Below are 115,343 nucleotides of genomic sequence, written 5' to 3' on the forward strand. Positions count from 1 at the left end.
CATATATCTTCGCGTAATAGGGCAAATACAGTCCTCACGCTTAAATTCTTTTGGAGTCTGAGGGACTTCCTCTTTCTCTATTTTTTCCCATGAGGCTTCCTCTTCTTCGCTTTGATCGCTGAAAGGATTGAGTTTTTTTTGCCATTGGTCGTACAAGAAAGCGATGAAGCTTTTTTCAATTCCATTTTTTGTTATCCTCTTATCTGCAATCCCTGCCAGGTGAACAATTCTTTCAAGTTTTATCCAAAATAATTCCGCACCTTTTTTATCGTTATTTTCAATGATGGAAAAGCATCCTTTTAAGTTCAAACTATCGTCATTAAAATCTTCCCTTTTGATGACAATCACTTTATTTCGTTTGTTTTCAAAGTGGGAAAAAATCAAGCTTTTAAATATTTTGAATTCAGCTTGCCTATTAGCAGAAAGGTTAGAATATTTTTTTGGTATCCTGACAACTATCCCGTCCGCGCCCTTTGCTATCTCCGGATCGCGGCTCTGCGCATGCCAAATTAAAGAAAAGCCAGCAGATTTTAAATCATGAGAAAAAGAGAATGCTTCGGGATTAGCGGCTGAATCGTCAAAATCTATCAAAACACACTTTTTTGCATTACTCTCCACTTCCATCTTAATGAGGGATAGGCATTCTTGGTAAGCGTTTAGCTCTGGGGTGGAATATTCCTCTATTCCTATCAATTCTTTGTATTTTCTTTCTAGATAGAGTTCAAAACTTTGCTCTCCTCTATCTGCAGGCATAGGAGACAAATGGACTCCCATAATTTTAGAAAACAATTGAAGCCTTTCCCAATAAGGTTGGGGGTGAGTAGCATCGCTCAAATCTACCACCAAACTTCCATTGTCTTTCAAGGCTTGAATTTCAGGCGGAAGAGCCCCACATTTTTTAAACAGAAGAACGGTAGTCCGTTTGGGATCTTTTAATAAATCAGTGTGGCATCTTACCTCTTCACATTTTTGGCGGTTTATTTCGTATTTCTTAGTATATACCACAAATATGGCGTTACTCGCTTTTAGCTTTTCTTCATTAAGCTTAAAACCTAGCACCTCTAGCTCCCCGCTAAGTCCGTAGCTTTCCGTATCTTCGTCGAAATTACCTAACGGATCGGCGATTTCGAAAAGAATCACCTCTTCTTCCCTATCTCGAGGTTTATCCATACTTCTCAGGATCACAAGACATTCCTCATAAGCAAAAGAAGGGGATAAAGGGCTTTTTGTCTCTTCTATCCAAAAATAATCGTCGCTGTTTTCTCTTTCTGCCTCTTCAACAACAGCCTCTTTCAAACTTTCCGGCTCCTTTTCCTCTTCAGCTTGCAAAATATAGGAGTTAGGGGGCGATCCTAGGGGAAGGGGTGCAAAAATACGGACTCTCGGTTCTAAAGAAAGCTTGTATTTTTCCAACTTTTCGAGCCATAGATTTTTTAGATCTCTCATAAAATCGCTTGCTATAAATGGCAGCCCGGCTGCACAAGCAATCCCTGTTAGCATATTTAAGTAAAACTTTTCTGTATCTGATGGATCGGATACATCTATGTAATAATTTTTACCCCCATTTTTCGAGGAAATTTTTTTAGTAGAAGTAAATGCAAAGTTCACAATTATTTTATTTTCAAGCGGCAAAAATTCAAATAAATTCTCATTAGACCATTCGTCTTTTTCAGATTCAATTTCTAGGCGACAAATGATATGATGGTTGAGAGTGTGGTTATAGTTAAAAGCAAAGTCACATTCATTTGGTTTTTTTCTGGGGACAGAAAGGCCTGCTTCTTCAAAGTATTGATACATTTCATCAAAAAGATGGTTAATAAAGCCTGGAACCACCACAAAGCATTTGGACTGATGCTTGAGCGCGCGCAGCTTGTCTTTAATTAAAGCTAAGCATTCTTCAAAAGCCTCCTGATAAATATGGCTGGAATTTTTCTCTGGCGAAATAATTTTTGTGACTTTCTTAACTTTTTTAACTTCAACCTCTTCCTCCTCTTTCAAGGGGGTTGCTCTAAAGCAAGAGCACGAAGAATTTGAAGTGAATCCGTTTGCCTGATAAAATTTGATATTGTGCTGAAGTAAAATTTGGAATAAGGAATTGAGCTCGTGACATTTTAATTCTTTTTCTTCACAATCAGATTTACCGCGGAGTTTAAAGTTTACAGTATGAACACCACCTTTTGCCTGTAAAGCTTCTATGGTAACAAACTCAACGAGGGAAAAATCCCCATTAAAATGAGTCGTGTAAGAGAAAGGTGCTTGCATATAAATTCCTTTAAAAATGGATGGAAAGACATTGTTTATCTTTTCTTAGAGAATTGACTCTCAAAATCATAAGGCTATTTCCGCAGAAGCAAAAAACAAGCTTCAGACCATAAAAATTCCCCTCACACGTCCTCAAAATACGTTCTAGGGCTCATTCCTCAACATAAAGCTTATCGATCGCAAATTAGCATACCTCCCTTTTATTGGATAGGTCTCTTTAAAAATGCGGTATGCCTAAACGGATTGATTAATAAGAAATCCCTCTTTTTAATATCTAAGCTAAAAAAGAGGGAATATTTTAAAGTTTACCGAGCTGACTTTACGGATAGAAAAAGCCTTCATTTTTTTTGAAGGCTTTTTCCTCTCGATGAGGATCACATTTTAATGAGATTGATTTTAGTTTTTTCTCCATTTAGATCCCATTCTTGCCCATCCACTTTATCTAGAAAGTCTACCTGAAGAGCCAATACTTCCCCATGGATATAAGCCCCATGCTGTACAAAACACTCTTTAACTCTTTCCGTTGTTTCTAGCTGGATGCAAATGCGATCGGTCACCGCAAAACCTGCTTCACGCCGCATTGTATTGACTTTATTGATCACTTCGCGCGCTAAACCTTCTATGAGCAAAGGTTCTGTCAAAATAGTATCTAAAGCGACTGTGAGCATCCCTTCATTTGCAGCAATCATTCCTGAATGCACAGAACGTTCAACTTGCACATCTTCATTAGTCACCCATAACTCTTTGCCTTCAAGCATCACTGCTAAGCTTTTACCTTCTAGAAGTTCGGCTAACTGGGCTTGTGTGAATGTATCAATTGCTTGTTGGGCAGCTTTCATCAACTTTCCAACTTTTTTTCCCAGAACTCGAAAGTTAGGCTTTGCTTTTAAGCTCACCCATTCAGTCTCATTCGAGCTAAATTCAACCTTTTTAACATTAAGCTCTTCGGCGATTAGATGTTGTTGGTCTATTAAAAAGTGCAAAATAGGCTCATCGGGACATGCCAGGTGAACGGCTGCTAAAGGCTGGCGCACTTTTAGCTTATGCTCTTTGCGCAAGGCATGCCCTAAACTCACCACTGTCTGCACAGCTTCCATCCCTTTTTCTAGTTCTTGATTGCGCAACTTTTTTTGATAAACAGGATAAGCACATAAGTGCACAGAGATAGGCATATCCTCACGGCGAAGATTGCTATAAATGCTTTCAGTAATAAAGGGAATAAAAGGAGCAGCAATTTTCGCAAGGGTCAGCAACGTATGATAAAGTGTCGAAAAAGCTTGATGCCGATCTTGATTGGCCTCTTCCTGCCAAAAACGTCTTCTTGAGCGGCGGATATACCAGTTTGTCAATTGGTCTACAAACTTGACAAACGGTTCAACCGCCGCACTTAAGTCATAGGCGTCCATCCCCTCTTCCACTTGGAGCACCAATTTATTAAGAAGGGACAAGAGCCATTGATCGATGACTGCCTCAGGCTTTAACTCTTCCTTTGCAGAAGGCCTCCAATCATAAATACGAGCATAAGTCACAAAAAAGCTATAAGCATTCCACATCGGAATTAAGATTTGACGCAATACAAGCTCTACCCCTTTCTCCGAAAAACAAAGATCCTCTCCCCGCACAGCAGCGCTATGCATCATATAAAGGCGAACCGCATCAGCGCCAAACTTTTCAACTACACTTGTGGGATCTGGATAATTGCGGAGTCTTTTTGACATTTTAGCTCCATCTTCAGCCAGAATGATCCCGTTCACAATTACGTTTTTAAACGCAGGTTGCTCAAACAAGGCCGTCGAAAGAATGGTGAGAGTGTAAAACCATCCTCTTGTTTGGTCTAATCCTTCAGCAATAAAGTCTGCAGGGAAGTTGCCTTCAAAAAGTTCCCGATTCTCAAAAGGGTAATGATTCTGGGCGTAAGGCATGGAGCCTGATTCAAACCAGCAATCAAAAACTTCAGGCACACGCTTAAAAACCTTCCCATTGCGTTCAAGAAGGAGATCGTCGATAAAATGGCGATGCAAATCTGTTATTTTATGCCCCGCTTCTTTTTCTAATTCTGCCATACTGCCGATCACAATCAACTCCCCATCTTCTGCCCTCCAAATGGGTATAGGGGTTCCCCAATAGCGGTTTCGACTGATCGCCCAATCCCGAGCCCCTTCTAGCCATTTGCCAAAGCGCCCAAATTGAATATGGCTAGGAGTCCAATGGATTTCACGGTTAGAGGCTAAGAGGTTGTCTTTAATTTTTTCCACCGCCACAAACCATGTGCTCATCGCGCGATAAATTAAAGGGGTATCTGAGCGCCAACAAAAAGGATAACGGTGATGAATGGTGCCATGCTGAAAGATTTTTCCTTCCCCTTTTAGTCGTTTGATAATATCCTTATCCGCATCTTTAACGAAAAGTCCTTCATATTCGGGAATCTCTGCTGTAAATAAACCATTTGTGTTAACAGGACACACAATTTCGATTCCTGCCCTTTGCGCCGCATAAAAGTCCACTTCCCCAAATGCTGGGGCACAATGCACGAGTCCTGTCCCCTCTTCCGTGGAAACACTCCCCTCTTCAATGACTCGAAAAGCCCCAGTCTGAGCTCGATCTGCAAAATAAGAAAAGGCGGGTATGTACCTGAGCCCAATCAAATCTTTCCCTTTCATCTGCTGCACAACTGTGTAGCTCGTTTCCTCTTTAAAATTACGAGGAAGATTAGGCTGAGCTAAAATGTAATACTTTCCAGAGGCATGGTCTTGAATTTTGACATAATCGATTTCAGGCCCAGCTAAAATGGCTAAATTGGAGACCAATGTCCAAGGAGTAGTTGTCCAAATAAGCAAAGAAGTATTGGGTTCATTTTCTAGGGGGAAAGCCACTGTTAAAGAAGGGTCATCCACTTCCTTGTAATTTTCCCCTGCTTCAAAATTGGATAAAGGGGTGCCCAGCTTAGCGGAAAAAGGCATGACTTTAAAACCTTCGTAAACTAAGCCTTTCTCATATAGCTGTTTAAATACCCACCACACCGATTCCATAAAGGAGACATCCATGGTGCGATAAGTATTCGAAAAATCGACCCATCGCCCCATGCGCATAACCGTTTTTTTCCACTCTTCGGTATAGCGCAATACAATCTTGCGACATTCTTCATTGAAATTAGCAATTCCAAACGCCTCGATCGAAGCAGCGCCTGATAGCCCTTGGCTTTTCTCAATCTCATTTTCAATAGGCAAGCCATGGCAATCCCAGCCAAAGCGGCGAGGCACGCAAAATCCTTTCATGGTTTTATAACGAGGTACCACGTCTTTGATAGTTCCAGCCAGCAGGTGTCCATAGTGAGGCAAACCCGTTGCAAAGGGAGGTCCATCATAAAAGGAAAATAAAGGAGCTTCCTCTCGTTCCTGAATGGAACGCATGAAAATATTTTCCTTTTCCCAAAAATTTAAAACTTTTTTTTCTCGTTCGTCAAAAGATTCACTGCCAACGGGTTCTAACATAAATTATCCTGAATACCAAAAGTTATTAAAAATGTGTCACCCAAATTATAACTAAATGCGCAATAAAAATGAGCGGAAATATTCAGCTTTAACCCCTCCATCGGCAAAGACAAGCAAAGGAAGCTAGAAGCCCAGGCTTTAAGTTTTTGCTTGTTGAGATTCCTCGTGATTGAGCCTCAATGGTAGGATTACTTCTGCAAAGCTCAATAAAAGGCCATACAGCGCAACAATGCTCGATTGATAGGAGTTCTCCCTTCTAATCTTTTTGGCCTGTTATGTTTCCTAGCTGCTCGCCTACATTCTACCGAAAGCTACCCGATTTGTGCGACGTTGCTCGAATTTCATTCAGGAGATACTATCCAACGCTTTTTAGAACTCTTTCTTATAGGCTACACAAAGCAGGGCCTGAAAAGTAAAGAAATTTCAAAAAAACTGTTTGAACGAAATAGCCCCTTCCTGAAAAATATTGGAAAATTTCTAAACTTTTTTATTTTTTTAAAAGGTTTTGCCAAAAGCAAAAAAGTTACTAGAAAATAGTTTCAATTTATTTAAAGCTAGCAAAATAAAATTAAATTAAACACGTCAAACATAAAACTAATTGCATTATTCATTTTAATTTGTTATTATTTTTTGGATTTTTAATAAAATTAATTAAAAAGGATTCTCATGCAAGTCTCTCAAAATTCCCCCTACTTTTATCAAAACTCTTTTCAATTTAATCACCCCTCCCACATTAAAATTTCCACCCTAGATAAACAAGAGCGTGAGGTGGATAGCGAAGTTCTCGAACAGCTGGGAATATTGAAGGACCTTTTGATCATGGATTCCGAAGAGGCAAAATCGTGCGAAGTTTCTTTGAATTTTGAGGTGAAAGTGATCGATTTTGTACTCGCTTACTCTGAAAAAAGAATCGCGTTCGCTAAAGAGAAGATATCTGACGTAGACTTTTCTCTACTTTTACACAACCAAGCAGCAAAAGAGGCTTCTTTGCTTCCAGAGATTTACCAGTTTGCATGCGTTTACTCAGTTGATCATTTGCAAAAAGCTTTACTATCCATGCGTTTAGAAGACAACTTACTGGATGAACATTGCCTTCAACTTTTGAAAAATATTGTCGATAGCGAGGAGGGTGATATCAATCAGCGTAAATTCGCCTGCTATCTCTTGAGCGTATTGCTTAGCCAATCCCAGCCAGAGTTAGTGAAAAATCTGTTTTACCACTTCCTTCCTGAGCCTACCCTAGATAATGCAAAAGAAACATTTGACAATATAACCGAAATATTTACTTGGTTAATGGGAAATGAGAAAACGAAGCTCCCAGCTCGATTAAACTGTCTTTATCTCTTTTTTGAAGTCCTAAACGAAAAAGAGATTTTAAAGTTATCACCCACTTTCCTTTTCGCTCTAAAAGACGCCCTTCCTCAGTTATTTGAAATGAGCCTGGTTTTACCGACTCATGCCATTATGAGCTTGGCAACCCATATAAAGGATCCCTTTCTTGCCATAAAATTATTCGAAATACTTGACATCTCTTTTAACCTTGAAAAAGTCCATTTTAATGAAATCCTTGACTGGGGCAGCTTAATATTGAAATCCAACGACGCCGAAATGATTTTTATATGTCAGGAAAGCGTCATCGCTTCATTTGCTTTTCAAGCCATGGCTCCCCATTTTCCTTTGGATAGACTAGAGGAAATTGTAAAAGCTTTTTACGAATGTATAGTAAGCATTGAAAGAAAAGGAACATTAACCGAGCATAAAGGAACCATTTCTCCCCGCACCGCTTTTCTGAGACAGAAAAGAGTGCCAATAAGCGATCCTTACATTGTGAATTGCGCTTTTCATACGATCGGTTCCACTTTTAAATTAATGCTTAACTCAACCAGAGATCCGCTAGAATGGTTAGAACATTTAAAAAAGCTCCTTCATTTATATTCAAAATTTAAAAACTTTATTTTAGGAAAAAATGGAAATCCTTATTTTCTTTTTAATAAAGGTTTTTTATACACGCTAACCAATCTTGCCCTATCTCCGGAAGATATTACCCATCAAGAATTTTTAAAAGAATTTGCAAAATTACTCGCTGATTATCAATTAATCGATCCTGAATATGCCTCTTATTGTATAGACATCTATGAAAATTCTTTTCCGGCTTTTGTGCAAGACATCCGTAAATTATGGAAAAAAGGCTCGCTTAACCTAAGCATAGAATTTTCACAAAAGCCCGAACTTGAGCAGAACTTACAAAAATTCGAGCTGCCGGTTGTGGAAAAAATAATTGCCCATCTTCGGCAAAATCAAATGGATACAGCGGTAGGTATGTTACGCGAAGAAGAAAAATTAAAGGGGCAACAAGGCCCCTTTGACAAAATCCTTTTTCGAGCAAATTTGCTAGAAGAAATCTTAAAAAACGAAAATGGTTTCGCATATGCCTTGGAATTTATAAAAAATTTTGGAAAAAAAACGCGGGGATTATTTTTAGAAACCGTAATGAATGCTCTGCCATATAAACAAGATAGCCAGGCAGAAAGTAGGATCGAATTCTTTTCTAATTTGTGGAGAGGCATTGAGCCTTTTAATGACACCAAACTGAAACAAAAATTTTATAAACAATTGATTAACTATGCGGTAAAACAACCAGTTAAAATGAATTTAGAGATTGCAAATAAATTTTTATTACATTGTCAAGAATTTAAAGATTTACAATCTTTTCCTTCAAATTTATTTAAGTTGCTAGAATCTCTGATCACACAGGGACAGTTAGAAGAAAATCCGCTACCTATTTTTACATTCGTCAAAGGCTTTTCCTTTATCCTCCATATGAATCCGAAAAAAGATTGTTGGCTAAAAGAAGTTAAAGATTGCCTTCTCCCTTCCATCATCGTTTCTCACGTGCTTCTTGAAGAGGAAGGGGAGAAAAAAATGCTGGATTATTTTAGCCATTTAAGGCCAAATCTGTCAGTCCTTTATCTGTTAAACAAAATGGTTCCTTTAGTGAACTATCCCAAATCTAGTGAAAAATTTATCCCCTTTTTAAATAAAATTGTTTTCCAACACATTGAAGAGTGGACTAAGCATTGGCAAGCCCTCAAAACCCCTTTCCACAAGAAAAAATTCGAAGCAAACTCACAACATCTTTACACCCTTCTTTTTAATGAAAATTTAAAAAAGTTACGACATTCAGAAGAAGGAGAAGCAAGAGAGAATTATTTGAATGTTGCTAAAAAATTATTTTTGCAAGTCACTTTAGAAAGTAAAATCCAATTTTTGCGCACTATTTTTGCCCTCTATCCTCTGGAAATCACACGAACATTCGTTCTAGATTTCTGCCGCCATGCCAGCAACCAGCTAAAACTGGCAGAAGTGGCCTCTTTAGCTACATTTTTAGGCGAAAGAGCTTTGACCCACATTTATGCGGAGAGTGAAGCGCTCTTTCAGTTCGAATTCCAGGAATTTTCCCTTCCCTTTCTCACAGCTTTAAAAGAAAGTGGGTACCACCAGGAATTTTTAAATTATATTTTATCCAGGAATGTTACCTTTAAACAATACGCCTGTATCCACAATATGTTAGCTAGAAGTCCTAAGAAGTCTTTAGCTAGAGACAAAAGGAAATTCGAAAGCGGGGAAGAAGAGAGGGCATCGTCCGACGATTTGGCATTAAACCAAATCGTCCTTTCGGGAAAAATGCAACTTAAAAAAAGAAAAAGTGAACAGCCATGAAGTTTAAAAATTCCCCTTTTATTTTAAAAAATTAAAAATCACCCTCATAGCAACTCCCCTAAATTAGGCTCGAATTAAAAGAAAGATTAGCCAATAATTTAGGGGAGAGATGAAAGAATCGCAGGCATCCTTAAGGCCTCGATGCCACCCTTAAAACCCCTATATTCCTGTCTTGGCCTGGTTCAGGCTACTCCATTCTGTAAACCCCTGCTTCAAAACTTGAAGAAGAATAAAGAAAAACTAAAGGTTAGCTCAAAAGCAGGCTAACAAAAATGGATCTCTTCTAGTTGAATCCTTCTTAAGAAATAAAACCTAGCTAATTCCCTATCGTAGAAATGTAGAAAGAGGTAGCTTTCCAAACGGCGAAAAAATGCTTGCTTACTAAAGCTTTGCTTTTTTTAGGAGTAGATCTAAATAGCGCCCTTTTTATTTTGCTCCCTACAAATCTGGCATCGCTTTAATTCTTTTTAAGAAAACAAATAATATTTTTTAAAATTAAATTAATAATTATAATAAACCATAAAGGTAGGTTGTTTAAAATTTTTTAATATTTCGAAAGTGATGCTTAAAAATAAGCCTATTAAGGAGAAAATATGAGCCGGATTAACGAATTTAAAGAGTTTTCAATAGGCCAAAGTTCTCACTACAGAACAATTGATGTTAAGAAGAATACGGGGGAAAAAGTTTCTATTGAGCAAGCGGTTAAAGCTGTGGGAGGAAATGCTATTCAAAATTTTATAAACCGCTTTATTTTATTTTTCAAAAATCATGAATGGTATACCGCCTCTAGAATCAAGGATAAACTTAAAACCCATGATTATGAAACCTTAATGCATATTAATGAACTTTTCAGAAAAGCTTATCCTGATGACACTCAAGTGGATGACCCTCGTATTTTAAATTTTATGAATCATTTTGTTCACCCTCGCCTTGTTAAGCAGGGAAACAAAGAATTTGCCTCCACACTTTCTGGAAATTCTCGCCTCTTCTTGAAAGAATTAAAAAAAGAGCACCCTGCTGTTGTCCAAAACCTGGCGAAACTCGTAAAAGCAAATATCTCTCCTGCCGATTTATTCAATAAATTTGGAAGGGAAAACCCTACAGGAATTTTAGAAAAACTTAAAGACAACGCCGAAGTAGACCGTATGATTGAAGAGATAGAAAAAGCAAAAAAGGGATAGGAAATTTGCATGCAAAAAGCTCGACAGAGATTGTCTGGCACGGCCAACTCAAATTCGATAAAGAGGCTCTGTCGGAAAGAATTAGCAAAATGAGGAGAAGCTCAAAGAGCAAAAAAAATTAAATAAAACCCGAAAAGTTAAATACAAGGAATTTAAAAAAAAGTTCTACCTCAATAAAAAAGGCCGGAGATTGTCTCATAGCACAAACTACATCCTTAAGGCTGCTACATTCCTGTCCTGACCTGGTTCGGACTGTTCTATTCTATGAGGTCCCCGGCTTAAAGAGAATAAAGCCAAAATAAAACATTAACTAAAAAGAGAATTAACCGCAATAGAGATTTTTATTAGGCTTTTGTGGCTGAAAAAGCCCAACCCTTTTAATCCTAGTGGGTGCTTTTTAGAAATGCTTTTCCCTAAACTCCCTCTTTTAGATAATTTATTCTATCTTTTAAAAAAGGGTGTAAAATATCTAATCGATCTTCTCCCTCTGCCATAATGCGTGTTTTTCTCCATACGCTAGAAAGAAAGGAAATCCCTTCTTCATTCCTGTATCCTCTGTAAATGCTCCGGCAATCTTCAAAAAATTCTATAGCTGCCGCCTGTGCTTCTGGTGAACACACGGAAAAGGCTGTCTTATCGGCACACTTTTCTCTCCATTGGGAAGCTAAAGAGTAAGTAAACATTCCTGCCGCAACCCCTCCACTGCAAGCAACTCCCCCATACCACTTGCCTGATGACAAATCGGCTGATCGAGGAAATAGCACCGATAAAGCAATTGTCGTCACCATACTAGCCACCCCCGCGACTAGGCAGAGAGTTAACGAGTCATGATGCTTGATATGCGAGATTTCGTGTGCGACAAAAAATTCTTGCGTCTCTGGAGTTAAGCATTCAAAAAAATAAGGATCTATTATGACCCCTGCTCTGCCTGGAAAAATGACGTTTCCCATTGCCTGTGCCCCTAATTCTAGACCGCTTATTTCCCTTATCTCTAATTTTTTGCAAATTTTCAATTTATGCGCCAATTCCTGAACTTTGGTTTCTAAAGTATGCCTTTCTTCTTCAGGCAAAACTTTTAGGTCTTTTTGAAAACGCAATCTGCAGGAAAAAATGCCTACAACCGCAGCGGGAAATAACCAGGTTCCCCCAGCCACTGCTAAATTTACCCAAGTATTCATTGCGAGCCTCCTTTTAGAGTTATTTACTTTTAATTTTAAAAATCAACCAACGGTTATTTAAGGTCTATTAGAAAATTAAAAAAATAAAAAAGCCACCTCGTCTCATTTACTCACTTTATGCATGTACATGATCTTTTTGCAATGCTTTATAAGCATGATGTGGAAAAACCAGGAACTCTCCGCCTCTCTCGCGCCCGTTTTAAAAGGCTATATTTTTAAAAATAAAGGAGAGAAAAAGATTTAAAGGAAGGATTTAGTGGCAAACGTAACACCCGCTTCCGCAGATATTTTAAAGGTGGATAAATCTTCAAAAAAAATCTGCTTTAAAATTTGTTGCGTTTCGACAAATATCTCTTCATCAGGCTTTAAGAGGGCAATTTCCGAGGGGGTAAACCAGCGAATGCCTTCCGTTTCCTCCACATTCTGGGCAAGGGCTCCTTTTACGGGATATCCTAGATACACAAAATCTAAGTGTTGGTGAGCGGGCTGGTCTCGGTAAGCCGGAACTTCGGCAATTAAGCATACATAAGGACGCTCAAAGCTAGTGGCATTCCATCTTTCAATCCACACATTTTCCTGTGAAAGTAAAGCCACTTCTAAACCTGTCTCTTCATAAGCCTCACGCCTAGCTGCTTCGGGAGGGGTTTCATTCGGTTCCAGATGACCGCCAGGAGGCAGCCATTTTCTCAGTTTTTTATGAAAAATGAGAAGGACTTTTTGGTTTTCAAGGATGTATACTGAACTCGTAAATTGCCTCATTCTACCAATCCCTCCTGTTTGCGAAAATGCTGTTCAACTTTCGAAAGCGTTTTTCGAAGTGCCATCTCGGGATCGATCTTTTTATTTTCGGCATGTAAAACAAGAGAGAATAAGGTATTCCCAATGGACTCTTCATCCTGACATTCCCAGTGGGAGTCTTTAAAACCCTCTAAAGGAAAGGCTGTTTTTTTGATTTTTTTGCCTATTTTTGCTCCCCGCATTAAAGCAGGAAGCGCTTTAGAAATCCCATCTAAAATGCTTTTCCGCTCTTGCTTTTCTTGTTGTTTAAGAGCTTCCCACTGGCTTGTAACTTCCTCGGCTGTCTTTAATTTTTTGTCGCTGAACACATGCGGGTGACGGCGAATCAACTTAGCAATCACATGAGAAACAGGCTCGTCCATTTGAAATTTTCCCTCTTTTTGCGCCAATTTAGAGATAAAAAAGAGGTTTAAAAATAGATCTCCGAGCTCTTCTTCCATATGTTTTGCATCCCCTAAATCAACAGCTTCCACCCATTCGGCTGCTTCTTCTAAAAGGGTTGAGCGCAAGGTTTCAAGGGTTTGTTCCCGATCCCACGGACATCCATTAGGCCCTAGCAATGTATTTAGGACACTAAGAAGCTCTCTAATCTTTTGGAGCAAGCTTTCATCATCTGCATGGAGCATTTAGGTACCTAGCTAAAACTAAAAAAAGCATTTTATCATTAACCCCGATTTCTACTCATCAAATTCTTGCCTTTTTTTGCCTTAAATTTCATAGTTTGACTTCCAACAAGGGAACTCCAAAATGCCAAAATCCTCCATTTTTATCGCCTCCACCGGTCAAAATATCGGTAAAACCACCTTATGCCTAGGAATCATTTCGGGCTTAAAAAAAAGGTATCACAAAGTTGGCTTTATCAAACCCGTTGGCCAGCAGCATGTGACAATTGAGGAGAATGTGGTCGTCGATAAAGACGTGGTTCTGTTCAAAAACACCTTTCAGCTCGAAGATCCCTGGATGGATATGAGCCCGGTGATTATTCCTCAAGGTTTTACCCGCGATTACATTGAAGGAAAAGTGACTGAGCAAGAGATGACCAAAAAAATCCAACACGCCTTTCAAAAAATTTCTGAGGCTAATAATTATACGATTGTGGAGGGAACCGGACATGTAGGAGTAGGCTCAATCATTAATCTTGGAAATGCTAAGGTTGCCTCGTTACTGGGATTGGAAATGGTGATTGTCACCTCGGGAGGCCTTGGATCTGCTTATGACGAGCTAGCTTTAAATTTAGCCCTCTGCAAAGAACATAAAGTCAAAGTACGCGGAGTTATTCTCAACCGTGTTTATGAAGAAAAAAAAGAGATGATTCTTCACTATTTCCCAAGATTATTAAAAAAATGGAATATTCCGCTTGCTGGTTGCATTCCCTATAACGAGTTTTTAAATAATCCGACAATTAAAGACTTTGAATATCTATTTGATACCCCACTTTTTGCAGGAGAGCAACATCGGTATCGACACTTTCGCCATACGCGCTTAGCCGCTTCTTCCTTAGAAGCTTATGAAGAAGAGGCCACTCCAAATGAGTTAGTTATAACACCCGCTAGTCGTGAAGATATTATTCGATCTGTCTTGAAACAACATCTCACCGCTTCTGAAACAGATGGCACCGATTTCCAAGGGGGAATGATTTTAACAGGCCGCCATCCTCCTAGCAAAGAAATTTGCGAGCAAATTCGGCAGGTTGATATTCCCACTCTTTATGCCCCTCTGCATAGCTACGACGCTCTTAAGATGATTACCTCTTACATTGCTAAAATCCGGATGGAAGATCTTCCAAAAGTTGAAAAAGCTATTGCCCTAGTAGAAGATCATGTCGATTTTGATCTGCTTACAAAGGGAAGTCAATCGCCATAAAAGCTGTTGGTTTAATGGCGGCTTTCCAAAACTATAAGTCTGCTGTTTGCTCTGCCAGCGGAAATTTTTCTTCGAATTTTTCTAATACCCTTTCCACTGAAGTCTCCTCTCTTTCCTCTTCTGTAATCAGTTCTGCATCTACCCACGTTTGCTTTGTCTTATCAGCTTCAATCAATTTTTTAGCGAGAGGATACAATGTAGGCTTAGCTAAAGCTAAATTAATCAGCTTAACAGGCCCAGATATTCCCTCTGGCTGTTCGGCAGAGGGATATAGTCTATATAACTCCTCAACTAATACGAGGGCATCAGGATTTGCTCCTTTTTGAAGAAAGAGATCCACAAGCTTAGGGGAATTTTGGCTAATCGCTATACATAGCGGAGAGACACATGCCTCCGATGTTTTATCGATTTCTCTTATGACAGGGATATTTACCAAATTGGGAAATCTAGCCAAGATTTTTTCTGCCAGAGAAACCACATACTCATCATTTAACCCATCTTTACAATCCAATAGGGCTCGACGAGATAAAATATACAAAAGAGACACCTTAGCTGGGCGCTCTTCAATTTTCGTCAATATAGTAGGTTGGCCTAAGGATAAAGCAAAATCAAAGAAATCATCTTGAACGATTTTCATTTTGACAGCTTCTTTTATCATGCGGCCCGCGAAGAAAAAGGAGCCCCTATTATCTAACCAATTTATAGTTTTTGCATAGATAGCTTTGAGAGCCTCTTTATTTTCTGCTAAAAGACTTCCGCTAATAGCATTTTTTAAAATATGATAAGCTTTATTTTGACTAACTTTTGTGGCAAATACTTTATCCTTACTATCCATTGTTATGGCAAATAGTTGTTTGATGGCCGTTTCCGACCCAAATTTTCCCACAACTAAAGCTAATTCTGAATCAAGGCCCCCGTTTTGTAATACCTGAAGCATAATTCCTAACTCATTTTGGATAGCTGTTTTTTCTGCTTCAGCTTCAGGCTTTGCCTCTTTCAAGTCTTCTAAACGATTCTTAAAGAGTTTAAATGCTTGTTGGCGAACAAAGCTAGCTTTTTTTATTAATTGTTGTTTCTCGGTGGAAGTTGTTCGAGCCTTGGCGATTGTGTGTTTTAAAAGAACGTACATATGATTGCAATTGGCTGCATCTTGGAAGATGGACTGCGAAGCTTGAACAGTTTTTAAAGCAACTTCCACCGATTTTTTTGCCTGTGTTGTGGCTACCCCTTTTTTCCCTAGAGTAAAAAAGCGGACCAATAAATTCAGGACACTTAGCGTAAAGGTTTTTATTTTCCCATCTTTTTTTCGTACGCTAAAGTGAGTGGTGAGCACCATTTCGGGATCTTGAGCTGCTTTGGCTAAAGCTAAGGTAAGATTTTTTTTATCGGTTACATTTAATTGGATTGCCATAACAGACCTCCTTATTTAATATCTAATTTTCACAAGCTATATCATATCATTCATTAAACGCCTAATTAATTATTAAATTAAATAAAAAACAATAAACGATTAATAAAGAAGGTAAGCATTGGCTGTGTTGAAAAAATTCTCTCTAGAATCTTGCTAAAATCCCTTGAAAAAAGAAACTCCTTGTTTTTTTCCGATCAAAGAAAAGACCAAGGAGTTTGCGATGCGCGAACGCAACTGGCAATGGTATAACACACAACTCATTCAACGCAGAAGCCTAACTTTTCTTTTAGGTCCAAACCTTCTCAAGCCAGCCGTAAAACGACAGTCTACCAGAAGAAGACCAACCGAGTACTCGAATATACTTATTGAGAGTCTTTTCATGCTCAAAATTCAGTTTAAGCTGACATATCGTACTCTTCAAGGGTCTGCTCAGTCCTTTTTAACAAAACTTTTACCAGGTAACAAGGTTCCCGACCACACCCTGATGGGCAAGCGTGTTCAAAAGTTAGGTAAAACGCGGCCTAAGCTCTCCCACTCACACAGCCAAACAGCCACCCTTGATCCATCAGGCGTGGAAGTGGTAGGCAAAGGTGGATGGAAAGTAAAAGTGCATGGGCGAGGAAGACTCCGCAAGTGGTGAAAGTCCACTTAGCAGTAGGTCTCAAGACTTTGGAACTCCTGGCGGAAATGGCGACAATTTCAGAGGCTGGAGACAGTAGAATGACAGCTCCGCTACTGGATTAACTAGCCCGTCCGCCAAAACAAGTGATTGCCGATGGAGGATACGATAGGCGGGAGGCGCGCAAAGTCATCAAAGACAAGGAAGCCAAACCATTAATTCCACCTCCAAAGAATGCAAGATATAAGTTCAAAAATGATGGGAGAGATATAGCCATGCTGGAAATATCGGGGCGTGGAGGCGATCGATAGGCTAGATCTCTTTGGGGAAAACTGACAGGCTATAATTGTCGAGCTTTAGTGGAAACGGCCTTTTCCATTTTGAAACGCTTATTTGGCGATCGATTCTTTTCAAAAAATTTTGAACGTCAGAAAGTTGAAAACAGTTTCAGATATATTCTTTTCAACAAGATGGAAAGATTGGCAATTTGAAAAATAAGAAATAAGAACTTTTGAAAATTTTAACTAAATTTTTAAATCGATTTTTTCAATACAGCTCCATTTTGGCAATCTAGCCACAAGTAAAAATGAACTTTTTATTGTTTGTATCTTTAATTCCAAGGCGGATAGCAAAAGATCCATTCAACATGCTAAAAAGGCGCCCCCTAATCCCCTTTTTGTTTAGCGAGAAAGAAAAGCCCTAAAGATGGCTCTCTTTCATATGGCTAAAATTCGAATGGGAGAACTTCCAAAAGTTGAAAAAGCTATTGCTCTAGTAGAAGATCATGTCGATTTTGATCTGCTTATAAAGGGAAGCCAATCGCCATAAAAACCGCTTGTTTAAGAGCAGCCTTCCAAAGCTATAAGTCTGTCGTTTGCTATGCCAGAGGAAATTTGGCTTCGAATTTTTCTAATACCCTTTCCACTGAAGTCCCTGCTCTTTCCTCTTCTGTAATCAGTTTTGCATCTACCCAAGTTTGCTTTGTCTTATCGGCTTCAATCAATTTTTTAGCGGAAGGATAAAAGCTAGGATCAGTTAAAGCTAGATTAATCAGCTTAACAGGTCCGGATCTAGGTATTCCCTGTGGCCGTTCGCCAGAAGGATAGACTCTATTTAATATATCAGCTGAAAGGAAAGCACCAGGATTTGCTCCTTTTTGAAGAAAGAGATCCACAAGCTTAGGGGATTTTTGGCTAATCGCTATCAAAAGCGGATAGATACATACACCCGATGTTTTATCGGCTTCTCTTATGATAGGGATATTTACCAAACTGGGAAATCTAGCCAAGATTTTTTCTACCAGAGAAACCACATACTCCTCATTTAACCCATCTTTACAATCCAATAGGGTTTCACTAGCTAAAAAAGTTAAGAGAGACGCCTCAGCTGAGCGCGCTTCGATTTTCACGGATAAAGTAGGCTTGCCTAGAGATAAAGGTAAAGATAAAGCAAAATTAAAGAAATCATCTTGAACGATTTTCATTCTGACCATTTCCTCTATCATTTGACCCATGAAGATAAAGAAGCCTTCATTCTTTAAAGCATCGACAGTTTCTGCCTGGATAGCTTTAAGAGCCTCTTTATTTTTTGTTAAGAGACTTCCGCAAATAGCATTTTTTAAAATATGATAAGCTTTATCCTTACTATCCATTGTTGGGGCAAATAGTTGTTTGATGGTCTTCTCCGACCCAAATTTTCCCACAACTAAAGCTACTTCTAAATCAAGGTCCTCGTTATCAAGGCCCCCGTTTTGCAATACCTGAATTATAACCCCCAATTCATTTTGGAGGGCATTTTTTTCTGCCTCAGTTTCAGGCTTTGCCTCTTTCAAGCCTTCTAAACGATCCGTAACATTTCTAAATGCTCGGTCACGAACAAAGCTAACTTTTTTTATTAATTGCTGTTTCTCGGTGGAATCTGTTCGAGCCTTAGCGATTGTGCGTTTTAAAAGAACGTACATATGATTGCAATTGTATGCATCTTGGAGGATGGACTGAGAAGCTTGAACAATTTTTAAAGCAACTTCCACCGATTTTTTTGCCTGTGTTGTGGCTACCCCTTTTTTCCCTAGAGTAAAAAAGCGGACCAATAAATTCAGGACACTTAGCGTAAAAGTTTTTATTTTCCCATCTTTTTTTCGTACGCTAAAGTGAGTGGTGAGCACCATTTCGGGATCTTGAGCTGCTTTGGCTAAAGCTAAGGTAAGATTTTTATTATCGTTTACATTTAATTGGATTGTCATAGCAGACCGCCATATTTAACATCTAATTTACACAAACTATATCATACCATTCATTCTATATCATACCATTCATTAAACCCCTAATTAATTATTAAATTAAATAAAAAACAATAAACGATAAATAAAGGACGTAAGCGTTCCCCCTTTCACCCCGTTTTGGTAACCTGACTACCAGTGAAATTGGACCCTTTATTTTTGTATTTTTAATCCCGAGATGGATAGCAAAAGATCCATTCAAAGGCTAAAGGCACGTCTCATCCCTTTTCTTGCTTAGCGTAAAAAAGGGGTCTTAAAGATGGCTCTCTTTTATATAGCTAAAATTCGAATGGGAGATCTTCCAAAAGTTGAAGAAGCTATTGCTTTAGTAGAAGGCCATGCCAGTTTTAGTCTGCTTACAAAGGGAAGTTAATTACCATAAAAGCCGCTTATTTAATAGCAGCTTTCTGAAATTATAAGTCTGTCGTTTGCTATGCCAGAGGAAATTTGGCTTCGAATTTTTCTAATACCCTTTCCACTGAAGTCCCTGCTCTTTCCTCTTCTGTAATCAGTTTTGCATCCACCCAAGTTTGCTTTGTCTTATCGGCTTCTATCAATTTTTTAGCGATAGGATACAATGTAGGCTTAGCTAAAGCTAGATTAATCAGCTTAACTACTCCTAAAATTCCCTTGGGCCAGTCACCATCAGGAAATAAACTATTTAAACAATCAACTGGTAACAACTCAGCTACAATGAGAAAATCGGGATTTGCTCCCTTTTTAAGAAAAAGGTCTACAAGTTTAGGGGAATTATAACCAACCGCCAAGAAAAGCGGATATAGAAGGGAGGATTCTCTATCAACTTCTCTCAGAAGAGGGATATTTGCTAACGGGGGAAATTTAGCTAAGAGTTTTTCCATCAGGAAGATCTCCTCATCATTAATGGCACAACCTTTCTGCAGAAAAGCATACCAAACGCATAAGATAGAGCCTTCGTATATTTCTCCTCTTGTTTTTAATAATACAGTAGGCTTACATAGATTTAAGGCAAAATCGAAGAAATCATCTTGAACATCGATATCTTTAAATTTAACAACTGCTTCATACAGCCCATAAAAAAAATGGAAGAAAAATAAGTCGCCATAAGAGGCATTTGCTTGGATAGCTTTAAGAGTCTCTTTATTTTTTGCTAAGAGACTCCCGCGAATAGCATTCTTCAAAATGCTGTAAAATTCATTTGTGCTACCTATTGTGGCAAACAGCTGTTTGATGGCCGCCTCCGAACCAAATTTTCCCATAATTAAAGCTAATTGTGGATCAAAGTCCTCTTTTTGCACTACCTGAAGCATGCCCTTTATCTCCTGCTGGATGGCAATTTTTTCTGCCTCAGTTTCAGGCTTTGCCTCTTTCAAGCCTTCTAAACGATTCGTAACGTTTTTAACTGCTCGATCACGAACAAACCTAAGTTTTTTCATTAATCGCTGTTTTTCTACGAAACTTATGCGCTCCTTGTCGATGGTACGTTTTAAAAGAACGTACATATGATTGCAATTGGCTGCATTTTGGAAGATAGGTCGAGAAGCTCGGATGATTTTTAGTGCAACCTTTACAGATTGTCTAGCATTTGTTGTAGCTACCCCTTTTTTCCCTAGAGTAAAAAAACGGACCAATAAATCCAGGACACTTAGCGTAAAGGTTTTTATTTTTCCATCTTTTTTTCGTACGCTAAATTGAGTAGTGAGCACCATCTCGGGATCTTGGGCTGCTATGGCTAACGTTAAGGGAAAATTTTTATCGGCTATATTTAATTGAATTGTCATAACAGAATAACCTTCTTTAACCTATTTGGTTGTAAGGACAAAATCCGGGTTTTGTGCGGCTTGTGCTAAAGAGGAGGGAAAATTTTGGTTTGCAATGTTAAATTGGATAGCCATAAAAATTTCCCCTAAAAAATTTTATTTAATTGAAATATCTTGAGCAGTGGGTGTCAAAAGAGAGAAAAAGATCAGTAGCAGAAAGCTCTCGTATACACGCCCCTGTTTTACATCTTCGCAATGCTGGGCAACGCTTGGTAAAAACCTGACCATAAGGGCATGCCCCTTGAAAGCTAGCGTTTTGCTCCCCCAAAGGCTGGTATTTTGAAGCTAAGGAGGCGCCAAAAATGCTAAACGTCGGGGTGCCCGTTGTCCCAGCTAGATGCAAAGGAAGTGAATCCATGGCCAAGACAAGGCCCACTTGGCTCATCAAATTTTGCAATAAAGGCAAAGGGAGCTTATTGACAATTTGGCTGTTTTGCCTGAACTGCGCATGCAGCCTATTAGCCACCTCTTTTTCTTCAGGAGATCCCCAGATCAATAAATAATGGCAGCCAAATTTTTGTTGAATCATCTGTAACAATTCAGCCAATGTCTTTTCGGGCAGCTGTTTATTGCGCCAAATTGCCCCTGGACAAACCATTACCGTTTTTTTTGAAGTTAGAAGAATCGATTTAATAGATGCCTTCTCCTCTTCTGCAATTTTCAATAAAACCTTTTGAGGAAGGTAGGTATGATCGTTAAAAAATTGCTGAGGAATAGCTAAGTAATCCTCCCGAATATTGTAACCCGCTGGAGGATCAAACTTCGCATTTGTCACCAGTAAATTTGGCCATTCAGGCGCTGAGTTCCAGCCAAACCCAACTTTTTTGGCGGCTTTAGCCATTGCCGTAATAAACGCCGATTTGCTATTGCCTTGCAAATCGAATAGGACGTCGTAAGTCACCTGGCGCAAAACCGAAAAGGTTTTGCAAATTTCTCGAAAATTTTCTCGTAAAGGAAAAAACTTTCGCCACTTTTTAGTATGCACATGCAGCACATTCGAAACGGCAGGATGCCCTTCTACAAGCTCAGAAAACGGCTTTTCTACCACCCAATCAATTTGAGCCTCAGGAAAGCGGTTTTTTAAATAATCAAGGACGGGGAATGCTTGGATAATATCCCCTAAAGATGATGTCTTAACAAGGAGAATTTTCATATCAGCCTTAATTGCTCAAGGGCTTGTTTAAAATCGGAGGGAAGCTCTGCTATCAACTTGATCTCTTTTCCTGTGGCGGGGTGAGGAAAAATGATTTCATAAGCATGTAGCAAATAGCGAGAAGGCTGATAAGGACAGCGGAATTGACGACCATATTGATAATCTCCCAAAATGGGATGCCCCATTTCACTCATATGCACTCGAATTTGATGGGTTACACCTGTAATGGGATGGCACCGCATTAAAGAACATTGCGTCCCCTTTTTTTCTCTTATCCAATCTGTACACGCGTGCACCCCTTTTGCTCCGCTAGTTTGTCCCCAGACTGTTTGCCCTTGATATTTATGCAAGGGAGCGAGATTGTTATCAATTGTGCCTTTTTCTTTATTAACTAAGCCATCCACAATTGCATAATAAGTTTTTCTTACTTTAAAAAGTTTAAATAAATAAATCATTTTTTGCAAAATAGATTCTGACTTAGCAAACAAAAGAACGCCTGTAGTTTCACGGTCAAGGCGATGAATAAGCTGAAGGGAGGGGTCTTGTTGATGCACAAGCCGTACAATTCCCGTGGAGTCGCAATTAATTCCGGCGGGCTTATCATAAATAAAAAGATCTGAGTCTTCATAGAGGACCCGCTTGGCTTCAAATTTTAACATGGGGGAAGCAAAAAAGGATTGAAGCTTTTGATGATCGCATTCAATTTGATCTCCTGTAGCCACCCGCGTAGAGGCAAAACGTTCCACCCGTTGATTCACTCGGAAAAGATGATGCTCAATGGCGCGCTTAAGCTGCTTAGCAGAATAAACATCCTCAAACTTGCGCTTAAGAAATGCGCCTAGCGTCATTCCCGATTCTGAAGAGGCCACTTTCCAGATATGCATATTTACACTTGTGGAAATTGGGTCAAAAAGCGGATATCATTTTCTGTAAAAAGACGAATATCGCTTACCCCATGCTTCAATAAAATTAAGCGCTCGACACCCATTCCCCAAGCAAAACCGGTATAAACTTCAGGGTCTATATTTCCATATTTAAGCACTTCAGGATGGACCATTCCAGCCCCTGCGATCTCAAGCCAACCTGTATGCTTGCAAAGATAGCAACCGCTTTTATGACAGTTAAGACAAGAGATATCAACTTCCATGCCTGGCTCTACGAAAGGGAAATAGCTTGGGCGATAACGTGTTTCGATTTCTCGTCCAAAAAATTTTGCCACAAACTGATCCATGGTTGCTAAAAGGTCGGCAAAAGTGACTCCTACATCTACATACAAAGCTTCTACTTGATGAAAGAAAACGTGTGAGCGCGCTGTAATGGTTTCATTTCGGTAAACCTTTCCTGGCGCAATGATACGGATGGGTGGCCGATTAGCTTCCATGATGCGTGCTTGGATATTGCTAGTATGGGTCCTTAACAGCATATCGGAAGAAAGATAAAAGGTATCTTGCATATCACGCGCTGGGTGATCAGGCGCAAAATTTAAAGCTTCAAAATTGTAGTAATCCGAATCAATATCGGGTCCATATTGAACGGAGAATCCCATTTCGATTAAAATGTCGATCATCTCATCAAGCACTTGCGTGATAATGTGTTTGCGACCTGCAAAATGCTTGCGCCCGGGGAGAGTGACATCAATCACTTCTTTTTGCAATTGAGCATGCTCTTCAGCCGCTAAAAATCGCGTCTGGCTTGCTTCTAATGAACTTTCAATTTCCTCTTTCAGCAGGTTAATTTGCTTGCCAGCTTCTGGGCGCTCTTCAGGCGAAACATCACGCAAAGATTTCATCAACTGCTGAAGAGGTCCTTTTTTTCCCAAATATTTAACCTTGATCTGTTCCAAATCAGCAGAAGAGTGCGCACCGCTTAGTTCTTTGGCAAATTCTTTCCGTAAGGACTCTATAGTTATGCTCATTATTTTACTCACGTTGAGAGGTCTTTATTGAGGGTTCAATAGGAACCCAAATTCAGGCTAAGACATGGGAAACGAGAGGCTAGATCTCGCCCCAAAAAAAAAGCAGAGCCGGTTAGGGCTCTGCTTAAAAACAGTCGATATCAAAACCTCTATGCGAGGGATGCCTTTGCACAACCCACTACAGCAGCAAAGCTACTTGGGTCACGTACTGCGATATCGGCTAACATTTTTCTATCTATTTCACATCGCGCTTCTTTCAGTCCATGGATCAACTTACTGTATGACATTCCATGAATCTTTGCTGCAGCACTGATACGCATAATCCATAAACTACGAAAATCTCGTTTTTTCAGTTTGCGATGGCGATAATTATATGCCATAGCACGCATGACAGCTTCAGTTGTTAGGCGCAAGTGATTTTTGCGATCCCCAACAAATCCTTTCGATAGTTTACGCAGTCTTTTTTTGCGGCGATGTGAAGCGACAGCGTTGGTTACTCTAACCATGCTAATCTCCACTATTTTTACATCTAAGCTTATAGCCTAGACACGTTTATTATTGCATCCGCATAATAGCAGATGCCTTTATACGCACATCAAACGTTTATAAGTCTTGAGTTGTGCCTCATCCACTAGGGCTGGCTTTGACAACTGACGTTTCCGCTTGGGTGATTTTTTAGTCAAAATATGCCGCTTTCCAGGATGGCCTCTTTTGAGCTTCCCTGTGCCAGTCAATTTAAATCTGGCTGCTACGGCTTTTTTTGTTTTCATTTTGGGCACTGTCATTCTCCTAAAATAAAATACTCTTAATCGTTTTAATTCGTCTACTCTTCAGACGAACCGGCATCTTCTTGAGAAGATGGACGCTTAGGAGCTTCTTTTTTCTTTTTTGATCCAGGTGCAAGAACTACATTTAATATCCGCCCAAACATTTTCATGGGAGCTTCAGGAGCCGCTATTTCCTCTAGTTCATCACAAAACTTTTGGACAACTTTTTTCCCTATCTCAGGGTGCATGGTTTCACGCCCACGAAACGTACAGGTAATCTTGACTTTATTTCCTTTGTGAATAAAGTCCCGAGCATGCCGAAGTTTCGTGTTTAAGTCGTTTTCATCAATGTTAGGCTTAAGCTTAATTTCTTTAACCTTAATTTGATGTTGCGTCTTTTTATTCCCTTTCTCACGTTTCGTTTGCTCGTAACGGAATTTTCCGTAATTCATAATCTTACAAACAGGAGGAGATGAACCAGGAACAATTTCTACAAGGTCTAACCCAGCTTCTTCAGCTCTTGCTAAAGCTTCTTGCGTAGAGATAATTCCAATTTGCTCACCTGTTTGGCTTATTACGCGCACCTTTGGAGCACGTATCTCTCGATTCGCTTTCAATCCGACTCTTAAACTCCTTATTAGCGCTCTTTATCGTCCACATTTTGCTGAAATAAATTTTCTTTTCTCAAATAGGTAAGAAAATCTTCAATCGCAATATCAGCTTTTGCAGTTTTGTCGTCAAAAGAGCGAACAGTCAATCGATTTTCTCGTTCTTCTTTGTCCCCCAGGATCACTAAATAGGGAACACGTTGTCGAGTTGCCTCATAGATTTTTTCAGCCAGCGGATGCTGCCGTTTATCAATGGCAACTCGTAGGTCTTGATTTTTTATCAATCCTTGTACTTTTTTTGCGTACTCCATCACTTTTTCCCCTACGGGAAAGATTCGCACTTGCTCAGGTGCTAGCCAAAAAGGTAAGCGACCCTCGTTTTGCTCAATTAAGAGAGCTATCCATCGTTCGGTCGAGCCAAGTGCAGTCCAACGAATCACCCAAGGGGTAATTTGCTGGCCTTTTGCTTGACTAGCTAATGCGAAGGACTCTGAACTCAAAAGATCAAATTCTAATTGAGGTCCTTTCCATTGCCTATTGAGTAAATCAACTAGCTTAACTTCAATTCTAGGACCTCGCCAAGATGAAGAGGTTTCTTCAACTTGATAATCTAAGTAGCAGAGCTTTAATGCTTCATGCAAAAACGCAATCGCTTGGGGCCATTGTTTTTTTGCCGCCGCATTTTTTTCAGCCTTTGGGTACAAATACCATTGGGCCTCAAAACCAAACACTTTAACGGTTTTCTCAATGAATTGCAAGGAAGAAATCAATTCATCCAAAACTTGCTCTGTTAGGCAAAATAGAGATGCCTGGCTCATTTCGCAAGTGCGCGATTTTAAAAGCCCCTCTAATTTCTCGCTTGCATTCCCAGCAAATCGTGTTTCCGATTCAAAAAACCGAAGAGGAAAAGTCTGGAAAGCTGAAGCTGCAAAAAAAGCGGGAGAAAGTTGTTTAGAAGGAAGGATATACTCTTCCTCCTCCTTTTCAATCATCCAAGTTTGTTCCCGTATTTTTTTTTCGAAAGAGGGCTTAAAAGTAAAGCGCTCTACTGGCAACAAACCGGTCATCCCGATTTTCTGATAGCCGTTTGCAGCATAGCCATTTTCACACCATGCTAGAATAGCTTTGCGCAAAGATTCCCCCCGCGGAAGCCAAATCCAGGAAGCTTCGTCTAAAGGAAGAAACAGCTCCATTTCTTTCCCTAGCTCTAGATGATGTTTTTTTTTATAGCTCGTCCATCTCTTTAAAAAAGCTTTCATCTCATCGCGCTGCAAAAAGGCGATCCCACAAATGCGAGTCACGCGTACTTTCCCAAAGCTGGGATGATAAATTTCTTTTTCATCGCAAGAAAGCATTTTTAAAGCTTTAATAACAGCAGGATCGGGAACCTCTTGTGCGGAGTAAAGATCGTAAAAATCAGCGATTCGGATGAGTTCGACGATATTTTCCTCCATATTTTCAACCAGCTGAGCGTGAAAAGGCTGCCCATGATGTTGAAAAAAATGCACCGCGTTTTCCCGCATCATATGCATTTCTTGGATGAGAGGAGGATTTTTGCATAATTGCCAAAGACGCTCCTCAATTAAAGGAAGCAGCTCTTCTGTAATAGGCTGAGAAAACAGACAATCGTAGTAAAAGCCGAACTGATTACTATTTCCTTGTACAAGCTGAACATTGGGAAAGAGATCGCGAAGAACGCACCCTAACAACTTAGAGATAAGCAAACGAAGCGATGCAGGTATAAAATTCATGAAATTTGCAAAGGAAAAATGGGATATAGCTGACTTGAACAGCTGACCTCCACGATGTCAACGTGGCGCTCTAACCAACTGAGCTAATACCCCATCTAATTCATGTATGGGCTTTGATCACTGAACAAAAAACAATAGCTGAACGGACTAAATTTGAGCAAGCAAAAATAACTCCAAGAGATCACATAACGCTAAAATGATAAAATGAAGGGAGAATTTCTCCTAGCTAAACCTTGGCCATCTCTTCAAAGTGAGAGACCCCTTGCGTCAGCGCCCGTGTGGCCTCCTATCACCAAAGGAGGAGATAGAGCTACTTTAAAGATAAAGTGGAAAGAATACCCTCATGCGGCAGAGTGATAAAAGGCTTGCCAAAAGAATTTCGCCTATTGGCTCCCCGCTTGTTTGCCCCTGCCCCACTTAAACCCCTCCAATTTTTTTTTAAAACTGAACACTCCTCAAATCTATTGAATTTGAAAGTCAGCTCTTAAAAAAGATAAAATTGCCTCGCGCGTTTTTTCAAGGTGCTCTATTTCATGCGCGCTCGACACAAACCACGCCTCATGTTGAGAAGGAGGAACATATATCCCTTGCGCAAACATAAAGCGGAAAAAACGCGCAAAACGAGGAAAATCTAGCAATTGAGCCTCTTCATGATTTGTCACTTTTCGCCTGCCGAAAAATAGGGTAAACATGGATCCCACCTGCTGCACGCAAGCAGGAAGCTCATTCCGAAGTAGGAATTCTTGAACAGGCTGCACAATTAGGTGAGTTTTTTCTTCTAATTTTTCATAAAAGCCTGGCTGCTCTGCTAAGACAAGCGTTTGCAAGCCCGCTTCCATCGCAATAGGGTTGCCTGAAAGAGTTCCAGCTTGAAAAACAGGTCCAAGCGGTGCTAGATAATCCATGATTTCTTTTTTTCCCCCGAAGGCCGCTGCTGGAAATCCACCCCCTATAATTTTTCCGAAGCAAGTCAAATCAGGTTTGACAGGATAGATTCCTTGAGCGCCCCGCAATCCTAATCGAAAGCCAGTAATCACCTCATCGAAAATTAGCAAGCTTCCCGCTTCGCGTGTTTCTTTGCGCAACAATTCGACAAATTCTGGGTCTGCTGGGACCACCCCCATATTGCCAGCCACAGGCTCTAAAATCACGGCGGCGATTTGATCCCGCAATTTAGGATCTTGGAAAATCTCTCTTACCGCTTCTCTATCGTTAAAGGGCAAAGAAATCACGTGCTTGACAATGTCCGCAGGAATACCCGCTGAGGAAGAAGCCGGCAAATCTGCTACACTCGATCCCGCTTTAACTAAAAAAAAATCCGCATGACCATGGTAATGGCCATTAAATTTAATGATATAAGGGCGCCCTGTGTAACCACGCGCTAAACGCACCGCGCTCATCGTCGCTTCCGTGCCTGACGACACAAAACGGATTTTCTCTACAGAATCGATCCACTGCACCACTTTAGAAGCCAGTTGTCCCTCTATAGCGCTTGTTACCCCGAACGTTGTCCCTTTTTCCAATCTTTTTTGAACAGCAGCGAGTATTTTTGGATGAGCGTGTCCGTGAATTAAAGCTCCCCATGAGCCACAGTAATCAATAAACTGATTCCCATCTACATCTTGTATAAGATCTTTTTCAGCACTTTCCGCTACTAAGGGAAGTTGGTCTAACCCTTTACAGGCACGTATGGGCGAATTGACTCCTGCCGGAATGACGGAACATAAATGGTTATATGTTAATTGTGAAGCAGCTCTTTCTGCTAGGGGCCCTGATTGGCAAACCATACTTTTAAATTTTATTTTGTTTAGTTAAATAATTTAAGAATCCTTCACATGCATCTTCCAAAATATCCAGTACCCTTTCAAAATCCCCTCTTCCCTGATAAAAAGGGTCAACGATTTCTTCATTTGGATAACATGGACTATAAACAGTCATAAGGTGAATTTTAGTTTTCTGCTCGGAAGAGGCTGCGTGTTGATAGAGTAGATTTAAAATTTCATGATCAGCTGCAAAAATATAATCGAATTGATCAAAAAATTCATATTTGAATATTTGCGCCCGAGAGGCAAGCACAACGCCTCGGTTTTTTGCTGAATCGCGCATCCTTTCATCTGGCAAATGCCCAACATGCCAATCGCCAATTCCACAGCTTTGAATGTGAAATAAATCACTTCTGCCTTGTTTATTAACAAGATGGCGCAAAACCCCTTCTGCAGCAGGAGAGCGACAAATATTTCCTAGGCAGACAAAAAGAACGGAAATCATAGACGATGCTTACCTTCCATATAGCTGAGATCTCTTTTGAACTCTTTTGTAGTTATCTTTTCTGTTTTTATTCATCTAAAAGAAAAAGGTTTCTAAAGAAATCTTTATCACTGAGCATCGGCTGCGCAACGAAAACCGTACGTTCCATTCACCGTTCCGGGATTATTGCGGTGGCGACGTGAGCAGCGCAGATCTTCTTTCAAGCTCTTCCAGCATCCTCCCCGCAAAACGCGGTAAACTCCTTGCAATGGACCTTTTGGATTTTCAGGCTCTTGGACCGAAATTTCGTAATAATTATATCCATACCAATCATGGCACCATTCGTAAACATTCCCTGCCATATCATAAAGGCCATATCCATTAGGCGCATAGCTCATGACAGCCGTAGTATCTGCACTGAAAAAATTGGCTTGGTTTTTCTCAATGTCATCGCCCGTGGGGAATAAATAGTTGGAAAAACCGCCATAAGCCGCGACCTCCCACTCCACTTCAGTAGGAAGTCTTTTTCCCACCCATTTAGCATACGCCAAAGCCCCATACCAAGTTACACCCACGACAGGGTGCCTGTTGTATCCAAATTCAATATGAACTTTTCCCCCGCTTCTTTTAATGCGAGAATCCCGCAGACGGATAATGTCATGGTGATTAGTGTCTTTCTCTCCCCCCATTACTTCTAGGAAGCGGGCAAATTGCTCATTGGTGACAGGATGAATATCCATCGCAAAACTGTCAACTGTCACTTGGTGGCGTGGCATCTCATCCCGATTTCCGCTAGCGCTTCCCCGCGCAAACACACCGCCGGGGATGCTTACCATATCCGTCATTAAAGGCTGAATATTTTCTATCTCTTTTTTCTCCGGTAAATATTGCTTAACGGTGGTATCGAGCTGAAAGATAATCCCAGGGTCTAAATCTGTTTTCGGGCGTTCGAGCTGAGCGACATTTAGAATCGGACGCAAAGATTTTTTGGAAATATCTTCAACAGGCTCTGCTGGAAGTTCTACAGGAGGTAATGGCTCGATCATCTCTGCTACACTCAGTTGAGGCTCAGCGCAGCTCATTTCTTCTTTTTCTGCCTGCACAGCTTCTATAAAAGAATCAACCTCCACTTTTTTTTGAGCTTTTCGTTCATTCTTGCAACTTTCCAGTAAGCTTAGCAAATTGGCAGGACGCTTCTCTGGATTAACTTGCAAACATTGGCTAATAAGAGTGTCCCAATCGTATTGATAACCAGGCAATAAAGCGGATGGCATTTCAAAAAAGCCCTCAGGATAACAGCCACACAGCAAAAAGTACGCTAATATTCCGAATGCATAAATATCAGCTTTCGCATCGCCAATTTTACATTCTTCCAATTGCTTTTGTTCAGGGGCAAGGAAGAAATAGTTTTGTAAAAAAGAAGCATGCAGGGGGGTTAATTTTTTAATGTCGAGAGGAGGAACAGGATACCCCTCTTGGGCAATCCCTCCACTGGAAGCAATCCCAAGGGCTTCAGCGAGCACTTTATAGCTACGTGCCAAAATTGCACCTGGCCCAATAATTTTTGATAAGCCGAAATCTGACAGATGAATATTAATGCCTGCCTTTCCCTTGCTAATCAGAATATTATTTAATTTTAAACCGCGGTGCGCTAGACATGTTCCGACTCCTTTTCGACTATGAGCGTAATCGAGCGCATCTGCAATTTGAGCTAAAATATGGTAAATTTCTTCTTCCTTAATTTGCTTATGGCGAGCTCTTAGGTATTGAGCAAGGTTGGTCGTTTCACCGTTTTCATCTACTACACAATCTGTTACAAGAAAATGGTGACCCTGGGCAAAAGAAATATTGTGTACTTTAACGATGTTCTCGTGATCGAGTCCCGCTAAGAGACCGACCTCTTCTTCAAAACGCTGCACAAACGAGCGCTCTTGAGAGAGTTCTTCAGGTAGCACTTTCAAGGCAACCTGCCGTTTCATAAAACGATGTTCGGCAAGATAGACAATCCCTAATGCGCCTTGTCCAATGCTTTTAATAATTTTGTAATCCCCGAGAATTTTTGTATCAGTCATTAAGCTTCCAACTGTTTAAGCCGTTTTCGAAATTCATCAATCACCTTGCTTTGCGTATACCACTCATTTGCTTTATTTAAAAATCTCTTCCCAAGGTCGAACTGTCCTGTCGCTAAAATGCGTTGCATGTAAAAGGCAATATCCATTCGGGGAATGATCATATTTATGTCGATTATTTTATTCAAGTATCTGTCTAGCATTTGTGAAAGTTCATTTTCGGGAGCAAAAAGTAACGCCATTTTATACAGGGTATGATCTTTTGGGTAAGCTTCTATAGAGAGTTGTAACTGTTCTAAAATTTGTTTACGCTGGACTTCATGCTCTTCTATGGTTCTGGCCCGTTCATAAAGTTTAATATGCAAAAGGGCTTTCGCTTTATAGGCCATAAAATGATAAGGGTTTCTCTCATAAGAATCTAGGAAGGTACAAAAAAAACGTTCAAAATCCCCTTGATTTGCATAAGCTGCTGCGACTAAATAGCCCAGCTGGGCATAATCGGGATGTGGCGCTAAAACAGAGGCATAACTTTTTAAAATATTAACAGCTATTTTTTGAGGATTTTCTTGTAAGTTGAGGTAATCAGCCAAAGCCTTTTCATAAATCCTTTTTTCTTCAGGCGTCATCTCTGCTCCCTTTTCTAAAAGGGGCACTTGCTCAATCCCTTCAAGAAAAGCTTTAAAAGCTTTTTCAGCTTCTTGGTCTCTCCAATAAGCAATCACTAATCCTTTTAAAATGTCTTTAGGAGGTTTTGCTTTTTTTTCGAGCATTTCCTGGTAAAGCTGGATGGCTTTTTTATAATTCTTCTCACTCGCAGCCGATTCCACTTCGTCCAGTCCATATCCCCCTTCGAAAGAACTCATTCCTAAAAAAGCACAAAACCCCAAAAGCAAGTGAAAACGAGACATAATTCAATCCTAAATTGCTTATTACCAACAAATTAAATTAAAAATAGGTTAAATTCTAAAGCGGATAATCCCCGAGTTTTTTCTTTACCGGTTTCGGAAGCTTATGATAAACTCAAGTCTTTTTCAAACTTTATTAACACTGGATGAGATCAAAGGTTAATCCTGTGACCTCTTTGATCTGCGCAGCATAGGACAACATGGATAAACGCACACTCCTTCTAGTTTTTTCATTTACACTGATTCTTTTGTTTATTAACCAGTATTTTCAGCAGCAAAACGATGAGTCTGTTCGAATCTGGCATCAGCAGCAAACAGCCAAAAAGCAAGAAAAAGTCGCTAATTTAGAGGCATTGCTTCAAAAACATCAAAATTCAACAAGTGAATTACCTGTTGTTTCGTTATTTCAGCAAGAGGGCGGAAAAGAGTTCTTAAGCCACGGTTTGCTATTTGAGCCCTTTATTTTAGCCTTATCTTGGAATAAGGAAGCTGCTCCTGCTGAAATTTATGCCAGCCCTTCCCCCACCGATTCTCCGAAAAAATTTCATCTAACTTTTCAGCAAAAAGGGGAAGAAGGTCTTCTTGTCTACCAAGAAGCTGCGGAGCAACCTTTGCCTATTCCTCGTTTTCCAGAGTTTGGAACTTATGATTTACAGCTGGTCACCCCTCTAGCCACTCAGAGTCCTTCTTATCTTACGCAATTGGGTAATTACACAGATGGGCATTTTTCTTTACCACAAGAAGAGCTCACCAAGTTGAAAAAGCAGTTGGATGAACACTATACTCCTCCTCCAACGCTCATGAACACAGCGATTGTCCTATTCAAAAGAGAGGGGCAAGCCTACCCTGTTGCCATTTACCGTAAAAATAGCCCAGCTCTTACTTACCTCAGTGAAATGCCGGATTTGTCTACACAAATGATTGCTCCTCAATCTTCAGCCCAACAAGCGGCTCAAGAAGAGTTATTCTATGTCTTAGAAACCCCTTACCAGCAATTGGTTTTCTCCAATTATGGAGGGGCTTTAGCCGAAATCAACCTTCCTGTGCAAAGCAAGCAAAATCCAAAAAGCGTGGTTAAAGAAATCGAATTTGACCGTGAAATGGTAGCTCATCATCCAAACAATGCCTACTTTCCTGCCCACCCTTACTTTACACCGGCAGAAGGGAAGGACTCCCAAAACTTTCAGTATCACACACAGGGGCAATTAGGAGGCTATTACCCTTTGCTGAGAAGAGATTTATTCCCTTCTGGAAATCAAAAAATTGTCCGAATTTCTCCTGTTCACTATGCGTTTAATTTAATCTCGGAATATCCCGAAATTTCCCATCTTGTTTACACCGTTAAGCACTTTGATCACAATAGCATTACCTTCGAAGCAAACCAAGGTTTCCGCCGCATTACAAAAACTTATACGCTTGAAGAAAACGAGAAAAACGCTCCTTATTGCTTCAATGCCACTATTAAGATTGAAGGGGATAGCCGAGGATTATGGGTAACTTCTGGTGTTCCTGAAGTAGAAATTATTTCTGGCTCTCCGGCTCCAGCTTTGAAATATCGGATTACCCGCAAAGGGAAATCAGAAGTTGTATCCATCTCGCCCCCAAGTGATGCTACGACTGTCACTTCCATCTTTCCCGATTGGATTTGTAATTCTAATGGCTTCTTAGGGACAATTTTAGATCCTTTAACAGAAATTGACCCTGGATTGCGTGTCGATCATGTTTCTGGAATCGAAGTTCCTTCTCGCTTAACTGTCCTTGGACAGCAGACAGACCGATTTAAAGCGCAAGATCTTCCCGGATACATGACCTTGCTTCCCCTGAAAAGTAGTGGCGGAACGGCGACATTCCGTATGTTTGCAGGCCCATTCGCCAGCAAAGTGCTGAAAACAGTCGATACCACATTTTCCAATCCTGAAACAGGCTATAATCCCGACTACATCGCTTGCCAAAGCTTTCATGGATGGTTTTCGTTTATCTCGGAGCCATTTGCGAAGTTTTTATTTATTCTGATGCAATTTTTCTATGCCGTGACAGGATCGTGGGCCTTTTCCATTGTCTTGCTAACGGTGGCGTTGCGTATTATGCTTTACCCCTTAAATGCATGGTCGACAAAATCCATGCTACGCCTGCAGCAAATCGCACCTGAAGTCAAAGCCATTCAAGAGCGCTACAAAAAAGACCCTAAAAAAGCTCAGCTGGAAGTGATGAATCTTTATAAAGAGCGGGGTGTCAATCCTGTGTCTGGATGCCTTCCTCTCTTGATTCAAATGCCCTTTTTGATCGGGATGTTTGACCTGCTTAAGTCCACCTTTGAGTTAAGAGGCGCCTCCTTTATTCCAGGCTGGATTGATAACTTAACAGCTCCCGATGTACTCTTTAGCTGGGCAACGCCTATCCCCTTGATTGGAAATCAGTTTCACTTGCTTCCTATCCTTCTCGGCGCGGTTATGTGGATGCAACAAAGATTCATGTCGTCTGCACCAAAAGACGCTAATCAAATGACCGAGCAGGAAAGGCAGCAAAGGGTAATGGGAAATATGATGGCTGTCGTATTTACAGTCATGTTTTATCAATTTCCGTCGGGATTAAATATTTACTGGTTGTCTTCCATGCTGTTGGGAATGCTTCAACAAGGGTGGACCAGTCGAAAAATGAAAAAAGAAACGGCTAAAATTTTGGCTGCTCCCCTGCCCCCAAAGGTAAAAAAAGAAACTAAAAAATAATCTTATAATCTGGGTTTTGAGGAAGCTACTCAAAGCCCAGGTTTTAACTTTAAGATTTTAAACGCCTAGCTGCGAGAAGATAGGCTAAAATTTTCAAAGGGAAGTTCCAAAAATTTGCCCTAGAGAGATAAAAAACTTTATACTTGCCTCTTATTGTATCATTGCACTAGTTTAGGATATTAATAAGGATAATATTTTTGAAAATTTTCTTAGTTTTTTGACATGCGTGCTTGGGACGAATTTCTAACACTTCAAGAATCTGAAATAGGAATCGAAACAGTTCATAAGTGGCTGCGTTCACTCAAGATTGTTCGTTATGACGCTTGCAATCTCTACCTGCAAGCAAAAGATTATTTTCAAGTCATTTGGTTTGAAGAGCATATGCGCCAAAAAGCAAGCTCTCGACTATTTAACAACAATAACAAACGGATCAAAATTCACATTGCGGCTGCTGCCGAACGATCGAAAACTACCAAAGGAAAAAAAGAGAAAGAAGGGACAGCAGAAATAGCTTCTCCTAAATTTCACTTAACTTTTGACCAGCTCGACCCTTATTGTACCTTTGACCAATTTGTCATTTCAGAAAGCAATCTCTTGGCTCTTAAGCTCCTTTGCAAAATCACAGGTTTTGATTCCGTTTCCAAAACTTTCATTCCCCCTACTTCTGATCTAGCAGCTTTTAATCCGATTTATCTTTATGGAAAAGAAGGAACTGGCAAGACCCACCTGTTAAAGGCCACCGCGGATGCTCTAAAAAAACAAGGGCTGTCTGCGATTTATACCCGCGCTGAAACATTTACAGAACATGTTGTCAGCGCAATCCGTGCCGGTGAAATGAGTACTTTTAGACAGGCTTATCGGAATATAGATGTGCTTTTAATTGATGACGTGCATGTTTTCTCGCGCAAAGGAGCTACTCAAGAAGAACTGTTCCATACCTTTAACGCACTCCACCTTTCTGGAAAGCAAATTGTATTAAGCTCTCATTGCTTACCGGGGGATTTACAGCTTATTGAGCCACGCCTTGTGAGTCGATTCGAATGGGGAATCGTTTTACCTCTCGAATCTTTAAATAATAAAGAAAAGCAAGAAATGCTTACGCGTAAAGCTCGAGCTTTTAATTATCCCCTTAACCCCAAAGTCGCGCAATTTCTACTAGACACGTTCACAAGCAGCACAAAAGCACTTGTTAGATCTCTTGAAGCCCTCATCCTACGCTCCCACCTAAATTTAAAAGGCAGCAGCATTACGACCAATCCTACCCCCTCCATTATTCAGGTCAAGCAATACTTAGCCGATTTAATTAAAGAAGAAGAGCAAACATCCCTAACCCCCAATAAAATTGTTCAGGCCGTGGCCGAATTTTACGGGATTCGCACTGAGGATATTTTAGGAAAAGCACAAAGCCGAGATTGTGCCCTGCCGCGTCAAATCGCCATGTACTTATGCCGCAATCAATTAAAAATCCCTTACATGAAAATTGGGGATCTTTTCGCCCGCGATCACTCCACCGTGATGTCTAGTGTCAAATTGATTCATAAAGGAATTGAACAGGATAAAACCGATTTATCGGGATCCGTTTCGGCCATTCTTAAAAAACTTAAAGCTTAAAAGACCTGATGTTTCCTAACATATCCCTGCAAGGAATTTAAAGCATTTAAACTCAAAAGCTTGCTGAGAGAGAAGACGCAAAGCTGCAGAACTGGCAAAATAGGGAGTGCAGTAGCTTTAAACAAAGGCAAGCCCGTTTCGCGATAACGCTTGTAGTTTTCTCAAATACGCCTGTGATTTCTCTCGAATAAAATCAGCTTATTTTTTGTCCTAAGCGTTATTTTTAGCCAGGATGTTTGAATTTAGCAAAAAAATGGGGCGGGCTGCATAAGCAATCCCAAGCCCCATTCCTATTCACAAGCCTCTCAATTTCTTAGAAAGCCCCGCACTTTTTGCGTATCTGTGTCTGATGAGATGTTCAATCGATCAAACAATTCCTGAATATCTACATTTCCACTTGTAGCTATTTTATTTAGCTTGTCGGCTTTTGTTATAGATACTTTATCCGAAGAAATCTTGATGACATTATTTTCGATTTTATAATCAGCCTCTTGTATGCCTAAAAAGTTAAAGCTTAGGAGGTGTAATTTCAACCACTCGATAGTCATATCATTTGTGCAGTAAATTCTGTAATGGTAATTGTAAGCACCATCTTTGAACTTAAAGCTATCTAACCCTATTTCTATCGCAATCGTCTCCTTTTCATCCTGTTTATTAAGCTCTCCATCGGCATCCAAATTTTTTACTGTTTTACTAGAATTTTGACGCAGCTGATTAGCAATCTCATCAACTTCTTGTTGATGATGTTTACGAATCTCTTTAGATTGCTGCGCTTGAATTTTCTCTTTACGCATGGATGCATGGACTCCATACACATAACAACGAGGAAATTCTTCAGTACGTAAATACTTCGCTCGATCTAGCTTACAAAATTGGCTGAAGTCGTTAAACTGCGCAATAAATTGGGCTTGGTTTGGGCCTCTTAGCTGGTTGATCATAATCCTCACGTTTTCTAGAGCAAGGATCCCACAACTCGAGCTGTCCCCTCTCTGTTCTGCAGATTGATTACTTTTAAATTCTTTGAGCGAAAAATCGTTGCGCTCAAAAATTTTCTTAAGAGCATCTCCTAGTTGGCCCAGCGAATCCTTATAGAGAACCGTAATTTTACCGCTAGTTTTGTCTTTGATTAAGCAAAAGGCAACCCAATGCAGATCTGCTATGTTATACACACCTAGTACAGGTTTTTGTTCTATCACGCGTTTGATCTCATCCAGTCTTCTCTTATTCAGCTCACCCGCGCCTATAGGCTGCAAAATATGAAAGTCTCGGCTATCATTTTTGAAAAGCTCTGCCTGGATCGCATGAATATCGGTCGCCTGATACCAATAATCATAGACGTGGGATTGATTAAAGGCATTTTGCTCTTCTAGAGTGAGAATTTTTTCCTTATCTGCGCTAGATGAGACAGGAGAAGGGGCTGAGAGTGAATGACTCGCAATCACAGAAGCATCTTGGTAATAGCGATCAAGCTGCAATTCAGCCGCATTTTTTTTCATTCTCGCTTCATCGACATAAGTGCCTTTGCCTACCAGCTGAATCTCTATCTCTTTTAGATAATCTTTTACAATCTCAGCAAGATGAAGGCTGCCCCCTGTGAGAGATTCCAGCTCAATCTCCCAACGGGTATAAGGACTAAGCATTAAATTGCCTTCACTCATCTTCCCATAGGTGCTATTACTTTGAATAGGCTTTCCTGTGCTCCTATCTCTTTCAAAAGCATACATGAGTTCAAAAGAGGTATTGCTTGGGATAGAATAGAGAGTGTTGTTATACTTATAGTAGGAATAACCTGAATGGCGTAAATAAACCTTACACCCTTTCAGCCTCCTTTCTAATTCTTCTCTTTTATCAGTAGGAACTAGAGAAGAGCATTTTATCTTTATTCCGATATTGCTGAATTTTACCGCAGAGCACCCATTTAAAGCGTTATTTACATCAGCGCTTAAAGTAATGTTTTTTCCCTGTAAAAGCTTCTCTAGTTTTTGCGTATGACCACGCCATATATAAAAAGGAAAAGCGTGACCTTCGCCGCTAAATTGAGCCTCAATAAGCGCATCGTCAATATTTTTATTAATTTCAGAGTAGTAAGCAGCTACTCTATTTTTTAAAGAACGAAGCTTTGTAGTCATTAGCTGCAGGCAAGCATCATCAGAAGGAATTTCTAAATATTGTTTTAAGTTAGCAAAATCTTTAAAAAACTCATGGGCGAAGGGGAAAGCCCACTGCTGCACAGCCCCTACTGCGCGACCATACTGCCCTAAAACAATATTGCGCTGGATCGATCGATCTAAGCGATCAATCGCCTCTTTGTGTTTGGGTTCTGTGATCTGGATACCTTGCACTCCAGCAGAATGAAGATGCGCCATATAATTTGCAAGTGTAGCCTGATCTCGGTAGGCGTGAATACGAGAATAAAGAGTCATTGAGGTTTCAATCGCTTCTTCCATTTGCTGAAAGATATGAATAAATCCCTCACCCGCCGCAAATCCTTGGGTAAAAATTTTGATTTTGTGCCTGACAGCTTCGAAAAATTTCTTAATTTCTAACATGCTAAAATCAATAGCTACCAAAGATTTGGTTTTCAACTCATCTTGGAAATGCTTAGCTTGATCTTCTAGTTGATGCAAAGAATTTTTGAAAGATCCCGCCACATTTCCTTGGTATTCTTGTAAGGCTTTAATAGCTCTTTCAGCATCTGTAATGGCTGCTTCTAATTCGTTCACCTTGGCTTGATCAGACTTTTGTTGATCTAATAACGCCTTACCTGCTTCAGCTACTGGCTTCATTTTTTGAGCAAAGTCTTTCATTTTATCTAGAGTAGTGGCATCTGCTGGCAAAGAGGGTATCGATCCTTTTTTCTTATTAATTAAGGCATCTAGCTGACCAATACTATTACCGATAGAATTAAGCTCACTGGCCCATCCTGAGGGATTACTTGCGATATTTAGTCCCGCAACAGCCAAACTAGCCACAATAGGCCCAGCTGGGGGAAATAGAGCCCCGATACCTTGAGCAGTAATCGATAAAACCCCCATAATCATTTTCTTTTTCATCTGCTCTTTTAAACGATCACGTGCCACTGCTAGCTTGGCTTTTGATCCCTCAGCATTTGCCTTAAGTTGATCGATTTCGTTTAAAAGAGTTTTAATTTCATCGTCAATTTTTCTTGTAGCAGCAGTAAGATTCTCCTTTAAAAGCTGAATCAGTTTTTCTGCTTCTTCAATTTTACCTGCTATTTGAGTTTCATATTCTTTCCTGTAATGTTCTATCAATTTATTTTTTTCAAGCTTGCTAAGTTTATTGATGCTATCTACAGACTGTTCTAGGAAAGCTTTTATATCTATAATTAATCTAGATTCGCGACTCGCTTCTAATTGGCAAATTCGGCTTAAGGCTGAGGTGTAAAGATATTGCAAGACTTTTATGTCTTCAGGCTTGCTAAGCGTCGCTCTTTTTGCGAACCCTTCAATTCTTTGTAGCAATGATCGATATAAGGGCAGAAAGGAAGAAGTCCCTCCCATTTTAGCAAACAGATCTTCAATTTTTTGGCTTTCTTCAATGAAAGCTGAGAGATTAGCCTTATCTTTCAGAGCTGAATTGCTTTCATATTTATTATAAATAGCTTCTATTGCGGGGTGGAAAACTTCATTCGCTTCGTTTAACTGTTGAGCTAAGTAGCATCTATATTCTAGTAGCTTGGCATTCACGTTGAAATTAACTTTTTTTGGATTGGTTAACCCTTTGCTACTTAACGCCGGAGGGGCTTTACCCGATACAGGTGGGGCTGATGTACCCCTCAGCTGAGGCTGTTCATGAGCATGCCCATTCCATCCATTATCTGGATTACCCCCTCTATGCCATGTTCCCCAGGCATTTCTACCATTATAGCCTCCTTGGCCTACTCTTCCAGCCCCTCCGTCTTGCCCTTTCAAACCCTTTTCAGCTTCTTTTTGATATTTTAACACCTGGCCAGATAAGGAGACAATTTCAGCTGTTCCAGCTAATCCGCCCAATCCTCCTTGGCCACCAGCCCCTGCATTGCCGCCTGGTGTTCCTGCTTTTCCATAGCTTTCACAAAGTTGATCTGTAGTATGTGCACCTGTTTTATTTTCAGAGCCATAGTGATCCCAGCCTTCAAATGTCCATCTTACAGTCGCATCATGCCCATTCTGCCCATGAGCCCCATCTCCCCCATCTTGCCCTTTTCCTCCTGCACCCCCATTGGTTAATATTTGCAGATTCTCCAGCCCTACAAATACATCGCCTACTCCGAAGAAATGTCCTCCGCTCTCGCCTGAAAGGCCTGCCAATCCATCCTCTCCATGGCCTCCATCTCCTTGGCCATGTGCGGCCTTAGCTTGTGGATGAGCTTTCCCTGCGCTTCCTGTTAAATTGATGATCCTCTTTCCATTATTAGCTCTAATATCCCAGCGTGGGGCAATAATTATAAGATTGACACCGTTGAGTTTGTCTGTTAAATCCTCATCTACGATCACAGTGTGGAGAGCCAAAATTAAAATTTCTGGGATTCCTTGCACAGAACTTTTGGCTAACTCATTTTTTATTTGACTAGTTCTTGGAAAAAAACCTTTTAAAATGAGTCTATTGCTTTTGGTTGTAATTAACGTCGAGGGTTTAGTAGCTCCATCCAATAAATTTTTCCATGTCGTTAAAGGAAGAGCGTAGTTCAATTCCGTATACCAATTCTCTTTATAGCAATAGCTTTCTTGGTCAGCTTTTGGCAGTAATTCTGTTAGGAATTTAAGCACCAAATCATGCTGTTGGGCTTCTTTTAGGATCCCTGGAGTTAAGCCTATTTTTCGATTTATATTTGCGGCATAATCAGCTAAGCCCAGCTGGATTTGAGGAAATTCTTGCAAGCGCTTCGCTAGCTTTCTAACCGCATCTTCGTTAGAGGAAGTTTTAAAAAGCTCAGCTAATGAAATTTGAATCTCTTTTAAAAGCTTAGGGGAAAAGTGTCGCTTAAGAACATTTTTATGAGAAGTAATAGCTTTTTGTATTACCCCACTGTGTGCAGCTGGCACTTTAACTTGAATTTTAGCCTCTCCTTTAGAAAGGTAAACGCTTTTTTGGTGAATCAACTCGAGGATCTTTTGCTTTTCCTCTTTCATACCCACCGCCCCTTGCCCTTGAGGCGCACTAAAAATGGTAAACTTTTCTTTATCTATAATATAACGCACGATTTCTCTAGCATCTTCTGGTAAAATGCCCTCTTCCAGATACTTTGTTAAATAGCGTTTTACTTCTTGGAGTGGAGATCCTGTCTGTCTTAATTGTCTTAACTTTTCTTGCTTCTTTTGAATCTTAGCGTCTGCTTTTCTTATTTGCTTGGCCCACTTCACTTCATTTTCTAAAAACTGTCGTTTGTCTTCTAATAAGTCTTGGATCTCCCTTTCTAATTCTTCTATCCCTTGTTGTGCTTTTACCTTTGTAACCACTAAGGCGATAGAATCGACTATCTTCTTGCGCCCTTCTTTGTCTTTACAGCAACCCATAAACTGCATTAGTTCATTTAAGGTGTTAGGAAAATCGGTACCTCTGTTGATAATATCCGGATATTGCAAAACTATAACGATCTTTAAAGCTTTGGTTCTTTTAATCACCTCAGCGCGCGTAAAAGCATTCACGATATCTTGAACAGCACCCTTAGTGTCACCAAATCCTGACAAATCCGCATAAGTAAAATCCTTACCTAAGGGAGAATAAGCTCCAGGAACTGTCGTGCAAGATCTCGTATTAGAATGGCTAACTGACACAATAGGATTAGAGGGATCAAAGACAAAAGCGCCGTTTGCAGCGGGAATACCAGCAATGGGGATGTCGTTAAGATAATTGCATAAAAGGCTTTTTCCCGAGCCAGTTCTTCCTACAAAGAGAATTGCTTTTTCTTTGATTTTTTTTTGGGCAAGCTCTTCTTGGCCTTCTCTGATCAGCTTCATGGTTTGCATTGCTAAATCTTTTTCATCAGCCTTAGGAGCAGCGGGAGCCGGTTCATTATCTCCTCCTCCTTTACCACGCTGGCCTACATAAAGGCCCAGCTCTCCATTGCTAAAAGAACTCGTTTTAAAGTAAGCCCCTTTCAAAAAGGCCTGAAAAGCAAGAGCACTATTGATCAGCCGCAATTCTTTAGGCATATTCTCCTGAAGAATAGGGATTTCTTTTCCACTTTTATCGATCACAAAGGCTTCTACTGTTTTTTCTGACTCAATATAAAAAATTTTTAATCTTTCTCCTAGCCTATGAGTAGGCACAAGGGCTTCTACTGTTCCTAGGGCGTGTCTTTGCACGAGAGTTATGGCATTAGCTTTTTCTTTTAAGTGTACGAGAGGTGCTTTTTCACTTTTTTCTGAAGGGACGATTACTTGTGAAAAGTTGTCTACTTGCATAGAAAATCCTTGCATATGCTTGCTATTGGTTTTTAATTTTGCCTCATTATCCCTTGAGGGAATACCTGCAGCTTATAAGGAAGTTATTCAAAATAACGCAAGCAAAATATTCATTTCTCAGAAGCCCTCAGATTTTAATACTCTAAATTTGACAGCAAGGGGGAGGATTAAAACAAACTTTTACAAAACTCAATGATATGCAAGGGGAAAAAGCTCACTTAAGATAGCAAGCTGTTAATATGGAAAAATCTTTAGATAGTGTGTCTTCGTACACGCCCCGATGCCAGTCTAGCGAATGATCCTACTGAATGCAAAGCCGTCGACATCTGCACATGTTCCATGAAATAAAAGCCTTTTTGTATTTAGTTTGGTTGTTAAAATTCGGTAAATTATTTTCTTTTAAGGTTACTTCAAAAGACATTTCGGCAGATCGCTTGCTTGCGCCATATGCGGCAAAAACCTCGAGGGCCTGTCTAATGTATAGTTACTAATATCTTTTGCTTTAAAGCCTTTTTACAAAGGGCTTCTATGGATTTTGTATCAAAAGTGGATAATCCAATTACAGCTTTTTTAAATGTTTTAGTATTTTTTCCTACTTAAATGCTAATAGAAGCTTGGCAAAGTATGCCTCGTAGGCGCTCTTATGCCTAGAAGAGCTAATTGGAAAGCTAGCTAGAGATTTAACGACTGGGCTGATCGAGCGGGTAAAAAGCCTCAAAGCTCAACGACATGGCCTAGTCGCCGCATGCCATTTTCTAGATAAATCTATGCCTAAATGTCCAAACAACGAGAAGTTTGAAAAATTAATGAAGGAATCCCTGATGCGGCCTCGTCTTTGTTAGCTATAATGGAGAGAAATATGAAATGAAAATGATACCTTGGGGAATTGTTCCTAAAGTTTGGCCTCTTATAACCATGGCGAATACACAGATGCCTAAATTAGCCTTCTTGAGCAGTGCATTTTAATCGGCTATTAATTTTTTCAGCGATTTTCACATAATTCTGACATCTAGCTTACCACCCAATCTTAGCTATTCATTGCTTGGATTTCCCTTTCTACTCTAGTATATTTTTTTTAAAAAAATCTAATCTGCATCTTGTCCTATAGAAAGAAGCAAGATGCAGATTTTAGGCTAATTCAAAAAATCCGTTTCTTAAATCTAGAAATTTCGGACTGAGACATTAGCCTTACTTTTAGAGCTGAATTGTTTTCATACTTGCGGAAACAGCTTTTATTGCAGGGTGAAAAATTGCATCGGTCTCGTTTAGCTGTTGAGCTAAATAACCTCTATATTCTTGTATTTTGGCAGTCGCCCTGAAATTAACCTTTTCTGGCTGCTTAAGACCTTTGCCACTCAAGCTTGCAGGCACTTTGCCTGATACAGGCGGGGCTGATGTGCCCCTCAGCTGAGGTTGTTCCCATGAGATCCCATTCCAATCGTTATTTGGATTGCCCCCTCTATGCCAAGTTCCCGAGGCATTTCTTCCATTATAGCCTCCTTGGCCTACTCCTCCAGCTACACCGTTTTGCCCATTTAGGCCATTTTTGGCTTCTTTCTGGAGTTGCACCACCTGGCCAGATAAGGAAACAATTTCAGCTGTACCAGCTAATCCGCCCAGGCCTCCTTGGCCGCCTGCTCCCGCATTGCCACCTGGCGTTCCGGCTTTTCCATAGCTTTCCAAAAGTTGGTCTGTAGTATGCTTACCGGTCTTACAAATGGGGCCGTAATGGTCCCATCCTTCGAATGTCCGCCTTACAGTAGCATCATGTCCATTTTGCCCATGAGCTCCATCTCCTCCATTTTGCCCTTTGCCTCCTTTTCCACCATTGGCTAATATTTGTAGATTCTCAACCCCTACAAATATATCCCCTATGCCAAAGAAATGCCCCCCACTTTTACCTGGAAGGCCAGCCAATCCATCTTCACCATGACCGCCATCTCCTCGCCCATTTGCAGCTTTAGCTTGCGGATGAGCTTCCCCAGCACTTCCTGTTAAATCAAAGATCCTCTTCCCATTATTAGCCATAATCTCCCAACATGGAGCAATAATGGTAAGATTGACACCGTTGAGTTTAGTAGTTAAATCTTCGTCAATAATTACTGTATGTAGGGCATAGATTTCCACTTCTTTAATTCCTTGCACAGAACTTTTCGCTAGCTCATTTTTTATTTGGCTAGTCTTTGGAAAAAAGCCCTTTAGAATTAGTTTACTGTTTTCCGTGGTAGTTAATGTTGACGGGTTGGTAACAGCATCCAATAAATTTTTCCATGTCGTTAAAGGAAGGGTATGGTTTAATTCCGTATACCAGTTCTCTTTATAGCAATAGCTTTGTTGATCAACTTTAGGCAATAATTCGGTTAGAAATTTAAGTACTAGATCGTGCTGCTGCGCTTCTTTTAAGGTTTGTGCAGTTACTCCGATTTTTTGATTTATACTATTGACATAGTCAGCTAAACTGATTGGGATTTGGGGAATTTCTTGCAAACGCTTAGCGAGCTTTTTAATGGCATCCTGGCCGGAAGAAGTTTTATAAATTTCTGCTAAAGAGGTTTGCATCTCTTTTAAAAGCTTAGGAGAAAAATCTCTTTTAAGAATATTTTTATTAGAAGTAATGGCTTTTTGTATTACCCCGCTATACGCAGCCGGCACTTTCACTTGAATTTTAGCCTCTCCTTTAGAAAGGTAAACGCTTCTTTGATGAATCAATTCGAGGATTCTTTCTTTTTCATCGCGCGTGCCAGTCGCCCCTTGCCCTTGAGGTGCACTAAAAATGGTAAATTTTTCTTTATCGATAATATAGCGCACTATTTCTCTGGCCTCTTCAGGTAAAACATCCTCTTCAAGATACTTTAGTAAAAACCGTTTTACTTCTTGGAGCGGGGATCCTGTCTGTCTTAATTGTCTCAATTTTTCTTGCTTCTTGTGAATTTTAGCGTTAGTTTTTTCTAGTTGCCTAGCCCACTTCACTTCATTTTCTAAAAACTGTCGTTTGTCTTCTAATAAATCTTGGACCTCCTTTTCTAAATCTTCTATTCCTTTTTGTGCTTTTACCTTTGTAACTACCAGGGTGATCGAGTCAACTATTCTCCTACGTCCTTCTCTCTCTTTGCAGCAACCCATAAATTGCATTAGTTCATTTAAGGTGTTAGGAAAATCGGTGCCTCTATTGATAATATCCGGATATTGTAGAACTATTACAACCTTTAAGTCCTTAGTTTGTTTGATCACTTCAGCGCGCGTAAAAGCGTTCACGATATCTTGCACGGCTCCTTTAGTGTCGCCAAACCCTGACAAATCCGCATAAGTAAAATCCTTATCTGAGGGAGAGTAAGCCCCAGGAACCGAGGTACAAGAGCGAGTATTAGAATGGCTAACAGGCATAATGGGATTAGCAGGATCAAACACAAAAGCGCCATTTGCCCCTGGAATTCCAGAGATATTGATACCGTTGAGATAATTACATAAAAGGCTTTTTCCAGAGCCAGTTCTTCCCACAAACAGGATCGCCTTTTCTTTAATCTTTTTTTGGGCAAGCTCTTTTTGGCCTTCTTTAATTAGCTTCATGGTTTGCATAGCTAAATCTCTTTCATCTGCTGTAGGAGTAGTAGAAGCAGGCTCACCGGTTCTTCCACCTCCTTTAACACGCTGTCCTACATAAAGGTGCATCTCTCCATTGCTAAAAGAACTCGTTTTAAAGTAAGCTCCTTTTAAAAATGCCTGAAAAGCAAGAGCGTTATTAATCAGCCCCAATTCCTTAGGCATGTTTTCTCTAAGGATAGGGGTCTCTTGTCCGTCCTTACCGATCACATAGGCTTTTACTTTTTTTTCTGGTTCAATGTAAAAGATTTTTAATCTTTCTCCTAACTTCTGAGTAGGCACAAGAGCCTCTATTGTTCCTAAGGCATGCTGTTGCACAAGAGTTACTCGATTAGCTTTTTCTTCTATCTGTACGAGTGGCGCTTTTTCACTTTTTTCTGAAGGGACGATTACTTGTGAAAAGTTGTCTACTTGCATGGAAAATCCTTGCGTATGTTTGCTATTGGTTTTTAATTTTGTTTTATTGCCCCGTGGGGAATACCTGCAGCTTATAAGAAAGTGATTTAAAATAAAGCAAGCAAAATATTCTTTTTTCAGATGCTTCAAACTTTGGTACTCTAATTTTGAATGCAAATGGAGGGGAACCAAACGGCTTTTTTAAAATCTAAATAAGCAAGATTGTTGAAAGAATAAAGGCGGATAGAAGAAAAACCAATACTTGCAACTTCATGCAATACTAACCTAGGCTTTTAAGTGCAGGCTACTATTAAAAAGCTAAAAAGCTTATCGCCATGTTAGTATCTACAGAATTAAGAGCAATCGTAATAGCTATGGCAAGCAAAATACCTATCAAATAGGAAAAAAGCTAAAAGATTGTGCTTTTAACATTTAGAGCTAGCACGTTCTGTACCTCAATAATCAAATAGCCAATTCGTGCCTATGAGCTTAATAGTAGCCAAGACACTCTAATCCTAAAAATTCATCAAACTTAGTTTATCAGCACAGGAACGCTTATTTTTCTCTTCCCAAAATAAAGCGCGTCCGCAAGAGGTAAGTAACGTTATTTCTCTTGTTTTTTTAAGGTAAAATATTTTCTTGCAGTATTTTTATTACCTTTCTATAAGATTTATACGGCTAAATAAGAAGATAAGAAAAAAATTAAAAAACGCTAACAAGCATACGCAAGGATTTTCCATGCAAGTAGACAACCTTTCACAAGCAGCTATTCAACCTGTAAAAATTGGAAAGACACCCACCCTACAACTGGGAGAAAAAACTAATAGGGTAACTCTCGTACAAAGGCGCTTGCTAGGAATAGTAGAAGCTCTTGTACTTACTCAGAATTTAGGAGAAAGATTAAAAATCATCTACATGGAGCCAGAAAAAACAATAAAAGCTTCCGTACTTGATGAAGACGGGCAAGAGACCCCTATCCTTAGAGAAAACATGCCTAAGGAATTAAGGTTGATTAATAACGCTCTTGCTTTTCAGACATTTTTGCAAGAGGCTTACTTTAAAACAAGTTCTGTGGGCAATGGAGAAGCGTGTCTTTATGTAGAGCAGCGAGACAACAGAGGAGAAAGGACTAGCGGGCCGACTTTCTTTGACACAGATTCTATTACTGAAGACTTAGCTAGAGAAACCATGAAGCTAATTAAAGAAAGCCAAAAAGAGCTTGCCCAAAAAAAGATCAAAGAAAAAACGATTCTGTTCGTAGGGAGAAGTGGTTCAGGGAAAAGCCTTTTATGCAATTTTCTCAATGGGGTTAACATATCGGGTATTCACGGGGCAAACGGTACTTTAGCCTTTGATCTTACTACTCCCATCATGCCTGTCAACCATTCCCCTATGAGGTCTTGTACAACGGTTCCGGGTGCTTACTCTCCAATAGATAAAGATTATACCTATGTTGATTTAGCTGGTTTTAGTGACACTAAAGGAGCTGTTCAAGATATCGTGAACGCTTTTACGCGCGTAGAAGTGATCAAGCAAGTCAAAGCCTTAAAGATTGTAATAGTTGTACCATTTCCAGACCTCTACATGAGAGGCCGTGATTTTCCTAACGCATTAGTTGAACTGATGCAATTTATAGGTTGTTGCAAAGATGAAGAAGGCCGCAAGAAAATAGTCGACTCTACTACTTTAGTGGTTACCAAGGTAAAAGCACAAAAAGGAAGAGAAGATTTTGAAGAAGAAATCAAGGAATTATTAGAAGACAAACGGGAGTTTTTAAAAAATGAAGTAAAGTGGACCAATCAAATAAAAATAGTAGACGCTAAAATTCAAAGAAAGCAAGAAGAACTAAGGCAATTAAGAGAGATGAGATCCCCTTTCCAAGAAGTAAAGCAATACTTATCAACTTACCTTGAAGGAGGTTTTTTACCAGAAGAGACCAGAGAAATCCTACGTTATATTATAGATAAAGAAAAGTTCACCCTTTTTAGTGCACCTCGAAGAGAGGGAACGTCTGGTAGGGAAGAGGAAAAAGAGAAGATTCTCGAATTAATCCATCGAAAAAGCAGATATATTTCTACCCCTGAGGCTAATACTCAGGTAAAATTTCCCCTTGCCCATGCAGAAGTCATTAGGAGAGCTATTACTTATTATCACAGCTCCCTAAAACGTCACTTTTCTTCTAAATTATTAAACGAGATTCAAGCCTCATTTTTTGCAGTATTTTTTAATTTTTCCTCTGATCAAATATCAATAAAAAAACTTTCAACGAGTCTGCAAAACATTCTTAAAACACCCGCCTCCCTAGCTAATTATGTGCTTAACATCCATGAGAAATTAGAGCTAAGTCAAAAAATACTAAATAAAGCTCGGCAACATAATTCAGTCCTTGAATTTTTAACAAGTTCATTACCACCCGATGAACAATCGCTCTATCCTTCTGAATTAAATTGGTGCGCAGATTTGAGCTACCCTACTCAATTTGATGCATGGGAGAGTTTATTTGAGGTAGCAAAAGTAAAAGCAACTGCACATACAACTTCAGATGGTCAAGTAACTTTTAAGGGTGGATTTGTGAGAACTAGCCAGATAAAAGAAGAGCTTTCAAAAAGATCTCCCCAAAAAATTAAAGACATCGAAATTTATGCTTTATATGCCGTTATCTTAGATGAAGATTTACCAGATCTAAAAGGCATTAATCTCACGATCATAGCCCCCTTCTGGCAAATAACTCAGGAAAGAAAAATAAATTTAACAGGGGGAAATGAAGAAGATCATAACCCAGATAACGCCCCACATGGCCAAGGAGATGGAGGCCACGGTACTAACGGCTTACCAGGCCTTCCAGGTAAGAGTGGAGGGAACTTCTTTGGCGTAGACGATGTATTTGTAGGACTAGAAAAACTCACCATCATCTCAAATGGCGGGAGAGGGGGTAAAAGGCAAAACGGGGGACATGGGGCTCACGGAAAGAATGGGATGGATGCTATTGTTAAGGCGACATTTGAAGGCTGGGATCATTACGGACCCGAATGTAAAACTGGTAAGTACACTACCGATCAACTATGTGAAAGTTACGGCATAGCTGGGACGCCAGGCGGCAACGCAGGAGCTGGCGGCCAAGGAGGATTAGGCGGATTGGCTGGTGCTGCTGAAATTATCTCCCTATCTAACCGCATGTTAAAATATTATGCAGAAACTAACAATGGCTCAAATGGGCAAGGCGGTATGGCTGGAACAGCAGGCCAAGGAGGCTATAATGGCAGAAAAGCTTCAGGAACTTGGCATAGAGGGGGCACTCCAAATAACGGATGGAGTCAAATTCCTGGGGGACAGCCTCAGCTGAGGGGCGCCCCAGTTCCACCTGTGGTTGGCAAAGTGCCTACAGAATTGAATAGTGAAGGATTGCAACAACCTGAAGTTGTTAATTTTGACGTAAATTTTAAATTATTAGCCTATATAAGCTACCTTGAAGAGCAGCTAGAGGAAGCCCCTGCCCTCCTTTCTCCTGCAATGCATTCCTTCTACAACAAATTTAAAAGCAACCTTACTTTACAAGGCAAAGGTACTACCCTAGCTCCCAGCGAAGAAGGGGTTGTCGAATGCTTGAGTGGCGAAAAAATTTAATGTAAGGATAATTAAACAAAGGTGGGAGGGTAGGAGAATTTTGCTCCTTCCTCTCTTACAAGCCATAAAAGCCCCCCCGTTCATCCTATCTCCCCCATCTAAATCGCAGAGGCGTGAATCGCCTCAAGATTGAGATTGCTATAGGACAGGACGGGGGAGAGCTTAATGAAAATGCCAATTTAACGTAAGCAGGATTCAAGCTATATTTTGAATTAGAGTTATTGAAAAAAGGGGGCTTAAAACCTGTAAAATATGCCTTCTGTGCATTTCCTTACAAAATGTACATTTTCAAACACTTGAAAAATCCTCCGAATAGTTGTTACAAACAGTTGGCTGGTTCTCGTTTTTGAAAGCTAAGTAAAAATGATAAATTTAGTCCAAATACAAGCCAAAATACGGCTTACCTAAACACTTTTAGCTTTTTTGCAAATAAATATAGTCCTTTTAAGACTCTTTCTTACCTGAAAAACGTGAATAAAAAGCTCTGTACTTTTTTAGTGCTCTACAAGTAACGACAGCAATTCTTTTTGATAACAAATTCGATCTATAGGTCCTTAAGAGCTTCCGGCTGTGCCGAGGCTATCTAGTAGCTCCCGCCATACGGCAAGCTCCGTGGGTAGTTTTTTTCTTATTTCCTCGCAGTTCAGCATTAATTTATCCTTAGAGATATGGGTTGTTCTTTTATCAGAAATTTGAAGGTGCTGATTTTTAGCTGAAAAGCTATCCTCACTAAAGAAACAAACCTTAGCAATGACTTCGAGGTCCATTTTTAATAAAGCATTTTTATGGATTAATGCTAGAACATGATAAGCCGCATATCTCCTGGTAGAATTGCCTTCCTGAAGCATTTGGGCGAGAGCATCTAGCGTTTCCGTTGGAAGCTGACCGCCTTGCTGTGCCACTGCTGCTAGAACCTGGACAGCACACCTTTTGGCAGTAAAATCGCCCTCCTGGAGCATTTGGATGAGAGCATCTAGCGTTTCCTTTGGAAGCTGACCGCCTTGCTGTGCCACTGCTGCTAGAGCCTGGCCAGCATACCATTTGGCAGAATCATCGCCCTTCTGGAGCATTTGAAGGAGAGCCGGTAACGCTTCCTTAGGCAGCTGGACGCCTTGCTGTGCTCCTGCTGCTAGAACATGGGCAGCAGAGCTTTTGGCAGCAGGATCGCCCTCCTGGAGTATTTGGATGAGAGCCGGTAGCGTGTCCTTTGGAAGCTGATCGCCTTGCTGTGCCGCTGCTGCTAGAGCCTCGGCAGCATACCTTTTGGCAAAATCATCGCCCTCCTGGAGCATTTGAATGAGAGCCGGTAGCGTTTCCTTTGGAAGCTGATCGCCTTGCTGTGCCCCTTTCGCTAGAGCTTCGGCAGCGCACCTTTTGGCAGTAAGATTGCCTTCCTGGAGCATTTGGGTGAGAACCGCGAGCGCTTGCTGAGCAAGCTGACCGCCTTGCTGTACCACTGCTGCCAGAGCTTGGCCAGCATGCCTTTGGGTCGTAAAATCGCCCTCCTGGAGCATTTGAATGAGAGCCGATAGCGCTTCCTTAGGCAGCTGTGCGCCTTGCTGTGCCCCTGCTGTTAGAGCCTCGGCAGCATATATTTTGACAAAAAGGTCACCCTCCTGGAGCATTTGAATGAGAGCCGGTAGCACTTCCTTAGGCAGCTGTGCGCCTTGCTGTGCCCCTTCTACTAGAGCCTGGGCAGCACATCTTTTGGCAGCAGAATCGCCCTCTTGGAGCATGTGGATGAGAGCCGCTAGCGCTTCCTTAGGAAGCTGCCTGCCTTGCTGTGCCCCTGCTGCTAGAGCCTTGGCAGCAGAACTTTTGGCAGCAGAATCGCCCTCTTGGAGCATGTGGATGAGAGCCGCTAGCGCTTCCTTAGCAAGTTGGTCACCTTGCTGGGCCACCGCTGTTAGAACATTGGCAGCATGCCTTTTGGCAAAATCATCGCCCTCCTGGAGCATTTGGGTGAGAGCCGCTAGCGTTTCCTTAGCAAGCTGGCCGCCTTGCTGGGCCACTGCTGTTAGAGCCTGTGCAGCAGAACGTTTAGTAATAGAATCGACATCAGGATCCTTAAGAGTCTCAACAATCACTCTCACTATTTCTGGAGCTAACCTTTGCCCTGCTTCTAGGATTTGTAGCAAGTTCCTTAGTGTATTTTCCCTTGTCTGTGAGGCAGAAAATAATTCTCTGATAGCGCGAATTACTTTGAAATGATTAAGAATATTTTTATTCCTGAGCAACCGAGGGAAATCTAAACCTAGCAAGGAGAGATGTTTAATATAGTCTTTTACAAGCTCAATAAAGCCCTCATACTGCTTCACTATAGCAGGATTTTGGCATTCTTCAAAGCATTCTGCAATCAAGCTGAGTTCGCTCCTGACAGCTAAATCGTGAGGCGCAGAAAAAAGGTCATCAAAAAAGGACTTTAGCGCATCCGCATCCGCATAGCGCCGATTATTTGAGGCAGCCAGGGAAAGACACCCTGCGATCATGCGAAAAACTAAGCCATAGCGGGGTTCAAATTTATAGTCTCGCACAAAATTTTGGCATGCTTCTCTTTTTCCTTGGAGATACCGATTGGCAACTTTTGAAGCGGTTAGGAATTCTTGAAAAGTTAAGTGAATAAAATAACCTTTTTCTTCAGCTTCAGGGATGCGCACAAGTCCACAATCTGTAACATCATCCGATGTGATTGTGCCACCTCTAAAATTATCGATTTCTTCTTTTTTCAAATAAAGAGTATCATGTTTCATGGCAAAATAAGCCATTTTTTCAAAAACGGTAGCAATATTGAAGACTTCTGGATTATTTTGGCGAAGATCTTTTTCTGGAAGAATGCTCTTCTTGGTTTGTTTGGAAAGGCCTTGGTCAATTCTTCTCAGCATAAACCATTTATACATCCAATTAACTATCCGTTCATAAATAGAGGTCATGGTAATGGGTTGATCAGAATTAAAAAATTCAGGGTCTTCATTAAAGAGGCAACACAGCAGGGTTAAGTTAATGGGAATATGAGCAAGGCTTGAAACGTTAGGAGAGCTCTCTAATAGACGGTAAAGGTTTGCTTTTTTCTCTTCTGCTTGAACTTGTGCGAAAAATTTATCGATATAACAATCGACCCCTTTTTTATCAAAGCCTAGAAGCTCTAGCTCACAAGAGCGGTCAAAAGAACAGCTACCAGGTCTGGAGGTGATTAGAATATGGGGAAATAACTTTTTTAGCTTTTGAAAAGCTTTAGCAAGACTTGTATTGCCTTGCTCTTCTGCTGAAAGTTCATCATAACCATCCAACACAAGCAAGGTTTTTTCTCGGAAAGCGACATTGTTTATACAAGCCTCGATGACTTGACGATCGATTTTTCCTTCATATTCTTTAGCAATCAGATCAGCGGGAGTATAGCCCTGATTAGCGGGATACTTTTCTGGGGTAAAATTTCTTAAAGGAATCCAAAAAAGGCATGAAAAGAGGCCTTGCCACAAATCCTTTTTTGCCCAGTGATAAGCTATGTAATGGCATAAAGTGCTCTTGCCAATTCCAGCAGCCCCTTGGATATAAACCCTTTTAGCCTCTTTTTTTTCAAGGCTTGCATGTTTGAAAAGCTGTTCGATTTCGATATTTTTCTTAGGTTCGAAGATGGTTTCATGCGTGGGGATGCGAGCATCTTGTAAATACTCAGAAGGTTTATCCAATGCTTGGTCACGTGTTTTTCTTTCTTGATTCTCAATAATGCCTAGCCGCACATAAATTTCTTCTAAAGGCACTTTAAATTCCCACTCTTGGCTTGCTTTAATTTTAAAAATAGAGAGGGTTTCTTGGGAAAGGTAAAGGCCTTGAAGAGAGCCAATAAGAGTTTGTAAATTTATTTTTGCCTGAACTAAAGTCTGTATAATGGCCTCGTTTCCGCTCTTAAAAGCAAGTGCTAATGCCGTTTTTTTCTCCTGATTTAAGATCTCTAAGTCGGCTCCTTTTTTCACTAAGGCTTCACTAATTTTGCAATAATGCTCTCTTGCTTCAAGAGAAGCTATCCCTCCCGCAATGACAACTAGATGTAAGGGGGTATTTCCATCTTTATCTTGCTGATTAAGCTTAATTTGATGCGTAGGTTGGTTTAATAAGCATTGAACGCTCTTTTCATTTCCGTCGAGTGCCGCTAAATGTAAAGGTGAGCGCTCGTCGCTATTTTTAGCTTCCGCCCGAGTAGGATCGTATCCCACCAAAATGCGTACAATATCGACACAATCTGTCGGAGAGCGGCAAGCATGGTGCAGAGCATTATTTTGAGAGCTATCGAGTATTTTTAAATCGACTTTTAACTCAATCAGAAGGGAAAGTAGTGCGCTACAACCAGCGTAACAAATTCGATGAACCAAAAAGTCAGGGCTGTTTTTGAATTTTTGATTAGGATCCATCCTTTTTTCTGCAAGTAACCAATAAATGAGCTCAATATAGGCAGCGCGCTTTTCTGCATGCTCCTCTTTAGGCGATAAGGCTACGCTGTCAGCTCTTGGAAAAGCTGCCTCGGCAGCGATTTCCAGAAACGAACATTCTTGTTCTTCCTGTTGGGGCAGCCCATTGGCAGCTAGCTTTTTTGCGACATTGGGTAAACCATGCTTAAGAGCATTTATAAAGCATGTTTTAAGTGAGGGATTATCTAGCTGGAAAAAAGAAGGGTCTTTTTTGCTTAATAAAATGCAAGCGCATTTATCCTGCATCTTAAAATCTAGGTTTTCTTGCTCAAGCAGAGTTTCTAAAGGGGTAAGATGGAGTACATCTGGCAATTCAGTGTGCGCCCCGTAGTTAATAAGCTTGCACAAAATGGAAAAATATCCCTTATCAGCTGCTAAATGCAGAGCGGTGTACCCCTTCTCCCCTTGTGCGGCATTTAAAATTTGTGGGATATCTTTATGTTTAAGCAAAAGGTCGACAATTTCCTCTTGTCCATATTCAACAGCGGCATGCAGCACAGTCTTAGCGTATTGGCCATCCCCGGCTTTTTTGATATCTGCACCCTCTTTAAGTAGAAACTGCACAATAGGGATAGACCCCATCCTAATAGCTACATGCAAAGGCGTTTCTTTGATCACTCCTCCTGCTAAGGCGTTGAGGTGTGATTTTATATTTTGCCTTTCAGCAAAGAGATAGATAAAAACACTAAGATTTTCCTGAGCTGCAAAATAATGAAGTAAGTTTTCTCCCTCTTTTAAGCTATTCTCTACTTTGTCCAGGTATTCGTTGAGGGCCTGTCGATCAAATTTATATTCTTGTATGTCAAGGTTGCAATATAATTCATACGCTGTGGCCAGATAAAAGCCCCCATGCAGGGAGGCTTCTTCATTTTCTTCTCTTAAAAGTTTATGCCCTTGTGCAATTAAATCTTTTATGCAACAGGAGCACTTCAATTGCAGCAAATCTCTTAACCGCTTGCTAAGCTCTGCGCCTGATAGCCTAGGGGTGGGCGTCCCATGCTGGTGCACAATAGCGAAAGAGTGCACATTCATCCGAGCATTTTGACTTAACTGAGGCTTGACAAACACAGCCTGGGGATGGGCAAGCCCAGGCTGTGTTGCCAAATCGGGATAAAGCACCTTAAATGGCCCTTTAAGGCTGTGTTCGCAACGAGCAAACTCAAGAGAGCTCTGACCTAATAGGTCACTTAGTCCTAGCTTTTTTTTTCGGCGGCATTTTGGTTTTTTTCTTGAATTGCCCTAACGGCTAGCTCTCGCACCATCTCTTCCGACTGACCTGCAAAAAAGAAGGATAGGGAATTACCCAGCTGAACCCCATTGCTTGCCCATATTTCTTTCGCCGCGGCCATGCTTGTTGCATTTCCCTCTAGGCGGCGGTTTATATCTGTAAACCTCCCTGCTCCACCTGTAGAAGCTTCTCTGTTGCTAGGTTCTGGAGCCTCAGGAATGGGGAGAGGCTTAGGAGCAGCAAGAGGAGCCGAAGATTCTCTCTCTTTCTCTTCTTCTGTTTTATTTAACAAAGGGATGCGTGGATTTTGCCCCCATAGATACCCTTTTTTATCTAATCTAGAAGCACACACCAAGCCGATTAATTTAGCGCTAATGGATAAATAAAGCTTTTTTTCTCGTTCAAAATATTGTTGTTTTTCGCCTTCATTAGAAAAAGGACGTAATTGTTGGATTAATTCAAGTGTCTTTCTAGGCTTCTCAGCATCTATAATTGTGCTGTTTAATTTAACGTGCTGAATGATTTTGGCTTGGCTATTTAGAAGTTCTAATTCTTCTTTTTGCAAAGTGGGATAGGCATTGTGCCTTACCTGTTCAGATTTAAGGTAGGTGAATTCAGGTAAATTCTTTCCCTTTCTACCTTTGGCTAAAGATTGGATGATCCTATCCTCAAAGCTCGCATTACGCCCACTGAAAACGAGGTTAAAAAGCCTTTGTCCATACTTGGCTGTATAATAAGCCACCTCTTCAGCGGAATAATTTTTATGCATTAGTTCTTTAGTATGCAAAAGCTTAAAGCCCACTTGCTGTAGAGCTGAGCCCAGTAGTGTTTGCTGTGAAATAGGCTTTTCTTCACCACTTTGCCCATTCACCACATGATACACAGCCGAACGACACACATACGCTTCATTGGCATATGTGCTGGCTAAGATTTGATGAAGATGGTAGTCTGTTTGCAACCGAGCGATGTTTTGAATGTTTTCACGCAGGGAATTTTGCAACTCCTTGCATTTATTTTCTAATAAAGCGCATCTCTTTTTCTTTTTTTCGATCAGTTCTTGAGTATCTTTATCTTTACTACTATGATTTAAATCTTTTAAAGCAGCTAATTCCTCATCTAATGCTTGCTTTGTTGACTCTAATTCATCTATTAAAGGTTCTTTATCTCTCTTTAAAGCTAGAATGTATCCACGGCAGGTTGTAGATTTTTCTAGATGCTCCACATAAAGTCTATTGAGGGCCGCAACTGTAACATCTTGCTCGCGCACCGGCAGAGGATCGAATCGCCTTAGCTCTTGAATTTTAGCATTAAGGGCTGCTAAATGGTGGAGATGTAAGCTTTCTACCCCTTGAAAAATAGTGTCATAGTCCTTTTGACAGAGTGAGATGTGGGCTTCTAGGCCATCTTCAGGCAATTCCGCGCGTAAAATTTTGTTTAGTTTTTTCTGAGCTATTTCCTTAAATGCTTGCCAATCTTCTTCTTCCAAGCTGTAACGCAAAGAAAATAAACTTGCTGTTATTTCCTGTACGTGTTTTTTATATTTAAATTCTTTAAAGATATTGGTAAATTCTTCCTCAGAAAAAAGCCTTTTGCCTTGAATTAAGGGATTATTTTCTTCGTCGTGCAAGAACTTGGGGTAGGTTTCTCGATCTTTTGTTATCGTATCCATATAAGCATTAGAGTCTCGCTGAGAAGAAGAGGTCATCTCAAATAACTCTTCCGAGATGCTATAAAAACCATCGATGACAGCGTTGGTGATCCGCCCTTCAAAATCGAGCCCTTGCGTTTTAACTCTTGCTTCTGCACGCTCAAAAAAAGAACTTTCCCCCGCAAATGTGGTATGAATAGAGGTGTCTATATCGGAGGTTAATTTGCGACTTCCCGGAGCTTTAATCTCAATTTTGCACTCTTGCGCCTTTTCTAAACCTGTCGGCACCCGAGCAGTTTTCTGAGTGACTATAAATTGGTACCATTTCGCCGTAAAGGTATAGCCACCATCGGCTGTTTTTGCCACCTTGCCTGCTATTTCAGCAGCTAAATTAAAATGAGCGGCGGAAAATATTCTTAAAATTGCTTCTCGGTAGCTGGCATAATCGACTACATCGCGGTCTTCTATGTATTTTTGCATCTGCTGTGCAGCTTGCCCTTGAGTTCCATCTAGACGCACAGACGTTACATATGTTCTTTTAAGAGACTCCCAATCGGTATCTCCTAAATTTTTAAACCGTTGGATCGCAGGAAAATCTTGTGAAATAATCATAAAAAACCCTTGGGTTAATATTATTCTGGCGATAGAAAAGTTCGCTCTAAATGCTTAAAAAGCCATTTTTGCTTCATTTCTATTTTCTGATTCATCTACAAACAAAAACTAATTAAAATTTTAGTTTCATGCAAGTTTTTTTGCATGTTCAGAAGTTGATAGGATTAAAAAAAGTGTTTACAAAAATTTCCGAAACTAAACGTTTTAGCTTGTCAATCTTTCTGTATGAATAACTATCAGTCATTTGCTAGATAGGCCGCATAGCAAGATAAAAAAACTGCATAAGCCTCGTTTAGGTGGTGAACTAAGTGATCCTTCCTCTTATATTCTCCTTCCTATACCTGTTAAAAGGCCTACAAAATTGAGTGGTAAAGCTCTTAAGCAAGCTAAAATAATTAATTTTCGCCAATTCCAACTTAGTAGTTTATAGAAATTGCTTATGTAGAGTAGCTAAAACAAGCCCCTTTTTTTATCCTATCTCCCTGCAGGAGGGAGTATGGAATGTTTAAAGAGTATTTTTTAATAACAAAACGGCAGCAAAACGATGAAAGAATGATGCCTCTAACGAATGTGCTTCTCTTTGCTGAGCGATATCCTAACAATGTGTTAGGCTTTCAAAGTGTTTGGTGAAACTTAAGCTTAAGAAGATCAGTCTGAGTTAAAACCTATTCAGAAGTATTCTTCTATAGGCTTTATTTGAGCTTTTTTTTAGAATTTATATGCCATTGAAGCTAACCCAAGAAGTGAGAGATCTTTGGCCCACTTTCATCTTTTTTTTCATCGCGATTGAATTTTCTACTTTGGGAAAAAATGGCTCTTTGCTATAGTTTTGCTTTTCAGTTTATTGCCACGGAGTATAGCGCAGTTTGGCTAGCGCGGCTGCTTTGGGAGCAGTAGGTCGGGGGTTCAAATCCCTCTACTCCGATCATTTACGAGCCTTCTTTAGGCTCGCTTTTGCCTCTCCACTTCTTAACATTGGAAGCATTCCATGCATGCAATTGTATCCTTGGGATGGTTTTACTGGGACCCATCTAGAGAAATCTTTCGCCTTCCGATTATTGATCGGCCATTAGGTTGGTACGGGGCTTGCTTCGTCTTAGGCTTTATTCTTGGCTATTTTGTCATCCTTCCCCTCTTTAGGCGCAAGCTTCTCGGCACAAAAGTTTTGCTGGAAAGGGATATTCTCAATTGGGCCTTATTGGCTAAAGATTTTAAGGCTGCTCAAAGCAGCCCTGATCCATGGATGCGCTCACTCTATCAAAAGCTAAGCCCTGAAACAAAAAAGCAGCTAACCCAGTGGCAATCTATGCAAGAGCCCGATTCGCTCCTTAAAACAGCGCTTTTGCAGGCCTTAAATGAAGGCAAAGGGCCCCGGTCTCGCGCCGATTTAGAAACCTTATTTCCTCAAACTATCGCCCCTGTTAAACAACTTTGCACCGCTTTAGCCGATCAAATCACCTGGTTTGTCACCGTAGGCACCGTGGTAGGAGCTAGGTTGGGGGAAATTTTTTTCTACGATTGGCCTCATTATCGAGATCATCCTCTCGATATGTTCAAAATTTGGGAAGGAGGATTGGCTAGCCACGGAGGGGTGATCGGCATTTTAATCGCCCTATTTCTTTTTCATCGCTCCATTCAAAAAAAGTTTCCGGAGCTTTCTATCCTTACTCTTTTTGATTGTCTATGTATTCCGGCTTGTTTGGGCGCTTTTTGGATTCGGATTGGCAATTTTTTCAATCAAGAGATTATCGGCACCTACACAAACGTCCCTTGGGCGGTCGTTTTTGGCCACCCTATTTACGGACAACCCGGAATTCCCCGCCATCCCGTGCAACTTTACGAGGCTTTTTCTTATTTAGGGATTTTTATTTTTCTCTACGCCTTGTGGAGGTGGGAAAAGTTAAAACTGGCAGAAGGAGTTTTAGCTGGGTTATTTTTCATTCTAAGCTTTTCCGCCCGTTTCTTGTTAGAGTTTTTTAAACTCCCCATGAGTTATATGGTCGATGAATCCTTTTTACAAATGGGGCAATATTTAAGTATTCCGTTTGTGTTACTAGGATTGTTTTTAGTTTTTTATTCACATAAAAAACAAAAACAATTACAAATATCTTAGTCTTAAGACTTGCGGTTGTCATTTTTGTTGTTTTTTAATTTTTTGTTCGTTATATTTTGACATTTGATCCTTTTAGTATGGAGTTTAAGGAAAACATGTCAAAATCAAAGTTAATATTTGATCATAACAACGAAGAAATTGAACTTGAAAATGGCTCTCCTCTTGCCGAAGTATGTGAGGAAGCCGGCGTACCTTTTGCCTGCACGGAAGGTGTCTGCGGAACGTGCGTGATCGTCATCAAAGAAGGGAAAGAAAACCTTACGGATCCTACCCAGGAAGAAGAAGATTTTCTTGGGGAAGGCACGACAGATGAAAGGCTTGCATGCCAATGCAAAATCAAAGGTGGATGCGTACGTATTTCATTCTAATCTCAAATCCATTAAAACTTAAGGATCAACTATGTCAGAAGCAAAAGAAGTAGCAGAAAAAGTTGTCATTCATAAACATATGACGATTAAAGATATCCTCTCTCTTTTCCCTCATAAAGCGCAACGCCTTTCACAAGAGATCACAAATGCGGGCTTAAATTGTGTTGGATGCCATGCCGCTGTATGGGAAACTTTGGAAGCTGGAATGTTAAGCCACCGGATGAATGAAGCGGATATTGACCGTCTCGTCCAAAGATTAAACGCCCTTCTTGAGGAAGAAGAAGCGGATGCCACCACCATTACTTTAACACCCCGCGCTGCAGAAAAATACAAAAGCATTCTGGCTGAAGAAGGGAAAGAGGGATGGGGCATTCGTTTTGCTGAAAAATTTGGTGGATGCAATGGCTTTGAATATGTGCTTGATTATTCGGAAAAAGCGCTTCCTTCCGATCGTGTATTTGTTTCCTGCGACGTTGAAATTCATGTAGATGACTGTATTGCCGATCATATGCTCGGATCAGTCATTGATTATGTCGATGGATTGCACAGCTCTGGCTTTAAAGTTTCCAATCCACACGTTCGCTCTTCTTGCGGATGTGGCCACTCTCACGGCTATTAACCTTTTTGGGCAGTCTATATGGCTGCCCTTTCCATCTTGAGGGTATTTTGGCCAACGAGAGGCCTTGAAAAAAGCGCTTTCTTGGCCGGCTAGCCTCCCATATTTTTTATGCCAGAGCAATCCTTATCTCCCTCTGCGGATGGGGGCGCAGACAAAGCGGGCAATTCTTTCCATAAACCATAGTCCCCCCTCAAAAGTTTTCTCTTATTCCGCCAAACAGTTCCTGTGACTGTATCCACAAGGTACACTTCGGTTCCGTAATCTGGATTATAAACGGTACTGATTTGATAGCGCCCCACTTGAGTGGGCAACTTCTCCTTTGCATACAAGCTTGCCGCCAAGGAAAAAAAGGTTAAAAATAAAAGTATTTTTTTAAGCATATCTCTTGAAAAAAGTTAAGTTTGCTAAAACGGATGTTAGCATGTTCTCCCAAGTCCGTAAAGTTTCTTGTATGAAAGCTATGCCCTTATTCTTGCTTACACACCCTCTCTTTAAAAAAGAACGGATTTAAATAGAGGGAAATACCAGACTTACAAATCACCGGAAAGAATAAAATCACTCTTCTCGCTCGATTTGCGATGCTTGCGCGATTTCAGCCCTTAAGGCTTTTTTGTAGGCTTTTTCTCCAGAATCTGGAATACACGCAACCCCATGAAGATTAGGTCCCCTGCTATTCCATAGGGATACTTCACGTTTAGTCACATGGTTAATACCCAGCCAGGTGGGAAAAGTTTCCCCCTCCTTTTTTCTCCAGTTGATGCCAGGCCTTAATTCTTCCACCTTTTCTGCAACCTTATTAAACTCATACCTCAATTGATGGCTGTGCCGCTGAGAGACTTTTTGCCTAAATGCTGGGTCATCAGCGACTTTTCTATTAAACTCAGCGGGGTCATCGCATGTATTTACCGCTCCTCGAGTGCTAAGCTTTTTTACAATTTTCTCAAAGACTCGTTTTTTAGCAGCAATCACGCTTTCTTTAATTAACGAAAGGTCGTGAGCTTTTAGCTCCCCTTTTTGGATAAATTCTTCAGGAATTTCAGGCTCAGCTAGAACTGAAGCGGCTGTAGTTAAATAAAAAGGGGGCATTTGTTGAGGAAGGTTTATCATTTAGATTTAGCTTGAGTGGATTATTTGAAAAATAAAAACGCATTTTAGTTAAAGCTCTCGTTTTTTTAAACCGAATAATGATGGACTGATAAGCTGGAATTTTGAGCATTCCAGCCTTCCCGACAATTTTTTGGTCTAAAAATGGATGGCATGTCCCAAAGCATTGAGAGCTGCTTCTTTGATCGCTTCGCTGAGTGTGGGATGGGGATGAGAGGCATAGGCCATATCAGACAGAGTGGCTTTTTTTTCTAAGGCAATCACCCCTTCTCCAATCATTTCAGAGGCATTGGGGCCTATGATATGCAAACCAATTAGGCGCCCCGTCTTTGCTTCTCCAATAATTTTAACCATTCCGTCAGTATCCCCTATCGATCTTGCGCGAGAATTTGCTTTAAAAAGGCAGCTGCCGATTTGCACTTTTAATTGGGCATCTTTAGCTTCTTGCTCAGTTAACCCCACTGACGCAACTTCTGGATGGGTATAGATCACATTTGGAATTGCCATGTAGTTCACCTGGGGATGTAAACCAGCGAGTTTTTCCACCACGGCAATTCCTTCTTCAGATGCGCGATGCGCTAACATCGCTCCCTCTACCAAATCTCCAATCGCATAGACTGAAGCACAATGCGTTTGTAAATCTTGATTGACTTCCACAAATCCTCTAGGAGACACTTGAATCCCTACTTCCTGCAATCCTAAGCCCTTACTGTAGGGACGGCGTCCAACCGCTACCAGTACATGCTCGGCTTCAAATGTTAGATTTTTTCCTTCCTGTTCAACTTGGACACGTACTTGCTCTTTACCAATCTCAGCACCTGTCACGTTAGCGCTTAAATAAAACTCAAGCCCTTGTTTTTTTAAAGTTTGCCATAAAGCTTTACGGATGGCTTGATCCATCATAGGGCAAATATGATCGAGCCTTTCCACAACTTTCACCTGGGAACCAAGGCGCGCATAAACTGAGGCCAATTCCACCCCAATCACTCCAGCTCCCACTACAACCAATTTTTTAGGGATTTTTGGCAAGCTGAGGGCTCCTGTGGAAGAGAGGACAATTTTCTCATCAAAAGGAAGAAACGGTAAAGCAATCGGTTCTGAGCCAGTTGCCAAGACAATGTATTTCGCCTGGATCTTTTGCACATGTCCGTCTTTTTTCACTTCGATTGCATGAGGAGAAAGCAAACGCGCTGTGCCAGCTATCCTTTCCACCTTATTTTTTTTGAAAAGTCCCGCTACGCCTTGCACAAATCCACTCACAACCTCTTGCTTTCGCTTCATCATTTGAGGAAATTCCACATGCAAATTTGAAACTTCAATTCCATGGGTCTTAGCATCTTTTTGCAAGAAATGGTACATCTCAGAAGAATAGAGTAAGGCTTTAGAGGGGATGCAGCCTACATTTAAGCACGTTCCACCTAAAGTTGGCTCTTTTTCAATGCAAGCGGTTTTAAAACCTAACTGTGCGGCTCGAATGGCTGCCACATACCCGCCAGGCCCACTTCCAATCACCACAATATCAAAGGAAAGAGTGCTAGTCATGTTATACCTCAATTAATAATCTTGAGGGATCTTCTAAGGCATTTTTAACATGCACTAAAAAGGAGACAGCTTCTTTGCCATCGACAATGCGATGATCATAGCTTAGAGCCACATACATCATGGGGCGAATCACAATTTGATCCTCCATGACAACGGCCCTTTTTTCTATTTTATGCATCCCTAAAATCCCACTTTGAGGAGGATTAAGGATAGGCGTTGAAAGAAGAGAGCCATAAATTCCCCCATTGGTAATGGTGAAACCGCCTCCTTGTAAATCATCCATCGCTAATCTCCCCTCTCGGGCTTTTTTGGCATAATTTTCGATCTCTTTTTCAATTTCTGCAAAAGAGAGCTGCTCACAATTACGCAAGACGGGCACGATTAACCCCCGATCGGTACCCACTGCGATGCCGATATCAAAATATTCCCTATGCACAATTTCATCTTTGTCAATATAGGAATTCAGTTCGGGAACTGCGCGTAAAGCCGACACCACCGCCTTTACAAAAAAAGACATGAGTCCTAATTTGACCCCATGTTTTTTCTGAAAAAAGTCTCTATATTTCTCTCTTACGGCCATAATGGCAGAACAGTCAACCTCATTAAAGGTGGTTAACATAGCAGTCGCCTGCTGCGCTTCCACTAATCGATTGGCGATCACTTTTCGGATTTGGGTCATTTTGCGCCGAGTTTCGCGCTCGTTTGTTTTTCTGGGAGGGGTAGCCTCTTCAGGTGAAAGTGCTGGGGCGTGCAGCTTTTCTACAGGCAAAGGGGATGGAAAATCGTTTTGGTCAACATTTCCTATCTCTGCTAAAAAAGCCTCTTTGCCATACCGAATTCCTTGCGAAGGGGGAAAAGGCCCTCGCGATTTTGACTTTTTTTCCTCTACCGTTTCTCGCTTAGGCATTGGAGCTGCGCTTTGTTTAGCTTCTGCATCGACAAATCCTACGACTTGTCCAATTTTTACTGTGTCGCCTGGTTTAACTTGCAAAGTCAAAATCCCAGAAGCTTTTGCGTAAAGCACTTGGTTCACTTTATCTGTTTCTAGTTCCAGAACTTCATCATCCACTTGAACTGTAGAACCAGATGGCTTAATCAAGGTTCCAACAATTGCTTCAGTAATCGATTCTCCCATAGGGGGAACTTTAATTTCCTCTTTCATTTTTGCATACGCCTTTATTTTACTGTGCCTTCTTTCCAAAGATGGCCTGAATGATCTCGGCCTGTTCCTGTTTATGCAAAGCAAATGATCCAGCAGCAGGGGAAGCTTTGCAAACCCTTCCTATATACTCTAATTCGTGAGTAGAAGGAAGGATTTCTCGCAATTTTGGTCGAATAAAATTCCAAGCCCCCATATTGCTAGGCTCTTCTTGCACCCACGCACAACGATTGAACCCCTTGTATTTTTCTAAAATTTCTTTCAATTTTTTCCCGTTTAGAGGATATAGCTGTTCGATTCGAATAATCGCTATCTCCTCTATCCCCTGTTTTTTTCTCTCTTCATCTAAATCATAATAAATTCGCCCGCTACATAAGAGGAGCGTTTTCACTTTTTTGGGGGAATGGGGGTCGTCGTGAATCTCTTGGAAAGATCCCTGAACAAAATCTGGGAGGGGATTTTGGCAGGCAGGATGGCGTAAAAGCCCTTTGGGAGTAAAAACAACTAGCGGTTTCCTAGAAGCCAGCAATGTTTGCCTGCGCAATAAGTGGAAAAATTGAGCGGGCGTCGTAGGATTCACAATTTGCATATTGCCATCGCCTGCAAGCGTTAAAAATCTTTCTAATCGCCCTGAAGAATGCTCTGGGCCTTGTCCTTCAAATCCATGGGGTAAAAACATCACCAATCCCACTTTTTGTCCCCATTTTTCTTCAGCTGTGGAGATATATTGGTCGATCACAATTTGGGCCCCATTGGCAAAATCCCCAAATTGAGCTTCCCAAATCACCAAAGCTTTTGGGTTGCCAATGCTATACCCATACTCAAAGCCTAAAACAGCATATTCGGAAAGAGGGGAATTAAAAATATCAAATCTCCCCTGGCCGTCTTTCACATGTTGCAAAGGAAAGTAAAGTTGGTTGTTTTGCTGATCGACCCACATCGCATGGCGATGGCTAAACGTCCCCCGGCATACGTCCTGTCCAGAAATTCTCACGCTCACCCCCTCCCACAAAAGAGAGGCATAAGCTAAGGTTTCAGCCATTCCCCAATCTACAGGCTTTTGCCCCATTCCCATTTGGCGCCTCTCTCGAATAAGAGCTTCTAATTTCCGATGAAGGGCAAAATGGGGGGGAATGGTACACAGTTTGTCTGTCACTTCCATTAAAATATTTTGCGAAATCCCTGTAGGATAAGCCATAAAAAGCTGTTCTGCCTCCTGCGCTTTAACAGTTTTAGTTTTGGGAAAATCCATTTTAGCCTCTTGCAAAGCTTTTTGCAAAGAGGCTTTAAACTCGAGCTCCAAAGCTTCAGCCATATGTTTTTCCAAGAGCCCTTGTTGAATCAAAGTATCGCGGTAGATTTCTCGAATAGGTTTTTTTTGCTTAATTAGCCGGTACTGGTCTGGTTGCGTATAAGCAGGCTCGTCGGCTTCGTTATGCCCAAATTTCCGATAACAATTTAGCTCGATGAAAACATCGCAATGGTATTTTTGACGCAGCTGCACAGCTAAATTAACAGCATGTACGCACCCTTCTGGGTCCTCTGCATTGACGTGAAAAACGGGCGCGCGAAAGGTGCGCGCAATATCTGTGCAGTAGGGGGTCGAGCGCGAATCGCTTGGCAGGGTGGTAAAACCAATTTGGTTATTGATGACAATATGAAGGGTTCCTCCTGTTGAATATCCTGGCAATCGGTGCATCTGCATGGTTTCATAGCAAACGCCTTGCCCAGCTATCGCCGCGTCTCCATGGACTAAAAGGGGAAGTATTTTTTTCTTCGTTTGATCATTCGCTAAGACTTGGCGGGCATACACCTCCCCTTCTACCACTGCATCCACAGATTCTAGATGGCTTGGATTAGGGGGCATCTCCAAGCGTACTTTCTGCCCTGAAGCTGTCATAACATGCGCTGAGAATCCCTGGTGATATTTGACATCCCCACTTCCTTCAAAAGAGCCTGGAATATAGCCTTCCTCAAATTCAGAAAAAATATCCGCATAAGACTTGTCTAAAATGTTGCTGAGAACATTTAAGCGTCCTCGATGGGACATCCCCAAAACAAACTCCTCTATTCCCTCTTGGCTCCCCTTTTCGATAAGCGCCTTTAAAATAGGAATAAGGGTTTCACCCCCCTCCAACGAAAATCTTTTTTGGCCTGCATATTTTGTATGTAAAAATCGCTCAAATAGCTCAGACTTATTTAAATGCTGCAAAATCGAACGTTTTTGCTCAAAAGAAAGCTCTATTTTAAATCGGCTAGATTCGATTTGATCCTGCAACCATTTTTCCATCTCGGGATTTTCTAATCCCCTATACTCGATCCCGATTTTATCGCAGTAAATCTCGCGCAAGCAAGCAATCAATTCTTGCAAAGTAGCTGTTGCCTCTTTTAAAAGCCCGCAGGTGGGAAAACGGACATTTAATTCCTCGTTAGTAAAACCTAAAGTTTTGAGGTTGAGTTGCCAAGGTTCTTCTATGGGAGCTGTAGCAATGGGATTCACTCTTGCAAGATAGTGCCCATATGTCCGGTAGGCTTCCATTAAATGCCAAATACGCCTACTATCCCTATCCGGATGATCAATGGGCTTTTGTTCGATCACTGTGGGGTGGAAGAGATCCCCTTTTGCTTCTCCAGCTTTTGCCTGTTCAAATAGAGGACGCCAGGATGAATCAATACTTTGAGGATCGTTTTGAAATTTTACGTACATCTCATCGATCAAAGCTAAATTTGCAAAAGCTGCTTGCATTAAAGTCTCGTAGGACATCATCTTCCAAAACCTTTGTGTAGACCATCACTCAAGCGATGTATTAAAAAAATAAGGAGAGAAAAAAGGGAACCCCTGATGAGCGCTTTTTACCACACCGCCCTAATTTTTGTTTAACGCAGAAAAAATTTATTTGGAAGAATAAGGAGAATGATTAAAATAGGTAGCTTAATTATAGGAAAAATTCATGCTTTCTCGATTGATTTTCATCCTGTTATGCTTTTTTATGGAAGGATGCAATACAGCCCCCTCTTCTCCACCTTGGCTTGCTCAAGAAATTAACGGGCGTGAAGAAGGAACACCTCCTGCTCGCTTTCCTGTTTACCAAGCGAAAGTTCCCCCTTCTTGGATTAGAAAAGATCCCCTGTTTTCCCAATCTCTTCAAGATAGCACTTTGCCTATTTGCGAGTTTTTTATTCGAAAAGATGCGGAGGAAATCCGCATTGCCATCCATAGCTTTCCCGCTGAAACCCTGGATAGGCGAATTGCCCCTATGGCGCAAATTGTCCGGTGGAAAAAGCAATTCGAACAGCTCAATCCTTTACAGCAGCATACCCAGTCACAGTCTTGGGGAGGATTTGTGGGGCTTTATTTTGAAGGATCGGGCCTCATGAAAGGGCAGCAAGTCAAAATGTTAGGGTGGAGCATGCAGCTGGCAAGAGAGCATTTTCTAACTATTCAGCAAAAAGACTTGCTTTCGTCAGAGTCCTATTTTAGGCAAGCTGTAGGAGATTATACGATCAAAGCTTTAGGTCCTAAAGAGCTTGTTGAGCAACATCAAGAAGAAATTGAAGCCTTTGCACATAGTTTTGAACTGATTAGAGAGCTACCTGAACAATCATGAGATCGCTCAAAAGTTTTTACCACTTTTTAGGAAGCATTCAATTTGCAGTTACTCTTATTGCTTTAGCAGCTTGCTTTATGGTTGTGGGAACATGGATTGAGTCCTTAACAGATTCTCATCGCTCTGCCGTGCAGTTTATTTACCATAACCCTTTCTTTAAAATTTTATTAATAGCTTTTTTTGTGAATATTTTGGTTTCCGCTCTCCGCCGTTGGCCATTTAGATGGAAGCATACCCCTTTTTTACTGACCCATCTTGGCTTGCTTATGATTATAGCGGGAGTATTTGTTAAAAATATTTACGGCGTGCAAGGCTCTTTAGAAATTCGGGAAGGAAGTGGTAGCCATCATTTTTTTTCGGTTGAAAATCCCATTGTAAGTTTAGAGAAAAAAGGTTTCTTAGAAAAAGAAATTTACCCTCTTAAAACCTCTAACTGGGGCAAACTGGAACTCCTTCCTCCAGAATCCAAAATTTGGCCCGATATCCAGATAGAGCTCGTCAGCTATGCCCCCCATTCGGCTGAAAAAATCGATACATGGATTCATCAAAATGAAGGTCGAATAGCTGGCTTAAGATCTTTTCCCGTCCATACTTGGGAAGGAAATGAGGGCTCCCTCCCTTATAGCTGCCAAGCTAAGCTTCATCATTCAGGCTCTTCCCCTTGGCGCATTTACGCTTTCCGCACTGCGCATGTGGAAAAACTGGCCAAAGAGCTGTTCCTTCAAACCGCAGAAATTGCCATTAGCGATACCAAAAACGACCAACTACTTTGCCATATGCCTTTAAGAGAAGCTCTGACTGAGTCCATTACATGGAAAGAAGGAAATGGTACCGTTGCATTAGATTTCGATTTTTCCACATTCACAGGATTTAATCAACCGTGTGTGAGGATGGAAGGTTTTTACAAACAAGCTTTTAAAATAAAAACACAACTAATTGGGAAACAAGCACTTGTTAATCAAAACGATTTAGTTTTGCAAATGGGCAAAGCTCCAATCGCTTTAGATTTAGTCTGTTCTCCCAGTTTAACATTTATTGAAAACGAGGATGGAGATGTTTATTTACTGGCATTTGACTCAAACGGTGAAGTTTATTCTCAACATTTTAAAAACGGCGCTTTAGATAAAATTAGGGTTTACGATCAAGGGTTCGGCGGTTATTGGGCCACCGCCACTATCCCTTTCTCAAACTTGCCAAATACGCGCAAAGAGAGAGAGGCAGCTAGGCTTCATCACTTAGCCATTCAACTGCGACAAACGCTCCGCCCTAACTCTACTCTGCCGCCACCTGTACAGCTATTCGCAGACGCTTGCCAAAAAGGTCAGCAAGATTTTGTTTCTTCCCTTTTATTATTTTTACATGAATGGGATAAACAAGGAGGCTGGGTTATGCCTTTTTCTGCGAGTTTGCCAAATAAACTTACCTTACTACTTGAATCCTTAGAGTGGAAGACATTATCGCCTATCGACTTTAAAGCTTGCTACTGGCTTGCTTTGCTCTCGCAAGAAATGGAGGCTAAATTTTGGGCGGGGGAAGATCTTTCCTTTTTTTTAAAAGAAAAAGGATGGCCCTATCCCATTCCTCCCTTAACTGAAAAACAGTTTTCAGCATTTATGGCAGATTTTACTCAACAGGTTTATGCACTTTCAGCTGATTTACCTCCGCTGGATAGCCGCACTTTGCCAACTCCCCTTTCAGCTGCTGCCCTACTTTCTGCTTATTTTCGCCTCTATTCTCTGCATCTCAGCCATTTTCAAGCTGTTCAAAATCAAGAGCTTGCCGAAATATGCCAAAGTTACTTTGCCTCGCAATTTTTGGAAGCTCAATTACAAGAAATTTTGCACACTTCTAAGGGTTATTTCGAGTTGGTTGAGACTCTTCCAGAAAATGCGCAAGTGTGGCTCGCTTTGCAAAATGCTTGTCACAGCCTTGTCCCCTTTTTTTTTAAAAAAGGAAGTGAAGATAAACTCACAAAGGAAGAGATGCTGCAATTAATTGCTCTCACCTTGCCTCTTCCGATTTGTGAAACAGCTTATCCTGGCGAGAAAATTCAAGCTGATCTTGCGACTTCTTCTCCTATCACCCTAGAATGCCCTTTGTCCTATAGCTATCAACCTTTGCCAACTTTAGAAAAACTGGAAGCTAATATGCCTCTTCTTAAACTGAATATTAAGAGAGGAACAGAAGAGGAAACTCACGCGCTCTCCTTTAAAGCCTATGGAACTTATTTGCGGCAGCCTATTTTAGGGGGAGAATATAGGATTGGCTTCCAAGCTAAAACCGAAGAAATCCCTTACCATTTGCGCCTAAAAAATGCCCGCCAAATTCCCTACGCGCAATCTCCCCAAGCCTATAATTATGAATGCGATCTAGTGGTAATGGATCAAAAAAAAGGAACCCAGATAGAAACAACCTTGAGTATGAATTGCGTTTACGAAACCTGGGACGGGTACCGGTTTTACTTAGCAAACATGACACCGGCTACAGAGATCTCCGCTAAAAAAGTGCAGGTTGTGGTGAATTATGATCCCGCCAAATCTCTCTTAACTTATCCCGGAGCCGCACTCCTTTCTCTCGGAATTTTTCTTTTATTTTGGGCATCTTCCTCCCAAAAGAAAAAATAAAAGGTTGTTTTTATTTTTAAAAAAAATAATTACAATTTAATTGATTCTAAATATTTTTTTAAATAAAATGAAATAAAAGAAAGCTTTATTAGAGGGCAAAATGGCTAACCTCCCCCCTGATAAATTCATTTATCAAATTTTTGAAGCTCAACGGCAACAATCCACTAAGCCTTCTTCTTTTGTTTCGAAGCTCTTTTCTAAACTTAAGCGAAAAATTTTTAGCGAGAAAAACAAAAATCCTTTACAAGGAAGAATTCAAGAGCTCCATTGGGATAGCGAGCAAATTCGGGAAGAATTAGAAAAAATTAAAGCAGGGGTAGATGCAGATTTACAACCTCTCGTTTTTGAAGTCATCAATCCCATGCTTCGCAGTATCCAACATCTAAACCATATCGCCCAAAATCCTCCAACTGTAGGGGTCATTCAAGAAAAAACCGTTCAACGCTACATCAAATGGATAGACCAAGCCAAGGTATGGGTGCAGCTTTATACAAAAGCGAAAGATAAAGAGGAAGTTTTAAAAGCCGTTGTTGACCATATTGTGTTGGTTTCTAATCAAACGATTGATCGCGACCTGCAGATTTTAAACGAATATAAAATTCAAGCAATCGAGCTCTTAGAGGAGTCAGCTGAGAAAAAAGAGGACTTAAGAAAAATTTTATACGGCCAAATTACTCCCTTTTTAGACAATCTGGCGCAACTCAAGTATGCTGCTTATCCCCAATTTCAAAATTTAAAAGAAATGAGTGACTGGAAAGCCCAGATAGATAGCCTAAGGCAAGAAAATTTCAACCATGCCTTACAGGTGATTGACACCTTTATTGAGCGTCATCGCCATGCTTAGTTTCCATTTTTAAAAACTGGCGAAGCTGCTCAATATTATGAGGGGTAATTCCTTTAACTTTTTTGAACTCCTCATCGGAAGCTTCCTTCATTTTTTTTACGCTTCCAAAATGCTTCAAGAGCGCTCTTTTTTTTGTCGGCCCTATACCCGGAACATCATCAAGCGCACTCTTAATGGTCCGTTTTTGCATCCGCTTGCGGTGAAACTTAATCACAAATCGGTGGGCTTCATCGCGGATTTGCTGCACCATAAAAAGAACAGGGGAAGTGACTTTGAGAATTAAAGGATCTTTTACATTTGGCAAGAAAACTTGCTCCGAAGTCAATCCCCTATCATGGCGCCCTTGCTCCTTTGCAATCCCAATCACGTTAACAGAAACAATGTCCAATTCAGCCAATACTTTGAGAGCAAGATTTAAATGCCCTTTTCCGCCATCCACAATCAACAAATCGGGCAGAGTATTTTCATCTTTAGCTTTTCCATAACGGCGCGAAAGGACTTCTCGCATCGCTCCATAGTCATCCGCAGGCCCCACTTGTTTAAGCTTATAAGTCCGATAATTTTTTGGATCCTTTTTTCCTTCCGAAAAAGCGATCACTGTAGAAACGTGTTCTGTGCCCGCAATATGGGAGTTATCAATGCACTCAATTTTTTTGGGATAATTTGTTAGATGAAATTGCTCTTGCATAGCGAGGAGGATATTCTCGCGCAAGGTTTGCTCATCCTTTTCTTTTTTGAAAGAAGCTTCCGCATTTGCTTGAGCCATTTCAATTAAGACGCTCTTACTTCCACGCTTGGGAGAATAGATCTGTGTTTTTCTTGCTCGATTCTCCGATAAAAGCTCTGTTAAGGAGGCTTCATCCTCTATTTCAATGGGAAGCAAAATTTCATGTGGTAGAAAGTCTTTATCCTGGTAGTGCTGAAGCATGAAAGAAGTCAATAACTCTGCATCATCTTCTGCAATTTTAGTGAAATTAAAGCTTTGAGAAGCCGTTAACCGCCCCTCTCTAAATTGGAGTTGACACAGCATCACATCTTCGCCTTGTCGATAAACCCCTAAGGCGTCCGCATCTTTGCCAGACACACTATCGACATATTGGGGCTCAACCGTTTTTTCTATGTACCGGATCGTGTCTAATATCTTGGCCGCTTTTTCAAACTCTAACTTTTCTGCATAAGTTTCCATCTCCTTATACATTTCTTGCACGATTTCTTTATTTTGGCCCCGTAAAAATTTAATCGTTCGATTAACTTGCACCTGGTATTCCTCTTGAGAGCATTTTAGAACACAAGGGGCAATGCAACGTTTCATATCATACAGAATACAAGGGCGGCTTCTACGGGAAAATTCGGCATCCGAGCATTGCCGAAGAGGGAACAATCGGTGAAGAAGATCAAGGGTACGACGCGCTGCCCCCGCATGCGCATACGGTCCAAAATAGACCCCCTCTGCTTTTGGCTTGCCGCGATAACGTTCCAAGCTGAGGAGAGGCCAGGGATGTTTAACATTTATCTTTAAAGCCACGTAACTTTTATCATCTTTTAATAAAGCATTGTACTTAGGTTTATGCTTTTTAATTAAATGGCTTTCTAATAAAAGAGCTTCTTTTTCAGAGTTGACGCTAATCGTTTCAATCGTTTCAACTTGGGGAATTAAAAAAGGGATCATTTCCCGTCCATCGCCGCTGGACACGAAATACTGTTTAAGGCGGAGGCGGAGATTCTTGGCTTTGCCAACATATAAAACCAGCCCTCCGTGATTTTTCATCAAATACACGCCCGGATGAGTGGGGTAAAGAGCTAACGTTTTGGGATCAAAAGGCATATATCAGGCTTGGGGATTTATCCGATTTAGATCGACTTGTCTAATTTTATCCAAACGCTTTATAAAGCTATCCTGATCTTTTTGTTGATGAGCTTTTTTCATGCGCTCTATCCAAGCCTCTTTTTTAGCTTTGCGCGCTTGACGAAGAGATTTTTCTTGACGTTTTTTTTGTGTCACCTCTTCTTCAAATGCACGCTCCCGTTTGGTATGCTCTTTATAAGCTTTGGCGGATAAGCGAGAAACAAACAAGTCATTAACCGTTTTGCTATTGCCCAGTGATTTAATTTGCAGCTGCTTTTTTAGCACAGAGGGGTCTGCTTTTTTCTCTTCGGGAATAGGTGCGTCTTCTGCTTTTGAAGATGACCCTAATTGCTCCTCTTCTGATGGGGGAAAAGGATAAGATTGATCATAAAATTGACGAAATGCATCTCCTCCTGCTGGAGAATTTAAATTTGTTTCCACTTCTTTCTCCTTATAGAGCTGACTTCCGGTTAAGCTATCTTTATTATACTAAATAATTCAATAGTTAAGCAATTTTTTCTTTTTCAAGCTCTTGCAAAGCAAGCTGGCCACAGGCAGCCGCAATATCTTCCCCTTTTGTATATCGGCAAGTATTGACAATTTTTGCTCCAAAAAGGACGGCGCGGAATTGTTTAATAGCTTTTTTATCGGGCCTGCGCAATCGCAGCCCAGGAACCGGGTTATAAGGGATAAGATTTACGCTGAATTGATTTTTTCCGTGCAGAAGATGGGTTAACTCAAAGGCGTGATCGGGATGGTCATTGATGCCAGCAATCAAAGTATATTCAAAAGTAATATCCCGCTTGGTAAGCTCTGCATATTCCTCCATCGCCTCCATAATAGCTTCTAATGGATATTTTCGGGCATAAGGAATAATTTTTTGCCGAATATGCTGATTAGGGGCATGTAAGGACAACACCAAGCTTACTTTAAGCCCCTCTCGACTAAGACGTTTAATTCCTTCCACAATTCCCACTGTTGAAACGGTAATACGTCTTTGAGAAAGATTCAAAAGATCCGGATTGCTCAATAAGCGAATAGATTTAACCACAGAGTCGTAATTTTTGAGCGGTTCACCCATTCCCATATAAACGACATGGGAGACCCGCTCCCCTTTTTCTTTGAGCCATCGATTAATTAAAAAAACTTGTTCGACAATTTCATGCGGACGTAAATTTCGGAAAAAGCCTTGTTTTCCGGACGCACAAAAGGCACATTTTGCAGGGCATCCCACTTGCGAAGACACGCACACCGTTCGCCTATCTCGGGAGCAAATTAGCACTGACTCGACCAGTTTGTTATCTTTTAAGCGCCATAAAAATTTATAGGTTTCTAAATCTGCGGAAGGTTTGACGTGCACCAGCTGTAAATGAGAGAGTGAAATATGCGACTGAAGGAGCTTTTTTAGCTCAGAGCTCATATTGGTCATTTCCCCCCACTCCATAATCCCCTTGCCATAAACCCAATCCATTAATTGTTTGGCGTGAAACGGTTTTTGTTCGAGAGAAATCAATAAACTTTTGAGTTCTTCCTCTGTCATTTCAAAAAACTGATGCATATTTAAACTCTCTTAACAAATTTTTACATCGACAACTAAATGTAAAAATATTATCTTATCTCAACATATTTTTCAACGGAGATCCCGAAATTTCCCTCGTTTTAGTAGCTTTAAGCAAAACTAAAAATTTTGTTTTTTTCTTGTCGCTTATTTGCTGCTTAGATATTGTGCATGCATAAGAAAATAATGGAGTTGTGGCCTTCACGTGGGAGTAGATTCTAAAAACTTGCCTAATAAACAAATCTTTATTTTTTGGCACAAGCCTTGGGCTTTGAATAGCGGGGAAGATGTCAATGCGCCTCTTTCAAAACACCTTTTTAGATTTCATAGAGTTTGCTCGAGATTTTTTTGGCTGGATGTTTGAGATCTGCTAACAGAGTAGGTTTCAAAGCAAGCCAAAAAAACTTTGAGGGAAACAAGAAAGATAAAACCAAGCGGCTTTGAAAGGGGCTACTATTATTAACATTTAGCAAATTAAAAATGCATCCTTAAAAAAATGCACCTGGCAGATAAGGGAAAATTCGGCAAAAATTTGACAAGCTTGCGGAAAACCTTTTGTATCCATATAATTTGTTGTCGATTGTTATAGTGGTTGTTTTACTCAAAAGCAAGGGGATGCGATTGCCCCAGAAATATAAACTGAAACGATAAGTAACTAATATTGTACACAGGAGTGTCTTATGCTAAAAAAAACTTTTTTAATCACCATGCTTTCAATTTTCGCCGCAAGCGGAAGTTATGCTGAAGAAGCTAAGCAAGAAGAAGAAGGCCAAAAATTTTCTACAGCTGTTTACCACCAGGACGAGGAGGAAGAGCATACCGATAAGTTAGCTACTCTCCAAGAGGAAGAAGAAAAAGAAGACCAGCTCGCGGCAAATGAAGGCGAAGAAGAAGAAGAAAATCAGCTTGCTGCTAACGAAGAAGAAGAAAAAGAAGAAAACGTATTAGCAAAATGCTCTTGTGGGAAAACAAAAGATGAAGAAAAGGAAGATGAGCTGCTAGCTTTCAATCCTTACAGCGATGACGATGAAGATGACGATGACGACGATGAGGACCTAGTAGTTTAATCGAGCTTAGCCAAATTTAGATGGCAGCTTATGGCCTGCCATCTTTTTTGCATTCCATAAAAGCCACTTTCACCTATCTCGCAATCACGACTTCACAAAATGAAAAAACCTTTTTGCTTAATAACCAGCGTGAAGTGGCTACATCAAGCTTCCGATAGAAAAGTTTTCATCTTATCTTAAAAAAGACTTGCCTCCTACGATGTAAGAATCCAGGCAAAACATCCCCCTCCCAAGCTCTGCGGAACCGAGACGGTTTAAACAAACATTTAAGCAACTCACCCCATCCGCTCATCGTCCTCTTATTGGCAATCTCCCTAAGAGGGTGGCTTGAAATTCTATTTTCTTTTACATCGCTCACTTTGCATACGGATAAGCTTATTATTGCCTGCATCCTAATAAACCCAGCCAGCTCTTTATCAAACAAGCAAAAAAAAATTAAGCCTTTTTGCCTATGCTTAAGCTGTCTTTACGTTAAATTGGTGGTGACTTAAAGCACAATTAAAGAACTAGCGGTAATCAAAGCCAAAGGAAGGTTTATGGATAACCGCCCCTGTAATACTAAAGGGTAATGATAGCAATCTCTTTTAGTATTAATTGATGGGTTCTTAAGAAATCTCAGCTGGGCTAAGACTATCTAGCCGCTTCCGCCATATAGCTAGCTGTGGAGGCAGTTGTTTCCTTATTTCTTTGTAACTCAGCATCATTAATTTATCTTTACAGGAATAAGCTGCCCTATTATCAGAAATTTGAAGTCGTCGATCTTTAACTGAAAAGCTATATTTAGCAAGGAAGCAAGCCTCAATAATTAGAGGAAATGCCTCTATACTCATTTTTAATAATGCATCTTTATCAAACTTTTTTAGGGCAGCGACGACATAAAAATTAGCTCGCATATCATCTTCTTTGAGAGCTTGGAGAAGAGCGGCCAGTACTTCTTTCGGAAGCTCACCACCGCCTTGTTCTGCTATTGCTCCTAGGGCATCAGCAGCATAATCCTTAGTCATACTATTGCCTTCTTTGAGAGCTTGGAGAAGAGCGGCCTGTACTTCTTTGGAAAGCTTTCCTCCTTGTGTCGCTATTGCTTCTAAAATCCTAGCAACACGGCCTTTAGTCTCTTCATCACCTTCTTTAAGAGCTTGGATGAAAGCAGCTAGAACTTCTTCTGGAAGCTCTCCTCCTTGTGTTACTATTTCTTCTAGGACATCAGCAACACAACCTTTAGTCTCTTCATCACCTTCTTTGAAAGCTTGGCTAAGGACAGCTGGCACTTCTTTCGAAAGCTCTCCTCTTTGTTTTGCTATCTTTATTAGGACATCACAAGCAGAAGACTTAATCTCTATATCGCCTTCTTTGAGAGCTTGGATGACAGCATCTAGCACTTCTTTCGGAATCCCAGCTCCTTGGCCTGCCATTTCTTTTAGAAAAAAGATAGCAGAACATTTAGTCTCTCTGTCGCCCTCTTTAAGGGATTGAATGAGAGCGGTTAGCGCTTCTTTAAAAAGCTCACCTCCTTGCTCTGCCATTTCTATTAGGACCTTAGCTGCAGAACATTTAGTCTCTCCATCACTTTCTTTGAGAGCTTGAATGAGAGCGTCTAATGCTTCTTTCGAGAACTCACCTCTTTGATTTGCCATTTCTCCTAGGGCAAAAGCAGCACAAAAGCTAGTTATACTATTACCTTCTTTGAAAGCTTGGATGAGAGCGGCTAGCACTTCTCTCTGAAGTTTACCTCCTTGTTTTGCCATTTCTCTTAAGACTCTGGTGGCAGAGGCTTTAGTCTGATTATCTTTTTCTTGGAGAGCTTGGATAAGAGCGTCTAGCGCTTCTTTCGGAATCTCAACTCCTTGTTTTGCTATTGCTTGTATGACCTCAGCCACACAAATTTTAGCCGTGCTATTACCTTCTTTGAGAGCTTGGATGAGAGCGTCCAGCACTTCTTTCGGAATCCCAGCTCCTTGTTTTGCTATTGCCCCTAGAACCCTAGCCGCAGAATATTTGGTCTCTCTATCGCCTTCTTTGAGAGCTTGGGTAAGAATGATTAATACCTCTTTCGAAAGCTCTCCTCTTTGTTTTCCTATTGCTATTATGGCATTAGCAGCATAAAATCTAGTTGTACTATTGTCTTCTTTGAGAGCTTGGATAAGAGCGTTTAGCGCTTCTTTCGGAAGCTCATCTCCTTGTTGTGCTATAGCTTCTAGAGCAATAGCAACATAAGCTTTAGTTCGATTATCACCTTCTTCAAGAGCTTGGGTGAGAGCAGCTAGCGCTTCTTTCGGAAGTGCACCCCCTTGTTTTGCTATTGCTTGTATGGCATCAGCAACATAAATTTTAGTCGCTCTATCGCCTTCTTTAAAAGCTTGGGTGAGAGCAGCTAGCACTTCTTTCGGAAGTTCACCTCCTTGTTTTGCTATTGCTTTTATGACATTAGCAGCAGAATTTTTAGCCTCTCCATCATCTTCTTTGAGAGCTTGGATAAGAACGTCTAGCGCTTCTTTCGGAATCTCAACCCCTTGTTCTGCTATTGCTTGTATAGCATTAGCAACAGAATATTTAGCCAGGCCATTATTTTCTTTGAGAGCTTGGATAAGAGCGTCTAACGTTTCTTTCGGAAGTTCACCTCCTCGTATTGCTATTGCCTCTAGGGCACGAGTAGTGTAAACTTTAGTCCAACTATCGTCTTCTTTAAGAGCTTGGATGAGAGCGCCTAATGCTTTCTTCGAAAGCGCACCTCTTTGTTTTGCTATTTTTCCTAGGGTACTAGCAGCCTCACCTTTAATCCTGCTCTTGCCTTCTTTGAAAGCTTGGATGAGAGTGGCTAGCACTTTTTCAGAAAGTTTACTTCCTCGTTTTGCTATTGCTTCTAAGGCACTAGCAACAGAACCGTTAGCAGGATAGTGGATTTCTCCGAGGAGCTGAAAAAGGACGGTTATCGCTTCTTGCGAAAGCTCTCCTCCTTGCTTTGCTATTTCTTCTAAAATAGAGGCAGCAATAGAAGAGGCAATATACTCTCTAGCATCAGAATATTTTTTAGCGCTCTTAAGTTCCTCTGCAATCAATCCTACTATTTCTAAAGCTAGGCTTAGCCCTGTTCTCACAAAGCGTAGTAAGGTTTCTAAAACATCTTTTCTTGTCCGTGGATCAGATAACAGTTCTTTGAGAGTATGCACGATTTCGGGATGGTTAAAAAGTTTTTTATTCCTGAGCAATCTTTCGAAGTCTAAATTTAGCAAACAGAGATGCTTAACATAGTCTTTTACAAGCTCGACAAAACCATTGTACTGCTTCACCAGCGTCGGATTTTCGCACTCTTCAAAGCACTCTGCAATCAAAGTAAGCTCGCTACTGACAGCTAAGTCTTGCGGGGCAGCAAAAAGATCGTCAAAAAAAGACTGCAGTGCATCCTCACAGCCTCGGTCGCTTGAAGTAGCGTGAGAAAGATAGCCAGCAATCATGCGCAAGACTAGGCCATAGCGAGGCTCAAACTTATATTGCCGTACAAAATTTCGGCATGCTTGCCTTTCTCCTTTAAGATATTGATTGGCAACTTTTGAAGCAGTTAAAAACTCTTGGAAGGTTAAGTGTATAAAATACCATTTTTCCTCCGCTTCGGGGATGCGCAGAAGCCCACAATCAGTAAGCTCATTGGGTGAGATTTTATTATCTCTACTAAAGCGACCGATCTCTCGCTTGTTCAAATAAAGGGTGCCTTTTTCCATGGCAAAATAGGCCATTCCTTCAAAAGCGGTGGCAATTTTATCAACTTTTGAATTTTGGCGCAGGTTTTCTTCTATTAAAATGTGCTCTTTAGTTTGTTTCGATTCTCCTTGGCCAATTCTTCGTAAAAGAAGTCCCTGATACATTCGGTTAATCATCCGTTCATAAATGGCAGTCATCGTAATGGGATGCTTAGAATCAAAAAATTTTGGGTCCTCATGAAAGAGGCAGCACAGTAAAATTAAGAGCATAGGAATGCGGGCAAGACTTAAAACTTGGGAAGAACTCTTTAAAAGATGGCGAAGTTTTTCTTTTTTCTCTTCGGCTTTGACTTGGGTGAAAAATTTATCAATATAACGATCGATTCCTTCTTTATCAAAGCCTAGAAGCTCCAGATCACAAGAGCGCTTAAAAAAACAGCTCCCAGGCCTTGAAGTGATTAAAATATGGGGAAATAGTTCTTTTAGCTCCTCAAAAGCTGTAGCAAGGCTATTGTTACCTTGGGCATCTGCTGAAAGCTCATCATAGCCGTCTAAGACAAGCAAAGTTTTTTCTCGAAAGGCAGGATCTTTTAGACAAAAGTCGATGACCCTGCGGTCGATTTTGCCTTTATATTCTCTCGCAATCAGATCAGCTGGCGTATAATCTTTATCCTCGGGATATTTCCTTAAGGTCAGATTTCTTAAGGGAATCCAAAAGAGGCAGGCAAAGATGCCTTGCCAAAGCTCTCCTTTTGCCCAACGGTAGCTAATATAGTGGCATAGAGTACTCTTACCGCTTCCAGCAGAACCTTGGAGGTAAATTTTTTTAGCATTTTCTTTTTGAAGGCTTTCGTGTTCAAAAAGCTTTTCAAGTTCAATCTCCTGCTTAGGCTCGAAGATGGTTTCATAAGTCGGGACACGCTCATCTCGAATGTAATTAGAATGCTCATTCGAGGCTTGATCGCGTGTTTTTCTTTCTTTATTTTCAATCATCCCTAAACGCACATAAATTTCTTCTAAAGGTATCTTAAGTTCCCACTCTTGCTGCGCCTTAATTCTAAAAATGGAAATAGTTTTTTGAGAAAGGTAATAGTGTCGAAGAGAGCTAACGAGATTTTGTGGATCTAGTTCTGCCTGAGATAAGGGAGGCTCTGTCTTACATTGGACAATAGAATGCACATGCAGTTGAGCGTTCTGCCCTAAATAGATATTTTTAGCGCTAGCACGGGGGGTGTTAAGCACAAGTTTGGTTTGTAAATCGTGTTTCAGGCTGTGTTCACAGCAATCAGGCTCTCCAAGAGAGGATTGTTCTGCTACGCTACTTGCTTCTATGTCTATAGCGATCCCTTTCCTGATAGGTTTAGGGGGGCTGATACTTTCAGAATACTTTAGAGTAGAATGAGGAACCGGCTGAGCATCTACAGGCGTGGCGCCTGCATAATGGGGCCTACTTTTAGCAAAATCATAGATTGCGACAAGAATGTTTCCTATCACAGGTAGTAGCAGTACAACACAGCGAGAAAAGCTTTTTTGCTTTAAATAGGCGTAATAATGGCTTTTGGAAACATTTATTTTTTGCTTGAAGGGAAGCACTACGCATTTTTGGAATAAATCAATCAAGTTAGTGATTGTACTGATTGCGGGGATATAGTCAGACACGCGGTCTGCTTTTAATAAAAAGCTAGCATTTATGTCCATAGCAATAACCTTAATGATTTAAGAAAATATTTTACAACCATGAACTTTAAATGTCAATGACAAAGAAGGACTTATGGACAATTTCCCCTGCAATAACAAAAAGTGATGATAGCAACCCCTTTTAGTATTGCTCAATGAATCTTAAGAAATCTCAGCTGGGCTAAGGCTATCTAGCCGCTTCCGCCATATAGCTAGCTGTGGAGACAGCTGTTTCCTTATTTCTTCGTAAGTAAGCGTGAGTGCATGCTCGGATAAACAAGTTGCTCTTTTATCAGAAACTTGAAGTTGCTGACCTTTTACTGAAAAATTATACTCAATAAAGAAACACGCTTCAGCGATTAAAGCAAATGCCTGGCTACTCATCTTTAATAATGCAACTTTATCAACTTCTTTTAGAGTATCAACAGCATGAATTTTAGTCTCTCTATCGCCTTCTTTGAGAACTTGGATGAGAGTATCTATTGCTTCTTTAGAAAGCTCACCTCCTTGCCTTGCTATTGTTTTTAGGGCAATAACAGCAGAATACTTAGTCTCTCTATCGTCTTCTTTAAGAACTTGGGTGAGAGTATCTATTGTTTCTTTAGAAAACCCACCTCCTTGTCTTGCTATCTTTCTTAGGGCATCAACAGCAGAGTACTTAGTCTCTCCATCACCTTCTTTACGGGCTTGGAGGAGGGCATCTAGCGCTTCTTTTGGAAGCTCACCTCTTTGTCTTGCTATTGCTTCTAGAGCACGGCTAGCAGAATATTTAGTCTCTCTATCGCCTTCTTTGAGAGCCTGGGTGAGAGTATCTAGCGCTTCTTTAGAAAACTCACCTCCTTGTCTTGCTATTGCTTCTAGAGCACGGCTAGCAGAATATTTAGTCTCTCTATCGCCTTCTTTGAGAGCCTGGATGAGAGCGTCTAGCACTTCTTTCGGAAGCTCTTCTCTTTGTTTTACTATTGCTACTAAGGCAACAGCAGCATAACTTTTAAGCTTAAAATCACCTTCCTTGAGAGTTTGAAAGAGAGCGTCTAGCGCTCCTTCCGGAAGTTCATCTCCTTGCTTTGCTAGTTCTCCTAGAATCTTAGCTACATAGGCCTTAGTCGAACTATGCGCTTCCTTAAGTGCTTGGATGAAGGCTACTAAGGCTTCTTTCGGAAGCTTGCCTCCTTGGTTTATTATTTCTCCTAGAGCAGCCACAGCCCGATATTGAGCCTCATCATCTTCTTCTTTGAGAGCCTGGACGAGAACGACTAGCACTTCTTTTTGAAGCTCACCTCCTTGGTTTGCTATTTCTTCTAGGGCAACAACAGCACAATATTTAGTCTCTCTATCGCCTTCTTTGAAAGCCCGGATGAGAGCTGCTAGCGCTTCTTTTTGAAGCTCACCTCCTTGTTCAGCTGTTGCCCTTAGGGCACCAGCAGCAGAAATTTTAACCTTAATATGATCTATTTGTAGCGCTTGGATGAGAGCGGCTAGCACTTCTTTTGGAAGCTCATCTCCTTGTTCAGCTATTTTTCTTAGAATTCCAGCAGCATAATATTTAGTCTCTCTATCGCCTTCTTTGAGAACCCGGATGAGAGCGGCTAGCGCTTCTTTTTGAAGCTCACCTCCTTGTTTTGCCATTGCCCTTAGGGCACCAGCAGCAGGAATTTTAACCTTAATAGGATCTACTTGAAGCGCTAGGATGAGGGCGGCTAGCGCTTCTTTTGGAAGCTCACCTTCTTGTTTAGCTATTGCTTTTAGAGCACAAGCAGCATGGGTTTTAGTCCGCTCTTCACTTTCTTTGAGAGCTCGGATTAGAGCGGCTAGCGCTTCTTTCGGAAGCTTACCTCCTTGTCTTGCTATTGCTTCTAGGGCACGACCAGCATAATATTTAGTCCCTCTATCGCCTTCTTTGAGAGCTCGGATTAGAGCAGCTAGCGCTTCTTTTTGAAGCCCATTTTCTTGTTTTGCTATTTCTCCTAGGGCATCAGCAACATAACATTTAGTCTCTTCATCGCCTTTTTTAAGAGCCTGGATGAGAACGGCTAGTGCCTCTTTCGAAAGTTTGCCTCCTTGCTTTGCTAGTGCCCTTAGGGCATCAGCAGCAGAATACTTAGTTTCTCTATCGCTTTCTTTGAAAGCCTGAATGAGAACGACTAGCGTCTCTTCCGAAAGTTCACCTCCTTGCTTTGCTATTGCTTCTATGGCACGGCCAGCATAATATTTAGTCGCTCTATCGCCTTCTTTGAAAGCCTGAATGAGAACGACTAGTGCCTCTTCCGAAAGTTCACCTTCTTGTTTTGCTATTTCTCCTAGGGCATCAGCAGCATAACATTTAGTTTCTTCATCGCCTTTTTTAAAAGCCTGGATGAGAGCGGCTAATGCTTCTTTAGAAAGCTCTCCTCTTTGTTTTGCTATTACTGTTAGGATTCTACTAGCATAATGCTTAGTCTCTCTATCATCTTCTTTAAGGACGTCGATGGGAGCGGCTAGTGCTCCTTTGGAAAGCGTACCTCCTTGTTCTGCTATTTTTTCTAAAATAGAGTCAGTACATATCCTAGCACCAGAATATTCTGTAGGGTCTGTAAGTTCCTCAATGATTAATCCTACTATTTCTGAAGCTAAGCTTATTCCAGTTTTCGAGATGCGTAGTAAGATTATTAGCATATTTTTCTTTGTGTTAGGATCGGATAGCAGTTCCCTGATAGTATGTATGATTTCGGGATGATTAAGAAAATTTGTATTCCTGAGCAATCTTTCGAAGTTTAAATTTAGCAAGCAGAGATGCTTAATATAGCCTTTTACAAGCCCAATAAAACCATTATACTGCTTCACCACCGTAGGATCTTGACACTCTTCAAAGCACTCCGCAATCAAAGCAAGCTCGCCACTGACAGCTAAGTCTCGCGGTGCAGCAAAAAGATCGTCAAAAAAAGGCTGTAGCACATCTGCATAGCGACGGCTATTTGAAGCAGCCAGAGAAAGGCTGCCGGCAATCATGCGTAAAATGAGAGCATAGCGGGGTTCAAATTTGTAATTTTGTACAAATGCTTGGCATGTTTGTCTTTCTCCTTCAAGGTATTGATTGGCAACTTTTGAAGCGGTTAGAAACTCTTGGAAGGTTAAGTGGATAAAATACCCTTTTTCTTCAGCTTCAATTTCTGCTCCAGGAATGCGCATCAGCCCGCAATCTGCAAGCTCATTGGAAGAGATTTTGTTACCTCTAAAGTCTTCAATTTCTCGCTTGCTTAAATAAAGGGTATCATTTTTCATCGCAAAATCGGCCATTTCTTCAAAAGCGGCGGCAATATTGGCTACTTCCGGATTTTGGCGCAAATTTTTTTCTGCCAAAATTTGCTCTTTAGTTTGGCCAGATTTTCCTTGGTCAATTCTTCTTAAAAGAAACCATTGATACATCCAGTTAACAATCTTTTCATAAATCGCCGTCATCGTAATGGATTGCTCAGTATCAAAAGCCCGGGGATCTTCATGAAAGAGACAGCAAAGAAGGGTTAAGTTAATGGGAATTTGTGCCAGACTTAACACCTGGGGAGAAGTTTTTAATAGGTGGTTAAGCTTCTGCTTTTTCTCTTCAGCTTGAACGTGTTTAAAAAACCTATCGATATAATGCTTAACCCCTTCTTTATCAAAACCTAAAAGCTCTAGCTCGCAAGAGCGTTCAAAAGAGCAGCTTCCAGGTCTTGAGGTGATTAGAATATGGGGAAATAACTCTTTTAGCTGCTTAAAAGCTGTAGCTAAGCTAGTGTTTGCTTGGGCTTTTGCTGGAAGCTCATCATACCCATCTAAAACAAGCAGAGTTTTTTCTCGAAAGGCAGCATCGTGTATGCAAGCTTCGATCACTCTGCGATCAATTTTGCCGGCATATTCTCTAGCAATTAGATCAGCTGGAGTATATTCTTTATCAGGGGGATATTTCTCTATAGTGAAATTTCTTAACGGAATCCGAAAAAGACAGGTAAACATGCCTGTCCAAAGCGTCCCTTTTGCCCAGTGATAGCTAATATAGTGGCAGAGGGTGCTCTTCCCAATGCCCGCCGCCCCTTGAATGAAAACCCTTTTACGATCTTTTTTTTCAAAGCTTTTATGTTCGAAAAGCTTTTCAATTTCAACCTTTTCTTTGGGTTCGAAAATCGTTTCGTAAGTCGGAATGCGAGCATCTTGTAAATGTTCAGAATGCTTATTCAAGGCTTGATCGCGTGTTTTTCTCTCTTTATTCTCAATAATCGCTAAACGCACATAAATCTCTTCTAAAGGAACTTTAAGTTCCCACTCTTGCTGCGCCATAATTCTGAAAATAGAGACATTTTTTTGAGAAAGGTAACAGTTTTGAAGAAAGCTAACCAAAACTTGGGGGCTTAAGTTTGCCTGAACTAGAGCCTGTATAATGGCTGCATTTTCAAAAGCAAGATCTAAGGCCGTTTTTTTCTTATGATTTAAGATATTTAGGTTGGCTCCTTTTTTTATTAAGGCTTCGACGATTTTACAAAAGAAACCTGTGACTTTAGCGGAAGATGCACTCCACCCCATGATCGCTAAATGCAAAAGAGTGTTTCCCTCCCTATCTTGTTGATCCAACTGGAGGCGGCCTTTAGTTTGGTTTAGCAAATATTCAAAACTCTTCTCCTTTCCTGTAAATGCGGCTAAGTGTAAAGGCGTTTGGCCATCGCTATTTTTAGCTCTAATAAAAGCAGGATCGTATTGCAGCAAACTGCAGACGAAACCGATACCCTCTTTTTGTGACCGACAAGCATGGTGTAGAGCATTATTCTGTAAGCTATCGTGTTTTTTTACATCTGCTCCGTGTTCAAGTAGAAATTGAGCAATTGAAATAGACCCTCTTTTGATAGCCACATGTAAAGGCGTTTCTTTAACTGTCATTCCTGCTAAAACGTCGAGGTGAGTTTTTATATTTTGCCTTTCCGCGAAGAGATAGATAAAGATGCTGAGATTTTCCCGGGCTGCGAAATAATGCAGTAAGGTTTCTTTGTCTTTTAAACTGTTCTCTAATTTGTCTAAGTATTGATTAAGTGCATGCCAATCAAAGCTATATTCTTGTATGTCAAGGTTGCAATACAATTCATACGCTGTGGCCAGATAAAAGACCCCATGCAGGAGGGCTTCTTCATTTTCTTCTTTCAAAAATTTATGCCCTTGTGCAATTAAATCTTTTATGCAACAGGAGCACTTCAATTGCAACAAATCTCTTAACCGCTTGCTAAGCTCCGCGCCTGACAATCGAGGGGTTGGCGCTCCGTGATAGTGAACAATGGCGAAAGATTGCACATTCATCTGAGCATTTTGACTTAACTGGGGATTTTCAACGATAGCCTGCGGGCTAGCAAGCCCAGATTTAGTTGGCAAATCTGGATAAAGAGCTATAAAAGGCTCTTTAAAGCTGTGTTTACAGCAACCAGACATGCCAGGAAGCCATTGTTCCGATAAGCTACTTATTTGGGATTTTTTCCTACACACCCCTGTTGGTAACTGTCGAGCTATTTCTTCAGAACAACCTGGCATAGCGATGGCTTGAGAAGAGCCTTGTAGGACTGTGTTGCTTACCCTAACTTCTCTTTTACCCATTAACCAGCTTTTTGCATATCCGCTTTGCTGGCGGCCTATATCTGTAACACGGCCTTCAGTGGTAGGATCGGGAGAACTTTCACCTTGAGAAGTTTTTGAAGTAGAAAGAGGAACCGTCTGAGCAGCTACAAGTGTGGCATCTGCATAATTGGGTCTGCGCTTAGCAAAATCATAGGTTGCGACAATAATGTTTCCTACCACAGGCAGTAGCAATACAATACAACGAGAAAAGCTCTTTTGCTTTAAATAAGTGTAATAATGACTTTTGGAAACATTTGTTTTTTGCTTGAATGGAAGCACCGCGCATTTTTGGAATAAATCAACCAAATTAGTGATTGTACTGATTCCGGGGATATAGTCAGATACGCGGTCTGCTTTTAATAACAAGCTAACATTTATTTCCATGGTAATTTTCTTAATTATTTAAGGAAATAGTTTGCATTTTGGAAAGTTAAATGTCAATGACAAAGAAGGGTTTATGAATAAGCACCCCTGTAATAATAAAAAGTAATGATAGCAATCCCTTTTAGTATTGATCGATGGGTTCTTAAGAAATCTCAGCTGAGCTAAGTTTATCTAGCCGTTCTCGCCATATAGCAAGCTCCGGAGGAAGTTGTTTCCTTATTTCTTCGGAGGCAGGCTTGAGTGTATGCTCGGATAAACAAGTTGCTCTTTTATCAGAAACTTGAAGTTGCTGACCTTTCACTGAAAAGTTATACTCAATAAAGAAACACACTTCGGCAATTAAAGCAAATGCCTGGCTACTCATTTTTAATAATTTATCTTTATCAACTTTTTTTAGGGCGTCGACAAAATAAATTTTTACAATATCGTCTTCTTTGAGAGCTTGGATGAGAGCGGCTAGCACTTCTTTAGAAAGCTCTCCTTCTTGCCTGGTTATTTTTCCTAGGGCATTAGCAGCAGAATATTTAGTCGCTTCATCACCTTCTTTGAGAGCTTGGATGAGAACTCCTAACGCTTCTCTAGAAGGCTCTCCTCTTTGTTTTGCTATTACCCCTAAGGCTCCAGCAGCATAATCTTTAATCTCGCTACCGCCTTCTTTGAAAATTTGAATGAAAGCAGCTAGAGCCTCTTCGGGAAGCTCGCTTCCCTGTTTTGCTATTGTTTTTAGAGCCCTGGCAGCAGAATTTTTGGCCTCTCCATTGTCTTCTTTGAGAACTTGGATGAGAGCAGCTAACCCTTTTTCAGAAAGCTCCCCTCCTTGTTTTGCTATTGTTCTTAGAACACTGGCAGCAGAATATCTAGTCCCTCCATCGCCTTCTTTGAGAACTTGGATGACAGCAACTAGGGCCTCTTTGGAAAGTTCTCTTCCCTGCTTTGCTATTGTTCTTAAAGCCCTGGCAGCAGAATGTCTAGTCCTTCCATCGCCTTCTTTGAGAGCTTGGATGAGAGCAACTAGGGCCTCTTTGGGAAGTTCTCTTCCCTGGTTTGCTATTGTTCTTAGAGCACTGGCAGCAAAATGTATAGCCCTTCCATCTCCTTCTTTGAGAGCTTGGATGAGAGCGTCTAATGCTTCTTCCGGAAGTTCGCATCCTTGTTCTGCTAAATTTTTTAGAACATCAGCAACATAATTTTTAGTCCCTCTATCGCCTTCTTTGAGGACTTGGATGAGGGCGTCTAGCGCTTCTTTCGAAAGCTCACCTTTCTGAGCTGCTATTGCTCCTAAGGCACGGCCAGCAGAGTACTTAGCCTCTCCATCATCTTCTTTGAAAGCCTGGATGAGAGCGTCTAGCGCTTCTTTTGGAAGCTTGCCTCCTTGTTTTACTATCGCTACTAGGGCACCAGCAGCATAATTTTTCGCCTCTCCATTGCCTTCTTTAAGAGCTTGGATGAGAGCATCTAGCGGCTCTTTCGAAAGCTCTCCTTTCTGAGCTGCTATTACTCCTAAGGCACCAGCAATACGATTTTTATTCCTACTATCGCTTTCTTTGAAAGCTTGGATGAGAACGTCTAGAGCTTCTTTCGAAAGCTCTCTTCCTTGCCTCGCTATTGCTTTTATGGCATTAACAACATAACATTTAGTCTCTCTATCGCCTTCTTTGAGAGCTTGGATGAGAGCAGCTAACGCTTTTTCAGAAAGCTCTCCTCCTTGTCTTGCTATTTCTCCTAGGGCATCAGCAACATAATTTTTAGTCTCTCTATCGCCTTCTTTGAAAGCCTGGATGAGAGCGTCTAGCGCTTCTTTTGGAAGCTCTCCTCTTTGTCTTGCTATTTCTCCTAGGGCACCAGCAACATAATTTTTAGTCTCTCTATCGCCTTCTTTGAGAGCTTCGATGAGAACAGCTAGTGCTTTTTCAGAAAGCTCTCCTCCTTGCCTTGCTATTTCTCCTAGGGCTCCAGTAATATAATTTTTAGCCTCTCCATTGTCTTCTTTGAAAGCTTGGATGAGAGCAGCTAACGCTTTTTCAGAAAGCTCCCCTCCTTGTTTTGCTATTTCTCCTAGGGCACCAGTAACATAATTTTTAGCCTTTCCATTGCCTTCTTTGAGAGCTTGGATGAGAGCGTCTAACGCTTCTTTCGAAAGCTCTCCTCCTTGTTTTGCTATTTCTCCTAGGGCCCTAATAGCAGGACCTCTAGTGGCTTTATCACCTTCTTTGAGCGCTTGGATGAGAGCGTCTAGCGCTTCTTTCGAAAGCTCTCCTCCTTGTTTTGCTATTGATTCTAAGGTCCTAATAGCAGAACCTCTAGTGGGTTTATCACCTTCTTTGAGCGCTTGGATGAGAGCAGCTAACGCTTTTTCAGAAAGCCCTCCTCTTTGTTTTGCTATTGCTTCTAGGGCCCTAGTAGCAGAATCTTTAACCAAAATAAAGTTTTCTTCGAAAGCTTGAGAGAGAACGGTTACCGCCTCTTGCGAAAGCTCACCTCCTTGCCTTGCTATTTCTTCTAAAATAGAGGCAGCATGCCTTCTAGCGCCAGAATATTTTTTAGGATCCTTAAGTTCCTCCACGATCAATCCTACTATTCCTAAAGGTAAGTTTAGCCCTGTTTCCGCGATGCGTAGTAAGCTTTTTAGCATCTTTTCTCTTGTCTTAGGATCGGATAGCAGTTCTCTGATAGTATGTAAGATTTCGGGATGATTAAGAAAATTTCTATTCCTGAGCAATCTTTCGAAGTCTAAATTTAGCAAGCAGAAATGCTTAATATAGTCTTTTACAAGCCCAATAAAACCATTGTACTGCTTCACCGCTGTAGGATCTTGACACTCTTCAAAACACTCCGCAATCAAAGCAAGCTCGCCACTGACAGCTAAGTCTTGCGGGGCGGCAAAAAGATCATCAAAAAAAGACTGGAGCACATCTGTATAACGACGGCTACTTGAAGTAGCCAGAGAAAGACTGCCAGCAATCATGCGTAAAATGAGAGCATAACGAGGTTCAAACTTATAATTGCGTATAAATTTTTGGCATGTTTGTCTTTCGTCTTCGAGATATTGATTGGCAACTTTTGAAGCGGTTAAAAACTCTTGGAAGGTTAAGTGCACAAAATATCCTTTTTCTTCAGCTTCGGGGATACGCATAAGCCCGCAATCTACAAGCTCGTTAGATGAGATTTTGTTACTTCTAAAGTCTTCGATTTCTCGCTTGCTTAAATAAAGGGTATCATTTTTCATCGCAAAATCGGCCATTTCTTCAAAAGCAGCCGAAATATTGGCTACTTCTGGATTTTGACGCAGTTTTTTTTCTGCCAGAATTTGCTCTTTAGTTTGGCTAGATTTTCCTTGGTCAATTCTTCTCAAAAGAAACCACTGATACATCCAGTTAACAATCCTTTCATAAATCGCCGTCATAGTAATGGATTGCTCAGCATCAAAAACTTGGGAATCTTCATGAAAAAGGCAACAAAGAAGGGTTAAGTTAATGGGAATCTGTGCCAGGCTTAACACCTGGGGAGAAGTTTTTAATAGGCGGCTAAGCTTTTGTTTTTTCTCATCAGCTTGAACGTGTTTAAAAAACCGGTCAATATAATGCTTAACCCCTTCTTTATCAAAGCCTAAAAGCTCTAGCTCACAAGAGCGTTCAAAAGAGCAGCTTCCAGGCCTTGAGGTGATCAAAATGTGGGGAAATAACTCTTTTAGCTGTTTAAAAGCTATAGCTAAACTTGTGTTTGCTTGGGCTTTTGCTGAAAGCTCATCATACCCATCTAAGACAAGCAAGGTTTTTTCTCGAAAGGTAGCATCGTGTATGCAAGCTTCGATCACCCTGCGATCAATTTTGCCGGCATATTCTCTAGCAATTAGATCAGCTGGAGTATACTCTTTATCAGGAGGGTATTTCTCTATAGTGAAATTTCTTAAAGAAATCCAGAAAAGGCAGGTAAACATGCCTGTCCAAAGCGTCCCTTTTGCCCAATGGTAGCTAATATAGTGGCAGAGGGTGCTTTTACCAATGCCAGCTGCGCCTTGAATAAAAACTCTTTTATGATCTTTTTTTTCAAAGCTTTTATGTTCGAAAAGCTTTTCGATTTCAAACTTTTCTTTAGACTCGAAAATAGTCTCGTAAGACGGAATGCGAGCATCTTGTAAATGTTCAGAATGCTTATTCAGGGCTTGATCGCGTGTTTTTCTTTCTTCATTTTCAATCATCCCTAAACGCACATAAATTTCTTCTAAAGGAACTTTAAATTCCCACTCTTGCTGCGTTTTAATCCTAAAAATGGAAATAGTTTTTTGAGAAAGGTAATAGTGTCGAAGAGAGCTAACGAGATTTTGGGGATCTAGTTCTGCCTGAGATAAGGGAGGCTCTGTCTTACATTGAACAATAGAATGTACATGCAGCTGAGCGTTCTGCTCTAAATAGATATTTTTAGCACTAGCCTGGGGGGTGTTAAACGCAAATTTGGCTTGCAAATCGGGTGCTAGGCTAGGTTCACAGCAATCAGGCATACCAAGAGAGGGTTGTTCTGTTAGGCTATTTACTTCTTTGTTATACTTTTTTGCCGATATTAATTCTAGAACTGCTTCTGCCGGATAGCCTGCAGCAATTAAGGCTTGAGAATGCTTTTTCTGAATCCCTCCCTTTGCTCTAGCTTCGCTTGTACCTAGCACCCAGCTTTCTGCATGCTCGCCTAGCTTGCGGTCTATATCTGTCGCAATCCCTCCCCTGGTAGGCTTAGGAGTGCTGGTACTTTCAAAAAAGCTTGGAGCAGAAAGGGGGACTGACTGAGAAACTACGAGCGTGGCGTCTGCATACTTGGGCCTGCTCTTAGCAAAATCATAAATTGCGATAAGAATGTTTCCTATCACAGGTAGTAGCAATACAACACAACGAGAAAAGCTTTTTTGCTTTAAATAAGTATAGTAATGATTTTTGGAAATATTTGCTTTTTGCTTGAATGGAAGCACCACGCATTTCTGAAATAGATCAATCAAGCTAGTGATTGTACTTATTCCAGGGATATAGTCAGACACGCGGTCTGCTTTTAATAAAAAGCTAGCATTTATTTCCATGGCAATAGTCTTAATGATTTAAGAAAATAGTTTACATCTAGGATAGTTAAATGTCAATAGCAAAGGAGGATTTGTGAGTAATAATCCTTGTAGCATTAGGCTCTGCTGAAAGATCTGAAGTAACCTATTCTCCATGGTCCAGTCATAGCAGCGATTGGTCAATATTACCCCATTGCGCCTCGCAGGTTGCAGCAAATAGATTTGTTATCGTGCTCGATCGATGAATTCTTATGAATCCTCAGCTCGGCCAATGCTATCTAATCGTTTCCTCCATGCACCAATTTCTGAAGGTAGTTTTTCCCTTATTTCCTTGTAGTTAAGTTCCAAAGCATGTGTAGATAAATAAGCTGTTCTTTTGTCAGAAATGTAGAATTTCTGGTCTTTCACTGAAAAGCTATCTTCATTAAAGAAACAGGCTTCAGCGATTAAAGAAAATGTTTTTAGGCTTAACTTTAATAAAGCATTTTTATTGATTCCTTGTAAAACGCCAGCAGCAGACAGCTTGACAGCAGAATCACCTTTCTTAAGGACTTGGATAAGAGCACTTAATGCCTCCTCAGGAAGCTGGCTTCCCTGTTTTTCCACTGCGCCTAGAACCTCGGCTGCATACTCTTTAACTGCAGAATCGTCCTCTTTGAAGACTTGGACAAGAGCATCTACTACTTCCTCAGGAAGCTGACTTTTCTGTTGTACCAATGCCCGTAGGACTTTGACAGCAGAAAGTTTACTCTCAGAATCACCTTCCTTAAGAACTTGGATAAGAGCGCCTAGCGCCTCCTCAGGAAGCTGGCTTTTCTGTTGTACCAATGCCCTTAGGGCTTCGACAGCAGAATGTTTGGCATCGGAACCACCCTGCTTGAGGACTTGGATAAGAGCACCTAGCACTTCCTCAGGAAGCTGACTTTTCTGTTGTACCAATACCCTTAGGACTTTGACAGCAGAAAGTCTACTCTCAGAATCGCCTTCCTTAAGGACTTGGATAAGAGCACCTAGCGCCTCCTCAGGAAGCTGGCTTTTCTGTTGTACCAACACCCTTAGGACTTTGACAGCAGAAAGTTTACTCTCAGAATCACCTTCCTTAAGGACTTGAATAAGAGCACCTAGCACCTCCTCAGGAAGCTGGCTTTTCTGTTGTACCGACACCTTTAAGACTTTGGCAGCAGAATGTTTGGCATCGGAATCGCCCTGCTTGAGGATTTGGATAAGGCAGCCTAATACCTCCTCAGGAAGCTGGCTTCCCCGTTGTATCAGAACCCTTAGAACTTCGGCAGCAAAGCGTTTGGCAGCAGAATCGTCCTCCTTGAAGACTTGGATAAGAGCACCTAATGCTTCCTCATGAAGCTGGCTTCCCTGGTGTACCCATTCTACTAAAACTCCGGTTGCATATGCTTTGGCAGCAAAATCGCCCTCCTTGAAGACTTGAATAAGAGCACCTAATGCCTCCTCAGGAAGCTTACCTGCTTGCCATGCTAGGGCCTTTAAAATGTCGACAGCAGAACATTTGACAGCAGAATCGCCCTCCTTGATGGCTTGGATAAGAACAACTAATGCTTTCTCTGAAGGCCTGCCTCTTTGCCATGCTAGGGCTTTTAGGCCCTCTTCAACTGAATGCTTGGCATCAAAGTAAACCTCCTTGAGGATTTGGTTAAAAGCATCTAACACTTCCTCAGAAAACTTATTTCCTTGTTGTATCAATGCTCCTAAGACCCTGGCAGCAGAACGCTTGGCAGCAAGATCCCCCTCCTTGAGGGCTTGGATAAGGACATCTAATACCTTCTCAGGGAACTTACTCCCCCGCTGGGCCAAAGCTACTAAAATGTCGGCAGCGAAACGCTTGGCATTGAAATCGCCCTCCTTGATGATCTGAATAAGAGCACCTAATGCCTCTTCAGAAAGCTTGCTTTTCTGCTGTGCCAGGGTTTCTAGAACACCAGCAGCAGAACGTTTGGCTGCAGAATCGCCCTCCTTGAGGACTCGGATAAGAGCACTTAATGCCTCTTCAGAAAGCTTGCCTTCCTGCTGTGCCAGAGTTACTAGAACACCAGCAGCAGAACTTTTGGCTGCAGAATCACTCTCCTGTAGTACTTGGATAAGAGCACCTAATGCCTCCTCAGGAAGCTGGCTTTTCTGTTGTATCAACACTCTTAGGACTTTGACAGCAGAACGTTTGGCTGCAGAATCGCCCTTCTTATAGAGGATTTGGATAAGAGAATTTAATATCTCCTCAGGAAACTTGCACCCCTGTTGTGCCAGGGCTCCTAGACCATCGGCAGCATAATGCTTAGCATCAAAATCCCCCTCCTTGATGGCTTGGATAAAAGCACCTAATACTTCCTCAGGAAGCTTACGCCTCTGTTGGGCCAGAGCTCCTAGAATACCGGCAGCAAAACGTTGGGCATGGCAATCGTCTTCAGTGAGGGCTTGGATAAGAGCGCCTAATGCCTCCTCAGGAAACTTAATTCCTTGTTCTGCCAGGGCTTCTAAAACCTCGGCAGTAGAACGCATGGCAGCAGGATCTCCCTCCTTGAGATCTTGGATAAGAGAATCTATCTCTCCTTTAGGAAGCCCGCCTTCTTGCTCTGCCACCGCTTTTAAGACACTCAAAGCATATAGCGCAGTAGGATGGTTATCGTTGTGCAGTCTCTTAAACATTTCAATAATAAGCCTCACAATGTCTGGAGCTAATCTTTGCTCTGTACTTATGGCTTCTTGTAAGTTTATTAGCATTTTTCTTCTGATTTTTGGGTTGGATAATGCTCCTTTGATAAAAGCCGTTACGCTAGAATGATTGAAGATTTTTTCGTTCTTAAGTAGATATGCAAAGTTTAAATCTAACAAAGAGAGATGCGCCATATAGTCTCTCACAAGCTCAATGAAACCTTCATACTGCTTCACCATAGCAGGATTTTGACACTCATCAAAACACCCTGCAATTAGATTAAGTTCGCTTCTGACAGCTAAGTCTTTTGGTTCAGAAAAAAGGTCATCAAAAAAGGATTGAAGTGCATCAGCATAGCGCCGATTATTTGAAGCAACAAGAGAAAGATACCCAGCAATCATGTGTAAAACTAGACCATAGCGAGGTTCAAACTTATAATTGCATACAAATTCTTGGCATGCTTGCCTTTCTCCTTTAAGATATTGATTGGCAACTTTTGAAGCTGTTAAAAACTCTTGAAAGGTTAAGTGGATGAAATAACCCTTTTCTTCAGCTTCAGTTTCTTCTTCAGGAATGCGCATCAGCCCACAATCTGCAAGCTCATTGGATGAGATTTTATCGCCCCTAAAGTCTTCAATTTCTTGCTTACTTAAATAAAGGGTATCTTTTTTCATAGCGAAATCGGCCATTTCTTCAAAAGTGGTGGCAATTTTGGCTACTTCTGGATTTTGGCGCAGTTTTTTTTCTGACAGAACTTGCTCTTTAGTTTGTTTCGATTTTCCTTGGTCAATTCTTCTTAAGAGAAACCACTTATACATCCAGCTAACTACGCGGGCATAAATAGCGCTCATCGTAATGGGATGATTAGAATTAAAGAATTTTGGGTCTTCATGAAAGAGGCAGCACAGTAAAATTAAGAGCATAGGAATGCGGGCAAGACTTGAAACTTGGGGAGAGCTCTTTAAGAGACGGCGCAGTTTTTCTTTTTTCTCTTCAGCTTTGACTTGGGTGAAAAATTTATCGATATAACGATCGACTCCTTTTTTATCAAAACCTAGAAGCTCTAGATTACAAGAGGACTTAAAAGAACAGCTTCCAGGTCGTGAAGTGATTAAAATATGGGGAAATAGTTCTTTTAGCTCCTTGAAAGCTGTAGCAAGGCTATTGTTACCTTGGGCACCTGCTGAAAGCTCATCATAGCCGTCTAAGACAAGCAAAGTTTTTTCTCGAAAGGCGGGATCTTTTAGGCAAAAGTCGATGACTCTGCGATCGATTTTGCCTTTATATTCTCTCGCAATCAGATCAGCTGGCGTATAGTCTTTATCCTCGGGATATTTCCTTAAAGTTAGATTTCTTAAGGGAATCCAAAAGAGGCAGGCAAAGACGCCTTGCCAAAGCTCTTCTTTTGCCCAGCGATAAGCAATGTAGTGGCATAGGGTACTCTTACCGCTTCCAGCAGAACCTTGGAGGTAAATTTTTTTAGCATTTTCTTTTTCAAGACTTTTGTGTTCAAAAAGCTTTTCAAGTTTGATCTCCAGCTTAGGCTCGAAGATAGTTTCATAAGTTGGGACACGCTCATCTTGAATATAATCAGAATGCTTATTCAAGGCTTGATCGCGGGCTTTTCTTTCTTTATTTTCAATAATCCCTAAACGCACATAGATTTCTTCTAAAGGGACTTTAAATTCCCACTCTTGCTGCGTTTTAATTCTAAAAATAGAAATAGTTTTTTGAGAAAGGTAATAGTTTCGAAGAGAGTTAGCGAGATTGTGTGGATCTAGTTCTGTCTGCGATAAGGGAGGCTCTGTCTTATATTGAATAATAGAGTGTGCATGAGAGTGAACATGCAGTTGAGCGTTCTGCTCTAAATAGATATTTTTAGCACTAGCCTGTGGACTGTTAAGCGCTAGTTTGGTTTGCAAATCGGGTGTCAGGCTGTGTTCACAGCAATCAGGTATACCAAGAGAAGGTTGTTCTGCTAGGTTACCTGCTTCTTTCTTACACTTTTTTACTGATACTAATCCTTGAGCTATTTCTGCCGGATAGCCTGCAGCAACTAAGGCTCGAGAATGCTTTTTGTAAATCCCTCCCTTTGCCCTGGATTCGTTTGTACCCAGCATCAAGCTTTCTGCATGCTCGCCTAGCTCACGGTCTATGTCTATAGCAATCCCTCCCCTGTTAGTTTTAGGAGGTCTGCCACTTTCAGAAAAGTTTGGAGTAGAAAGAGGAGCTGGCTGAGCGTCTACAGGCATGGCGTCTGCATAATTGGGCCCGCCCTTAGCAAAATCATAGATTGCGACAAGAATGTTTCCTATCACAGGTAGTAGCAGTACAACACAGCGAGAAAAGCTTTTTTGCTTTAGATAGGAATAGTAATGACTTTTGGAAATGTTTGCTTTTTGCTTGAATGGAAGCACCGCGCATTTTTGGAATAGGTCAATCAAGTTAGTGACTGTGCTTACTCCAGGGATATAGTCAGACACGCGGTCTGCTTTTGATAAAAAGCTAACATTTATGTCCATAGCAATAGCCTTAATGATTTAAGAAAATATTTTACAACCCTGAACTTTAAATGTCAATGACAAAGAAGGGCTTATGGATAATCGCCCCTGTAATATTAAAGAGAAATGATAGCAATTCCCTTTAGTATTGATCGATGGATTCTTAAGAAAACTCAGTGGAGCTAAGACTATCTAGCCGCTTCCGCCATACACCGAGCTCCGGAGGCAGTTGTTCCCTCATTTCTTCGTAGCTAAGCTCTAATGTAAGCTCGGATAAATAAGTTACTCTTTTATCGGATACTTGAAGTTGCTGGCCTTTCACTGAAAAGTTATAATCAATAAAAAAACAAACTTCAGCGATTAAAGCAAGTGCCTTGCCCCCCATTTTCAATAGTGCATCTTTATCAACTTTTTTTAGTGCGGTGACGGCATAAAACCTAGTTAGCCCGACATTTTCTTTGAGAGCTTGGAGGAGAGCGGCTAGTACTTCTCTCGGAAATTCGCCTCTTTGTTTTGCTATTTTTATTAGGGTCTCACCAGCAGAATCTTTAGTCTCACTATTGCCTTCTTTAAGTGCTTGGATTAGAGAGTCTACCAATTCTTTAGAGACCTCCCCTCCTTGTTTTGCCCTTGCTTTCATGACATTAGCAACATAAACTTTAGCCATACTATCGCTTTCTTTGAGAGCTTGGATGAGAAAGGTTAGTGCTTCTTTAGAAAACTCACCTCCTTGCCTTGCTATTGCTTCTAGGGCATCAGCAACAGAACGTTTAGTCTCTCTATCACCTTCTTTAAAAGCTTGGATTAGAGAGTCTAGCAATTCTTTAGAGACCTCTCCTCCTTGTTTTACCCTTGCTTTCATGACATTAGCAGCATAAACTTTAGTCATACTATCGCCTTCTTTGAGGGCTTGGATTAGAGCGGCTAGTGCTTCTTTCGGAAGCTCACCTCTTTGTTTTGCTATTGCTTCTAGGACATCAGCAACAGAACGTTTAGTCTCTCTATCATCTTCTTGAAGAGCTTGGATTAGAGCGGGCAGCATTTCTTTAGAAAACTCACCTCCTTGTCTTGCTATTGCTCCTAGAGCATCAGCAGCAGAATACTTAATCTCTCTATCACCTTCTTGAAGAGCTTGAATTAGAGCGGCCAGCATTTCTTTAGAGACCTCTCCTCCTTGTTTTGCTATTGCTCTTAGGGCATCAGCAGCAGAATACTTAATCTCTCTATCACCTTCTTTAAAAGCTTGGATTAGAGAGTCTAGCAATTCTTTAGAGACCTCTCCTCCTTGTTTTACCCTTGCTTTCATGACATTAGCAGCATAAACTTTAGTCATACTATCGCCTTCTTTGAGGGCTTGGATTAGAGCGGCTAGCACTTCTTTTGGAAGCTCACCTCCTTGTTTTGCTATTGCTTTTAGAGCGCTAGCAGCATGAGTTTTAGTCCGCTCTTTACTTTCTTTGAAGACTTGGATTAGAGCGGCAAGCGCTTCTTTCTGAAGCTCACCTCTTTGTTTTGCTATTGCTTCTAGAACACTAGCAGCAGACTGTTTAGTCTCTCTATCCCCTTCTTGAAGAGCTTGGATTAGAGCGGCAAGCGCTTCTTTCGTAAGCTCACCTCTTTGTTTTGCTATTGCTTCTAAAACACTAGCAGCAGACTGTTTAGTCTCTCTATCACCTTCTTGAAGAGCTTGGATTAGAGCGGCAAGCGCTTCTTTCGGAAGCTCATCTCCTTGCATGGCTATTTTTCCTAGGATACTAGCAGCAGAATATTTAGTTTCTTCATCGCCTTCTTTAAGAGCTTGGGTGAGAGCGCCTAGCATTTCTTTCGGAAGCTCTCCTCCTTGTTTTGCCATTGCTTTTAAAGCTTCAGCAGCAGAAATTTTAGCCCTACTATCGCTTTCTTTGAGAGCTTGGATTAGAGCGGCTAGTGCTTCTTTCGGAAGCTCACCTCCTTTTTTTGCTATTAGTCGCAGGGCATTAGCAGCAAAATACTTAGTCATTCCATCGTTTTCTTTGAGAGCTTGGATGAGGGCGGCAAGCGCTTCTTTCGGAAGCTCATCTCCTTGCATGGCTATTTTTCCTAGGATACTAGCAGCAGACTGTTTAGTCTCCCCATCCCCTTCTTTGAGAGCTTGAGTGAGAGCGTCTAGTGTTTCTTTCGGAAGCTCATCTCCTTGTTTTGCCATTGCTTCTAAGGCTTCAGCAGCAAAATACTTAGTCATTCCATCGCTTTCTTTGAGAGCTTGGATGAGAACGGCTAGCGCTTCTTTCGAAAGCTCGCCTCCTTGTTCTGATATTGCCTTTAGAGCAACAGCAGCAGACTGTTTAGTCTCTTTATCCCATTCTTTGAGAGCTTGGGTGAGAGCGGCTAGCGCTTCTTCCGGAAGCTCACCTCCTTGTTTTGCTATTTTTCCTAGGATACTAGCAGCAGAAATTTTACTCCTGCTATCGCTTTCTTTGAGAGCTTGGATGAGGGCAGCTAGCACTTCTTTCGAAAGTTCGCCTCCTTGTTTTGCCATTGCTTCTAAGGCTTCAGCAGCAAAATACTTAGTCATTCCATCGCTTTCTTTGAGAGCTTGGATGAGAACGGCTAGCGCTTCTTTCGGAAGCTCGCCTCCTTGTTCTGATATTGCCTTTAGAGCAACAGTAGCAGGCTGTTTAGTCTCTTTATCCCCTTCTTTGAGAGCTTGGGTGAGAGCGTCTAGCGCTTCTTTCGGAAGCTCACCTCCTTGTTCTGCTATTTTTCCTAGGATACTAGCAGCAGAAATTTTACTCCTACTATCGCTTTCTTTGAGAGCTTGGATGAGGGCAGCTAGCACTTCTTTCGAAAGCTCACCTCCTTGTTTTGCCATTGTTTCTAAGGCTTCAGCAGCAGAAATTTTAGTCCTACTATAGCTTTCTTTGTGAGCTTGGATGAGGCCGTCTAGCGTTTCTTTCGGAAGCCGGCCCCCTTGTTTTGCTATTGCCTCTAAGGCACTAGCAGCAGAGCCTTTAATCTCTTCATCGCCTTCTTTGAGAGCTTGGGTGAGAGCGTCTAGCGTTTCTTTCGGAAGCTCGCCTCCTTGTTCTGCTATTTTTCCTAGGATACTAGCAACAGAAATTTTAGTCCTACTATCGCTTTCTTTGAGAGCTTGGATGAGAGCAGCTAGCACTTCTTTCGAAAGCTCGCCTCCTTGTTTTGCCATTGTTTCTAAGGCTTCAGCAGCAGAAATTTTAGTCCTACTATCGCCTTCTTTAAGAACTTTTTTGAGAACTGTTAGCGTTTCTTTTGAAAGCTCACCTCCTTGCATTGCTGCTTCTTCTATGACATGGCTAGCAAGCCATTTATAAACCGAATTTTTTTTAGGATCTTTAAGATCCTCAGCAATCGCTCCTACTATTTCCGCAGCTAAGCTAACTCCCGTTCTCACAAGGCGTAGTAAGATTTTTAGCATCTTTTCTCTTGTCTTAGTATCGGATAATAGCTCTCTGATAGTATGCACGATTTCGGGATGATTAAAGAGATTTTTATTCCTGAGCAAACTTTCAAAGCCTAAACCTTGTAAGTAGAGATGCTTAAGATAGCCTTTTACAAGCTTAATAAAGCCATCGTACTGCTTCACCATAGTAGGATCTTGACACTCTTCAAAGCACTCCGCAATCAAAGTAAGTTCGCCACTGACAGCTAAGTCTTGCGGGGCAGCAAAAAGATCGTCAAAAAAAGACTGGAGTGCATCTGCATGGCGGCGATTACTTAAGGCAACTATAGAAAGGCTGCCGGCAATCATGTGTAAAACGAGAGCGTAGCGCGGTTCAAACTTATAACTGCGTATAAATTCTTGGCATGCTTGTCTTTCTCCTTTAAGATATTGATTGGCAACTTTTGAAGCGGTTAAAAACTCTTGGAAGGTTAGGTGGATAAAATACCCTTTTTCTTCAGCTTCATTTTCTGCCCCAGGAATGCGCATTAGCCCGCAATCTGAAAGCTCATTGGATGAAATTTTATCGCCCTTAAAGTCTTCGATTTCTTGCTTGCTTAAATAAAGGGTATCATTTTTCATCGCAAAATTGGCCATTTCTTCAAAAGCAGCCGAAATATTGGCTACTTCTGGATTTTGACGCAGTTTTTTTTCTGCCAGAATTTGCTCTTGAGTTTGGCTAGATTTTCCTTGGTCAATTCTTCTCAAAAGAAACCACTGATACATCCAGTTAACAATCCTTTCATAAATCGCCGTCATCGTGATAGATTGCTCAGTATCAAAAACCTGGGGATCTTCATGAAAAAGGCAACAAAGGAGGGTTAAGTTAATGGGAATCTGTGCCAGGCTTAACACCTGGGGAGAAGTTTTTAATAGGCGGTTAAGCTTTTGTTTTTTTCCTCCGGCTTGAACGTATTTGAAAAACCTGTCGATATAGCCTTCAATCCCTTCTTTATCAAAACCTAAAAGCTCTAGCTCACAAGAGCGTTCAAAAGAACAATTTCCAGGCCTGGAAGTGATCAGAATGTGGGGGAATAACTCTTTTAGCTGCTTAAAAGCTGCAGCTAAACTTGTGTTTGCTTGGGCTTTTGCTGGGAGCTCATCATACCCATCTAAAACAAGCAGGGTTTTTTCTAGAAAGGTAGAATCATGTATGCAAGCTTCGATCACTCTGCGATCAATTTTGCCAGCATATTCTTTTGCTATTAGGTCAGCTGGGGTATATTCTTTATCAGGGGGATATTTTTCTATGGTGAAATTTCTCAACGGAATCCAAAAGAGGTAAGAGAAGACCCCTTGCCAAAGCTCTCCTTTTGCCCAGTGGTAGCTAATATAGTGGCAGAGGGTGCTTTTACCAATGCCAGCTGCGCCTTGAATGAGAACTCTTTTGCGATCTTCCTCTTCAAAGCTTTTATGTTCGAAAAGCTTTTCGATTTCAATCTTTTCTTTAAGCTCAAAAATAGTCTCGTAGGTCGGAATGCGAGTATCTTGTAAATACTCAGAATGCTTATTCAAGGCTTGATCGCGTGTTTTTCTTTCTTCATTTTCAATCATCCCTAAACGCACATAAATTTCTTCTAAAGGAACTTTAAATTCCCACTCTTGCTGCGTTTTAATCCTAAAAATGGAAATAGTTTTTTGAGAAAGGTAATAGTGTCGAAGAGGGCTAACGAGATTTTGGGGATCAAGTTCTGCCTGAGATAAGGGAGGCTCTGCCTTGCATTGAATAATAGAGTGTGCATGAGAGTGAACATGCAGTTGAGCGTTCTGCTCTAAATAGATATTTTTAGCACTAGCACGGGGGGTGTTAAGCGCAAGTTTGGTTTGCAAATCGGGTATCAGGCTGTGCTCACAGCAATCAAGCGTGCCAAGAGAGGGCTGTTCTGCTAGGCTGCTAACTTCTTTCTTAGGTTTTTTTGCTGACACTAATTTTAGGGCTGTTTCTGCCGGATAGCCTGCAGCAACTAAAGCTTGAGAATGCTTTTTGTGAATCCCTCTCTTTGCCTTGGCTTCGTTTGTACCCAGCACGTAGCTTTCTGCATGCTCGCCTGCCTCACAGTTTATGTCTATAGCGATCCCCATCCTGGTAGGTTTAGGAGGCCTAGCACTTTCAAAAGGCTTTAGAGTAGCAAGAGGAACTGGCTGAGCAGCCACAAGCGTGACATCTGCATAATTGGGCTTACCCTTAGCAAAATCATAGATTGCGACAAGAATGTTTCCTATCACAGGGATTAGCAGTACGATACAACGAGAAAAGCTTTTTTGCTGTAAATGCGTATAGTAATGGTTTTTTGAAATATTTGCTTTTTGCTTCCCTGAAAGCACCATACATTTTTGGAATAAATCAATCAAGTTAGTGATTGTACTGATTCCGGGGATGTAGTCAGATACGCGGTTTGTTTTTAATAAAAAGCTAACATTTATGTCCATGGTAATTATCTTAATAATTTAAGAAAACATTTTACAACCAGAAACTTTAAATGTCAATGACAAAGAAGGAGTTATGGATAATCTGCCTTTGTAATAATAAAAAGTGATGATAGCAATCCCTTTTAGTATTGATCGATGGATTCTTATGAAATCTCTGATGAGCTAAGACTATCTAGCCGCTTCCGCCATACGCTAAGCTCCGGGGGCAATTGTTCCCTCATTTCTTTGTAGCTAAGCTCTAGTGTAAGCTCGGATAAATAAGTTACTCTTTTATCGGATACTTGAAGTTGCTGGCCTTTCACTGAAAAGCTATAATCAATAAAAAAACAAACTTCAGCGATTAAAGCAAATGCCTTGCCCCCCATTTTCAATAGTGCATTTTTATTAACTTTTTTTAACGCGGTGACGGCATAAAATTTCGCTAGATTATCGCCTTCCTTGAGAGCTTGAAGGAGAGCGGCTAGCGCTTCTTTGGAAAACTCTCCTCCTTGTCTTGCTATTACCCTTAGGACACCAGCAGCAGGGTACTTAGTCTCTCCATCATCTTCTTTACGGGCTTGGATGAGAGCATCTACAGCTTTTTTAGAAAGCTCTCCTCCTTGTCTTGCTACTACTATTAGGGCATCAGTAGCGGGGTACTTAGTCTCTCCATCATCTTCTTTACAGGCTTGGATGAGAGCATCTACAGCTTTTTTAGAAAGCTCTCCTCCTTGTCTTGCTACTACTTTTAGGATAAGTCTAGCAAAAAATTTAGTCCTTGTATCGCCCTCTTTGAGAGCCTGGATGAGAGTATCTAGCGCTTTTTTAGAAAGCTCTCCTCCTTGTCTTGCTACTGCTACTAGGGCATCAGCAGCAAAATGCTTAGTCTGTTCATCGCCTTCTTTGAGAGCCTGGATGAGAGCGTCTAGAACTTCTTTCGGAAGCTCTTCTCTTTGTTCTGCTATTTCTACTAAAGCAACAGCAGCATAACTTTTAAGCATAAAATCGCCTTCCGTGAGAGTTTGAGAAAGAGCCTCTAGGGCTTCTTTCGAAAGCTCACCTCTTTGTTTTGCTATTTTTCCCAGAATATTAGCTACTACATAGGCCTTATTCGAACTATGCGCTTCCTTAAGTGCTTGGATGAAGGCTGCTAAGGCTTCTTTCGGAAGCTTGCCTCCTTGTTTTATTATTTCTCCTAGAGCAACCACAGCCCAATATTGAGTCTCACTCTCGTCTTCTTTAGGAGCCTTGATGAGCAGGGCGAGAGCGACTAGCAATTCTTTCGAAAGCTCACCTCCTTGATTTGTTTTTTCTCCTAGGACCTCAACAACACAATCTTTAGCCTCGCTGCCGCCTTCTTTGAGAGCCTCGATGAGAGCATCTAGTGCTTCTTTAGAAAACTCTCCTCCTTGTCTTGCTACTGCTACTAGGACAACAGCAGCAGAATATTTAGTTCCTTCATCGCCTTCTTTGAGAGCCTGGATGAAAGTATCTAATGCTTCTTTTGGAAGCTTACCTCCTTGTCTTGCTACTGCTAATAGGGCAACGGCAGCAGGATACTTAGTCTTTATATCGCCTTCTTTGAGAGCCTGGATGAGAGTATCTAATGCTTCTTTTGGAAGCTTACCTCCTTGTTCAGCTATTGCCCTTAGGGCACCAGCAGCAGAAATTTTAACTTTAACAGAATCTACTTGGAGCGCTAGGATGAGAGCCGCTAGACCTTCTTTTGGAAGCTTACCTCCTTGCTCAGCTATTGCCCTTAGGGCACCAGCAGCAAAAATTTTAACATTAATATGATCTACTTGGAGCGCTAGGATGAGAGCCGCTAGCGCCTCTTTCGAAAGTTCGCCTCCTTGTATTGCTATTTCCGTTAGGTCATCAGCAGCAACACGTTTAGCCACTTTATCGCCTTTTTTGAGAGCCTGGATGAGAACGGCTAGCGCCTCTTTCGAAAGTTCGCCTCCTTGTATTGCTATTACCCTTAGAATACCAGCAGCATCACATTTAGTCTCTTCATCGCCTTCTTTGAAAACCTGAATAAGAGCGTCTAATGCTTCTCCCGGAAGCTTGCCTCCTTGTTTTACTATCTCTACTAGGGCATCAGCAACATAGCCTTTATTCTCTCTATCTCCTTCTTTGAGAGCCTGGATGAGAGCGTCTAATGCTTCTCCCGGAAGCTTGCCTCCTTGTTTTACTATCTCTACTAGGGCATCAGCAACATAGCCTTTATTCTCTCTATCTCCTTCTTTGAGAGCCTGGATGAGAGCGTCTAATGCTTCTCCCGGAAGCTTGCCTCCTTGTTTTACTACCGCTACTAGGGCATTAGCAACATAGCCTTTATTCCAACTATCTCCTTCTTTGAGAGCCTGCATGAGAGCGTCTAGCACTTCTTTAGAAAGCTCACTTCTTTGTTTTGCTATTGACCCTAGAGCACGAGCAGCATAATTTTTAGTCCACTCTTCGCTTTCCTGAAGGGCTTGGATGAGAGAGGCAAATGCTTCTTCCGAAAGCTCACCTCTTCGCTTTGCTATTGCTTCTAGGGCCCTAGCAGCAGAATTTTTAACCATCGTGTCTTCATCGAAAGCTTGATAGAGAACAGCTAAAGCTTCTTGCGGAAGCTTGCTTCCTTGCTTTGCTATTTGTTCTAACACAAAGACAGCATACCTTCTAGCATTAGAATATTTTTTAGGATCCTTAAGTTGCTCAACGATCAATCCTACTATTTCTGAAGCTAAGCTTATTCCAGTTTTCGAGATGCTTAGTAAGATTATTAGCATCTTTTCTCTTGTCCTAGGATCGGATAATAGCTCTCCGATAGTAGGTAAGATTTCGGGATGATTAAGAAAATTTCTATTCCTGAGCAATCTTTCAAAGTCTAAATTTAACAAGAAGAGATGCTTAATATAGTCTTTTACGAGCCTAATAAAGCCATCGTACTGCTTTACTACACTAGGATTTTGACACTCTTCAAAGCACTCAGCAATCAAAGTAAGCTCGCCGCTGACAGCAAAGTCTTGCGGTGCAGCAAAAAGGTCGTCAAAAAAATGCTGTAGTACATTCGCATAGCGGCGATTACTTGAGGTAGCCAGAGAAAGACTGCCGGCAATCATACGAAAAAGGAGAGCATAGCGGGGTTCAAATTTGTAATTTTGCACAAATGCTTGGCATGTTTGTCTTTCTCCTTCAAGATATTGATTGGCAACTTTTGAAGCGGTTAAAAATTCTTGGAAGGTTAAGTGGATAAAATACCCTTTTTCTTCCGCTTCGGGGATGCGAAGAAGCCCACAATCAGTAAGCTCATTGGGTAAGGCTTTATTATCTTTAATAAAGCGACCGATTTCTTGCTTACTTAAATAAAGGGTGTCTTTTTCCATAGCAAAATAGGCCATTTCTTCAAAAATGGTGGCAATTTTATCAACTTCTAAATTTTGGCGCAGGTTTTCTTCTGTTAAAATGTGCTCTTGAGTTGGGCTAGATGGACTTTGGCCAATTCTTCGTAAAAGAAACCCCTGATACATTCGGTTAATCATCCGTTCATAAATGGCAGTCATCGTAATGGAATGATTAGATTTAAAGAATTTTGGGTCTTCATGAAAGAGGCAGCACAGTAAAATTAAGAGCATAGGAATGCGGGCAAGACTTAAAACTTGGGGAGAGCTCTTTAAGAGACTACGAAGTTTTTCTTTTTTCTCTTCAGCTTTGACTTGTGTGAAAAATTTATCGATATAACGATCGACTCCTTTTTTATCAAAGCCTAGAAGCTCCAGATCACAAGAGCGCTTAAAAGAACAGCTTCCAGGCCTTGAAGTGATTAAAATATGGGGAAATAGTTCTTTTAGCTCCTTAAAAGCTGTAGCAAGGCTGCTATTACCTTGGACATCTGCTGAAAGCTCATCGTAGCCGTCTAAGACAAGCAAAGTTTTTTCTAGAAAGGCGGGATCTTTTAGGTAAAAGTCGATGACTCTGCGATCGATTTTACCTTTATACTCTCTCGCAATCAAATCAGCTGAAGTATAATCTTTATCCTCGGGGTATTTCCTTAAGGTCAAATTTCTTAAGGGAATCCAAAAGAGGCAGGCAAAGATGTCTTGCCAAAGCTCTCCTTTTGCCCAACGATAGCTAATATAGTGGCATAGGGTACTCTTACCGCTTCCAGCAGAACCTTGAAGGTAAATTTTCTTAGAATTTTCTTTTTGAAGGCTTTCGTGTTCAAAGAGCTTTTCAAGTTCAATCTCCTGCTTAGGCTCGAAGATGGTTTCATAAGTTGGGGCACGTTCATCTTGAATGTAATTAGAATGCTTATCCAAGGCTTGATCGCGTGTTTTTCTTTCTTTATTTTCAATAATCCCTAAACGCACATAAATTTCTTCTAAAGGCACCTTAAGTTCCCACTCTTGTTGCGTTCTAATTCTAAGAATAGAAATATTTTTTTGAGAAAGGTAATAGTTTCGAAGAGAGCTAACGAGATTTTGAGGAACTAGCTCTTCCTGCGATAAGGAAGGCTCTGCCTTGCATTGAATAATAGAGTGTGCATGAGAGTGAACATGCAGTTGAGCGTTCTGTTCTAGATAGATATTTTTAGCGCTAGCCCGGGGGGTGTTAAGCGCAAGTTTGGTTTGATCGGTCGCAATGCTGTTTTCATAGCAATCAGGCATTCCAAGAGAGAGCTGTTCTACTAGGCTGCTAACTTCTTTCTTAGTTTTTTTTGCTGACACTAATTTTAGGGCTGTTTCTGCCGGATAGCCTGCAGCAACTAAAGCTTGAGAATGCTTTTTGTGAATCCCTCCCTTTGCCCTGGCTTCGCTTGTACCCAGTACCGAGCTTTCTGCATGCTCGCCTAGCTCGCGGTTTATGTCTGTAGCAATCCCTCCCATGGTAGGCTTAGGAGAGCTGCCACTTTCAGAAGATTTTGGAGCAGAAAGAGGAACTGGCTGAGAAACTACGAGCGAGACGTCTGCATGCTTCGGCCTGCTCTTAGCAAAATCATAGATGGCGACAAGAATGTTTCCTATCACAGGTAGTAGCAGTACAATACAGCGAGAAAAGTTTTTTTGCTTTAGATAAGTGTAGTAATGACTTTTGGAAATACTTGCTTTTTGCTTGAAAGAAAGCATTACACATTTTTGGAATAAATCAATCAAGTTAGTGATTGTACTGATTGCGGGGATATAGTCAGACACGCGGTCTGCTTTTAATAAAAAGCTGGCATTTATGTCCATGGTAATTGTCTTAATAATTTAAGAAAATATTTTACACGTAGGATAGTTAAATGTCAATGGCAAAGAAGGATTTATGAGGAATGACTCTTGTAACATTAAGCTTTGCCGAAAGGTTTGGAGTCACTTATTCTCCGTGGCTTATGAAGGGCCCTACTTTGTTTTCAATTGAGGAGGATGACGCTTGAGCTCGTCAAACTGCTTAACAAGGTCAAGAGCCTCATCATCGGAAAGCTGACCACTTTGGATCTTCATTTTGATCTCTTCTCGCCTTTTCATCCAATTGCGATCTAGAATACGTTGAACTGTTTCTTTAAAATGTTCTTCAGCTTTCTCTTTATTGATTTTTTTCTCGAGAATTTCCGAGATAAGCGTCTGCCCTTCTTCATTGTCAAGCGCTATAGCCAAGGAAAGCAAATCAGGTGCCTTCTGATTTTGGTGCCCCTCTAAAAAGGTGGTGAAAAGGTGTCCACAAGCCGCGTGAGAGAAATCTTCTACCTTCAAATTTAAGCCCACCATCTCAATCAAATGGGGATGGGTTTCTCCCATTAATAACATCCACCGCAACAAATCGCACTCCAGAATTCGATCGGGATCTACAGATGCCGCCGTGCCAATACTGGCTCCTTTTTTCACAAAAGCATGAGAGGAACGAGGAAGTACGTCCTGAGTCACCACGCTTTCGGGAACCTGCATCAGGTGGGCCAATTGTCGAAGGCTTTCATGAACCATTACCGGATGGTTCCATTGTTGAATTTGAGCAGTAACCGTTTGGACAAGTTCGTTTTTTCCCGCAGGTGAGACACAATTGAACTTTTTAGATAAATGAGAGACAAGAAAAGGCAAATAATCCACACTTTTTTGTAAAAGAGCCTGAAAAGCTTCCGGTCCTCTTTCTCGCAAAAAAACGTCCGGATCCATCTGTGGCGGTAGAGAGACAATTTTAATATCTACCCCTTCCTTTTGAAAGAGGTTGCCAATTTTTGCAGCCGCTTCTTGTCCTGCTCCATCTGGATCTAAAGCTAAGTAGACCGTTTGCACCCCTAACTGCATTAATTCCTTCACATGCCCCTCTCCAAAAGCTGTTCCTTGGCCGGCTACAGTCAGATTAAATCCTGTGTAAATCAAGCGCAGGGCATCGATTTGCCCCTCTACAATAATCGCACGCCGCTCCTTAGCAATCCTTTTGCGACAATAATTTAATCCAAATAATACGCGTGATTTTTTGAATAGAGGGGTTTCAGCCGTATTGACATACTTGCCACCAAAGGTTTCTTCCTTGAATTTTCTTCCTGAAAACCCAATCACTCCACTGGAGGGATGGTGGATAGGAAAAAGAATTCGATCCGAAAAAAATTCTTTCTTTTTACCCTCTTTTGTCTCAATTAAAAGGCCAGCTTCAAGCATCACTTCGTCTGAGATAGAGCGTGCATGCAAAACTTTGCGCAACATTCCAACAAGTGGGGGAGCAAACCCAATCTTAAAATATTGGATAAAACCCAAATCAATGCCTCTTTGGTAAAGATAGTGCAAAGCTTGGTGGCCTTCAGGGGTATGCAACAGAGCAAAATGGTAGAACTCCATAGCAATTGAAAGGGCTTCTCTTAAACGCGCTTTATTGACCGTTTTAGTACCTTCCCCGTGTTCTACCCTGTCAAGGTGCACGTGAAAGCGATTGGCAAGATATTCAACCGCTTCTAGAAAACTCATTTTTAAATGGTTCATCAAAAAGTGAATCGCATCTCCATGAGCACCGCAGCCAAAACAGTGGTAATGGTTATCCCCTTTCTGGACCACAAAAGAAGCTGTTTTCTCATCGTGAAAGGGGCATAAAGCTTTATAAGAAGCCCCTGTTCGTTTTAAATCTAGATGAGCAGATAAAACATCGACCAAATCAATTCTTTGACGTAACGTTTCGAGACTTTCTTTGGTAAAAACTGTCATTTTAATTCCTTTAAAGCTTCTCCCCTTCCCCTTTTAATGCAGACTAAAGAGTTTTGCCTGCAAGTGAGGCATTTATCTCCTAAATTTTTTGACCTCTCTCCTTTGTCAAAATTTAACGCCCCACCGGCTGGAACAAGAAGCTATTTGAAAAACACCTAGAGGTTGCTTTTTAGCCCACCTAAGGAGGAAATATGGTCTTAGGAAGAGGCTGAGGTTAGCCCTTTTTTGCCAGCCACTTATGCTTAGTAAAAAATCGCGCTGCCATTTCGATAAAAGTTAGAAAAAATGGACTAAACTAAGCATTCACAAGTCTTTCGGAAATCTCCCCCATCGCGGCAGCTTTTTTATCCAATTTGCGCTGCACATGTTGGTTCACCCGATAGACCAAGAAAATGCAAAGTAAGCTCACCACTGCGATAATCCAGCCTAAGATATCGTAATGCTCAAGAGGGCTAAAGCTGTTTTTCTGTACCACAATCATGCCTGCAATAGAAGAAGCGACGCCTCCCGCAATTTGCTGGAGAGAGGAAGTGATGCTCATAAAAGCCCCGCAATCCTTCATTTCAGGCACAGCGGTAGTCAAAGCCATTGCAGGAACCATCCGCCCCATAATTCCTAACATTATCAGAATATTGACCAGGATGATGACCCATAAAGGCATGGGCACAAGATGGGCATAGATTAAGATCGCAACCATGGTAAACAGAGAGGCTATAGCAAACAGTTTGAATTTATCCATTTTGTCACTTAGACGTCCCACTAAAGGCATGAAGATTATTCCGCTTATACCAGATACCATGAACAAAAAGGGCAGCTGTTGGGGAGTAACATGCAGGTTGTTAATCGCAAAAGCGCTACTAAAAGGCATGATCATAAAGCCTCCGACTGAAAGTAAAGCAGTCGCCGCAAACCCTAGGCGGTAGTGAGGATGTGTCAAGGTATAGCGCAAATGCGCATAAGCACTTTGGCTATGCTGAACGGCAAGGTGAGCTGTTATAGGTCGCATATTCACCCAAATCAGCAAAGCGATCACCATCGACATCGCCACAATCATCAAAAAGGGGGATTGCCATCCTGAAAGATTTGCTAAATAAAGACTCACAGGGATCCCTAAAACTTGGCTTGCTCCAAATCCCATCTGCGTAAAGCCCATCACTCGCCCTCGTTGTTCAATCACAAATATATCCGAGATAATAGCAAGCGAAATTGAACTCATCACCCCTCCGAATAAGCCTGTGACAATTCGAGCTGTAACCAACATTGCATAGGAATTAGCCAAGCCGCAAAGCAGCGTGCCAAAAATAAAGCCGCTATAAAAAAATAAGAGCATTTTTTTGCGGTCGAACCGGTCGGCAAAACCTGCCGCCAAGAATCCTGAAATTCCGGCGCTGAAAGCATAAGCAGAAACTGCAAATCCAAATTGAGTGGGAGTAATAGAGAGGGATTTCATGAGCATATCCCCTAAAGGAGACATCACCATAAAATCTAAGACCACACTAAATTGAACAAAAGCAATTAAAGCGATGAGTATTTTTTGATAGGTAGAAAAGGGCATGGTTTTCATTAGACACCCCAAGAGTGAAATTTGATAAGAGGCTTGGCGTCTATTGATGGATCAATAGCGTTTTTAAATACCGCTATTTTAAAAGTTTTTTTCTTTCTAGAACAGCACAAAATTCAACTTAATACTCCATTAGAGGAAGCAAGCGAATCCCAGAAGGGTGGATAAGTTTTTGTACACGCCCTCGCGAGAGGCGGATTTTGAGCGATCCGAAAGGCTCTGCTAACGTCTCGGGAGGAGAGGATTTGATAACCGTGGCAGCAATCCACTGAGCGGTGTTAGGAAACTTGACAAGTATCCGGCTCTCTTTTTTTATTTCGTGCATATCTACCACAGGTGTAGACTGGAGGGCCACTTCTGTAGCAACAGGATAACCATCCACAATTTTTCCCTGGGCTCCTTGTTGAAGCACACGCTCAATTGCAGGAGATAAAGATAAACTTTTACCGTGGATAGAGAGATCCACCACCGTTCCATCTTGCTGGTTAGCAATCAAAAACTTTACAAACTGGGCGGCCCCCTCGTGGTCCTGCTTTTTTAAAAGGTTTTTTAAAATCGCTAAATGTAAAGCCAAATAAAAAATCTTGGTTTCCGCGGGGTCTTCTAGATGATAAAGGAGTTTTTCGCGATGAGAAACAAGTAATTCACTCGCTTTTGGATGGTTTAAAATATCATCTAAAGCCCAATCCGAAAATTCGTCTAATCCAAAAAATTGGGAGTCACTTCCATACGCGCAAAAATAGCGGGGATGCGTTTGTAAAAAATCGACTAAAGCAAAGAAAACCTTGGTAAAAAGATCCGCTCCATTTTTTTTAAAATGCATTCCCAGATAAGATAAAATCGTTTGGCACTCCTTATTCCATTTTTGAGAAAAGCAGCGCTGCATCAGAGCCTGAAAATAAGGAGCGCCCGCTTTAAACCAGGCTAAAGTATTTTCTTTTGAAGCCCATAAGGCTTTCCACACATACACATTGCCGTTATCCACACTTTCTAATTTTAAGGAGGCTAGCTTATCCCGCTCAACTAAGGTATCCTCTAGCGCCTTGATGAGAAGTTGAGTTATAAATTTGAGTTTTTTTTCCGATCTAACCTCTTCCGGTGTAAAACTCCACCAAAAAAATAGCATTTTCAAGTGAGTGTCATATTCTGGATAAATCACAAACTTCAAGTTCTGGGCTAAGCTTTGAATGCACACATCCTTTCCGATCTTATCCATTCTGCCCCCCCGGTTATGCCCAATCATCCGCACTTCAACCTGTACTTTTTTATCTACAAGATGATAGCCCACATCGATAATGGTGCTGTGATTCTTAACGGGGATATTATACTTCAAGCTAAAGCAAGGATAAAGATAGGAGACTCCCACCCAATTCGCATGGACAGGAACTTGCACACCTTCGCGAACAAAGCAATCTTGCTTAATGCTTAACAGACTATTATGCAAAAGATAAATAGCCGATGGGAGTTTACCTTCCCAAAGAGGCACGCAAGCGGCCATTTGTGCCACCAAAATATTTTGGTGCATGAGGGTACATAAATCTTCTAAGGTGGAATGGGAAGGTAGCTCTTGATTCTTAAAATACGCACTGCTAATCACCAGAGCGTTCACGTTAAAATCGACACTCGGCAATAACTGCTCTTCCCCATAGGTATGGATGTGATTAAAAGCCCTTTGGATAGCCTGAATAATGATTTCTCGGTAGTCACCGGGCAATTTATCCCCAAAACCTTCAATCGTTCTGATCCATGCTTGTATATTTGCTGAAGGAATATGCATCACCCAAATTTGCATTAAGTCAAAAAGGGACAGTAACATTTCTTTAAAGCGAGAAACTTGCAATGCTTTATCTTGGGTTGAATAGATAGAGCTACTTTTGAGTTCTTTTATGGCTCGGTCGTAAATTTCAACCGTCTCTTGCAAAAATTTTAATAAAACAACGCGGATTAACCATTGGTTTGCAGGAAGTGAAAAAAACTGATGCGTCATGTCATGCAGTTCAGGCAAAAGGCTTGTCTTAAGATCCCTCCACAGGAGCTCAAATTGCTCAGGTTCTCCCCAGAGCGTTAATTTTTCTCTGAAAATGTGCCAATTTTGCCGCGCTGTCGAAATTTGACTTAGAGAGGACAAGGAGTTTTTAAACTGGACTTCTAGATGATTCAAAAGCTCTTTTGAAGACTCTGCCTGCTTTTCTTTCCATGCATGGGAAAAAGCAATATTGATCCATTCTTCACTAATTTTGTTTTCTTGAATTTCGTAGATCAAACTTTCAAGTTTTTTAAGAGCCTCCATGTCTTGAAATAAAGGCTCTATAAAGGCTCTCCATGCCTTTTTGACTTCTGCTACAACCGCATATTTCTCCATTTGGAAAACTAAATATTGCTCTTC

56 protein-coding genes, 2 tRNA genes and 1 other RNA gene (2 of these 59 running past the window's edge) are annotated in these 115,343 nt (G+C 41.0%); 17 read left to right on the forward strand and 42 right to left on the reverse strand.

From position 1 onward, the window contains the following. Both PARA125_RS05800 and ileS read right to left on the reverse strand, forming a co-directional pair. Positions 1-2,262, reverse strand: the 5' portion of a protein-coding gene (locus tag PARA125_RS05800; RefSeq protein ID WP_213157777.1) for a U-box domain-containing protein. 180 nt of this gene lie to the left of the window's left edge; only the first 2,262 of its 2,442 coding nucleotides appear in the window; it begins with the start codon at positions 2,260-2,262; its stop codon lies off the left edge, out of view. 374 nt (positions 2,263-2,636) lie between these two features. Further along, positions 2,637-5,753 carry an isoleucine--tRNA ligase gene (ileS, locus tag PARA125_RS05805; protein ID WP_213157778.1) on the reverse strand — a complete coding sequence of 1,039 codons (3,117 nt, stop codon included), beginning with the start codon at positions 5,751-5,753 and terminating at the stop codon, positions 2,637-2,639. Positions 5,754-6,419: 666 nt separating this feature from the next. Between ileS and PARA125_RS05810 the strand changes: the two genes are divergently transcribed. Then, positions 6,420-9,473, forward strand: coding sequence for a hypothetical protein (locus PARA125_RS05810; protein WP_213157779.1), 3,054 nt, complete (start codon positions 6,420-6,422; stop codon positions 9,471-9,473). A gap of 593 nt (positions 9,474-10,066) precedes the next feature. Then, positions 10,067-10,654 carry a hypothetical protein gene (locus tag PARA125_RS05815; protein ID WP_213157780.1) on the forward strand — a complete coding sequence of 196 codons (588 nt, stop codon included), beginning with the start codon at positions 10,067-10,069 and terminating at the stop codon, positions 10,652-10,654. A gap of 179 nt (positions 10,655-10,833) precedes the next feature. On the opposite strand, the gene ffs is transcribed toward PARA125_RS05815, so the two are convergent. The 4 genes from ffs to PARA125_RS05835 all read right to left on the reverse strand — a co-directional run bounded on the left by ffs (position 10,834) and on the right by PARA125_RS05835 (position 13,256). Then, positions 10,834-10,932: signal recognition particle sRNA small type (gene ffs / locus PARA125_RS05820), an RNA gene on the reverse strand. Positions 10,933-11,067: 135 nt separating this feature from the next. Continuing rightward, positions 11,068-11,832 (reverse strand): M48 family metalloprotease, encoded by a 765-nt coding sequence (locus PARA125_RS05825; protein WP_213157781.1) that lies wholly within the window; start codon positions 11,830-11,832, stop codon positions 11,068-11,070. A 240-nt stretch (positions 11,833-12,072) separates the two neighbouring features. Next, positions 12,073-12,591 (reverse strand): NUDIX hydrolase, encoded by a 519-nt coding sequence (locus PARA125_RS05830; RefSeq protein ID WP_213157782.1) that lies wholly within the window; start codon positions 12,589-12,591, stop codon positions 12,073-12,075. Then, positions 12,588-13,256 (reverse strand): MazG family protein, encoded by a 669-nt coding sequence (locus PARA125_RS05835; protein ID WP_249274219.1) that lies wholly within the window; start codon positions 13,254-13,256, stop codon positions 12,588-12,590. Before PARA125_RS05835 ends, PARA125_RS05830 begins: the two co-directional genes overlap by 4 nt. A 121-nt stretch (positions 13,257-13,377) precedes the next feature. On the opposite strand from PARA125_RS05835, the gene PARA125_RS05840 reads away from it, so the two are divergent. After that, positions 13,378-14,493: a phosphotransacetylase family protein gene (locus PARA125_RS05840; protein WP_213157783.1), complete on the forward strand. Its 1,116-nt coding sequence runs from the start codon at positions 13,378-13,380 to the stop codon at positions 14,491-14,493. Between the two features lie 31 nt (positions 14,494-14,524). Here PARA125_RS05840 and PARA125_RS05845 read toward each other — a convergent pair whose 3' ends face one another. Continuing rightward, on the reverse strand, positions 14,525-15,904 hold the full coding sequence (locus PARA125_RS05845) for a hypothetical protein (RefSeq protein ID WP_213157784.1): 1,380 nt from the start codon (positions 15,902-15,904) through the stop codon (positions 14,525-14,527). A 220-nt stretch (positions 15,905-16,124) separates the two neighbouring features. Between PARA125_RS05845 and PARA125_RS05850 the strand changes: the two genes are divergently transcribed. Beyond that, positions 16,125-16,544 carry a transposase gene (locus PARA125_RS05850; RefSeq protein WP_213157785.1) on the forward strand — a complete coding sequence of 140 codons (420 nt, stop codon included), beginning with the start codon at positions 16,125-16,127 and terminating at the stop codon, positions 16,542-16,544. Between the two features lie 125 nt (positions 16,545-16,669). Next, complete coding sequence (locus tag PARA125_RS10170) at positions 16,670-16,834, forward strand: transposase (protein WP_213157786.1); 165 nt, start codon at positions 16,670-16,672, stop codon at positions 16,832-16,834. A gap of 566 nt (positions 16,835-17,400) precedes the next feature. Here the strand turns inward: PARA125_RS10170 and PARA125_RS05860 are convergent. The 14 genes from PARA125_RS05860 to PARA125_RS05925 all read right to left on the reverse strand — a co-directional run bounded on the left by PARA125_RS05860 (position 17,401) and on the right by PARA125_RS05925 (position 32,018). Then, a complete protein-coding gene (locus PARA125_RS05860; protein ID WP_213157787.1) occupies positions 17,401-18,765 on the reverse strand; it encodes a hypothetical protein in 1,365 nt (454 codons plus the stop codon). A 467-nt stretch (positions 18,766-19,232) separates the two neighbouring features. After that, a complete protein-coding gene (locus tag PARA125_RS05865; protein ID WP_213157788.1) occupies positions 19,233-20,561 on the reverse strand; it encodes a hypothetical protein in 1,329 nt (442 codons plus the stop codon). A 139-nt stretch (positions 20,562-20,700) separates the two neighbouring features. Beyond that, a complete protein-coding gene (waaC, locus tag PARA125_RS05870) occupies positions 20,701-21,753 on the reverse strand; it encodes a lipopolysaccharide heptosyltransferase I (protein WP_213157789.1) in 1,053 nt (350 codons plus the stop codon). Then, the gene (locus PARA125_RS05875; protein WP_213157790.1) at positions 21,750-22,637 is read right to left on the reverse strand and encodes an RluA family pseudouridine synthase; all 888 of its coding nucleotides are present in this window, start codon (positions 22,635-22,637) and stop codon (positions 21,750-21,752) included. The genes waaC and PARA125_RS05875 overlap by 4 nt, the downstream gene beginning before the upstream one ends. Before the next feature lie 2 nt (positions 22,638-22,639). After that, positions 22,640-23,668, reverse strand: a complete 1,029-nt coding sequence (gene pheS / locus PARA125_RS05880; protein ID WP_213157791.1) for a phenylalanine--tRNA ligase subunit alpha — start codon at positions 23,666-23,668, stop codon at positions 22,640-22,642. Between the two features lie 149 nt (positions 23,669-23,817). Beyond that, positions 23,818-24,174 carry a 50S ribosomal protein L20 gene (rplT, locus tag PARA125_RS05885; RefSeq protein WP_213157792.1) on the reverse strand — a complete coding sequence of 119 codons (357 nt, stop codon included), beginning with the start codon at positions 24,172-24,174 and terminating at the stop codon, positions 23,818-23,820. A gap of 78 nt (positions 24,175-24,252) precedes the next feature. After that, complete coding sequence (gene rpmI / locus PARA125_RS05890; RefSeq protein ID WP_213157793.1) at positions 24,253-24,447, reverse strand: 50S ribosomal protein L35; 195 nt, start codon at positions 24,445-24,447, stop codon at positions 24,253-24,255. A gap of 44 nt (positions 24,448-24,491) precedes the next feature. Continuing rightward, on the reverse strand, positions 24,492-25,052 hold the full coding sequence (gene infC, locus PARA125_RS05895; protein WP_213157794.1) for a translation initiation factor IF-3: 561 nt from the start codon (positions 25,050-25,052) through the stop codon (positions 24,492-24,494). A 20-nt stretch (positions 25,053-25,072) separates the two neighbouring features. Then, positions 25,073-26,794, reverse strand: a complete 1,722-nt coding sequence (locus tag PARA125_RS05900; protein ID WP_213157795.1) for a His/Gly/Thr/Pro-type tRNA ligase C-terminal domain-containing protein — start codon at positions 26,792-26,794, stop codon at positions 25,073-25,075. 19 nt (positions 26,795-26,813) lie between these two features. Further along, positions 26,814-26,887, reverse strand: a tRNA-Val gene (locus tag PARA125_RS05905). Positions 26,888-27,255: 368 nt separating this feature from the next. After that, positions 27,256-28,581, reverse strand: a complete 1,326-nt coding sequence (hemL, locus tag PARA125_RS05910) for a glutamate-1-semialdehyde 2,1-aminomutase (RefSeq protein WP_213157796.1) — start codon at positions 28,579-28,581, stop codon at positions 27,256-27,258. A gap of 4 nt (positions 28,582-28,585) precedes the next feature. Next, positions 28,586-29,062 (reverse strand): low molecular weight protein-tyrosine-phosphatase, encoded by a 477-nt coding sequence (locus tag PARA125_RS05915; protein ID WP_213157797.1) that lies wholly within the window; start codon positions 29,060-29,062, stop codon positions 28,586-28,588. Between the two features lie 107 nt (positions 29,063-29,169). Next, positions 29,170-31,113 (reverse strand): bifunctional serine/threonine-protein kinase/formylglycine-generating enzyme family protein, encoded by a 1,944-nt coding sequence (locus PARA125_RS05920; protein WP_213157798.1) that lies wholly within the window; start codon positions 31,111-31,113, stop codon positions 29,170-29,172. Further along, a complete protein-coding gene (locus tag PARA125_RS05925; RefSeq protein ID WP_249274221.1) occupies positions 31,113-32,018 on the reverse strand; it encodes a hypothetical protein in 906 nt (301 codons plus the stop codon). The genes PARA125_RS05920 and PARA125_RS05925 overlap by 1 nt, the downstream gene beginning before the upstream one ends. A 197-nt stretch (positions 32,019-32,215) precedes the next feature. Here PARA125_RS05925 and yidC point away from each other — a divergent pair, with 197 nt between their 5' ends. Together yidC and PARA125_RS05935 are read left to right on the forward strand one after the other, a co-directional pair. Next, the gene (gene yidC, locus PARA125_RS05930; protein ID WP_213157799.1) at positions 32,216-34,741 is read left to right on the forward strand and encodes a membrane protein insertase YidC; all 2,526 of its coding nucleotides are present in this window, start codon (positions 32,216-32,218) and stop codon (positions 34,739-34,741) included. A gap of 222 nt (positions 34,742-34,963) precedes the next feature. Then, on the forward strand, positions 34,964-36,352 hold the full coding sequence (locus PARA125_RS05935) for a DnaA ATPase domain-containing protein (RefSeq protein WP_213157800.1): 1,389 nt from the start codon (positions 34,964-34,966) through the stop codon (positions 36,350-36,352). 305 nt (positions 36,353-36,657) lie between these two features. Here the strand turns inward: PARA125_RS05935 and PARA125_RS05940 are convergent, their stop codons facing one another. After that, positions 36,658-42,759 carry a hypothetical protein gene (locus tag PARA125_RS05940; protein WP_213157801.1) on the reverse strand — a complete coding sequence of 2,034 codons (6,102 nt, stop codon included), beginning with the start codon at positions 42,757-42,759 and terminating at the stop codon, positions 36,658-36,660. A 1,194-nt stretch (positions 42,760-43,953) separates the two neighbouring features. Next, positions 43,954-46,776 carry a GTPase family protein gene (locus PARA125_RS05945; RefSeq protein WP_213157802.1) on the reverse strand — a complete coding sequence of 941 codons (2,823 nt, stop codon included), beginning with the start codon at positions 46,774-46,776 and terminating at the stop codon, positions 43,954-43,956. Positions 46,777-47,493: 717 nt separating this feature from the next. Between PARA125_RS05945 and PARA125_RS05950 the strand changes: the two genes are divergently transcribed. Beyond that, positions 47,494-50,379, forward strand: a complete 2,886-nt coding sequence (locus PARA125_RS05950) for a GTPase family protein (RefSeq protein ID WP_213157803.1) — start codon at positions 47,494-47,496, stop codon at positions 50,377-50,379. Between the two features lie 554 nt (positions 50,380-50,933). Here the strand turns inward: PARA125_RS05950 and PARA125_RS05955 are convergent. Both PARA125_RS05955 and PARA125_RS05960 read right to left on the reverse strand, forming a co-directional pair. Then, the gene (locus PARA125_RS05955; protein WP_213157804.1) at positions 50,934-55,946 is read right to left on the reverse strand and encodes an ankyrin repeat domain-containing protein; all 5,013 of its coding nucleotides are present in this window, start codon (positions 55,944-55,946) and stop codon (positions 50,934-50,936) included. An 89-nt stretch (positions 55,947-56,035) separates the two neighbouring features. Next, complete coding sequence (locus PARA125_RS05960; RefSeq protein WP_213157805.1) at positions 56,036-58,330, reverse strand: hypothetical protein; 2,295 nt, start codon at positions 58,328-58,330, stop codon at positions 56,036-56,038. A 501-nt stretch (positions 58,331-58,831) separates the two neighbouring features. Here PARA125_RS05960 and PARA125_RS09975 point away from each other — a divergent pair. The 5 genes from PARA125_RS09975 (at position 58,832) to PARA125_RS05980 (ending at position 61,430) form a co-directional block, all read left to right on the forward strand. After that, positions 58,832-58,960, forward strand: a complete 129-nt coding sequence (locus PARA125_RS09975; RefSeq protein WP_283248335.1) for a hypothetical protein — start codon at positions 58,832-58,834, stop codon at positions 58,958-58,960. A 220-nt stretch (positions 58,961-59,180) separates the two neighbouring features. Further along, positions 59,181-59,255 (forward strand) — tRNA-Pro (locus tag PARA125_RS05965). A 63-nt stretch (positions 59,256-59,318) separates the two neighbouring features. Then, on the forward strand, positions 59,319-60,443 hold the full coding sequence (gene lgt, locus PARA125_RS05970; protein WP_213157806.1) for a prolipoprotein diacylglyceryl transferase: 1,125 nt from the start codon (positions 59,319-59,321) through the stop codon (positions 60,441-60,443). Between the two features lie 95 nt (positions 60,444-60,538). Continuing rightward, the gene (locus PARA125_RS05975; protein WP_213157807.1) at positions 60,539-60,811 is read left to right on the forward strand and encodes a 2Fe-2S iron-sulfur cluster-binding protein; all 273 of its coding nucleotides are present in this window, start codon (positions 60,539-60,541) and stop codon (positions 60,809-60,811) included. Positions 60,812-60,842: 31 nt separating this feature from the next. Then, entirely contained in the window at positions 60,843-61,430 is a 588-nt protein-coding gene (locus tag PARA125_RS05980; RefSeq protein ID WP_213157808.1) for an iron-sulfur cluster assembly accessory protein, read from the forward strand. An 89-nt stretch (positions 61,431-61,519) separates the two neighbouring features. On the opposite strand, the gene PARA125_RS05985 is transcribed toward PARA125_RS05980, so the two are convergent. From PARA125_RS05985 to PARA125_RS06005, 5 genes are all read right to left on the reverse strand, one after another. Next, entirely contained in the window at positions 61,520-61,810 is a 291-nt protein-coding gene (locus tag PARA125_RS05985; protein ID WP_213157809.1) for a hypothetical protein, read from the reverse strand. A 175-nt stretch (positions 61,811-61,985) separates the two neighbouring features. Further along, positions 61,986-62,537: a hypothetical protein gene (locus PARA125_RS05990; RefSeq protein ID WP_249274222.1), complete on the reverse strand. Its 552-nt coding sequence runs from the start codon at positions 62,535-62,537 to the stop codon at positions 61,986-61,988. A gap of 135 nt (positions 62,538-62,672) precedes the next feature. After that, positions 62,673-64,076 carry a dihydrolipoyl dehydrogenase gene (lpdA, locus tag PARA125_RS05995; RefSeq protein ID WP_213157810.1) on the reverse strand — a complete coding sequence of 468 codons (1,404 nt, stop codon included), beginning with the start codon at positions 64,074-64,076 and terminating at the stop codon, positions 62,673-62,675. Position 64,077: 1 nt separating this feature from the next. Continuing rightward, entirely contained in the window at positions 64,078-65,238 is a 1,161-nt protein-coding gene (gene odhB, locus PARA125_RS06000) for a 2-oxoglutarate dehydrogenase complex dihydrolipoyllysine-residue succinyltransferase (RefSeq protein WP_213157811.1), read from the reverse strand. Between the two features lie 19 nt (positions 65,239-65,257). Continuing rightward, positions 65,258-68,002, reverse strand: a complete 2,745-nt coding sequence (locus tag PARA125_RS06005; protein WP_213157812.1) for a 2-oxoglutarate dehydrogenase E1 component — start codon at positions 68,000-68,002, stop codon at positions 65,258-65,260. Positions 68,003-68,186: 184 nt separating this feature from the next. Between PARA125_RS06005 and PARA125_RS06010 the strand changes: the two genes are divergently transcribed. The 3 genes from PARA125_RS06010 (at position 68,187) to PARA125_RS06020 (ending at position 72,311) form a co-directional block, all read left to right on the forward strand. Then, the gene (locus PARA125_RS06010; RefSeq protein ID WP_213157813.1) at positions 68,187-68,843 is read left to right on the forward strand and encodes a hypothetical protein; all 657 of its coding nucleotides are present in this window, start codon (positions 68,187-68,189) and stop codon (positions 68,841-68,843) included. Further along, complete coding sequence (locus PARA125_RS06015; RefSeq protein ID WP_249274223.1) at positions 68,840-71,467, forward strand: hypothetical protein; 2,628 nt, start codon at positions 68,840-68,842, stop codon at positions 71,465-71,467. The genes PARA125_RS06010 and PARA125_RS06015 overlap by 4 nt, the downstream gene beginning before the upstream one ends. 100 nt (positions 71,468-71,567) lie before the next feature. Beyond that, positions 71,568-72,311, forward strand: a complete 744-nt coding sequence (locus tag PARA125_RS06020; protein ID WP_213157814.1) for a hypothetical protein — start codon at positions 71,568-71,570, stop codon at positions 72,309-72,311. On the opposite strand, the gene uvrC is transcribed toward PARA125_RS06020, so the two are convergent. The 3 genes from uvrC to rlmN form a co-directional block, all read right to left on the reverse strand. Next, the gene (gene uvrC, locus PARA125_RS06025) at positions 72,286-74,136 is read right to left on the reverse strand and encodes an excinuclease ABC subunit UvrC (RefSeq protein ID WP_213157815.1); all 1,851 of its coding nucleotides are present in this window, start codon (positions 74,134-74,136) and stop codon (positions 72,286-72,288) included. The two genes, PARA125_RS06020 and uvrC, sit on opposite strands and share 26 nt — an antisense overlap. 3 nt (positions 74,137-74,139) lie before the next feature. After that, positions 74,140-74,598, reverse strand: coding sequence for a hypothetical protein (locus tag PARA125_RS06030; protein WP_213157816.1), 459 nt, complete (start codon positions 74,596-74,598; stop codon positions 74,140-74,142). A gap of 64 nt (positions 74,599-74,662) precedes the next feature. Next, positions 74,663-75,715, reverse strand: coding sequence for a dual-specificity RNA methyltransferase RlmN (rlmN, locus tag PARA125_RS06035; RefSeq protein WP_213157817.1), 1,053 nt, complete (start codon positions 75,713-75,715; stop codon positions 74,663-74,665). Positions 75,716-76,395: 680 nt separating this feature from the next. Here rlmN and PARA125_RS06040 point away from each other — a divergent pair. Continuing rightward, the gene (locus tag PARA125_RS06040; RefSeq protein WP_213157818.1) at positions 76,396-76,782 is read left to right on the forward strand and encodes a hypothetical protein; all 387 of its coding nucleotides are present in this window, start codon (positions 76,396-76,398) and stop codon (positions 76,780-76,782) included. Between the two features lie 605 nt (positions 76,783-77,387). On the opposite strand, the gene PARA125_RS06045 is transcribed toward PARA125_RS06040, so the two are convergent. The 9 genes from PARA125_RS06045 to PARA125_RS06085 all read right to left on the reverse strand — a co-directional run. Beyond that, positions 77,388-82,175 carry a HEAT repeat domain-containing protein gene (locus tag PARA125_RS06045; RefSeq protein WP_213157819.1) on the reverse strand — a complete coding sequence of 1,596 codons (4,788 nt, stop codon included), beginning with the start codon at positions 82,173-82,175 and terminating at the stop codon, positions 77,388-77,390. Between the two features lie 141 nt (positions 82,176-82,316). Further along, positions 82,317-88,148, reverse strand: coding sequence for a HEAT repeat domain-containing protein (locus tag PARA125_RS06050; RefSeq protein WP_213157820.1), 5,832 nt, complete (start codon positions 88,146-88,148; stop codon positions 82,317-82,319). A gap of 142 nt (positions 88,149-88,290) precedes the next feature. Then, positions 88,291-93,210 (reverse strand): HEAT repeat domain-containing protein, encoded by a 4,920-nt coding sequence (locus PARA125_RS06055; RefSeq protein WP_213157821.1) that lies wholly within the window; start codon positions 93,208-93,210, stop codon positions 88,291-88,293. Between the two features lie 228 nt (positions 93,211-93,438). Further along, the gene (locus PARA125_RS06060) at positions 93,439-98,391 is read right to left on the reverse strand and encodes a HEAT repeat domain-containing protein (RefSeq protein ID WP_213157822.1); all 4,953 of its coding nucleotides are present in this window, start codon (positions 98,389-98,391) and stop codon (positions 93,439-93,441) included. 142 nt (positions 98,392-98,533) lie between these two features. Then, entirely contained in the window at positions 98,534-104,257 is a 5,724-nt protein-coding gene (locus PARA125_RS06065) for a HEAT repeat domain-containing protein (protein WP_213157823.1), read from the reverse strand. A 143-nt stretch (positions 104,258-104,400) separates the two neighbouring features. Next, positions 104,401-109,455: a HEAT repeat domain-containing protein gene (locus PARA125_RS06070; protein ID WP_213157824.1), complete on the reverse strand. Its 5,055-nt coding sequence runs from the start codon at positions 109,453-109,455 to the stop codon at positions 104,401-104,403. Between the two features lie 150 nt (positions 109,456-109,605). Next, the gene (gene dnaG / locus PARA125_RS06075; RefSeq protein WP_213157825.1) at positions 109,606-111,396 is read right to left on the reverse strand and encodes a DNA primase; all 1,791 of its coding nucleotides are present in this window, start codon (positions 111,394-111,396) and stop codon (positions 109,606-109,608) included. A gap of 295 nt (positions 111,397-111,691) precedes the next feature. Further along, the gene (locus PARA125_RS06080; RefSeq protein ID WP_213157826.1) at positions 111,692-112,960 is read right to left on the reverse strand and encodes an MFS transporter; all 1,269 of its coding nucleotides are present in this window, start codon (positions 112,958-112,960) and stop codon (positions 111,692-111,694) included. Between the two features lie 118 nt (positions 112,961-113,078). After that, positions 113,079-115,343, reverse strand: partial view of a PEP/pyruvate-binding domain-containing protein gene (locus tag PARA125_RS06085; protein ID WP_213157828.1) — the 3' portion only. Its footprint extends 1,788 nt past the window's final position; 2,265 of the gene's 4,053 nt are visible here — the last part of the coding sequence; its start codon lies beyond the right edge, outside the window; the stop codon is at positions 113,079-113,081.

Origin of the sequence: Parachlamydia sp. AcF125 (assembly GCF_018342475.1) — a bacterium.
In the GTDB taxonomy this organism is placed as follows: Bacteria; Chlamydiota; Chlamydiia; order Chlamydiales; family Parachlamydiaceae; genus Parachlamydia.

Coding starts and splice junctions, on each gene's coding strand:
- ileS (WP_213157778.1), bottom strand. CDS start 5,753: ATGTTAGAACCCGTTGGCAGTGAATCTTTTGACGAACGAGAAAAAAAA.
- PARA125_RS05810 (WP_213157779.1), top strand. CDS start 6,420: ATGCAAGTCTCTCAAAATTCCCCCTACTTTTATCAAAACTCTTTTCAA.
- PARA125_RS05815 (WP_213157780.1), top strand. CDS start 10,067: ATGAGCCGGATTAACGAATTTAAAGAGTTTTCAATAGGCCAAAGTTCT.
- PARA125_RS05825 (WP_213157781.1), bottom strand. CDS start 11,832: ATGAATACTTGGGTAAATTTAGCAGTGGCTGGGGGAACCTGGTTATTT.
- PARA125_RS05830 (WP_213157782.1), bottom strand. CDS start 12,591: ATGAGGCAATTTACGAGTTCAGTATACATCCTTGAAAACCAAAAAGTC.
- PARA125_RS05835 (WP_249274219.1), bottom strand. CDS start 13,256: ATGCTCCATGCAGATGATGAAAGCTTGCTCCAAAAGATTAGAGAGCTT.
- PARA125_RS05840 (WP_213157783.1), top strand. CDS start 13,378: ATGCCAAAATCCTCCATTTTTATCGCCTCCACCGGTCAAAATATCGGT.
- PARA125_RS05845 (WP_213157784.1), bottom strand. CDS start 15,904: ATGGCAATCCAATTAAATGTAACCGATAAAAAAAATCTTACCTTAGCT.
- PARA125_RS05850 (WP_213157785.1), top strand. CDS start 16,125: ATGCGCGAACGCAACTGGCAATGGTATAACACACAACTCATTCAACGC.
- PARA125_RS05860 (WP_213157787.1), bottom strand. CDS start 18,765: ATGACAATCCAATTAAATGTAAACGATAATAAAAATCTTACCTTAGCT.
- PARA125_RS05865 (WP_213157788.1), bottom strand. CDS start 20,561: ATGACAATTCAATTAAATATAGCCGATAAAAATTTTCCCTTAACGTTA.
- waaC (WP_213157789.1), bottom strand. CDS start 21,753: ATGAAAATTCTCCTTGTTAAGACATCATCTTTAGGGGATATTATCCAA.
- PARA125_RS05875 (WP_213157790.1), bottom strand. CDS start 22,637: ATGCATATCTGGAAAGTGGCCTCTTCAGAATCGGGAATGACGCTAGGC.
- pheS (WP_213157791.1), bottom strand. CDS start 23,668: ATGAGCATAACTATAGAGTCCTTACGGAAAGAATTTGCCAAAGAACTA.
- rplT (WP_213157792.1), bottom strand. CDS start 24,174: ATGGTTAGAGTAACCAACGCTGTCGCTTCACATCGCCGCAAAAAAAGA.
- PARA125_RS05900 (WP_213157795.1), bottom strand. CDS start 26,794: ATGAATTTTATACCTGCATCGCTTCGTTTGCTTATCTCTAAGTTGTTA.
- hemL (WP_213157796.1), bottom strand. CDS start 28,581: ATGGTTTGCCAATCAGGGCCCCTAGCAGAAAGAGCTGCTTCACAATTA.
- PARA125_RS05915 (WP_213157797.1), bottom strand. CDS start 29,062: ATGATTTCCGTTCTTTTTGTCTGCCTAGGAAATATTTGTCGCTCTCCT.
- PARA125_RS05920 (WP_213157798.1), bottom strand. CDS start 31,113: ATGACTGATACAAAAATTCTCGGGGATTACAAAATTATTAAAAGCATT.
- PARA125_RS05925 (WP_249274221.1), bottom strand. CDS start 32,018: ATGTCTCGTTTTCACTTGCTTTTGGGGTTTTGTGCTTTTTTAGGAATG.
- yidC (WP_213157799.1), top strand. CDS start 32,216: ATGGATAAACGCACACTCCTTCTAGTTTTTTCATTTACACTGATTCTT.
- PARA125_RS05935 (WP_213157800.1), top strand. CDS start 34,964: ATGCGTGCTTGGGACGAATTTCTAACACTTCAAGAATCTGAAATAGGA.
- PARA125_RS05940 (WP_213157801.1), bottom strand. CDS start 42,759: ATGCAAGTAGACAACTTTTCACAAGTAATCGTCCCTTCAGAAAAAAGT.
- PARA125_RS05945 (WP_213157802.1), bottom strand. CDS start 46,776: ATGCAAGTAGACAACTTTTCACAAGTAATCGTCCCTTCAGAAAAAAGT.
- PARA125_RS05950 (WP_213157803.1), top strand. CDS start 47,494: ATGCAAGTAGACAACCTTTCACAAGCAGCTATTCAACCTGTAAAAATT.
- PARA125_RS05960 (WP_213157805.1), bottom strand. CDS start 58,330: ATGATTATTTCACAAGATTTTCCTGCGATCCAACGGTTTAAAAATTTA.
- PARA125_RS09975 (WP_283248335.1), top strand. CDS start 58,832: ATGTTTAAAGAGTATTTTTTAATAACAAAACGGCAGCAAAACGATGAA.
- lgt (WP_213157806.1), top strand. CDS start 59,319: ATGCATGCAATTGTATCCTTGGGATGGTTTTACTGGGACCCATCTAGA.
- PARA125_RS05975 (WP_213157807.1), top strand. CDS start 60,539: ATGTCAAAATCAAAGTTAATATTTGATCATAACAACGAAGAAATTGAA.
- PARA125_RS05980 (WP_213157808.1), top strand. CDS start 60,843: ATGTCAGAAGCAAAAGAAGTAGCAGAAAAAGTTGTCATTCATAAACAT.
- PARA125_RS05985 (WP_213157809.1), bottom strand. CDS start 61,810: ATGCTTAAAAAAATACTTTTATTTTTAACCTTTTTTTCCTTGGCGGCA.
- PARA125_RS05990 (WP_249274222.1), bottom strand. CDS start 62,537: ATGATAAACCTTCCTCAACAAATGCCCCCTTTTTATTTAACTACAGCC.
- lpdA (WP_213157810.1), bottom strand. CDS start 64,076: ATGACTAGCACTCTTTCCTTTGATATTGTGGTGATTGGAAGTGGGCCT.
- odhB (WP_213157811.1), bottom strand. CDS start 65,238: ATGAAAGAGGAAATTAAAGTTCCCCCTATGGGAGAATCGATTACTGAA.
- PARA125_RS06005 (WP_213157812.1), bottom strand. CDS start 68,002: ATGATGTCCTACGAGACTTTAATGCAAGCAGCTTTTGCAAATTTAGCT.
- PARA125_RS06010 (WP_213157813.1), top strand. CDS start 68,187: ATGCTTTCTCGATTGATTTTCATCCTGTTATGCTTTTTTATGGAAGGA.
- PARA125_RS06015 (WP_249274223.1), top strand. CDS start 68,840: ATGAGATCGCTCAAAAGTTTTTACCACTTTTTAGGAAGCATTCAATTT.
- PARA125_RS06020 (WP_213157814.1), top strand. CDS start 71,568: ATGGCTAACCTCCCCCCTGATAAATTCATTTATCAAATTTTTGAAGCT.
- uvrC (WP_213157815.1), bottom strand. CDS start 74,136: ATGCCTTTTGATCCCAAAACGTTAGCTCTTTACCCCACTCATCCGGGC.
- rlmN (WP_213157817.1), bottom strand. CDS start 75,715: ATGCATCAGTTTTTTGAAATGACAGAGGAAGAACTCAAAAGTTTATTG.
- PARA125_RS06040 (WP_213157818.1), top strand. CDS start 76,396: ATGCTAAAAAAAACTTTTTTAATCACCATGCTTTCAATTTTCGCCGCA.
- PARA125_RS06045 (WP_213157819.1), bottom strand. CDS start 82,175: ATGGACATAAATGCTAGCTTTTTATTAAAAGCAGACCGCGTGTCTGAC.
- PARA125_RS06050 (WP_213157820.1), bottom strand. CDS start 88,148: ATGGAAATAAATGTTAGCTTGTTATTAAAAGCAGACCGCGTATCTGAC.
- PARA125_RS06055 (WP_213157821.1), bottom strand. CDS start 93,210: ATGGAAATAAATGCTAGCTTTTTATTAAAAGCAGACCGCGTGTCTGAC.
- PARA125_RS06060 (WP_213157822.1), bottom strand. CDS start 98,391: ATGGACATAAATGTTAGCTTTTTATCAAAAGCAGACCGCGTGTCTGAC.
- PARA125_RS06065 (WP_213157823.1), bottom strand. CDS start 104,257: ATGGACATAAATGTTAGCTTTTTATTAAAAACAAACCGCGTATCTGAC.
- PARA125_RS06070 (WP_213157824.1), bottom strand. CDS start 109,455: ATGGACATAAATGCCAGCTTTTTATTAAAAGCAGACCGCGTGTCTGAC.
- dnaG (WP_213157825.1), bottom strand. CDS start 111,396: ATGACAGTTTTTACCAAAGAAAGTCTCGAAACGTTACGTCAAAGAATT.
- PARA125_RS06080 (WP_213157826.1), bottom strand. CDS start 112,960: ATGAAAACCATGCCCTTTTCTACCTATCAAAAAATACTCATCGCTTTA.